Raw genomic sequence first — 109,843 nt, forward strand, 5'->3', positions numbered from 1 at the left:
ATTACCGCCCCACTGGGCCGTGCGGTGCGCATCGCCGAAAGCGTGGCGGCCGGCGACCTGACGCAGCAAATCGACGTCACTTCGCAGGACGAAACCGGCAAGCTGCTGGCGGCCTTGCGTGAAATGAACAATAGCCTGGTTGGCATCGTCGGCAACGTGCGCAGCGCCACCGATTCCATCTCCACCGCCTCGTCGGAAATCGCCACCGGCAATATGGACCTGTCGGCGCGCACCGAGCAGCAAGCCGGCTCGCTGGAGGAAACCGCCTCGTCGATGGAAGAACTGACTTCCACCGTGCGCCAGAACGCCGACAATGCAAGGCAGGCCAACCAGCTTGCGGGGAACGCCTCGGAAGTGGCCCGGCGCGGCGGCGCGGTGGTAGCACAGGTGGTCGACAAGATGAGCGCCATCAACGAGTCGGCCTACAAGATCGTGGAAATCATTTCGGTCATCGACGGCATCGCTTTCCAGACCAATATCCTGGCGCTGAATGCGGCCGTGGAAGCGGCGCGTGCCGGCGAACAGGGCCGCGGCTTTGCCGTCGTTGCGTCGGAAGTGCGCAACCTGGCGCAGCGCGCCGGCAATGCGGCCAAGGAGATCAAGCAGCTGATCGACAACTCGGTGGCCCAGGTCGAGGAAGGCAGCCGGCTGGTCGACCAGGCCGGCGCCACCATGGGCGAAGTGGTCAACAGCGTTCAGCAGGTGACCGACATCATCGGTGAAATCTCGGCTGCCAGCGGCGAACAGAGTTCGGGCCTGCAGCAGATCAATGCGGCCGTGGTGCAGATGGACAGCGCCACCCAGCAAAATGCCGCATTGGTGGAGCAAGCTGCCGCAGCAGCAGGCGCCTTGCAGGAGCAGGCTGCGTCATTGTCGCAGGCCGTCAGCGTGTTCCGCCTCGCCGCATCGGTGCAGGAAGCGATGCCGGCCCGCCGCAGTGCCGTGGTCACCCAGCTCAAGCCGCGTGCAGCCGCCCTCCCTGCTGCTCCGGCAAAGCTGAAGCGTGGCGCCGTCGCGGCCAATGGGACGGCCGACGGCTGGGAGGAATTCTAGGCCTCGCAGCCCAGCATGGCCTGTTCGATCTCGGCGCGCGTCAAATCAGGGGCAAACTGCGAAATGAATTCATAAGCGTAGGTACGCAGGTAAGCCCCTTTGCGCACCGCCAGCCGGGTGGTATTCGCTGCGAACAGGTGCGATGCCTCAATGGCGCGCAGGCCCTTGTCGCGGCCATGGTCAAACGCCATGGAGGCCACCAGGCCAACGCCCAGGCCAAGCGCCACATATTGCTTGATGACGTCTGAATCCATTGCGGTCAGCACGATGTCGGGACGCACGCCGGCCTTGTCGAAAGCGGCATCGATGTGGCCACGGCCGGTGAAGCCGACGTCGTAGGTGATCAGCGGGTATTCGGCCAGGTCTTCCAGGCGGATCGGCGAACGTGTCAGCAGCGGGTGGCCATCCGGCACCACCACCAGGTGGCTCCAGCGGTAGCACGGGAAGGACACCAGGTCGGGGAATTGCGACAGGCCTTCGGTGGCAATGCCGATATCGGCCTTGCCCGACAGGACCCATTCGGCGATATGGTCCGGCGCGCTTTGCTGCAAGGCGATGCGCACGTCCGGGAACGCATTGCGGAAATGCGACACCGCCTTCGGCAGCGCATAGCGGGCCTGAGTGTGCGTCGCTGCGATGGTCAGCGTGCCGCTTTTCTGGCCGGTGAATTCCAGGCTGGCCTGCTGCAGGTTTTCCGCTTCCACCAGCAGGCGGTCGACGATCTTCAGGATGCCTTTGCCAGGCTCGGTCAGGCCGGTCAGGCGCTTGCCGTTGCGTTCGAAGATGATGACGCCCAGTTCATCTTCCAGTTCGCGGATCTGGCGGCTCACGCCCGGCTGGGACGTGAACAGCGCATTGGCCACTTCGGTCAGGTTGTAGTTGCGGCGAGCCGCTTCACGCACGGAGCGTAACTGCTGGAAGTTCATGCATGTGCCCCTTCATCGACAAAGACGCGCAGGCGCTTGGGCCGCACCACCAGGGTTTCGCCGTCTTTCAGGTTAAGCTGGATATAGCGTTCATTGGAGATCGTGGCTTCGATGATCTGGGCATTGTCGGCGCGCTCCAGGTCGAGCTGGGCCAATGGGCCGATGGCGTGTGCGCGGCGCAGCTTGACCACGATGCCCTCCGCCCCCGGCACATAGCGTTCGACCTCCAGGTCGTGCGGGCGAATGTACGCCGTGCCCTTGCCGCTGCCGTGGCCTTCCACGTCGAATTCGACGCCGTCGCTGGCCAGCACGCCTTCATGCACGCGGCCGTGGAAGACGTTGACGTTGCCGAGGAAGCCGTACACGAACGGCGACGCAGGATGGTTGTACACCTCGTCCGGCGAACCCAGTTGCTCGACGTGGCCTTTGTTCATCAGCACCACGCGGTCGGCCACTTCCAGCGCTTCTTCCTGGTCGTGGGTCACGAAGATCGACGTCACGTGCAGTTCATCATGCAGGCGGCGCAGCCAGCGGCGCAGTTCCTTGCGCACCTTGGCATCCAGCGCGCCAAACGGTTCGTCGAGCAGCAGCACGCGCGGTTCAACGGCCAGCGCGCGGGCCAGGGCGATACGCTGGCGTTGGCCGCCGGAGAGCTGCGGCGGGTAACGGTCGGCCAGCCAATCCAGCTGCACCAGCTCCAGCAGCTCTTTCACCTTGCGGCGGATCTGCTCTTCCGATGGACGTTCCTTGCGCGGCTTGACGCGCAGGCCGAAGGCCACGTTTTCGAAGACAGTCATGTGCTTGAACAGCGCGTAGTGCTGGAACACGAAGCCAACCTGGCGCTCGCGCACGTGGCGGTCGGACGCGTCCGAGCCGTCAAGCAGCACCTGGCCCGAGTCCGGGTGTTCCAGGCCGGCGATGCAGCGCAGCAGCGTGGTCTTGCCGCAGCCCGATGGGCCGAGCAGCGCGGTCAGCTCGCCTTGCGGGAAGTCGAGCGATACATTGTCCAGGGCGACGAAGTCGCCGAAACGCTTGTTGATGTTCTTGACTGCGATCGTCATATCAATGCTCCTTGGCGTCGTCGCCGTAATTTTCGTGCAGGCGCCATTCGATAAAGGTTTTCACTGCCAGGGTGACCAGCGCCAGCAATGCCAGCAGCGAGGCCACGGCAAAGGCGGCGGCAAAGTTGTATTCGTTGTAGAGGATCTCGACCTGCAGCGGCATGGTGTTGGTTTCGCCGCGGATATGGCCCGACACCACCGACACCGCGCCGAATTCGCCCATGGCGCGGGCGTTACACAGGATCACGCCATACAGCAGGCCCCACTTGATGTTCGGCAGGGTCACGCGGAAGAAGGTCTGCCAGCCGTTTGCGCCCAGCACCACGGCCGCTTCTTCCTCCTCGCTGCCCTGGGCCTGCATCAGCGGAATCAGTTCGCGCGCCACGAATGGGAAGGTGATGAACACGGTCGCCAGCACGATGCCCGGCACGGCGAACAGGATCTTGATGTCGTGCTCCGCCAGCCATGGTCCGAACCAGCCCTGGGCACCGAACAGCAGCACGTAGATCAGGCCCGAAATCACCGGCGACACCGAGAACGGCAGGTCGATCAGCGTCAGCAACAGGCTCTTGCCGCGGAATTCGAACTTGGTGATGGCCCAGGAAGCTGCCACGCCGAACACCAGGTTGAACGGCACCGCAATTGCGGCCGTCAACAGCGTGAGCTTGATGGCGGCAATCGAGTCGTCTTCCAGGATTGCGCTGGCATACACGTCCCAGCCCTTTTTCAGCGCTTCGGTGAATACTGCCACCAGCGGCACGAACAGGAACAGGGTCAGGAACGTCAGCGCCACGGTGATCAGCGCGTAGCGCACCCAGCGCGGTTCCAGCACGTCATGGCGTTGCGGCAGTTCGCCGCGGCGGATTGGCGTTACCGATGCGCTCATTTGGCGTTCCTCCCGCGAGACCATGCCTGCAGCAGGTTAATCGTCAACAGCATGAGGAAAGAAGCCACCAGCATGACCACGGCGATGGCCGTGGCGCCGGCGTAGTCGTACTGTTCCAGCTTGGTGATGATGAACAGCGGTGTAATCTCTGACACCAGCGGCATATTGCCGGCGATGAAAATGACAGAGCCGAATTCCCCGGTGGCGCGGGCAAAGGCCAGTGCAAAGCCGGTCAGCAGCGAAGGCAGGATGGTCGGGAATACCACGCGGCGGAAGGTCTGGAAGGCCGAGGCGCCAAGGCTGGCGGCCGCTTCTTCCAGTTCGCGTTCAGCGTCTTCCAGCACCGGCTGCACGGTGCGCACCACGAAAGGCAGGCCGATAAAGGTCAGCGCAACCACCACCCCCAGCGGGGTGAAGGCGACCTTGATGCCCAGGACGCCTTCGATATATTGGCCGAACCAGCCGTTGGAGGAATACAAGGCGGTCAGGGTGATGCCGGCAACGGCTGTCGGCAGCGCGAAAGGCAGGTCGACCAGTGCATCGACAATGCGCTTGCCCGGGAATTGATAGCGCACCAGCACCCATGCCACGATGCCGCCAAAGAAGACGTTCAGCAAGGCGCCGATGAAGGATGCGCCGAAAGTCAGCTTGTATGAGGCGACCACGCGTTCCGAGGTGACGGCCGTCCAGAAGCCATCCCAGGTCATGGTGAAAGTCTTGAGGAAGATCGCCGATAGCGGGATCAGGACGATCAGGGCCAGGTACAGAATGGTGAAACCAAGCGACAAGTTGAAGCCGGGCATCACGCGGTATGGCGCTTTGCGGGCTTTGACCTCTCCTGCCGGCGTTCTTGTCGGCAACGCAACTGCTGACATGCTTGCTCCCTTATTACATTTTCGACTAACAGGAGCGCATGTTCGCATTCATGCGTTATAAACCAAACTACCCTTTTTTTATTTGCTTAGATGCCAAATCGGCAGTCATGCAACGAGTTTGGCGGCAACAGTTACCAGGACTGTCGCCAGCATGCCGCGCAAGATGCGTTCTGGCACGGACTTGGCGAACCAGGAGCCGATGGTAATACCAGGCACGGAGCCGACCAGCAAAGTCAGCAGCAAAGTCCAGTCGATGGAACCGAGCCACCAATGCCCTGCTGCGGCGATGGCAGTCAGCGGCACGGCGTAGGCGATGTCGGTGCCGGCCACTTCGGCCGGGGTGAGGCGGGGGTACATCAGTACCAGCAGGGTGGCGCCAACGGCACCTGCGCCGATGGAGGAAATCGTGACCAGGGTGCCCAGCACGGCGCCTGCAATGATAGTGGCGCTGCTCAGCGCCCTGCCCTGCAACTGTCGATCCGGGTGGGCCAGCATCCATGCCAGCATTTTCCCGCGGAACAGGATCGCCAGCACGGTCAGCATGACGGAACCGGCGATGCACAAGCGGATCAAATGGCCGATTTGCTTGTCGAGCGCGCCGAAATGCTTGAGGCCATAGGTGGCCACCAGGGCGGCTGGCAGGGCGCCATAGCATAGCAGGCGCACGATATCCCAGCGCACGGTGCCGCGCAGGCGATGGGTGGCCGTTCCCGCAGTCTTGGTAATGGAGGCAAAGGCCAGGTCAGTGCCAACCGCCACCGAGGGCGAAACCCCGAACATCAAGGTCAGGATCGGCGTCATGAGCGAACCGCCGCCAACGCCGGTCAATCCGACGAGCAGGCCTACGACAAAACCAGAAACGATGAACGACAGATCCATGCGAAATCCTTCCAAGATCCGCTAGGGTATGCGCAATCGCATGATATCTCAACAACGAAGTCCTTATTTGCTTATGACAAAAAAGGTAAAAGTCTGACTACCATACTTTAACGATTGGCGGATTGCCAGACCTGACCCCGACTTTCAAAAAAAAGCGCCCCGGGGGGCGCTTGCAACGGGAAGTACCAACTTGCTTAGAAAGCGGTATCGAACTTCAGGTACATCGACCGGCCATTCACGCCGAATGGGCAGGTTTCCCAGCAGTACTTGAAGCCCAGTTTCGGGAAGTCGCCGCCATTGGTCCATTCGGATGGGTAAGTGTCGAACAGGTTGTTGACGCCGAAGGCCAGGGTGGTCTTCTTGCTAAAGCTGTAACGAATGCTCGAGTCGACGATCCATTTCGCGTCCCAGGTTTGCAGCGGGCTGAAACCTTCGCCCTGCACTTCGCCGTAGTAGTTGGCGCGGGCATTCACATTCCATTGGCCGATGGTGTAGTCGGCTGCAACAACGTGGTGCTTGCGGGGCTGGCCACGTTCGATCAAAGTCACCTGCGCCTGGTTGAACAACTGATCGCCGGTCAGCAAGCTGGATGGCGAGTGGCGTTTGGTCACTTCGGTCTTGTTGAAGCCTAACTGGCCGGACAGCACGAGCGTCGACGAGGTGAACTTGGTGGTGTGGTCGGCAACAATGTCCAGGCCGCGAGTCTTGGTGTCGACTGCGTTGGTAAAGAACTGCGCCTGGCCGACGCCCAGCGGGTTCAGCACGTTGGCGATCGGGCCGCCGCCGGCTTCTGGCGAGATCTCGCTGGAAAACACGATGCGATCCTTGATCTTGATCTGGTACAAGTCAGCGGTCAGCGACATGTTCGACGCTGGACGCAGCACCATGCCCACCGAGGCATTGCGCGAGGTTTCTTCCTTCAGCGGCTTGATGCCCAGCGCTGTCGTCACAGCGCTGCCCTCGCGCGCGGTCAGGGTTTCGGTCAGTTGGCCAGCCTGGTTCAGGTTGGTCGATACCGAGCTGTAGAACTTCTGCTGCACGCCTGGCGCGCGGAAGCCGGACGATACGCTGCCGCGCAGGCCGAATTGCTTGGTCGGGTCCCAGCGCGCGCTGAACTTGCCGGTGACGGTGTTGCCGAAGTCGGAGTACTTCTCGTAGCGCACGGCGGCGCCCAGCAGCAGGTCCTTGACCGGATGGTATTCGGTGTCAAGGAACAGGGCGATGTTGTGGCGGCCCTCGTCCACTGCGGTGGCCGGGGTATAGCCAGGGAAGCCCTGGGTGCCGGAAGCCGCTACGCCGCCATTCTGGTTCAGGATGGTGATTGCAGGGTTGTTGGTGCGGCCGTATTGGTAGGACACCGGATCGCCTGCGACAATCTCGTAGTTGTCACGGCGGTATTCGAAGCCGGTCGCCACGAACACTTCTTCGCTGCCGAATTTGACCGGCCCCTTCACGTCGGCGTTGAAGGTGGTCTGGTTGAATTTCAGCTTGCCGGTGTCGGCTTCGAACGGGGACTCGGCGTAGATGCCGCCGCCCGGTTTCGGCTCGTACCAGTAGGAGACGTTGATGGTCTGCTTCTCGTGGAAATCGAGCTCGCTCATGCCGTGGTTGATGCTGATGTCGGCCTTCCAGTCGTTCGGCAGGTCGCGGCGATAGCCGAAGGCGAACGATGCATCCTTCACGGTGGTGCGAATGTTCGGCAGGAAGCCTTCCGGATAAACAGCAGGCACGTTGCGGCCATCGCCTTTGGAGCGGAAGAAGCCGGACGAATCGCCCTTGCGCTTGGATACGCCGCCGAAACTGTAAAACTCACTGGCCTTGTCGACCGGCAGCGCCGCGTTCCACCACAGGTAGGCATCCCTGGCGTCGCTGTCGCCGATGCGTTGGGTCACGCGCGGTGGATCGACGCGCAGCGAGTCTGGGCCGGCGCGGTTGGTTTCGTCGCGCTTGCGGCCTTCCAGGGACAGGTTGATGTAGCCGCCGTCTTCGCCCAGCGCCCAGCCGCGGTTCACGCTGCCGGAGACCATGTCGCCGTCGCCTTCCTTGGTGGTGCCGACCTGGCCGCTGAGGGCAGTCTCGTTCACGTTCGACTTCAGCACGATGTTGATCACGCCGGCAATCGCGTCCGAGCCGTACTGGGCGGCCGCGCCGTCGCGCAGCACTTCGATGTGGTGGATGGCCGACAGCGGAATCGCATTAATGTCGGTACCGGCCGAACCGCGACCGATGGTCTGCTGCACGTTGACCAGCGCCTGCTGGTGGCGGCGCTTGCCGTTCACCAGCACCAGCAATTGGTCAGGGCCGAGCGAGCGCAGGGTCGCAGGGCGAATGATGTCGGTACCGTCGCTGATGAAGGTGGTGGAGAAGTTGAACGACGGGTCCAGGGTCTGCAGCAGCTTGCCCAGTTCCAGCGGGCCGGCAGTCTGCAAATCCTTGGCGTTGATCAGGCCAACCGGCGCGGCGGTATCCAGCGCGGTCTTGGCGGTTGCGCGCGAGCCCAGCACGACCACGGTCTGCTGTTCTTCGGCGGCTGGTTGAGCGGCGGTTTGTGCGTAAGCTTGCGATGTTGTCAGTAAAACAGCACTGGCGATGAGGGTGCGTTTCATAGGAATTCCGATCTCTCTAACGATTTTTATTTGGTGCCGCGAAAAAATACTAACCTCGCACAATTGAACTCACAAAGAAATAATTCATTTATGACAAGTGAATCAGCTGCCAACGTTGCATGAATGGAACAGCTGCAAGGCTATTGGCTTGTATTCAACCAAGTGCTACATTGTTCCCAAGCGATCCAAGGGAGGAAGTGTGATGACTGATGCTCTGTTGCTGACCGACCGTTTGTGCGACCTGACCGAAATGGCCTTGCAGGCCTATACCAAGTTCGAAAAGGCCACTGTCTACTGCACCGCCAAGCACCTGATGGCCGACTTCGAAGATGCGGGCCTACCGCTGGCAGCCTTCGACAAACTGTCCGCCATCCAGGCCAGCATCCTGGCGGCTGTCGAATTCGCCCCGCCAGGCGGCAAGAACAATCCCCAGTGCATCGTCAGCGCGCGCAACGAGATCGCGGCGCTGCGCGAAATGCTGAAGGAAAAAAAGCGCCCCGAAGGGCGCCTTCCAGAGCATTTGCACTAGTCTTTCGCGAACTTACTTGTTTGGTTGCGGCGTAATGCGCAAATAAGGACGCGGGGCCTTGTAGCCTGCCGGGTACTTCTGCTTGATCACTTCCGGATCCTGCACGGTGAGCGGGATGATCACGTCGTCGCCATCTTTCCAGTTGCCCGGGGTGGCGACGGTGTACCCGTCCGTCAGTTGCAGGGCATCGATCACGCGCAGCACTTCATCGAAGTTGCGGCCAGTGCTGAGCGGATAGGTGATCTGCAGCCGTACCTTTTTGGCCGGGTCGATCACGAACAGCGAGCGCACGGTGGCAGTGGCCGACTGGTTGGGGTGGATCATGTCGTACAACTCGGCCACCTTGCGGTCGGCGTCAGCGATGATCGGGAAACCGACAACGGTTTGCTGCGTCTCCTCGATATCCTTGATCCATTCCTTGTGCTTGTCGGCCGGGTCGACCGAGAGCGCGATGGCCTTGACGTGGCGCTTGTCGAATTCCGGCTTCAGCCTGGCGGTCAGGCCCAGTTCAGTGGTGCAGACCGGCGTGAAGTCGGCGGGATGCGAGAACAGGACGACCCAGGAATCGCCTGCCCATTCATGAAACCTGATGCTGCCAATGCTGGAATCCTGTTCGAAGTCCGGTGCGGTATCGCCAAGGCGTAAACTCATTCTTCTTCTCCGTTGTTAAATTCGATGCGCGCTGCGCCAGGACCTGCAGCAGGCGCTGGCCGAAACGCCAGTCGCCGAGGCCCGATTCAGCGTTGATATGTCCCAGCGCTCCCGCGTTGACGAAGTCGCTGCCCCAGCGCTGCGCCCAGCTTTCGGCACTCTTCAGCGTCATCCATGGGTCGTTGGTGCTGGCCACCATGATCGATGGGCAAGGCAGTTCGCCATGCGGCAGCAAAGAGCTGACCTGGAATTTGTCGGGATCGGCAGGCCCCACCAGCAAGACGCCCGCCACGTGGGGGGAGGTTGAACGCGACAGGCTCAATGCGGTGGTGAGGCAGCCGAAACTGTGCGCAACGATCAGGGTCGGACGACGGTCCTGGTCCAGTACCTCATCCAGGCGGTCGGCCCAGCGTAGCAGGACCGGATCGCTCCAGCGCTCCTGCTCTACCCGTTCGAAGCGCGGATACAGGCGCTGCCAGCGGGACTGCCAGTGTTCGGGTCCGCTGCTGTGCAAGCCTGGCGCGACCAGGACGCGGAATTGGTTCAATTGTTGGATCGCCATGCGGCCCTCCGTTGCGCGATTATTGGCCCGCGACTTTCGCGCCAGGCTGGTAAATCTGGTCAAACACGCCGCCATCGGCGAAGTGCGTTTTCTGCGCGGCAGTCCAGTCGCCGGCGACGTCGGTGATCTTGAACAGCTTCACGTTCGGGAACTGGGCGGCGTACTTCTTCGCCTCTTTCTCGATGCCCGGGCGGTAGTAGTTCTTGGCGATGATGGCCTGGGCCTGGTCGGTGTACAGGAAGTTCAGGTAGGCCTCGGCCACTTTGCGCGTGCCGCGCTTGTCGACCACTTTATCGACCACGGCGACCGGCGGTTCGGCCAGGATCGACACCGAAGGCGCCACGATTTCCACCTTGTCCGGACCAAGTTCCTTGATCGCCAGCAGGGCTTCGTTTTCCCAGGCGATCAGCACGTCGCCGATGCCGCGCTCCACAAAGGTGGTGGTGGCGCCACGCGCGCCGGAATCGAGCACGGGTACGTTCTTGTACAGTTTTTTCAGGAATTCGCGGGCCGTGGCATCGCTGCCGCCAGGCTGGCGCAAGGCGTAGCCGTAAGCGGCCAGGTGGTTCCAGCGGGCGCCGCCGGAAGTCTTGGGATTCGGGGTGATCACTGCCACGCCAGGCTTGACCAGGTCGTTCCAGTCCTTGATGCCTTTGGGGTTGCCCTTGCGGACCAGGAAAACGATGGTGGAGCTGTAGGGGGTGGCGTTATGGGCCAGGCGCTTCTGCCAGTCCTTGTTCACCAGGCCCCTTTCGGCGATCGCGTCGATGTCGTAGGCCAGGCCAAGGGTGACCACATCGGCTTCCAGGCCGTCGATCACGGCGCGTGCCTGCTTGCCCGAGCCGCCGTGCGACTGCTTGATCTTCACGTTGTCGCCGGTCTTGGCTTTCCATTCCTTCGCGAAGGCGGTGTTGACGTCCTGGTACAGTTCGCGGGTTGGGTCGTAGGAGACGTTGAGCAAGCTCACGTCGGCTGCCTGCGCCACTGCGGCAGTGGCGAACAAGGCGGCGGCAATCAGTTTCCTGGACAGCATCTGGTTTCCCCTTTTGTGTTTGGAGATGCCAGATTAACTGCCCCTTATATAAATGCGAACGAATGTTTTCTTCGTTCGTTATACCGGAAAGTAATTAATAGAAGCGATTGACCAGCACCACCAGCCAGGTTGCGCCCGACAGCAGGCAAGCCAGCAGCACGGCGGCGCTGCCAAAGTCCTTGGCATTCTTGGACAAGGGGTGGCGTTCCAGCGAAACGCGGTCCACCACGGCTTCAATCGCAGAATTGATGAGCTCGACGATCAGCACGATGACCATGCTGCCAATCAACACCAGTTTTTGGAAGGCAGAAACAGGCAACAACAGGGCAGCAATGGTGCCGACCACGAAAACGAAGAGTTCCTGGCGGAAGGCGTGTTCAGAGCGGATGGCGGTCTGCAGGCCTTCGAGGGAGTAAAAAAAGGCCGAAAAAATGCGTTTCAGGCCGCTCTTGCTTTTAAATTCACTAGTAGGTTCCATGGACACGGATTATAGCGACAGAATTCCCATTTTTTTCACATCATGGTATAAATAAGTCTGCTTATACCGCACTGCACCAACCACATCATGAAAAGCGAAACCCTGCCCCCGCAGGAGCCGAAAACGACCATCCAGGTGATCGACCGCATGACGGCCCTGCTTGACGCCCTGGCGAAATACCCCGATCCGGTCAGCCTGAAGGAGCTTTCCAAGGTCTCCGGCCTGCACCCTTCCACCGCCCACCGTATCCTGAACGACCTGGTGGTGACCCGCTTTGTCGACCGTGTCGAGCCCGGCACCTACCGCCTCGGCATGCGCCTGCTGGAACTCGGAAATGTGGTGAAGAGCCGCCTGTCGGTGCGCGAAGCTGCGCTCGATTCGATGCGTGCCCTGCACAAGAAAACACAGCAGACCATCAACTTGTCTGTACGCCAGGGTGACGAGATCGTCTACATCGACCGTGCCTACTCCGAACGCTCGGGCATGCAGGTGGTACGCGCCATCGGCGCTCGCGGCCCGCTGCACCTGACGTCGACCGGCAAGCTGTTCCTGTCGGTGGACGAGCCAAAGGCGATCCGTGCCTATGCCACCCGCACCGGGCTGGCCGGCCACAACAAGAATTCGATTACCGACCTGGCCCGCCTCGAGCGCGAACTGAGCCTGGTGCGTGCACGCGGCTATGCACGTGACAATGAGGAACTGGAACTGGGCGTGCGCTGCATGGCGGCCGGCATCCGCGACGATTCCGGCAAACTGGTAGCAGGCTTGTCGATTTCTGCGCCGGCGGACCGGCTGCAGGATGATTGGCTGGAAGACCTGGTCAATACCGCCAACCAGATCTCCGCAACCCTGGGTTACATACCCGAGTAAGACTGGGCGCTGGTGCTGGCGCCGCTGACGTTTTCACCGAAGGTTGGCTTGAGCGCGGCCAACCACTTCTTCATGCGGGTGGCGTCGGCCACACGTGCTGCGGTGCCCTTGGCATCCAGCAGCACCATGATGACGGCGCGGCCTTCAATCATGGCCTGCATGATCATGCAACGGCCGGCTTCGTTGATGAAGCCGGTTTTCTGCAAGCCGATTTCCCAGCCCGAGTTCGGCGCTACCAAGCGGTTGGTGGTGCCAAAGGTTACCGGACGGCCGCTGTTTTCCACCACGGCTTTCGGGTCGGTCGAGAATTCGCGCAGGATCGGGTGCTCGTATGCAGCCTGCACCAGCTTGGCCAGGTCGCGTGCGCTGGCCACATTCATCTTGGACAGGCCGCTGGAATCGACATAATGGGTGTCGTTCATGCCCAGCGACTGCGCCTTTTCATTCATCGCCTGCACGAAAGCCGGCAAGCCGCCCGGATAGTTGCGCCCCAGGGCGGAGGCAGCGCGGTTTTCCGAACTCATCAGCGCGATGTGCAGCATATTGCGGCGGGTCAGGCGGTCGCCCACTTTCAGGCGGGACGAGCTGAATTTCTCGCGGTCGACGTCTTCGTCGGTCACGGTCAGCTCTTCATCCAGGTCCTGGTTGGCTTCCACCACCACCAGGCCGGTCATCATCTTGGTGATCGAGGCGATCGGCAAAGCCACGCCGGCGTTCTTTTCAAACAGGACTTCAGAGTTGGCCTGGTCCAGGACCAGGGCCACGTTCGATTTCAGGTCCAGCGGATCACGCGTCAGGTTCAGGCCCGCCAGGTCGCCCATGGTCGGACGGCTGACGTCGGGCACTTTGGTCACGCGCTGGTAAACGATCTTGTTACGGCCACGCACAATGACGCTGCGCTTGACCATTTGGGATTTCGTCGCCGGGGCAGCGTAACGGGTACCAGCTTTCTTGACGGCCGCTTGTGCAGATCCCATTGAAGCCGATGCGCAAAGCAAGGACACAAGCACGCTGATAGCAAGTTTGTTCATTCGTCATTCCCCGGTGTGAAACAGCAGAATCGCTAGTTGCAGTGTAGCAAAATCAGTTTACTGCGCAAGCAAAATCGGACTTTTCTTCACCAATGTTTTCAGCCCCACAATACACATTTCCCATAGTGATGCGGGGCTACAACGAAAGCTTGTTCACTCCATAAATTTAACAAATTTGGCAATCGGCTCGCGCTCGGTAACCAACGTGTTTTCAATTTTGCCACTATCTGCAAAACCAAGCGACATCCCGCATACAACAGTTTCGCTGGCCGGCAGGCCCAGCACCTCGCTGATGATGCGGTGGTACTGGGTGAAAGCCGCTTGCGGGCAGGTATCGAGTCCGCGGCCGCGCGCGGCCACCATGATATTTTGCAAAAACATTCCATAATCGAGCCAGGACCCTTGTTCCATGATGCGGTCGATGGTAAAGATCATGCCAACCGGCGCATCGAAGAACTCGAAATTGCGGCCATGCTGGGCAGCCATGCCGGTCTTGTTCTCCCGCGTCAGGCCAAGCAGCGCGTAAAGGTCCCAGCCTACCTTGCGGCGGCGGTCGATGTAGGGCGAGACCCATTCGCGCGGGTAGTACGCATATTCCTCGCTGTGCAGCTTGTTCTGCTCGGGGTCGGCATAGGCGGCCAGGATCCTGGCGGACAGGGCTTCCTTCATGGCGCCAGTCAACACATAGACTTGCCAGGGCTGGGTATTGGTGCCGGACGGTGCGCGTGCAGCCACTTCCAGGATGGCTTCGATATCTTCGCGCGGCACCGGGGTTGGCAGGAATGCGCGGATCGAACGGCGCGAGGTGATGGCCGCGTCGACGGCCTGCTGTGCTGGGGAGCTGATCATGATTCGCCTATCTGGGTTGCTTAACCACAAATATTACTCCAACCACTGCGAGCGCCATACCGGCAACGCCCATCCAGTTCAGGACTTCGCCGAACATGGCCCATGCCATGATGGCCGTGGTGGGCGGTGTCAAATAGAGCAGGCTTGTGACCTGGGTCGCGTCGCTGCGACGGATCAGGGCAAACAGTAGGAAGATTGCACCGATGGACAGGGCGAGCACGGACCAGGCCCAGGCGCCAAGGAATTGCGGCGTCCACTGAATCGAACCCATGTCTTCCAGCAGCCAGGCAAAAGGCAGGACCGCGGCAAACGAAGTGGCAAACTGGATCACGGTGCCAGTGCGCAGGTCGAACTTGGGACAAAAGTGCTTTTGATAGAGCGTACCGGCCGTAATCGACAACAAGGCAAAGACAGCTAATCCAATTGCCTGCCAACTGAGTCCAACCAGCGTGATCTTCGCGTAAACAACCAGGGCAACCCCACCCAGACCGAATGCCAGCCCAATCCATTGGCGCGGACGCACCCGCTCGCCAATCAACGGTGCCGCAAAAGCCGTCAGGATAGGTTGCATGCCCACGATGAGGGCTGACAGCCCGGCCGGCATGCCCAGTTTGATGGCGCACCAGACTCCACTCAGGTAGCCGGCCTGCAGCAACAGGCCGGCGGCCGCCACATGGCCAACCTTCCCTTTCGGCCACGGCGCGCGCAGCACCAACACGGCCGGCGCCAGGATCGCCAACACACCCAGGAAGCGCAGCAGCAGGAAGGTCAGAGGAGGCGCATAAGGCAGGCCATAGCGGGCCACAATAAACCCGGTACTCCAGAGGAAAACGAAGAATAAGGGGATAGGAGAAAAGAGGGAGCGCATCCGGCGATTCTAGCACCGAGGCCAAATGCCCTGCCGGGCAGCAATAATTATGACTTTTCTGGCCAGAAACCCTTTACCAACAGGAAGTTGGTTACTTTGTGCAATGCACAAAAACTGCTTGACTTTGATTCCCGAACCCGGATAATCGCCTTTGTTGCGTTGCACAATGCGTTGTTTTCCGTTGCAGAAACATCAAGTTCCAACGACTAATTCACTTATTTGGAGAGTCAAATGTTTGCGATTCCTGAGCAGTTTTCTAATGCCACCAAGGCAAACTTCGAAAGCCAATTCGCACTCTTTTCTTCGCTGACCAACAAAGCCTTCGAAGGCGTTGAGAAGTTCGTCGATCTGAACATCACCGCTGCCAAGGCATCGCTGGAAGAATCGTCGGTCGCTACCAAGCAGCTGCTGGCTGCCAAGGACCCGCAAGAGTTCTTCACGCTGACCGCTGCCCAGGCCCAGCCAGTTGCAGAGAAAGCCATCGCTTACGGCCGTCACCTGGCATCGATCGCAACCGGCACCGGCGCTGAATTCAGCAAGGCCGCCGAAAGCCAGATCGCCGAGACCAACCGCAAGGTGATCTCCCTGGTTGACGAAGTGAGCAAGAACGCCCCAGCCGGCAGCGAAAGCGCCGTGGCCCTGTTCAAGTCCGCCCTGAACAACGCCAACGCCGGCTACGAGCAGTTCACCAAGAGCGCCAAGGCTGCTGCTGAAACCTTCGAAGCCAACGTGAACGCTGCCGTGAACCAGTTCACCGCTGCTGCGGCCAACGGCGCCAAGAAGCAGTAATTGATCTACCCGCCGGCCCCAGCGGCCGGCGGCATCGCTGTACGCAGGTCTCCTCGGCATCCGTGGTTTCCTCTCAGCGGGTGTCCTTCCCGAGCCCCGGCAAAGTCCGGGGCTTTTTTTGTTTACGCCGCTGGATCAGTTGCCCAACCAAGCGCGGCCTCGTTTACATTTAATCTAAAACGAGATAATCTGTCTTAATGACAAAACGCACTCCCGAACAGCAGCATCTGCTGGACCAGATCAAGCATGTGGCCGATGGACTTGGCCGGACGCTGGCGCCATTCACTGAAGTGGTGCTGCACGACTTGCTCGATCCGGGTCATGCCGTGCTGGCCATCCATAACAACCTGTCCGGCCGCACGGTTGGCGAACCGGCGACGGAGCTGGGCCTGGCGCGGATTGCCGATCCGGCGTTCCCGCAAGTGCTGGCCAACTACCCCAACACCTTCCCCGACGGCCGCCCCGCAAAGAGCACTTCCGTCGGCATCAAGGACAGCGATGGCCAGTACATTGCAGCGCTTTGCATGAACGTGGACCTGAACCTGTTCCGCAGCCTGCAGGCGATGCTGGGCCAGTTCAGTAACGTCGACCCGGCCGCAGCAGTGATCGAGTCGCTCGCCCCGGCGGCGGGTGCAGATGCGATCCGCGCGCATATCGAACAATTCGCCGCACGCCTTTCCACCACGCCGCGCGCACTGAAGGCCGACGACCGCCGCGCCCTGCTGCGTGAACTGGGCGACGCAGGCCTATTGGAAATGCGGCGCTCGATGGAAACCATCGCAGCCCACTTGGGCGTCTCCCGCGCCACGGTCTACAACTATGCGAAATAACGATGCCCGCCTGTTGATACTGGACCGCGACGTCGTCGCCGCGCTGCTGCAACCGGACGACGTGTACGCTGCCGTGCGCGAAGCCTTTGCCTTGCACGCAGCGCGTGCCGCGCGCGTCTTCCCATTGGTGCGTGAAGAGCTGCCAGGGAGCGCGGTGTTCGGCATCAAGTCTGGCGATGCGCCATCGCAAGAGCTGCTGGGATTTAAAGCCGCTGGTTTCTGGCCTGCCAATCGCGAGGCTGGCGGCGACGCGCACCAGGCGACCATCATCCTGATCGACCCGCGCACCGGCCGCCCGCTATGCATCGCCGACGGTAACGCTGTGACGACCGCACGCACCGCTGCTGCAGGCGCGCTTGGGCTTCAGCTGTTGGCGCGAGCCGATAGCGAACAGTTGTGCGTGTTCGGCACTGGTGTGCAAGCGCGTGGACATGTGGAGTATGCGCTGCACGCCCTGCCCTCCCTCAAGCGCGTGCGATATGTGAGTTCCGATGGCCGGCAAGCCCCTGCATTCGAAGCGCTGTTCGCCGGGCGCTGCGAGGTCGCATTGGCTGGCGGCGCTCGCACTGCGGCTGCAGATGCAGCAGTTGCGGCATCGGACGTAATCATCACGACAACACCTGGCCACAGCATGCTGTTCAGTGCAGATGCAGTGCGCGCGGGAACACACATCAACGCTGTCGGCGCCGACACGCAAGGCAAGCGCGAGCTGCCCGCGGGGCTGCTGGAGCGCTCCCGCGTATGGGCCGACGACCTGCCGCAGGCGCGGCACATCGGCGAACTGCAATGGGCCAGCGAGCTGCCGGCAGCAGAACTTGGCGAACTGATCGCGGCACGTGCGGGCGCAGCGCCACGCGCGCCGGGCGACATCACGATTTTTGACATGACGGGCATCGCCCTGCAGGACCTCACCACGGTGCGCATGCTATATGAGCGCGCCCTCGCCAACGACATGGGCCAGAACATCCCCTGGCCCTGGTAAGGAAGGAGAACCATGAGCATCACATACGAAGACGTCGTCGCGGCAGCCGGCCGCATTGAAGGCCACGCTCACCGCACGCCAGTGCTGACCTCCCGCACCGCCAACGAAGAATTGGGCGCGGAGATTTTCTTCAAGGCCGAGAACATGCAGCGCATGGGCGCCTTCAAGTTCCGCGGCGGCTTCAACGCCCTCTCGCGCTTCAACGAGGCGCAGCGCAAGGCTGGCGTGGTAGCCTTCTCGTCCGGCAACCACGCGCAGGCGATTGCGTTGTCGGCGAAGCTGCTGGGCATTCCGGCCACGATCATCATGCCCGAAGACGCCCCGGCATCGAAGATCGCCGCCACGCGCGGCTACGGCGGCAACGTGGTGACGTATGACCGCTACAAGGAAGACCGCGAAGCCATCGGCCGCAAGCTGGCTGAAGAAAAGGGCATGACGCTGATTCCGCCTTACGACCATGCCGACGTGATTGCCGGCCAGGGCACTGCGGCCAAGGAACTGTTCGAGGAAGTGGGCGAGCTTGATTACTTCTTCGTCTGCCTGGGCGGCGGCGGCCTGCTCTCGGGTTCCGCGCTGGCGACGCGCGCACTGTCGCCGAAGTGCAAGCTGTACGGCGTGGAGCCGGAAGCCGGCAACGACGGGCAGCAATCGTTCCGCAGCGGCTCGATCGTGCATATCGATACGCCGAAGACGATCGCCGATGGCGCGCAAACGCAGCACCTCGGCTCGCTGACCTTCCCCATCATCCAGCGCGACGTGGACGACATCCTGACCGTCAGCGATGCGGAACTGGTGGACGCGATGCGCTTCTTCGCCTCGCGCATGAAGATCGTCGTCGAGCCGACCGGCTGCCTGGGCTTCGCGGCAGCACGAAAGATGAGGGAAGAACTGCGCGGCAAGCGCGTGGGTGTGCTGATCAGCGGCGGCAACGTCGACATCGAACGCTTCGCCGCCCTGCTCGCGTAAACTGAAGAGCCCGTGTCACACCGTGGGGTCAGCCCCCAAGGTGTGACACGGGCTCTTCAGTATTATTCGCCGAGGTAGGCGGCCTTGACGCGCGGGTCGTGCAGCATGTCTTCCGCGTTGCCGGTCATGGTGACCGAGCCGGATTCCATGACATAGCCGCGGTTGGCCGCTTGCAGCGCCAGCTTGGCGTTCTGTTCCACCAGCAGGATGGTGATGCCCTGCTTGTGCACGTCGCGGATCACTTCGAAGATCTTCTCGACCATGATCGGCGACAGGCCCATTGAAGGCTCGTCCAGCAGCAGCAGGTGCGGATGGCACATCAGCGCGCGCGCCATGGCCAGCATCTGCTGCTCGCCGCCGGACAGGGTGCCGGCCAGCTGCGAAGCACGTTCTTTCAGGCGCGGGAACACGCCGAACCATTTCTCGATATCAGCTGCAATCGCGGCCTTGTCGTTCATGGTGTAGGCGCCCATCATCAGGTTTTCGGTGATGGTCATGCGGGTGAACACGCCACGGCCTTCCGGCACCATCGCCAGCTTTTTCTCCACCAGGTGGAAGGACTGCGAGCCTTTCAGCGACTGGCCCATATAGGCCACGGTGCCCTCCACTTTGCACGGCGGCAGGGTGCCTGTGATCGCCTTCAGCGTGGTGGTCTTGCCGGCGCCATTGGCGCCGATCAGGGTGACCAGTTCGCCTTCGTTGACTTCCAGGTCGATTCCCTTGACTGCCTTGATGCCGCCGTAGGCGACCTTCAGGCCCGAAACTTTCAGTACATTGGCGCCCATCAGTGCGCTCCTCCCAGATAGGCTTCAATCACTGCTTTATTGCTTTGGATTTCGGCGGGCAAGCCTTCGGCAATCAGCTTGCCGTATTCCAGCACGCTGATGCGGTCGCACAGGCCCATCATCAGCTTCACGTCGTGCTCAATCAGGAGCACGGTCTTGCCTTCGTTCTTGATCTTGACCAGCAGTTCGCGCAGCGCCAGTTTCTCGGTCGCGTTCATGCCGGCCGCCGGTTCGTCCAGCGCCAGCAACTGCGGATCGGTCGCCAGTGCACGGGCGATCTCCAGGCGGCGCTGGTCGCCGTATGACAGGTACTTCGAGGTACGGCTGGCAAACTGGCCGATGCCGACGAAGTCCAGCAGCTCCTGGGCGCGTTTGCGGATTGCCGCCTCTTCTTCACGCGCAGCCTTGTGGCGGAAGATGGCGCCGAACACGCCCTGGTGCGAGCGCACGTGGCGCCCCACCATCACGTTTTCCAGCGCGGTCATTTCACCGAACAGGCGGATGTTCTGGAAGGTGCGGGCAATGCCTGCCTTGGCTACCGCGTGCGGAGCGGATGGCGAGTATGGCTTGCCGGCCAGCTCGAAGGTGCCGGTGTCCGGCTGGTACAGGCCGGTGATCACGTTGAAGAACGTGGTCTTGCCGGCGCCGTTGGGACCGATCAGGCCGTAGATCTGGCCCTTGTTGATCTTGATGCGCACGTCGGTCAGCGCCTGCAGGCCGCCGAAGCGCTTGTTGACGCCTTCGATATTCAGGATTACTTGTTCGTTCATCTCTACTAACCTCATGCTGCCATGACGCCGGTCGACTGGCCTTTGGAGTCCGAGTCCGCATCCGGACGCTCTTCATGCTTGGGCGAAGGCCACAGGCCCGCAGGACGGGTCAGCATGATCACCACCATGGCCAAGCCGTACAGCAACTGGCGCAGCACTTCGGATTCGATCAGCACTTTGCCGAACAGTTTCATTTGCAGCGGTTCCACCACATGGCGCAGGATTTCCGGCAGCGCCGCCAGCAGCGCACCGCCCAGCACCACGCCCGGAATATGTCCGATGCCGCCCAGCACCACCATCGCCAGCACCGCGATCGACTCGGTCAGCGAGAACGATTCCGGCGAAACGAAGCCCTGGAAGGAAGCGAACATCGCTCCAGCCACGCCGCCGAAGGTTGCGCCCATCGAAAACGCCAGCAGCTTCACGTTACGCGTATTGATGCCCATTGCCTTTGCCGCGATTTCGTCTTCGCGGATCGCCACCCAGGCACGGCCCAGGCGCGAGTGCTGCAGACGCGAAGTGACAAACACAGTCGCGATAGTCAGCACCAGGAACAGGAAGTAGTAGGCGTTCACCGAAGGCATCGAGAAGCTGCCGATGAACACCGTGGCGCGCGAGCCCTGCTCGCCGGCCAGGTTCACGCCGAACACGCGGATCGGGTCGATCAGGTTGATGCCCTGCGGGCCGTTGGTGATATTGACCGGATCATTCAGGTTGTTCATGAAGATACGGATGATTTCACCGAAGCCCAGCGTCACGATGGCCAGGTAGTCGCCGCGCAGCTTCAGGGTCGGCGCGCCGAGCAGCGCACCGAACAGGCCCGCCAGGGCAGCAGCCATCGGCACGATCACCCATACCGACAGGTGAATGCCGTTGGTGCGGATGTCTTCACCCAACACTGCCGCCAGCGCCTCGCCAACGGCGGGATTCATGTTGATCAACGATTCCAGCACGGTCGCGAACTGCGGCGATGCCAGGAGGCCGGTCATGTAAGCGCCCACCGCGTAGAACGCGATGTAGCCCAGGTCCAGCAGGCCGGCAAAGCCCACCACGATATTCAGGCCCACGGCCAGCATGATGTACAGCAGCGCCAGGTCGGCAATACGCACCCACGAATTACCGAAAGGGGCGGCCGCGAACGGGAAGATGATCAACGCGGCCAACAGCAGCGCCATACTGATGTAGGCCTGCTTTGGATTTTTTTGAATGTTAAAGTTCAGCATAGTCACGTCCCCATCAGGCGCGGTCGGCCACGCGTTCGCCCATGATGCCGGACGGACGCACCGTCAACACCAGGATCAGTACGATGAAGGCGAAGATATCCTGGTAGTGCGAACCCAGGAACCCGCCGGTGAGTTCACCGATATAGCCGGCGCCGAGAGCCTCGATAATGCCCAGCACGATGCCGCCGATCATGGCGCCGTAGATATTGCCGATACCGCCCAGCACCGCAGCGCAGAAAGCCTTCAGTCCAGGCATGAAGCCCATCGCAAACTGGATGGAGGCATAGTTGGCGCCCCACATCACGCCTGCCACGGCAGCCAGTGCCGCGCCGATCGCGAAGGTTGCGACGATGATCTTGTTCGAGTCCACGCCCATCAGGCCGGCCACGCGCGGATTCTCGGCTACGGCGCGCATTGCACGCCCCATCCGGGTGCGCTCCACCAGCATCACCAGGCCGAACATCGAAATGGCAGCCAGCACCAGCAGCAGCACCTGGGTCACCGTGATCACGGCGCCGCCCACCATGATTGGTTCGGTCGGCAGCAGTTGCGGGAATGGCAGCGGGTTGCGGCCCCAGATCATCATGGCGAAAGTCTGGAGCAGGTAGGACACGCCAATGGCGGTGATCAGCGGAGCGAGGCGCGGCGCGTTGCGCAAGCGGCGGTAGGCGATGCGCTCGATCAGGATATTCACGAGCATACATGCCGGAATCGCGCCGATAATGGCGATGCCCAGTTGGACATAGCCCGGCAGGCCAGGCGCATACACGCCCAACAAATTCAGGATGGAGAGGCCGATCATCGCGCCGATCATCAGCACGTCGCCGTGGGCGAAGTTAATCAGGTTCAGCACGCCGTACACCATCGTATAACCGAGGGCGACCAGCGCATACATACTGCCCAGCACCAGGCCGTTAAGAATTTGTTGGATAAAGGTATCCATCGAGTATGCCCTTTAGAACTATAAAAAACGGCACCCAAGGTTTCCCTCGTGGTGCCGCCGTTTGGAAGCGTTCGCCATGATAGCGAGGTTTCCGAAAAACTAATCGTGGAAAATCCGCAATATTCTAAATTAAATTTTATGCGCTGCGTCCTTCAAGCCCTTTTGGTAGCGGGAAAGTCACAGCTTCCTCGACGCCCTCCAGGGTACGCACGCTTTTCGCGCCCAGTTCCTTCAGGCGGTTGATGACCGCATCAACCAGCACTTCCGGCGCCGAAGCACCTGCGGTAACGCCGACGCGCAGCTTGCCTTCCAGCCAGGCCGGATCGATCTGGGCCGCGTTGTCCACCATATAGGCCGGGGTGCCCTTCTTCTCCGCTACTTCGCGCAGGCGGTTCGAATTGGAGCTGTTTGGCGAGCCCACGACAATCACCACTTCCACCTGCGGCGCCATGAATTTCACGGCTTCCTGGCGGTTGGTGGTGGCGTAGCAGATGTCGCCTTTTTTCGGCTCAATAATATTCGGGTATTTTGCCTTGAGGGCTTCGATGATTTGTGCCGTATCATCCACGGAAAGTGTCGTTTGCGACACATAGGCCACCTGGTCCGGATTCTTGACCTGCAGGCCGGCCACATCTTCCACGGTTTCGACCAGGTACATGCCCTCGTCGGTCTGGCCCATGGTGCCTTCGACTTCAGGATGGCCGTCGTGGCCGATCATGATGATCTCGCAGCCCTGCTTGCGCATCTTGGCCACTTCCACGTGCACCTTGGTCACCAGCGGACAGGTGGCATCGAAGATCGACAGGCCGCGCGATTCCGCTTCGGCACGCACGGCTTTCGACACGCCGTGCGCCGAGAACACCAGGGTATTGCCGGCCGGGACATCGTCCAGTTCTTCGATGAAGATGGCGCCCTTGGCGCGCAGGTCTTCCACCACATAGGCGTTGTGCACGATTTCGTGGCGCACGTAGATCGGCGCGCCAAACTGCTGCAGCGCGCGCTCGACGATCTCGATGGCGCGGTCAACGCCGGCGCAGAAGCCGCGCGGCTGGGCGAGGAGGATTTCTTTGTCCATGTTCTTTTACAGCACAGAGATAAGGTTCACTTCAAACTTCACCGGCTGGCCAGCCAGCGGGTGGTTGAAGTCGAAGATGGCAACGTCGTCGCGCAGTTCGCGCAGCACGCCGGCAAAGCGGCCGCCTTTGGGCGCGTTGAAGTCGACCAGGTCGCCAATCTTGTATTCATTGTCCGGATCGGAATTTTCTTCCAGCGTAGCACGGGACACGGCCTGCACCAGGTCCGGGTTGCGCGGGCCGAAGCCTTCGCCCGGCGCCAGTTCGAACACCTTGTGCGTGCCTTCAGGCAGGCCGATCAGCAGCGCTTCCAGGTTAGGCGCCAACTGGCCCTGGCCCAGCATCAACGTGGCAGGGTTGCCTTCGAAGGTGGAAACGATATTGGCGCCATCCAGGGAGGCAAGGCGGTAATGCAGGGTGAGGTAAGCCGAAGCAGTGACAACGTTAGACATGGAAACAACTCTGGTGACGGGCAAACCTCTATTGTAAGCCATCGGGCGGCGCACGGCGCTGCGGCCCGCCCCTAGACCTGCGCAAAACCTGACCCAGCGCAAATTGCCCCCTCCTCCCGAGCCAGATAATGGGCGACGGAGGTGACCATGGCAATTTCCGACTGGCCCGAACAACTGCGCCCGCGCGAGCGATTGTTAAAAGCCGGGCCGCAGGCCCTGTCCGACGCCGAGCTCCTGGCGATCTTCCTGCGGGTGGGCATTCCCGGCAAGGATGCGGTGGCGCTGGCGACCGACCTGCTGGGGCGCTTCGGCTCCCTGCGCGCCCTGATCCACGCCAGCCGCGCCGACTTCACCGCCATGCCGGGCCTGGGCGCCGCCAAGTACGCCCAACTGCAGGCTGTAGTAGAACTGGCACGCCGCGCGATCTCCGAGGAAATGAGTGCCGGCGAAGAGCTTTCCTCGCCGCATGCCGTGAAAGACTTCCTGCGCCTCTCGCTGGCCGGCCAGCCTTATGAATCCTTCCACGTCCTGTTCCTGGACGTCAAAAACCGCCTGATCGAAGCCTGCGAATTGTTTCGCGGCACGCTCACGCATACCAGCGTCTATCCACGCGAGGTGGTGCGGGAAGCGCTGGCCCGCAATGCCGCAGCCGTCATGCTGGCCCATAACCACCCGTCAGGGTCGCCCGCCCCGAGCGAGTCGGACGTGCTGCTGACACGGGCGCTGGTGCAGGCTTTGGCATTGGTGGATATACGGATTCTTGACCACTTTGTCGTTGCCGGGCACCAAGTGCATTCCTTCGCAGAACATGGTCAAATCTGATTGTTAAATTTTGCGTTTTAATGTGACACAATTGTTTTTCGCAAGTGCTTGAAAATCTTGAGAAATTTCCATATACTCTTGTTTTTCCAATTTCGGAAGTAATTCAAGGAGTGTGCCATGGCACGTGTTTGCCAAGTTACTGGGAAGAAGCCGATGGTCGGCAACAATGTTTCCCACGCAAACAACAAAACCAAGCGTCGTTTCCTGCCAAACCTGCAGAACCGTCGTATTTTTGTTGAATCTGAAAACCGCTGGGTCTCCCTGCGTCTGTCTAACGCCGGTCTGCGCGTAATCGACAAGGTTGGCATCGACGCCGTCCTGGCCGACATGCGTGCACGTGGCGAGAAAGTTTAATAGGGAGCTGAATCATGGCAAAAACTGGCCGCGACAAGATCAAGCTGGAATCGACCGCTGGTACTGGTCACTTCTACACCACGACCAAGAACAAGCGCACCATGCCTTCCAAAATGGAAATCATGAAGTTCGATCCTAAAGCACGCAAGCACGTGATGTACAAGGAAACCAAGATCAAGTAAACGATCTCGGTTCGAACAAAAAACCGCCCCTCGGGGCGGTTTTTTTATGGCTGCAGCAGCTCAGTTAAGCGCTGGCAATTGCGCATCGAGCAATTCGTTCTGCATCTTCAGCATGGCAGCTTCGGCCGCGCGCTTTCCGGACAGTCCGACATCTGCCTTGAATTCGCTGAATGTGGCCTGGCCATTGCCGGTCGCCTTCCTGGTATCGACCAGCTTGCCGTTCTTGTCCTTGATTTCGCATTGCAGGTTGACGGTATAGTCGGTCGGCGGCCAGGTGAAGGCGCTGGACGAATCGGAGCTGACCGTAATGGTCGGCGTGATCAGGTAGCTGATCCCTTTGGCTGCCATGGCCTCGCGATCATCGGCGCTTTTCACCTTGATGGCGCCATCGAACACATTGCTCAGCATCTTGTAGAAGCTGGTCTCCAGGTCGCGGTATGGATAAGAGGTGACCTTGTCGCCGCCGCCGCCCGGAGTCACGACCTCCTGCGCCAGCAAGTCGGCCGGGATAAAGTAGGCCACCTTGGCCTGGCTCTTCGGCTTGGCATCGGCTGGCAAGGCGATCTGATCGAGCTTGGGAGAAATCATTACCGGGTGCGCGCAACCGGTCAGGATCGAGGCCGCCGCCAGCAGGAATGCGAACTTAAGACTTTTCATGGTCCGCTCTCTTTACTTGATGGCTTTGACGAACTCAGGGTCCGCATACAGCGAAGCCAACAGCTTTTGCACGGTATTGTGGTAACCGGTGACTGCGGCTGGGATGGCCGTGGCGCCGATGAAGGACGACTCCCAGGAGTTATCGACCGTCTTCACGCTTTCATAGACGGAGACGCCACCCTTGCTGACAACAAAGCGGGCCGAAATACTTGCGGTACCGGTGCTGAAGCCGGAGGCATCCAGCGCATTCTTTTCGAGTTTGCCGGTCACCAGGGTGTCGGAGCCAACCACCAGCTTGTTGGCCAGGGACAGTTCCTGGCGCAGCGCTTCGGCTACGTAAGCGCCATAATTGCCGCCAACCGGCGAGGACATAGAACTGCCGCGGATCGACAGGGTGACCGGGGTATCCGTGCCGGCTGGCGCACTGAATTCACCGACCTTGGCCTTCACATCGCCCATATTGTTCAGGGTAGCGACGTTGTCCATGGAGGGAGTGTAATTGGGTGCCGTCATGGCGCAACCCGACAATGCAGCAACAGCAACAACCATCAAACCCAGCGAAGCGAAAGATTTCATATTTCCTCAGAGAAGTTGTGAAAATACTTATTATCTCTTTGGTAAATACTCTTTCGCAACATTATTTACTTGTCACAACCACCTTCTGTCTGAAGTTGGAGACGTTTTCCAGCGTGGATCGCTTTCACTTTCCCATCCAGCGTGATGTAGCGGACAGCCAGCTCACGGTCGCCTGTTTCCACCATCAGCCAGTCGGCATGCTGGGGATGCGGCCTGACCGCGTCGCCATAGACCCGCTGCAGCTTGGAAACCGGATCGCCGATCCGCACGCCACGATCGGCGCCAAAACCCCCTGATACGTCGACCCGAACGAGCACTTTCTTCACAAAAGTCACTTCCACTTTCGGGTAACGCTTGGAGCGCGCCACGCGGCATACCTTGTCTTCCGTGATCATCGAGTCCGCTTCCAGGCCGCCAAAGGTCTTGCCCAGGTTTTCATAACGTGCGCCGACCTTGTAGGGACCCAGGCCCTCCGGCTTGATTTGCCAGTTCGCTGCCGCATGCGCACTTCCGGCCAGCATTAACGCCAGCGGCAAAATTAAGCGTTTCAAAACTGCCTCCATAGAATTAATTTCCGAAAGGCAACAGCATACCTGCAAGGCAGGGATCACGCCAACACGAATTGCGCTTCCGTCCGGGGTCTTTGGTTTTCCTCAAAAAAACAAAACGGCCCCGCAGGGCCGTCTTGTCGCAAGGGTCGATCAGGCTTACGCGTAGCTGCGCAGGCGCATCGAGAATTCCTGCAGGGACTTGATGCCCGACGCCTCCGCACGCTCGCACCAGTCTTGCAGCTTCTGCACCAGCTCATCGCGGGTGAAGTGCGAACGCTCCCACAGCATGCCCAGTTCCACGCGCATATTGTGCATGGTTTCCAGCGCCTTCGAGTGCTGGAACAGTTCCACCAGTTGCTGCTTCTGCGGGGCTTCCAGCTTGCCTGGCTCGCGCTGCAGCAGCTTGCGCGAAGACTTCAGGAAGCGCGATTCCAGCTGCGATTTGTCCTTCAGCTGCGCCAGTTCTTCCTTCCAGGCGTGCTTGACGGACTTGGCGTACTTGGCCATCACGTCGTAGCGGTTGGCGATCACGGACTGCAGGGTTTCGAAGTCGGCCTTCACCTTGGCGGTGTCGAACTTGGGCTTCGGCGGCATCTTCTTCACTTTGGCCATGCCGATCATTTCCATGGCGCGGATATAGCCCCAGCCGATGTCGAACTCATACCATTTGGACGACAGCTTGGCCGAAGTCGCATAGGTGTGGTGGTTGTTGTGAAGTTCTTCGCCGCCGATGATGATGCCCCAAGGGATGATGTTGGTCGCTGCATCGGAGCAGTCGTAATTGCGGTAGCCCCACCAGTGGCCGATGCCGTTGATGATGCCGGCTGCAGTCACAGGAATCCACAGCATCTGCACGGCCCACACGGTAATGCCCTTGGCGCCGAACAGGATGAAGTCGATGATCAGCATCAGCGCCACGCCCTGCCAGCTGAAGCGCGAGTACAGGTTCTTCTCGATCCAGTCGTCAGGGGTGCCATGGCCATACTTCTCCATGGTTTCCTTGTTCCTGGATTCAGCGCGGTACAGCTCGGCGCCTTCCCAGAACACTTTCTTGATGCCCTTGGTGACCGGGCTGTGCGGATCTTCTTCGGTATCGCACTTGGCGTGGTGCTTGCGGTGGATGGCAGCCCATTCCTTGGTCACCTGGCCGGTAGTCAGCCACAGCCAGAAGCGGAAGAAGTGCGAAGGGATCGCGTGCAGTTCCAATGCGCGGTGCGCCTGGTGGCGATGCAGGTAGATCGTCACGCTGGCGATGGTGATGTGGGTCAGGATCAGCGTCACGCCAACCGTCGCCCAGGCACTGAGGCCAGTTACGCCATTGCTGATGAAATCGAGAACTGCGTTTAAATCCATTACAACTCCAAATGAAGGGACTCCGAATAGGCGTCATTGTACGCGCATTCGAGGGTGATTTGAGGAAGGATTTCCCTTGGGCACTGATTATTTTTTAGGCAGACTGCTGCGGCAGAGGGCCCAGCAGGCGAATCTCACGTTGCGGGAACGGTACAGAAATCCCGTTTTCTTTCAAGGACTTCCAGATTGCCCGATTGACATCGGAGGTCACGCCGCCACGCCCGTTTTCCGGATCAGCAATCCAGAAAGCCAGCGCCAGCTCCAGGCCATCCGCCCCGAATGCTTGCAGCATGCCGGACGGCGGCTTGTCCTTCATGACACGCTCGATGCTGAGGGCCGCGTCTTCCATCAGCTTGAGCACGAAGTCCACATCGCTGTCATAGCCAACCGTCACGCGCGTGATGATCACCACGGCCGGATTGGACAGGGAAGAATTCTGCACCGCCCCCGACACCAGCATTTCGTTCGGCACGATGGATTCAACGCCATCGGTCCCCTGCAGCACGGTGTAGCGGGTATTGATCTGGGTGACCTGGCCGGTGTACTTGTCCACCGTGATCACGTTGCCGATGGTCAGGCTGCGGTCCAGCAGGATGATGAAGCCCGACACATAGTTGCTGGCGATCTTCTGCAAACCAAGACCGAGGCCGACACCCAGCGCACCGCCAAACACCGACAGCACGGTCAGGTCGATGCCCACCAGCGACAGGCTGACCAGCACCGCCACCAGGATCAGCACCGCGCGGCCCATGCGCGCGAACACCACGCGCAGGTTGGAATGCATGGTGTGCAGGTTCATCAGCTTCTCTTCGAGCGCCGCGCCAGCCCACATGGCCAACAGCAGCAGCACCACGACCGATACCGCCGCCTGCAGTATGGTGGCGATCGACACCTTGTGCTTGCCGAGCGGGATCAGCGTATCGTCGAGGAAGTCGAAGATGTCCTGGTAAAAGCCGGTGATATACAACACGAAGGCCAGCCACACCAGCAGCTGGAAAGCCTTCTCGAAATTCTGCATCCCCTCGCCTACCACGCCGCCGCGCGAAAACACGCGGCGCAGCAGGTAAAAGCCGAAGCGGATCACCGCGAGCGAGCTGAAAATCGGCAGCGCCAGATTGACCAGATTGGTGTGGAAATGCATCCGGCCCAGCACTTTCTGCGAGGCCCACAGCAGCACCACGATGAGCAAGGGCCCGACGACGCGGCCGAAGCTCTCCAGGCCAAAGCGCGCCACACCGTTGTCCGCAGTACGCGCCTTCATGCCGCGCCACAGGAAGCGCGACAAGGTCCAGCCCAGCAAGACAGACAGCGCGATCGCGCCCACCTGCCACATCAGGCTCGGATCGCGCAGATCCCCCAGCAAATCATCCAGCAATTTCGCTAACGGCATCGTTCGGAATTCTCCTTATGGTCGCTGGGCTGTTACTCTTCGTCGGCCTTGGCAGGCTTGGCCATAGGCTTGCGTTCGAAGACGGCGGCGAAGAAGCCGTCGGTCTGGTGCTTGTGCGGCAGCAGCTTCAGGTAGTCGCCCATCTCGAGGTTGGCGATCTTTTGTTCCGCCAGTACTTTGGACATCGGGACCAGCTCGAAATCCGGATGGGTTTCGATGAACTGCTTGGCGACGGCGTCGTTCTCTTCCTCCAGCAGCGAGCAGGTGGCGTACACCAGGCGGCCACCACCTTTGACCAGGCGCGCGGCGCCGTCCAGGATCGAAACCTGCTTCTCGTGCATCTCGGCGATCGCACTTTCCGGCTGGCGCCACTTCACGTCGGGATTGCGGCGCAGCGTGCCCATGCCGGAGCATGGCGCGTCCACCAGCACGCGGTCGATCTTACCTGCAAGGCGCTTGACCTTCGCGTCCTTTTCGTGCGCGATGGCGACCGGGTGCACGTTGGACAGGCCGGAACGCGCCAGGCGCGGTTTGAGCTTGCTCAAACGCTTTTCGGAGACGTCGAAGGCATACAGGCGGCCGGTATTGCGCATCTGCGCGCCCAGGGCCAACGTCTTGCCGCCGGCGCCGGCGCAAAAGTCCACCACCATCTCGCCGCGCTTGGCGCCGAGGATCTGGGCCAGCAGCTGGCTGCCTTCGTCCTGCACTTCGATCGCGCCGGACTTGAAAAGCGGCAGGTTTTGCAGCGCAGGCTTTTTCTTCAGGCGCAGGCCCAGCGGGGCGAATGGCGTCGGCTCGGCCACGATGGGCGCAGTCGCCAATTCGGCTACCACGGCATCGCGGTCGGTCTTCATGGCGTTGACGCGCAGGTCCAGCGGCGCCGGGGTGTTCAGCGCGTCGGCCAGAGCCAGGGTTTCGTCTTCGCCGTATTGGGCGACCAGCTTGTCGAACAGCCACTTCGGCATGTTCGCGCGCATCGATTTGTGCAGCAGCGAGCGGTCGATTTCCAGCTGGCGCTTCAGCCATTCGGATTCTTCTTCGCTCAGGCCCGGCAGCGCATCGATGCCGACTGCATCGGCCATGCCCAGCAGCACCAGGCGGCGCATGGTGGCGCCGCCGGCACCGGCTTCGGCGCGGTCGGTGAAGAAGGCTTTGTTACGCAGCACGGCGTACACGGATTCGGCAATGGCGCCGCGCTCGCGGCCGCCCAGCTTCGGGTGCGATTTGAAGAAATGCGACAGGGTGGTGTCGGCCGGCGCGGTGAAGCGCATGATTTCACGCAGCACGTTTTCGGCGCTGGTGAGGACGTATGGTGGCAAACGCATGGTATTCTTTCTCTATTCAGTTGCGGTCAATATTGACCTTGCCATCTTCGACCCTCAATCGGCCTTCAACGAACCAGCGGATAGCACGCGGGTACATGATCCATTCCTGTTCCAGCACGCGCGCCGCCAGCATGTCGGCGGTGTCGCCCGGCAGGACAGGCACGGATACCTGGTCCACCAGCGGACCGTGGTCCAATTCGGCAGTCACGAAGTGCACGGTGGCGCCGTGCGTGGCCGCGCCGGATGCCAGCGCCTGCTCATGCGTGTGCAATCCTGGGAACAGCGGCAGCAGCGATGGGTGGATATTCAGCATGCGGTTTTCGTAGTGGCTGACGAAACCCGGCGTGAGGATGCGCATGAAGCCGGCCAGCACCACCAGGTCGGGGCTGAAGCCGTCGATGACTTCCTGCAGCGCAGCATCGAATGCTTCGCGGCTAGGGTAATCCTTGTTGCTGACTACTGCGGTCGGAATGCCGTGCGAGGCCGCGAATTCGAGGCCCTTGGCATCCGCCTTATTGCTGATGACGGCGGCAATGCGGGCGGGCCATTGTTCGGCCTTGGCTGCACGGACCACCGCTTCCATATTGCTTCCGCGTCCGGAAATGAGGATGACGATGTTTTTCATGGCCGCCATTGTACCTGCTCAGGCGAGCCAACGCGACATTATGCTGCTACGCAGCAAACTATGCAAGCGGGGAATTAAGGCTACTCGAACGAGTAGAAGACGCGGAACGGTACCTTCTTTTCGGCCCAGAAATCGGCCGCATCGCGGAAAACATCCAGCAAACACTCGCGTGCTTCACGGTCAAATTTTTGCGTGTTTGGCAACTGCTCCAGCACGATCAGGAAGCCCGGCTGGGGGCCGGCCTTGTCCATGGTTTCGGTCAGGGTCAGGCGCAGGGCGTCGAAATTCTTGGAGTGCGGTTTAGGGATGTGGAAAGACTCGGCAATAATGCCCAGAACTTGCTGTTTGGTCAGGCCGGCATTGCAATGCGCATACAAGAAGTGCTGCCCCAGGCGCGCTGCCTCGTCCTGCAGCTCTGCCACGCGGAAGGCGCGAATAGACTGGACTAGATTAGGCGGCACAGTTATCAACAAACTCATCTTTCCCTCAAATCGACCTATCAAGTACAAGCCGTAGGCGGGTCAATGCGCCGGGGCCGGAGCTTTCGTTTCTCCCTGTCAATCTGATTCCACGCCATAAGGGTAACGTGTTGTACTCTATGAATCAACCCGAAAGTGAGTCCTAACGCAAGTTTTGTTAAAAACTTACCATATTAACCCAAAAGCATGGGGTTACATTTTGTTGCCTTACTTCCCCCAAGGATACAAGCCTTGGCGTTAATATTTAGGCGTGCAATTCCAATTAAACCCAAGCGAACTGCCAAAAAGACAGAAACGAGGTAAACAAAATGAAAGCCAAAACTAAATTGTTTTTCGCAGCACTGAGCCTCGGCGCCGTTCCGCTGGCGCAGGCCCAAGCAATCGATTTTGAGGATTACGGCCGGGTGACCCGCGTCACGCCTGTGACCGAGCAGATCAACCGTCCGCGCCAGGAATGCCGCACCGAATACGTCCAGGTGCAGCAGCCGCAGGAACGCGGCGTCGGCGGCAGTATCCTTGGTGGTATCCTGGGCGCGGCAGTCGGTAGCCAGGTCGGCTCCGGCCACGGCAAGACCGCCGCCACCGCTGCCGGCGCGATTGCCGGCGCCGTGATCGGCGACCGCACCCAGAATTCGAACGCCCAGCCGGGCGCCGTGCAGGAGCAGGCCGTCAAGCAGTGCCGCATGGTTGATTCTTTCGAAACCCGCACCACCGGCTATAACGTGGAGTACGATTACCGCGGCCGTAACTACACCAGTTTCATGAGCCACGACCCGGGCCAGCGTATTCGCCTGCGCGTGAATGTTGAACCGATGAATAATTAAGTTCCGGGCCACCTCTCCTTCCCCGGACTGCCGGCCAGCGATGGCCGGCAGTTTTCATTTGGACGCTTGCTTGTAAGCAAGATAACGCGGGATAATGCCGCCATGCTGATCAAACGTAAATCCATCGAAAAAGAAGAGTCTTCGCGTCCCGCCACGCGAAAACCCAAGTTTGCCCCGGTCACGCTGTCCGAATTGGACGGTGTGCGCTACCTGCATTTCGGCACCGAGTGGGTGCAAGGCGCCATGCGCATCCGCAAGCCGGATTGGCCGGAACTGGAGTACGCTCAACAGATGATGGCCTGGATGCTTTGGAACGATGCGCCGACCCACGTCGCCCAACTGGGCCTGGGCACCGGCGCGCTGACCAAGTTCTGCTACAAGCATTTCCCTGAAGCGCAAGTCACCACGGTGGAACTGAATCCGTCGGTGATCAACATCTGCTATTCCATGTTCAAGCTGCCCGACAATGACGGCCGCCTCAACGTGGTCGAGATGGATGCGATGGATTACGTCACCAACCCGGACAACCACGGCACGCTGGACGCGCTGCAGGTCGACCTGTACGACGCCACTGCGCGCGGCCCGGTGCTCGACACGCCTGAGTTCTACCAGGCTTGCGCCGCCTGCCTGAATGACGATGGCATCATGACCATCAACCTGTTCGGCGACCATCCAAGCTACGCCAAGAACCTGAAGGCGATGAAGTTCGCCTTCCCGCAAGTGGTGTCGCTGCCGGAAGTCCATGACGGGAACGTGGTGGCAATCGCCTTCAAGACTCGCCGCAACATCGACGTGGCTGCGCTGGCCGACCGCGCCGCGCAAATCGTCGCCGAAACAAAATTGCCCGCAAAGTCCTGGCTCAAAGGACTCAAAGCCGCACTCGCATAAGGTCACACATGGCAAAAGCGCTCGATCTTCAAGTTATCTTCACCTGGCTGCTGGCTGATGGAATGGTCGAGAAAGCCGAAGTCAAAGGGCTGTACGCGCAGGCCCAAGGCATCCTGCGCAACACGCCGGGCGCCATGCATCCGCTCAGCGCCGTGGCGCACTGCAAGCTGGTATCGGCCAAGAGCGGCAAGCTGCTGACGCTGGACGTGCTGACCGAATGGCTGGCCCAGCGCGCCAAGCTGCCCTTCTACCGCATCGACCCGCTGAAGATCGACTTCACCAAGGTGGCGGACGTGATGTCGGCCAGCTATGCGGCGCGCTTCAACATCCTGCCGGTGGAAATCACGCCGGACACGCTGACCGTGGCCACCGCCGATCCGTTCGCGCTGGAGTGGGAAGGGGAAATCGCCAAGGTCGCGCGCCGCGTCATCAAGCGCGTGATCTCGAACCCGCTCGATATTTCCCAGTACACCTCGCAGTTCTTCTCGCTGGCCAAGTCGATCAAGCACGCCAACAAGAATACTGGCCAGGACATCGCCCTGCGCAACAACTTCGAGCAGCTGGTCGAGCTGGGCAAGATGAACAAGACGGTCGATGCCAACGACCAGCACGTGATCAATATCGTCGACTGGCTGTGGCAGTACGCCTTCGAACAGCGCGCGTCGGACATCCACCTCGAGCCCAAGCGCGAACTCGGCACCATCCGTTTCCGGATCGACGGCGTGCTGCACCAGGTCTACCAGGTGCCGGCGGTGGTGATGATCGCGATGACCGCCCGCATCAAGCTGCTGGGCCGCATGGACGTGATCGAGAAGCGCCGTCCGCAGGATGGCCGTATCAAGACCCGCACCGCCGGCGGCCAGGAAATCGAATTGCGTTTGTCGACCCTGCCGACCGCCTTCGGCGAAAAGCTGGTCATGCGTATCTTCGACCCGGAAGTGGTGGTGAAGACCTTGCCGGAGCTGGGTTTCCCGCCGGAAGACGCCAAGCGCTGGGACTCGCTGACCAACCGTCCGCACGGCATCATCCTCGTCACCGGCCCGACCGGCTCGGGCAAGACCACCACCCTGTACACCACGCTGAAAACGCTGGCGACGCCAGAGGTCAACGTCTGTACGGTGGAAGACCCGATCGAGATGGTCGAGGCCTCGTTCAACCAGATGCAGGTGCAGCCCGGCATCGACCTGACTTTCGCCGACGGCGTGCGCGCCCTGATGCGGCAAGACCCGGACATCATCATGGTCGGCGAGATCCGCGACCTGGAGACTGCGGAGATGGCGATCCAGGCCGCGCTGACCGGCCACCTGGTGCTGTCCACGCTGCACACCAATGATGCGCCATCGGCCGTGATGCGCTTGCTGGAGCTGGGCGTGCCTTACTACATGCTGGAAGCAACGCTGATCGGCATCATGGCGCAGCGCCTGGTGCGCACGCTGTGCGTGGACTGCAAGGAGGAAGGCGGCGAGCTGGCCGACGATCTCTGGCAGGGCCTGAGCGGCGGCTGGGATATCGGCAAGCCGGAAAAGGTATATCGCCCGGTCGGCTGCCCCGAGTGCCGCCAGACCGGCTTCCGCGGCCGCACCGGCATCTACGAGCTGCTCACCACCAGCGAATCGTTCAACACCATGCTTGAAGAAGAAACCGACATCACCGCCCTGCGCAAGCAGGCGGTCGCCGAAGGCATGGTCCCGTTGCGCATTGCCGGCGCTTTCAAGGTGCGCGAAGGCGTGACCACGGCGGAGGAAGTGCTCAAGGTTACCGCCATGGGGTGACGCAAAAAAAAAAGGGACTTTGCAAACGCCAAAATCCTCGTATATAATACGGCCTCTTTCGGGTCGTTAGCTCAGTTGGTAGAGCAGCGGACTTTTAATCCGTTGGTCGCAGGTTCGAGCCCCGCACGGCCTACCAGAATGAACAGGAAAGCCTCGTCTTCGGACGAGGCTTTTTTGTTTCTACTGCCAACTGTAGCAGTCGTTCGACTGATACAGCATGACTCCCATCCCCCCGCCTTGTGTCTTGTTCGCCCTGTGCCGCGATCCTAGACTGTGCCATTCCTTCGTTGCGGATTGCACACCATGATCGAACTCCTGCCCCTGGCGAGCTATTGCCTCGTCATGTCGGCCACGCCTGGGCCAAACAATGTCATGCTCGCCATCACGGGCGCCAATTTCGGCGGTCGCGGCGCATTGCCGGTCATCCTCGGCATCCAGGCCGGCGTTTTCGTGCAAACCATGCTGATGTGCGTGGGGCTGGGAAGCCTCTTCGTCACCTACCCATTGGCGCAACAGGTGCTGCGCGTCGCGGGTTCACTGTATCTCATCTACCTTGCCTGGAAACTCAGCGGAGCTTCGGCGGATGGCGTGCGCGCTTCCAAGGCCGTGTCCTTCACCCAGGCTACCGTCTTCCAGGCGCTTAATCCCAAAAGCTGGCTGAAAGCCATTACCGTGGCATCGGTGTTCATGCCCGCGCAGGGCAATGCCTTCGCCAATGCACTGCAGGCGTCGGTCATTGGCATGCTTGTAGGGGCTCCCTGCAATTTCATGTGGGCCCTGTTTGGCATGTCGATCCGGCGCTTGCTCGACGACCCGCGCAAGCAACGCGCATTCAACCTGGCCATGGGTGCGGCCTTGCTGGTCCTGGCCCTGATGTTTTTACGCTAGACTCTCGTCATGTTCGCCATCGACCGCAGCTCTCCCATCCCATTGTCCAAGCAGATTGAGACACAGTTACGGCACATGGTCGAGAGCCGCGCGCTGCCTGGCGGCTCCAAGCTGATGTCGATACGCCAGCTCGCCAGCCAGCTGGCAGTGAGCACGAACACCGTCGTTGTAGCCTATGACCGGCTGGTCGCGGCAGGCGTCATCGATTCGCAAGGCACGGCCGGCTTCTATGTCTGCACCAGGAATGACGAGGGCAAATCGATTCCTGACGAAGCCGCACTGGAAGCGGGCGAGGAGCAAGAGCCGGTCTGGCTGGCGCAGCAGGCAAACGATCAACGCGAAGGTGTATTGCTGGCCAGCAGCGGCGCACTGCCGCCAACCTGGCTGCAAGACGCAGTTCCGGCGGCCGCGATACAAAGGGCATTGGCCCGAAGCAGTGCCGGCATGGCCTCGCGCTGCCCGCCCCAGGGGCTGCCCGAATTGCGCGAACACATAGCGCTGCTGCTACGCGGCATAGGTGTGGACGTTGATGCCGGCCATGTACTCACCACCTTTGGCGGCACCCACGCGATCGACCTGATTTGCCGCAGCTTTCTACAGCCCGGCGACACCGTACTGGTCGAAGATCCCGGCTTCTTCCTGATGTTTGGCAGGCTGCGCCAAGAAGGGATACGCCTGGTCCCGATCAAGCGCCGTCCCGATGGCCTCGACCTGGACGAGCTGGAAGCGGCGTGCCGCGAACATCGACCGCGCATCCTGTTCGTGCAGACCGCCTTGCATAACCCCACCGGCTGGAGCAGCAGCGCCGCCAACCTGCATAAGGTATTGATGCTGGCGCAACAGCATGGCTTCCTGATTGCCGAAGACGACGTGCATGGCTATTTCCAGCAATCTCCAGGCACTCGGCTGGCTGCCCTGTCCGGGCTCGATGGGGTGATCTACTATTCGAGCTTCTGCAAGGCGCTGAGCCCTGCCTTGCGCATGGGCTACCTTGCTGCAACGCCCGCCCTGCTCAAGGTACTGATGCGCACCAAGATTCACTCCATCCTGACGACGCCTGCCTTGAACGAATATGTGCTGCTGGAAGTGCTTAGGGCGGGTAACCTGCGCAAGCACCTGGAGCGCTTGCAGCGCAAAATCATGGCGGCACGTAACGCCAGCTCGCGCCAGCTCAGCGCAGCCGGCGTGCAGTTCGAGCAGCCGGGCGACGCCGGCATTTTCCTGTGGGGCACCATGCCAGAAGGCCTGGACGTGGACCTGCTGGCGCAGGACGCATACCGCAACAAGATCCTGCTCATGCGCGGCGCCGCCTTCTCGCCCAGTGACACACCGGACCGGCACATTCGCTTCAACGTGGCCTTCAGCCAGCATCCGCGCCTTAGCCAGTACCTGCAAGAGCGGCTGGAGGCGGTCGCCGGTGCACGTTCAAGCCTCGACCGGATGCACGCGAAGAAGCCGGCCTAGCGGAAGCGCTTCGGCTGGCGGCGGCGGTTGGCGGCGTTCTGGTCCTGCAGGATGCCGTCAACCCTTTCGGAGGCGGAACGCGAGAGCTCCAGCGCCTGCGCCACGTCGGGGAAGAATTCAGGCAGGCGGTAGCCCAGCCAGGCGTAGGCCGAATAGAGGCGGCAGGCATCTTCCGCCTCCTGCAGGTTCATCCACTGCAGCGGGTTCTGCTCCGGATGCAGGTGGGTCACGCGCTGGCGCGACAACGATACGCACCAGTGTTCCCAAGCTTTCTGCAGCGTGACCACGTTGGAGGAAATCGGTACCAGCGACAGGGTGAACTTGTCCGCCACCGACAGAGGCAAGGTATCCAGCCATTCGGCGCGTTCGAACTGCTCCTCGGTGATGCGCGGGAAGAAGAAACCATCCGGCACGTCGATATTGTGAACGAAGCGCTTGAGCAAGCGCGCCAGCGAATCCTCGCCGGTGACGGCAGCGATACGGTGCAGGTGCTCCAGCGTCGGCGCCACGGCGAAACCTGTGGCTTTCAGCGGCGGCAATTTTTCCTTCAACAGCGAGCGCATCACGCCGTGCGTCTCGTCGTCGTAGCCCGCCACGTGGCCTTCCTCGTGCACGCCGTAGCGCCCTGCCCTGCCCGCGATCTGGCGCGCCAGGGCCGCAGGAATTTCCTCTTCCTCGTAGCCGTTGTACTTGACGGTGGTAGTCATCACCACGCGCTGGATCGGCAGGTTCAGGCCCATGGCAATCGCGTCCGTGCCCACTACCACGTCGGCATGGCCATCCCGGAAGCGCTGCGCCTGCGCGCGCCGCACTTCAGGCGACAGGTTGCCGTACACCGTGGCGACTGACAGGCCGGCTTCGGTCACCATGTCGCGCCACATCAGCACTTCGCGGCGCGAGAAGGCGATCACGGCGTCGCCCTTGCGCAAGCCTTTGAGCTTGCGCACGGCGGACGGTTCCATCGACAGCGGCGCCTTGCGCTTCAGGATGTGGACTTCGATCGGGCATTCCAGCCGCTCGGCCAGCGCTTCCACTGCGCGCCGCGCTTCGGCCGCGCCCACCAGGTAGACCGTGCGCGCCGGTGCGCCGCAGACGGCGGCGGTCCAGGCGGCACCGCGGTCGCGGTCGGACAGCATCTGGATCTCATCAATCACGGCCACCTCGACTTGCGTGCGCGTGTCCAGCATTTCCACCGTGCTGGCAACATGGGTTGCGCCTTCTTCGATACGGCGCTCTTCGCCGGTCACCAGGCTGACCTTCAGGTCCGGGTCGGAAGCTTGCAGGCGCTCGTAGTTCTCCAGCGCCAGCAGGCGCAGTGGCGCCAGATAAACGCCGCTGCGCGCTTTCGCCAACGCTTCCATCGCCTTGTGGGTCTTGCCGGAATTGGTCGGCCCCAGCAGCGCAATGAATTTGCGCGGCAGGCGGCGTGCGACTTCGAAGGTATCAGGGTATTCGGCCAGGTTGATGCTCTGGCGCGTGCGTTCAGCGTGGCGTTCTTCGCGATGGCGCTCGACCGCATGTTCCAGGCGCTGGCGGATGCGATCGAAGACGATGCCGGCCGGCTCGGAGGTCTGCATGTCTTCCAGCGCATGCAGGAAGTCCATCGGCCGCATGCCGTAGTCGTCGCATTCTTCGCGCAGCTCGGCGGCGAAAGCGACGACGTCGGCATGCAGGGCAGCCTGCGCAGCCTCGCTGCCGCGCTCCAGCAGCAGGGCCGCGCGCCCATCGCGCTCGAGCTTGCGCCATTTGGATGGCTTGGCCAGCACGCCTTGCTGCGGCACCAGGTCGTAGGGAATGTGCAGGCCGTCCAGCTCCACACTGCCGGTGAAGCGCAGGAATACGCGGCCTTCCTGCTTTGCCAGTTCGATGCCGCGGGCTGCAAGGCCCAGCTCAGTCACCAACTGTTCGTCGTCGTCAAAATCTGTCATGGCGAGACGATTATAGCGAATGGGGCCGCGCTGCTAGTTCCAGATACGGTAGACCCAGTAGGTTTCGTCTTCCAGCCCGCGCCGCAGGATCTCGGACGGGCTAAGCCCGCTGATCGCGCGCGCTTCGCGGCTCATGTGCGACTGGTCGGAATAACCTCCCAGCTGCGCCATGTCGCCGAGCGAAACCTTGCCTTTCAGCGCGGCGTCGCGCGCGGCGATGAAAGTCTGTTCGGCGCGATAGGAGCGGCGCAGGCGGCGCAGCGGCTGCCCTGCCCATTCGCGGATGCGCCGTTCGGCCATGCGCACGCTGCGGCCGATGCCTGCGGCGGCCGCACGGCCTTCCATGCGGCGCACCCAATCGCCTACCGCGCCATCGAAAGTGCTGTCGTCGCGCACGGCGCGCCAGCGCGGCTCAAGGAATTCCTCCAGCAAGGCCACACGCGTTTCGTCGTCGGGCGCGGCAAGCATTTGCGCCGCCAGCTGCTGCCATTCGGCGTCGAGCATCACATCGAGCGGCTGGAACTGGTCGACGATGGTGCTCATGTCGATCCCCGTCAGGCGGTGCAGCGCTTCGGGGAAAAAAAGCACGGTCATGAAATGCGTGGGGCCCGGGTTGGCGGACACCGTGGGACCGGTCCACGCACCCGACAGCAGCACGCCGCCCTCCTGACACTTCTCCGCCATCGGCGGCTCCACCATCTGGGACTCGCCCACCAGTTGCAGGAACAGCACCGGAAAACCTGTCGCCGGATAACGGTTGAGGCGCTGCTCGTCGGGCAACTCGCAGCCGACCGTATTGCGCACGACGATCGCACGCAGGCAGGAGGCGAGCGAACGGCGCGGCACGATGAATTTACTAATTGGCAACATGCACAGCATTGTAGCGCGATGTCGCAAATGTTCAAGACCGGACCGCACGGTCGACGCATACTGGCAGCATGAATACGACAACCGCCCCCACTCGCGGCGCGCTGCGCCAACTCTCCGACCTGCCCGGCCCAAGGGGCCTGCCCTTCCTCGGCAATATCTTGCAACTGCGGCCGCGCAAGGTGCATGCCGATGTCGAAGCCCTGGCGAACCAATATGGCTCGCTGTTCCGGATGAGCATTGGCCGCTCCCAGGCGCTGGTCGTTGCCGATGCGGCGCTGGTCAATGGCATACTGCGCGACCGGCCGGACGGCTTCCGGCGCCCCGACGTCACGGCCCAGGTGTCGGATGAAATGGGCGGCGAGCGCGGTGTCTTCCTGGCCGAAGGCGCGGCCTGGCGCAACCAGCGCAAGATGGTGATGCAGGCATTCGCCCCGCATGCGATCAAAGCCTATTTCCCCTTGCTGGCGCGCGTCGGTACGCGCCTGCAGGGACGCTGGGCGCTGGCGGCGCAGGAAGGCCGCCCCATCGCACTGAATGCAGACCTGAAGCGCTACACGGTGGACGTGATCGCCGGGCTGGCGTTCGGCGAAGAGGTCAACACCATCGAGCATGGCGACGACGTGGTGCAGCAGCAGCTGGAGCTGATCATGGAAGGTACCGCGCGCCGATCCCTGCTGCCGGTCCCGTACTGGCGCTACGTGAAGCTGCCCTACGACCGCAAGCTGAAGGCGGCAGTCCTTGCCATGCGCGAAGCGACCAATGGCTTCATCGCCAAGGCACGCCAGCGCATGCAGGACGATCCTTCCCGCGCCGAGAAGCCGCAGAACATGCTGGAAGCGATGCTGGCCGCAGCGGACCAGGAAGGCAGCGGCATCGACCACGCCGCAGTAGTCGGCAATGTCAGCACCATGTTGCTGGCGGGCGAAGACACAACATCCAGCGCTCTGTCCTGGCTAATCTGGCTCCTGTCTCGCCACCCGGCGGCGCTACAACGCGCGCAGGAAGAAGTGCGGCGCGTTGCACCCGATCCGGCAGGCTTCAGCATCGAGCAGATGGACCAGCTGGAATACATCGACGCCTGCGCGCACGAGGCCATGCGCCTCAAGCCGCCGGCGCCCTTCATTCCATTGCAGGCCAACCGCGACTTCGTGGTGGGCGATGTGCAGGTGCCGAAGGACAGCGTGGTGTGGTGCGTGCTGCGGCACGACAGCGTGGCGGAAGCGAAGCTGTGCAATGCAGCCGCTTTCGATCCGCAGCGCTGGCTGGATGGCAGCAATGCGCGCCAACTTGCAATGCCCTTCGGTTCAGGCCCTCGCCTCTGTCCGGGACGCTACCTGTCGCTGTTGGAAATCAAGGTGGCCATGGCTTGCCTGCTGGGGCGCTTCGAGCTGCTTTCCGTCGAAGGAGACAGCGAGGAATACCACGGCTTTGTCATGTCGCCAGGCGCTTTGACGATGCGGCTTTCACCAATAGCTGGATAGTCAGCGCGAAAACAAAGGCGCAGAAGAAGGATGCCGCCACCGGCTGCGCGCGCAGCAGCAGCGAGATCGCCACGCAAAATGCGGCGAAGGCAAAGTAGCCCAGCATGGTGCCGCGCAGCAGTTGCACCGCGCTGTTGCGGCCTGCCTGTACGTGGGTGAAGCCCGTCAGCACCGTGCCCATGACCGGGAACATGGCCAGGAAGCCGCTCAGGCGTGGCCCCAGCCCTGCGGCCGCCGCGCTGACCGACATCACCAGCACTGCACCCGCCAGCATCCGCCACGGCAAGTCGCCGCCACGCCGCGCCGGCACCGCACTCGCGGCAGCGGATGGCGTAGCCGGCGTCGAGGGGAACAAGCGAGGCGCGACAAGCAGCGCGACCACAACAGCCGCAGCTGCAAACGGCAACGCCAGGTGCAGCGACTGCAGTCCCGCCACCGCCAGCGCCCATGTACTCAACGCAACCGGCATGGCGCCGGCAACGCCCATCCGGCCGGAGGCCCACGCGTACGCCAGGCTGAAGGCAATCATTGCCAGCACGGCCATCAGGGTCCCTTCCGCCGCTGTCGCGGCAAACCCGGCGCCTTGCTCCAGCGAGATCGCCAGCAGTATCGGCCCCGCGACGATCGGAAAAGCCGAAAGCCAGCCGGCAACGCCGGGTCCCCAGCGCCGGCCGGCCAGCGTGACTGCATAGATCAATGAGGGGACGAGGAAGAGTTTCAGGGCGAGGATGGAATTCATGGGGCGCGAGTCTAGCACGCTCGCCCTTTGTAACGACTAAGTAACAGCACGTTGACACAGGAGCCTCGATTCCGCACTATCCTCGCTCCCTTGTTCCAACGAAGCCATTGCAATGACTGCAACTAACATCCTCCCCAAACTCACCTCCCTGCTGCTCCTCGCTGCATGCGCCGGCCTGTCCCAGGCGGCAGCAGTCGAACCAGCCAAACACGCCATCACCCACGAGGACGTGTGGCTGATGAAGCGCGTCGGCGCCCCGCAGCCCAGCCCGGACGGCAAATGGGCCGTGTTCTCGGTCACCGATCCGGCCTACGACAGCAAGGAGCAATGGTCCGACATCTGGATCAAGTCCCTGGTGGACGATAGCGCACCGCGCCGCCTGACCTTCAGCAAAGGCGGCGAATCCGCCCACGCCTGGTCGCCGGACAGCCGCTTCCTGCTGTTCGTCGCCAAGCGCGAAGGCGACGAAGCGCCGCAGATCTACCGCCTCGACGTCGCCAGCGGCGGCGAAGCGCAGCGCATGACTACCCTGACGCTGGGCGCGCGCATGCCGAAGTGGAGCCCGGACGGCAAGCAGATCCTGTTCGTCAGCGAGATCTTCCCAGGAACGACCGATGAAGAAGCAGTCAAGAAGGTGGCCAAGGAGCGCAAGGACCGCAAATATAGCGCCCGCGCCTACGAGTCCTTCCCGCCGCGCTTCTTCGACAAATGGCTGGACGACAAGAAGGTGCGCCTGTTCGTGATGGATGCGCAGGCCGACGCCAAGCCGCGCGATATCCTAGCCGGCAGCAAGCTGGCCGACCTGCCGGGGTTCGGCGGCAGCCAGGGCGACGACGGACAGTCCCTGAACGCGGTCTGGACGCCCGACGGCAAAGGCGTGGTGTTCGCCGTTTCCACCAACCGTGACGAAGCCGCACGCGCCTCCACCTTCACCCAGATCTACAGCGTTCCGCTGGGCGGCGGCGAGCCGACCCAGTTGACGAAGGATGGCCGCAGCTACCACGACCTGCGCTTCTCCCCGGATGGCAAGACCCTGCTCGCGCTGACCGAGGAAGAAGCGCCGAACAAGGTGTACGACCTGACCCGCGTAGCCAGCTTCGCCTGGCCCTTCACCAGCGCACAGCCGAAGATCCTGACCCAGGACCTGGACCGCTCGATTTCGCGCATCGCTCTGCCGGGTGACGGCAAGCGCATTTACTACTCCTTCGAGCATGCCGGCCTGGAAAAGGTTAATTCGATGACCTACGCCGGCAGCGACAAGCGCGAAGAACCATCGCTGCCGAACGGCTCGATCAACTCGCTCAACGCGGGCGGCAAGGCACTGGTAGGCGTATGGGAATCGGCCGTCAACCCGCCGGAAATCTACTCGTTCAACGGCGCCCCGAAGCGACTGACCTCCTTCAATGTGGAGAAAGCCGCGACGATCGACTGGCAGGCGCCCGAGCATTTCTGGTACAAGACACCGGACGGCCGCCAGATCCACAACATGATCGTCAAGCCGGCCGGCTTTGACCCGAACAAGAAATACCCGCTGTTTGCGGTGATCCACGGCGGCGCCGCAAACATGTGGCGCGACCAGTTCGTGCTGCGCTGGAACTACCACTTGCTGGCCAAGCCGGGCTATGTAGTGCTGCTGACCGACTACAAGGGCTCCACCGGCTACGGCGAAGAATTCGCGCGCTCGATCCAGCATGACCCGCTGAAAGGCCCGGGCGACGAAATCAACTGGGCAGTTGACGAAGCGATCAAGAAATATCCATTCATCGACAGCACCAGGCTGGCGGCAGGCGGCGCAAGCTACGGCGGCCACCTGGCCAACTGGCTGCAGGCCACCACCACCCGCTACAAGGCCATCGTGTCGCACGCTGGCGAGATGGACCTGGTGATGCAGTGGGGTACCAGCGACAGCATCTATGGCCGTGAAGTCAACGGCGGCGGCCCGGTATGGAGCGACCTGCCCGTATGGCGCGAGCAAAGCCCGATCATGCAAGGTACGAACCACGAGAAAGGCACCGGCTTCAAGACGCCGATCCTGATCACCGTCGGCGAACTGGATTACCGTGTACCGGTCAACAACGCGCTGATGAACTTCGCGGCGCAACAACGCTTGAATACCCCTAGCAAACTGGTAGTATTCCCGGACGAAAACCACTGGATCCTGAAAGGCGAAAACAGCCGCTACTTCTACAACGAAGTTCACGGCTGGCTCGCCAAATACCTTTAATAAGAGGAGAAGTAAAAAATGACGGTTGCAAACTGGTGTATCGCCGCGGCCTGCCTGCTGCCCATGGTCGTCGCGATGACATCCAAAGTCGCCTCGGTCACGAGCAATGACCGCTACGACAATACCGATCCGCGCGACTGGGCCGGCCGCCAGGCTGGCTGGATGAAGCGCGCCATCGCTGCACAGCACAACGGCTTTGAGGCACTGCCGCTGTTCATTGCAGCCGTCATCCTCGCGCAGCAGGCCCACGCCAACCAGGACCGCATCGATATCCTGGCGATGTCCTTTGTCCTGATCCGCGTGACCTACAGCATCATCTACATCAGCAACCTCGCTACCATGCGCACGGTGGTGTGGTTCGCCGGCATCCTCGTCAGCCTGGCGATCCTGGCCCACTCCTGACCGTCATGCGGCGCTGGCTGCGACCGGCGCCGCTGCTGCGGCCGGCCGCAACCTGATCGCCAGCACCATCAGGCCAGCCACCAGGCAGGCAGCGCCTGCAGTGAACAGCGCGGGATTGTAGGTAAGCAGCAGCGTACGCACCTGCCCTGCCCCGAACGCAGCGACTGCAGCACCCAACTGGTGGGCTGCGAAAATCCAGCCGAACACCATGCCCGCTTTCTCCTTGCCGAATGTCGTTGCGACCAGGCGCACGGTTGGCGGCACGGTGGCGATCCAGTCCAGGCCATAGAACATGGCGAATATCGACAGCCCGTAAAGCGTGAACTCCGAATACGGAAGCCACAGAAGCGACAGGCCGCGCAGGCTGTAATACCAGAACAGCAGCTTGCGGTTGTCGTAGCGGTCCGACAGCCAGCCGGACAGGATCGTGCCAATCAGGTCGAAGGCGCCCATCATCGCCAGTACCGAAGCAGCAGGCACCGGACCCAGGCCGGCATCGCCGCACAGGGAAATGAAGTGGGTCTGGATCAGGCCATTGGTACTCAGACCGCAGATGAAGAAGCTGCCGGCCAGCAGCCAGAACACCCGGCTGCCCGACGCTTCTCGCAGGATGCGGAACGGCGTCGCGAAACCAATCGTCATTGACGCCGTAACTGTCGCTGCAGGCTGCGTTGCACCAAACGGCGCCAGGCCAACATCGGCAGGACGATTACGCATCAGGAAGAACACGGCAATCGCAACGACGCCGCACGCCACCAGCACCGGCACGACAGCCATGCGCCAGCCGAAATGCTCCACCAGCCATGCCCCTACCGGCAGGAAGATCAACTGCCCGGTTGCCGAACTGGCCGTCAGCAAGCCGACCACCAGGCCGCGCCGGGTCTCGAACCAGCGATTGGAGACTACGGCGCTCAGGACCAGCGCTGTCATGCCCGAGCCCACGCCCAGCATCACGCCCCACAACAGCACCAGGTGCCAGAACTGCGTCATCCCCAGCGCCAGCAAGGAGCCCGCCGTGATCAGGGCAAGCGCCGTCACCACCACTTTACGCAAGCCGAAGCGCTCCATCAGGATCGCCGAGAAGGGCCCCATCAGGCCAAACAGGGCGAAGCGCACGGCCAGGGCCGACGATATCTGGTCGACACCCCAGCCGAACTCCTTGCTCAGGGGCTGCAGCAGCGCGCCCGGCAAGCCGAGTGCGGCCGATGAGGTCAGCCCGGTCAGGAAGGTCAAGGCAACGATGACCCACGCATAGTGGATGCCGCGGCGCTGCAACCACTGGGAGAAAGTTTGAGCAATCATGCGCCGCATCTTAGATGATGATCATCATGAATGCAAGAAAAAGAAAAGCCGGCGCTGGGCCGGCCCCTCTTTGGCGCAAGGCGCCCGTTTATTTCTTGATCTGCAGGGAAGACTTCACTTCCTGCACGCCCTCGACTTTGCGGGCCAGTTCGACAGCTTTGTCAGCTTCAGCCTTCGATGGCACGAAGCCGCTCAGCATGACGATCCCCTTCTGGGTTTCGACGTGCACGTCCATGGCTTTCACCAGCGGGTCGGCGGCATATTCTGCCTTCACCTTGGTGGTGATCATGGTATCGGACATCGCGGTGCGGGTGCCGGCGGTTGCGTCACGTGCAGCCGCGCGTGTATCGGCAGTTGCCTCGCGCGTAGTATTGGCCAGGTTGGTTCCAGCTTCGCGGGTCTCCTGGGCAATGGTCTCAGTGGTGCTTGGCGTGCCAGCATTGGCCAGCGCGGTCTTATGGGCGGACTTGGCGTCCGACTTGCAGGCCGACTTGGCCGAACCGCTCATGTCGTCGCAACGCTCCTTGGCCAGGTCATACTCTGCATCGGCCAGTTTTTTCTGGGCCTTTTCTACGTCCCTGGGCGTGTTCTGGTGCTGCCTGGTCGCGTCCAGGATAGCGCGCGCTTCGGCTACTTTGGCTTCGTCCTTGCAGATGTCTTCAGCATTACCCTTCAGGCTCTTGCAATTGTCCTTAGCAACCTTGTAGTCGGATTCAGCCTTGTCCTTCGCAGCCTTGTAGGCGTCGTTATCGGCAGCCTGCGCGACGGCGAATGAAGTACTGAACAGGGCAGCCAGCGAAATACACAGGATTTTCTTCATGGTTAGTCCCCTTTAGGATGGTTTGCATGGGAATTACACGCCTCCCGGGGACTAAATTCTGTGCGCGACCGAACACAGTTGCGTTATTGCTCGTCTTTAAGTAAGCCTTTGCCCCACAGCACGCGCGCCTGCTCGAAGGGGTTATGTTCGCTAGAGAACACAGCGCCATCGGCCGCAAGCTGCAGCCAGGCGCGCGTGTTGTGCGAGCCGTGCTCGACAGGCTGGCGCACCTGCATCAGCCAGGCATGCACCTGCTTGTATTGCGCGGCATTCGCGCGTTGCGTCCATGCCAACGCCACCAGGTCGGAGAAGGCTTCCTCGCGGCGGGTATCGCGCATTTCCTTCGACAGTGCCTGCAGTTCAGGGTTGTCGAGCTGTTCATGCGGACCCTCGACAAAGCCGGCCGGCAAAGCATGCCAGCTGCCGTGCGCCTGGCGCCAGCAATGGCCGACTTCGTGCGCCGTCATGGCTTCGATCAGGATTTTCTGTTGCTCGGCAGGTACGCCGGACAGCACTTCTTCCGCTTGGGGATTGCCGCGCATGGAGAACACCAGCTTGCAGCGGCCATCGGCAAAACCCATGGCCAGCGGCACGTCGTTCGGACCGGCTTGCGGCTGGACCACGATATCAATCGGAAGTTTGAGTTCCTGCTTGGCATACGCCAGCACGGGAGAACCGGCTTGCAGCCAGCGGGTTTCAGTTTCAGTCAGCTGTGCAGCGCCAGCAGAAGCAGCGAAGAAGGACAGCAGGATTGGCAGGCTCAGCTTCATAACAGAACTCCGGTAACTGGCTACAACTATACATGCCTTACGGCAAGCTGTTACCGGAGTTTCTGTGCTGTTACAAAATATTGGCTGAGCTCGTCGACAAGTTTATTTGGCGAGCAAGGAGTTGGCAGTCGGGAAAGACGGACGAATGTCGTTCGGGACCTTCTTCATTTTATCCAAAGCCTTCTGCACGTCCGGGCGGATGACGACGTACTTTGCCATCATCTCCTTGGCGCGTGCGTAATCGCCGGTGGCTTCGATGGTAAGGAACTCGCGGTCAAGATCGATCACCGCCTGTTTGATCTTCTTGAAGTCGACCGAGAAGTTGCCGTCGCCGTGCGACACGAAGCCGCCCTTGTCCAGCAGGTAGTTGACCTGGATCGCCATGCCGCGCGCGTGCGAGTCGGTCAGGCCGAAGTGCAGCGTGCGGAAAGCCGATGCCAGGAAGGTGGTGTGCAGCTTGCGCTCCGCCGCCTCGCCCTGGCCCAGCGTGTCGTTCAACTGCCCCTTCTCCATCATGTACATCAACGCAAACAGGCCGGTGATGTCGGCTTTCGCTTCCTCGATGGTGGAATAGGCTTCCTTCAAGTCCTGGCGCGGGGTCGATTCGGTGGCGCCGGCCTTGGTGATGTGCGGGCCCAGGCCGTGGGTGATTTCGTGCGCCAGGATGTGCGTGAAGAAGGAGTTGAAGTCCAGGTCCTTCTGGTCCGCTGGACGCAACACCAGCTTGGCGATCGGCGTCAGCGTGGCCTTGAATTTTTCTTCCTGCACGTTCTTCAGCATCACGCGCTTGGAACCGCGCTGGCTGATGATGCGCTCGTCGTTCGGCAGGTTGTAGGCGGCAGTCTGCACGCCCATATTGCCGTCGCCCGCTCCGTAGACCTGGTTCACCACCACCATCGGCGCAACAGCGCCCACCTTCGGATTGCGGTACATCGGATCGACAGGCAGGTTGTCTTCCAGCTCCTGCATATGCTTGGCGAAGAAGTCCAGCTTGCGCGTTTCCTTTTCGTCGCGGATGTTCACATAGGCTTCGAAGGCGGCCTTGTAACCAAACAGTTCGTCGTTGTATGTCTCGTATGGGCCGATGGTGACGTCGACCGGCGAATCCAGGTCCATCCAGGCGAAGTCGGAAGGCAGGTAATCGTTGGACAGGAAGGCATCCGCACGCAGGTCGAGGAATTTCTTCAGGGAGGCGTTGCTGGTGGCGGCAGCAGCTTCCTTCAGCAGCTTAGACAGCTTTTCCAGCTCCGGCTTGTATTCTTCGGAATACTTCACGATCTTGAACTTGCCGTCATCGCCTTTGCGGATGGTGGTGAAGAACCACTGCGCGTCCTGCTTCTGCGCGGCAGGCAGGCCGTTGATCCAGGCTTCCACTTCTTCCTTGCTCACGCCTTCCGGATAGAAGTTGGCGGCGGCAGGCTTATGATCCGGTACCTTGATGCCCGCTACTTCCGCCGGCAGGAAGGATTTGTGGTCGTCGAGGATGGACCACGGGCCCTTGTTCAGCCAGAAGTACTCGGCGCGCGCCTTGCCCAGCCGGGACTTGTCCTTTTGCAGTGCAGCGTACAAGGCCTCGTTGCCGGACCAGCGCTGGCGCAGTTGCAGGGTATCGACGATCTTCGCCGCCTCGATCAGCTTCCTGATCGCCTGGCGGTCGCCTGCCGTCAGGTGCGAAGTGTCGGCTTTCAGTTGTACCGGCGCGTAGCGCCTGGTCATCTTCTGCAACTCGGCGACGTCGGCGGGAGCAGCGGCAGCGGTGGCGCTGGCAATCGCCAGCACCAGCGGGGACAGGAGGTTTTTCATGTGGCCTTTTCTCTACAGTTAAAAGGAAGGCCACATTGTATGCCTGCGTCTACCAGGCGCGGTAGGTTTTTCCGGTTTCCGCGCCTTCCACGCAACGGCTGTAGGCGCGTGCTACACGGCTCGAAGGAACGGGCTCGAAGCCATGAAACAGCGACTCGAACTTTTCCACCGATTCCTCCAGCAGCGAAGGATTGACCACGTTGATGCGCAGGCCGCGCTGCAGCTCCACCGCCGCGCCGCGGGCAAAGCCCTCGATGCCGTTGTTGACGGTCACCGTATTGGCGCAGCCGCGCAGGGGATTGTGCGCATCGACGCCGCTGGTCAGGGTGATCGAACCGCCATCGCTCAGCGCATGCTGCGCGACCAGCGCCACGTTCACCTGCCCCATCAGCTTTGAATCGAGACCGATGCGGAACTGCCCGTGCGTCATCGCTTCCAGCGGGCCGACGTGAAGCGCACCCGCAGCGACCACCACATCGTCCACCCTGCCGGTTGCCGCGAACAGGGCCTGCACCGAAGCGATGTCTTCGATTGCCACGCGATGATCGCCGCTATTCCGGCCAGCGGTGATCACGCGATGGCGCTTGCCCAGCTCCCGCACCACGGCGCCGCCGATGGTGCCGGTGCCGCCAATAACCAGGACCGTACGCATTACCACACGCGGTAAGTCTTGCCGTTGTCCGCGCCTTCCACGCTGCGGCTGTAAGCCAGGGCCACGCGCTTCACTGGCACGGTTTCAACGCCGTAGAAATAAGGGCCATAAGTCTCGACTGACTCGTTGACCAGGGTCGGGCTGACGGAGTTGATGCGCAGCCCGCGCGGCAGCTCAATGGCGGCGCCAAGCACGAAGCCATCCACGGCAGCGTTGACGGTGGTGGCATTGACGCCGTAGCGGACCGGATTGTCCGACAGGCTGCCGCTGGTCAAGGTGATCGAACCGCCGTCATTCAGGTACTTCTGCGCCGCCAGCGCCACATTCACCTGGCCCAGCAGCTTGGAGTTCAGGCCGATCTGGAACTGCTCCGCGGTCATCTCCTGCAACGCGCCGAAATGGGCGTCACCGGCAGCCACCACCACGCCATCCACCTTGCCGACTTTTTCGAACAGCGCCTGCACCGAAGCCGGGTCCTCGATCCTGACCTGGTACTGGCCGCTGTTGCGGCCCACACTGATCACTTCATGGCGCAAGCCCAGTTGTTCCACGATCCCTTTGCCGATGGTGCCCGAGGCGCCGATAACGATGATCTTTTTCATGTTGAATCTCCTGTTGGGTTTCGAAGTGAAGCCAGTATGCGCTCCGTCACCACAGGAATAAATGAGCTATCATTTAGTTAATTACAAACTCATGGTTCGCAATGGACAAGCTCCGCAGCATGGAAGTATTTGTCGCCGCCGTCGACACAGGCAGCTTCACCGCCGCAGCCGAGCGCTTCGGCATTTCCGCCGTCATGGTGGGCAAGCACGTGCGGGAACTGGAACAGAAGCTCGGCACCGCCCTGCTCACGCGCACCACGCGGCGCCAGTCGCTGACCGAGATCGGCCGCCAATATGCCGAGCAATGCCGAACCATCCTGGCGCAGATCAGCGCGGCGGAAAGCCTGGCCGAAACCATGCGTTTGGCCCCGCGCGGTGTGCTGAAGGTGTCGGCAGCAGTCTCGTTCGGAATGGAATGGCTCAGCCCCATGATCCCCGAGTTCCTGGAAATGTACCCGGAAGTCAGCCTGGACCTGAACCTGAACGACCGCATGATCGACATGGTGGAAGAAGGCTTCGACGTGGCCGTGCGCATCGGCAAGCTGGAAGATTCATCGCTGGTCGCGCGGCCGCTGCGGCCATATGGCCTGGCGATTTGCGGCTCCCCCGACTACCTCGCACGACGCGGCGTGCCCCAGGTACCGGCCGACCTCGCGCAACACGAATGCCTGGAATTCAGCGGCTGGGTGCCGCAGGCACGCTGGCGGCTGAAGGGAGAAAAGGATGCGCGCAACGTACCGCTCAGCCGCCTGCGTGCCAACAACAGCTACGCCCTGAAACAAGCCGCGCTGAAAGGCTTCGGCCTGATCATGCAGGCTGAAACAGCGCTGGCACAAGACATCGCCGCCGGCCGCCTGGTACGCGTGCTGGACGACTACCTGCCCACCCCACGCCCCATGCACCTGCTCTACCCACGCAACCGCCAGCCCACACCCAAGCTGACCAGCTTCATCGACTTCGTGCTCACCCGCCTCGGGCCTACCAATTAAAAAGTCGGGGTCAGGTCTGGCAATCCGCCATTAAACGCACGAATGTGCGTTTAATGGCGGATTGCCAGACCTGACCCCGACTTTTATTTAAGGAGCTTGCCAGCCGCCGCCGAGGGCGCGGGCGAAGCTGACCGTGGCGAGCATGCGCTGGGTGTTGATCTGCACGGCGGCGCGGTCGGCGGCCAGGGCGCTGCGCTGGGCGTCGGTGACGTCGAGGTAGGTGCTGATGCCGCGTTCGTAACGGGCACGGGCAACGTCGTAGGCGCGGGTGGCGGCTTCGCGGGACGTGGCCTGGACCTTGCCCTGCTGCGTGCGCTGCTGCACATCGGACAGGGCGTCTTCCACTTCACGCAAGGCAGTCAGCAGCTTGCCTTCGTGGTTGGCTACCGCTTCTTCATAGCGGGCCTTGGCAACCGTCAGGTTGGACTGGTTGCGGCCGCCGTCGAAGATCGGCAGCGACAGCGCCAGCGGACCGAGGCTGAAGACGCGCGAACCGCCTTTGCTGATATCGCTCAAGCTCTCCGAGGCGTAGCCGAAGTTGCCGGTCAGGCTGACCGAGGGGTAGAACGCGCCTTCCGCGACGCCCACGTTGGCATTGGTCGCGCGCAGGGTGGCGACGCTGGCGGCCAGGTCGGGACGGTTGGCCAGCAGGTTGGCGGGCAGCCCGGCCGGGATGACCGGTGGCGCCGGCAGTTCGGTCGCAGTTGCCTGTTCCAGCTGCATCGTCGATGGCGAGGCGCCGACCAGTACCGCCAGCGCGTGTTCCAGCGTGTTGCGCTGGCGCTGGACTTCTTCCAGGTCGGCTTCGGCATTGGCGCGTTCGATGCGGGCACGCGAGGTGTCCAGTTCGTTCGACAGGCCGGCATTGAACCGGGCGTTCACCAGGTCTTCACTCTCCTTGCGGGTGGCCAGCGCGCCGCGCAGGATGGCCATTTCGGCATCCAGTCCGCGCAACTGCCAGTAGGTGGTGGCGATCTGCGAGGACAGCAGCAACAACACGCCGTCGCGGTCATGGCTGGCCGCCAGCGCTTGCGCGTCGGCCGATTCCACGGCGCGGCGCACGCGGCCGAACAGGTCCAGCTCATACGAGAAGCCGGCTGCCACGGAGTAGTTGTTGCCGTGGATCGAGCGGTGGCCCAGGGCGATACCTTGCGAGGTATTGGCCGAGCTGCGCGAATTCGATACGCCGGTACTGAGCGTCACGGATGGCAGCTGGCTGGCTTTCACCAGTCCCAGTTGCGCTTCGGCCTGGAACAGGCGCTGCGCCGCCGCCTTGGCGGTCGGGCTGTCGCGCAGGGCCTGGTGCTCAAGCCGGTTCAGCGTGTCGTCGCTGAACACGGTCCACCACTGCGATGGCAGTTGGGCTTCGCTCGCTGCGCCATGCGGCGCGTGGCGGAAGGCCTGTTCCTTCGTGCCTGCAGGCGCCTTGAAGTCGCTGCCCACGGTACCGCAGCCGGCCAATACCGCCGCCGCGCCAACTGCCATTGCAATCATTTTGATGTTCATAGTTCTTACTCTCATTTAGTGCGCACCAGCGCCGCCGCCCGAAGGTGATTTCACCTTGTCGGACAGCCACAGGATCAGGATGCAGGACAGCAGGATGCCGCCCACGATCAGGAAGCCGTCGTTGTACGCCATCACGAAGGACTCGCGCCGCACGATGCCATCGACCGCCTTCAGCGCCTTGTCCGATGCGGTAACCGGGTCGAAGCCTTTGCCGATAAACGACTGCGTCAACTGGTCCAGGCGCAGCTGGGTGGCGGCCGAGAAGCTGTTCACTGCCTCGCCCAGGCGAGCCGAGTGGAAGTGTTCGCGCTGCGTCAGCTGGGTTGCCAGCAGGGCGATGCCGATCGAGCCGCCCAGGTTGCGGATCATGTTGAACAGGCTAGATGCCGATGCGGTGTCTTTCGGCGCAATGCCGTTCATCGCGAAGTTCGACAGCGTCAGCATCACGAAGGGCTGGCCCAGCGCGCGCACCACCTGCGACAGCAGCAGCTGGTCGTAGCCGGTGGTCGCGTCCATATAGGCATTCATGATGCAGGAGACGCCGAACAGCCCGAGCCCGATCGAGCACAGGATGCGATTGTCGACTTTCATCGACAGCTTGGCCGCGAAAGGCATGATGAACAGCTGCGGCAAGCCGGCCCACATGATCACTTCACCGATCTGCATCGGCGAATAGCCGGCGATCTGGCCCAGGTACAGCGGCAGCAGGAACGAGGAGCCGTACAGGCCCATGCCCATCACCGCAGCCAGCGCCGATGCCACCAGGAAGTTCCGCTGCGTGAACAGGCCCAGGTTGACGAAGGGATGCGGCCGCATGGCGCTGGTCAGCACCCAGCCCAGCAAGCCCACGATAGCCAGGCCGGCAAAGGCGATGATGAAGCCGGACTCGAACCAGTCCTTGCTGTTGCCCTCTTCCAGGAAGATGGTCAGGCAACCCAGGCCCATCGCCATGAAGGCGATGCCCAGCCAGTCGGCATTGAACAATTCACCAAGCTTGCGCTGCTCGTGGTCGAGGCCATAGGCCACGCCGGCGATCAGCAGGATGCCGGGCACCCAGTTGATGTAGAAGATCGAAGGCCAGCCATACAGCTCGCTCAGATAGCCGCCCAGGGTCGGGCCCATGGAAGGCGCCAGCGTTGCGGTCAGGCCGAAGATCGCCATGCCCACTGCGCGTTTCGATGGCGGCAGCTTGGCCATCACCAGCGTCATCGCCATAGGGATCAGCGCGCCGCCGGTAAAGCCCTGCATCATGCGGAACATGATCATGCTTTGCAGGTTCCAGGCCGCGCCGCACAGGGTCGAGAACACCAGGAACAGTGCCGTGGTGCCCATCATGTAGCCGCGCATGCCGAAGGTGCGCGTGAGCAGCGCCGTCAGCGGGATCACGATGATCTCGGCCACCAGGTAGGCGGTCGAAATCCAGGAGCCCTCTTCCTGCGTCGCGTTCAGCGCGCCGAGGATGTCGCGCAGCGAGGAGTTGGTGATCTGGATGTCCAGCACCGCCATGAAGGCACCCAGCATGCCCGCGGCGACTGCGATCCAGGTGCGGCCGGATACCCGGCCTTCAGGCACCATCATTGGGGCACTCATTTTGCGTTCGACTTGATGCTGACTTCAGCGATGGCCGACATGCCCGGCACCAGGCGGCCTTCATAGGCTTTCAGGTCTTCCGGCTTGAAGGTGATCTTCACCGGCACGCGCTGCACGATCTTGGTGAAATTGCCGGTGGCGTTATCGGCCGGCAGCAGCGCGAACTGCGCGCCGGAGGCTGGCGAGAACGAGTCAACGCGGCCAACCAGTTCCTTGCCGGGCAGTGCGTCGATGGTCAGGCTGACTTCCTGGCCCACGCGCATGTCGGCGAGCTGGGTCTCCTTGAAGTTGGCGGTGACCCACACATTGTCCTGCACCAGGGCCACCAGTTGCTGGCCTGGCTGCACGCGCTGGCCTACTTCCAGGGCGCGCTTGCCGACGCGGCCATCGGCCGGTGCGACGATACGGTTGTAGGCCAGTTGCTGCTGCGCGTCTTTCAGCTGCACTTGCAGCACTTTGACTTGCGCCTTCAGCACTTCGCGGGCGGAGGTGGCGGAGCCGATTTGCGCTTTCGCGGCAACGGCGCTGTCCTTGCGCGCCGCCACGTCGGCGGTGGCGCTGGCGCGGGCGGCGTTGGCCGCATCCAGTTCGGCTTTCGATACCGCTTTCATCTGGCTGGTATACAGCTGGCCATAACGCTCGGCGTCCTGCGATGCACGCAACTGGTTGGCTTGCGCCTGCGCCACTTGCGCAGCAGCGGCGCTGGCTTGCGCATTCACTTGCGCGATCTGGGCGTCCGCCTGCAGCACTTGTTGCTGGACGCTGGCGATCTGGGCCTGGATCTGTTCTACCTTCACCTGCTGGTCGAAGGGATCGAGTTCGGCGATTACGTCGCCCGCCTTCACGAGCTGGTTGTCGTCCACCAGCACCTTGGTCACCACGCCGGAAATGCGCGAGGACACCGGGTGCACGTGGCCTGCCACGTAGGCGTTTTCCGTTTCCACATAGTGATGGCTGCGGTACCACATGCGGCCGCCAGCGGCCAGGGCTGCCAGGGCGATCAGGCCGGCGATCACGAGTACGCGACGGTTAGGTGGATTAGCGGTAGGCGCGGCTTCGGGCACGGCGCTGAGCACTTTTTGTTCGGCTGGGTTGTGCTGGGACATGGTGGGAAACTCCCTGAAAATGAAATGAGTCGTGTGCATTATTGGACAATCAATGACCAAAGTCAAGAAATGAAACGATTGCATTTCATTTTTATTTGGCATAAAGTGAGGTCTCTGCTAGCCTTCGGGCATTACGTACGGTTTTCAATCATGTCTATTGAACAAGTTATCGAGCCAGTCAAAGCCGGGCGCCCCAAGGCCGCCGAGGCCGAAGCGCGCCTGAACGACCTGCTGGATACGGCCGCCCGGCTCATCCTGGAAAAGGGCTATGCCAAGGTCAGCCTTGAAGCCATTGCCAAAGAAGCACGGGTTGCCGTGCGCACCATTTATGTGAAGTTCGGCGGCAAGGCCGGCCTGCTCAAGGCGATCTTGCTGCGTCATCGTGCCGGCGCCTTCGATCCCGTCGGCATGGAAACCCTGCACCGCCCTGTGCGCGAATCCTTGCTGGAGTTCGGCCTGCGCTTCCACCGCCTGGTCAGCACGCCGGCGGCTACCGCGCTCTATCAAATCGTGGTGGCGGAAGCCCACGCCAATCCCGACCTGGCCGAAGCGTTCTGGGACGCCGGCCCGCGCCAGACGCGCGAGCTGGTGGCGCGTTACTTCGCCCGTGCGGACGTCCGAGCCCAACTCGACACCAAGGCGCCGCCGGAGCGGCTGGCGATCCACCTGATGAACTGCCTGATGGGCGACCAGTTGCGCCGCTTCCTGTTCGATTCTCGCTGCGGCGTGGCCACCACGCCGGAGGAGATCGAGCAAGGCGTCGACCTGTTCCTGAACGGGGTGTTGAAGCGTTAAGCAGCCCTTAAGCGTGCGCGGCAGCGTATGTGCGCTAGCGCACGGTGGCCCATCGGCTGGCTGCCGGATACTGAGCTTCTCGAGAACCAAAATTAAAGTGGGAGGTTGTATGAGCAAGGTCGATCGGCTCGAATGGAGCAGGAAAATCGCCACGATCAACGAGCGCATCAAAGGTTTCCAGGAAAACCCGAACAAAGAGCACCTGGACGCCGCGATCAATGAACTCAAGGCCTATGCGGAAGCTGCCAATAGCGGCGGTATCGAAATCCCAGAGCGCTTCATTGCGAGCTGACAACAAACCGGGCAAAAGCCCGGTTTTTTATTGCAGCAACGCGCTTCCTGTGTCACGATGCCCACCCCTAGTATCAACTTATTGGTAGTAAATCATGAGCGAACAAGCAACCCAACAGCAGCAGAACGACGACCAGAAATTCTTCGAAAACATCGACGCCTACATTGCACTGGCCAACGCCCACGAAAACAGCAACAAGGGCGCCCCGCAACTGGTAGGCGCCAGCCTGCTGTTCGCCGCCGCCCGCTACAACACCTACCTGGTAGCTCGCGCCCAGCCTGACCTGGAAGCCTTCAAACTGAAGAAAGAAGAAGCCAAGGCCTACTTCATGGACCAGTTCAACAAGATGTTTGACGATAACTGGGAAGACTACGGCAAGCATTTCGAGCAGTACCGCAACCAGAAGTAAGCAACTCCCGGGCCCGCGTGGCCCCAGGAAAATTGCGCATGATGGCCCTGTCCGGGCACGCGAGCCGAGACTAAGATCGTGCTTTCGACGCCCGGATCATCACCATGAAAACTGCCTTCATTGCGCTCCTGGTCTTCTTCATCCACATCGGCTCCCCCGCAGCGGCTCCTCCAGCGAGCGATGGCCAACAGGACTTCAATTGGGAATTGGGGACCTGGCAAACAACACTGCGGCGACTCAGCAAACCCCTTACCGGCAGCCAGGAATGGCTTGAATATGCCGGCACGACGACCGTCACGCCGCTGATGGGCAAACGGGCGAATATCGTTGAATTTGATGTGCAGGGCCCTGCCGGCAGGATTGCCGGAGTTTCACTTCGCCTGTACCAGCCAGCGAGCGGGCAATGGAGCCTGCATTTCGCGAATCTCGCCAACGGTGCGATGACGGAGCCAATGCAGGGCAGCTTCAGGCAGGGACGCGGCGCTTTCTTCGGCCAGGACATGCTGGATGGCCGCAAGATCCTGGTCCGCTTCCTGATTGTCCCGCTTGGCGCGGACCAGTGGCGCTTCGAGCAGGCCTACTCCGCCGACAATGGAAAGACCTGGGAGGACAACTGGATCGCGGTCGATACGCGCCAGGCTGTCCTCCCATCGCGCTAACGGCTTAGCGCTTGCGTGGCGGCGGCAGGTCGGTGCAGACGCCTTCGTAGGCTTCTGCGGCCATGCCGATCGATTCACCCAGGGTCGGGTGCGGGTGGATGGTCTTGCCGATGTCGATGCCGTCGGCGCCCATCTCGATCGCCAGGGCGATTTCACCGATCATGTCGCCGGCGTGGGTGCCGACGATGGTGCCGCCGATGATGCGGTGCGTCTCTGCATCGAACAGCAGCTTGGTGAAGCCTTCGTCACGGCCGTTGGCAACGGCGCGGCCGCTGGCAGCCCATGGGAAGTGGCCCTTCTCGACCTTGATGCCCTTGGCTTTCGCTTCGTCTTCGGTGATGCCGGCCCATGCCACTTCCGGATCGGTGTAGGCCACCGATGGAATGATCTTCGCGTCGAAGTGAGCCTTCTCGCCGTGGGCTGCTTCGGCGGCGACGTGGGCTTCGTGCACGGCTTTGTGCGCGAGCATTGGCTGGCCGACGATATCGCCGATGGCGAAGATGTGCGGCACATTGGTGCGCATCTGGCTGTCGACGTTGATGAAGCCGCGGTCGGTGACGATCACGCCGGCCTTGTCGGCGGCGAGCTTCTTGCCGTTCGGGCTGCGGCCGACTGCCACCAGGACCATGTCGTACAGCTGCGGTTCCGGTGCGGTGGCGCCGGCTTCTGCGGCTTCGAAGGTGACCTTGATCCCTTCCGGCAGCGCTTCCACTCCGACGGTCTTGGTCTTGGTCATGATGCGGTCGAAGCGCTTCTCGTTGTACTTCTGCCAGACCTTCACGGCTTCGCGGTCGGCGCCTTGCATCAGGCCGTCCATCATTTCGACCACGTCGATGCGCGCGCCGAAGGTGCTGTACACGGTGGCCATTTCCAGGCCGATGATGCCGCCGCCGATGACCAGCATCTTCTTCGGCATGAAGCGCAGCTCGAGCGCTCCGGTGCTGTCGACGATGCGGTTGTCTTCAGGGACGAACGGCAGTTTCACCACGCTGGAACCTGCGGCGATGATGGCTTGCTTGAACTGCACGACCTTCTTGCTGCCGTCGGCCGCGGTGACTTCGATGTGGTTCGGGCTGAGGAACTGGCCCACGCCCTGCACCACGTTCACCTTGCGCATCTTGGCCATGCCGGCCAGGCCGGTGGTCATCTTCTTGATGACCCCTTCCTTGTAGCTGCGCACCTGGTCGATGTCGATGGTCGGCTTGGCGAAGGTGACGCCATTCTTGGCCATGTGGCTGGTTTCGTCGACCACGGCTGCCAGGTGCAGCAGGGCTTTCGACGGGATGCAGCCCACGTTCAGGCAGACGCCACCCAGGGTCGCGTATTTCTCGACCAGCACGGTGTTCATGCCCAGGTCCGCGGAGCGGAAGGCGGCGGAGTAGCCGCCAGGACCGCCACCCAGGACCATCATGTCGCAGGTGATGTCGACCTGGCCGGCGTAGCCGCCAGCCTGCGGCGCAGCCACAGGCGCGGCCGGGGCTGGCGCGGCGGCTGGCGCCGGGCCTGCAGCGGCCGCAGGAGCAGGTGCGGCTGCAGGGGCTGCAGAGCCGACGGCTTCCTCGACCACCATCAGTGCCGAGCCTTCGCTCACCTTGTCGCCAACCTTGATCTTGAGTTCCTTGATCACGCCAGCGTGGGTCGATGGAATCTCCATCGATGCCTTGTCGGATTCGACGGTGGCCAGCGATTGGTCGACCTTGACGGTATCGCCAACCTTGACCAGCAGCTCGATCACTTCAACGTCCTTGAAGTCGCCGATGTTCGGTACTTTAACTTCGATCATCGCGGCCTCCTTACAGCAGGATCTTGCGCATATCGGCCAGCACTTCGGCCAGGTATGCAGCGAAGCGGGCACCGGATGCGCCGTCGACCACTCGGTGGTCGTAGGACAGCGACAGTGGCAGCATCAGGCGCGGCACGAACTGCTTGCCGTCCCAGACTGGCTTCATGGAGGACTTGGACAAGCCGAGGATCGCCACTTCCGGTGCGTTCACGATCGGGGTGAATGCGGTACCGCCAATGCCGCCCAGCGACGAAATGGTGAAGCAGGCGCCCTGCATGTCGGTCGGTTTCAGCTTGCCTTCGCGCGCTGCCAGCGACAGTTCGCCCATTTCCTTGGCGATCTGGGTCACTGACTTCTGGTCGGCGTTCTTCACGACCGGCACCACCAGGCCTTGCGGCGTGTCGGCTGCGAAGCCGATGTTGTAGTACTTCTTCAGGATCAGGTTCTCGCCCTTCTCGTCCAGTGACGAATTGAAGGTCGGGAATTTCTTCAGCGCGGTCACGGAGGCCTTGATCACGAACGCCAGCATGGTGAGCTTGACGGCGTCCTTGTTCTTGGCGTTGGCGTTGTTGCTGTCGACGCGGAACTGTTCCAGGTCGGTGATGTCGGCGTCTTCGAACTGCGTCACGTGCGGGATCATCACCCAGTTGCGATGCAGGTTCGGGCCGGAGATCTTCTTGATGCGCGGCAGCGGGGACAGTTCTGTTTCGCCGAACTTGCTGAAGTCCAGCGATGGCCATGGCAGCAGGTTCAGGCCTGCACCGCCGCCAGCGGCTGCCGGTGCGGCATTCGGTGCTGCGACTGCGCCGGAGACGATGCCCTTGACGTAATTTTGCACGTCCAGCTGGGTCACGCGGCCTTTCGGGCCGGTGCCGCCAACGCGGGTCACGTCCACGCCCAGTTCGCGGGCAAACTTGCGAACGGATGGAGAGGCATGGGCCAGCTTGCCGTTGACGGCAGGCGCGGACGGCGCTGCAGCGGCAGCAGGAGTCGCGGCTGCAGCCGGAGCTGCGGCGGCCGGAGCGGCAGCGGGAGCCGCGGCTGGCGCAGGCGCTGCCGCTGGGGCGGCGGCACCGCCGGCAGCGTCAACGATCAGCACCAGGGAGCCTTCAGCAACCTTGTCGCCTACCTTGACCTTGATCTCTTTCACCACGCCAGCGTGCGACGATGGAATTTCCATGGAGGCTTTGTCGGATTCGACGGTCACCAGGGACTGGTCCTTGGCGATGGTGTCGCCGACCTTGACCATCACTTCGATGACTTCCACTTCCTTGAAGTCGCCGATGTCGGGCACTTTCACTTCGACCGGGCTGGCCGAAGCAGCTGGCGCAGGCGCGGCGGCAGCGGCAGGCGCTGGGGCCGCAGCAGCAGGCGCGGCTGCCGGAGCTGCGGCTGCTGCCGGTGCGGCGGCAGGAACTCCGGCGGCGCCGGATGCTTCAACGATCAGCAACAGCGAACCTTCCGCCACCTTGTCGCCGACCTTCACCTTGATTTCCTTGACGACACCGGCTTGCGACGAAGGAATCTCCATCGATGCCTTGTCCGATTCAACAGTCACCAGCGACTGGTCAACCTTGATCGTGTCGCCCACCTTGACCATCAGTTCGATGACTTCAACTTCCTTGAAGTCGCCGATATCCGGGACTTTCACTTCAACCATGCTCATAGTGTTTGCTCCGTCTTCTTATTTATTGGGTCACCGGATTTGGCTTGTTCGGGTTGATGCCGTACTTCTTGATGGCGTCTTCCACCACCGACATCGCGATCTTGCCTTCGTCCGCCAGGGCACGCAGGGATGCGACGGTGATGTAGTAACGGTTCACCTCGAAGAACTCGCGCAGCTTGGCGCGGCTGTCCGAACGGCCAAAGCCATCGGTGCCCAGCACCTTGTAGGTGCGGCCTTCCGGCATGTAAGGACGGATCTGCTCAGCGAATGCACGCATGTAGTCGGTGGTTGCAACGATCGGGCCGGTGCTGTCCTTCAGCAGGCCGGTCACGTAAGGGACGCGCTGTTCCTTGGTCGGGTTGACCATGTTCCAGCGTTCGCAGTCCTGGCCATCGCGGGCCACCAGGGTCAGCGAAGGAGCGGACCACACGTCGGCAGCGATGTTCCAGTCGTTCTTCAGCAGTTCAGCGGCGAAGATGGATTCGCGCAGGATGGTGCCCGAGCCGACCAGCTGCACGCGCTGCTTGGCGGACTTATCGCCCTCTTGCAGCAGGTACATGCCCTTCAGGATGCCCTCTTCCTGGCCTGGCTTCAGGCCTGGGTGGGCATAGTTCTCGTTCATGATGGTGATGTAGTAGAACACGTCTTCCTGTTCGCCCACCATGCGGCGCAGGCCGTCCTGGATGATGACTGCCAATTCATGGCCGAAGGTCGGGTCGTACGGCACGCAGTTCGGGATGGTCGCCGCAACGATATGGCTGTGGCCATCTTCGTGCTGCAGGCCTTCGCCGTTTAGCGTGGTGCGGCCGGCGGTACCCGCCATCAGGAAGCCGCGTGCGCGCATGTCGCCCGCCGCCCAAGCCAGGTCGCCAACGCGCTGCAGGCCGAACATCGAGTAGTAGGTGAAGAACGGGATCATCACGCGGTTGTTGCTCGAGTACGAGGTCGCCGCAGCGATCCACGAGCTCATGCCGCCCGCTTCGTTGATACCCTCTTGCAGGATCTGGCCGGCCTTGTCTTCGCGGTAGTACATCACCTGGTCCTTGTCGACCGGCTCGTACAACTGGCCCTGCTGGTTGAAGATGCCGATCTGGCGGAACAGGCCTTCCATACCGAAGGTACGGGACTCGTCAACCAGGATAGGCACTACGCGCTGGCCCAGCGACTGGTCGCGCAGCAGAGCGGTGATGATACGCACGTAAGCCTGGGTGGTGGAGATCTCGCGGCCTTCCGGAGTCGGGTCGGTCACGGCCTTGAAGGCGTCCAGCCCCGGCACCACCAGCTTCTCGTCGGCCTTGGTACGGCGCGATGGCAGGTAGCCGCCCAGTGCCTTGCGGCGCTCGTGCAGGTACTTCATTTCAGGCGCGTCGTCGGACGGCTTGAAGAACGGGATGTCTTTCAGCTTGTCGTCCGGGATCGGGATGTTGAAGCGGTCGCGCATTTCGCGGATTGCCTCGTCGTCCAGCTTCTTGGTCTGGTGCGCGGTGTTGCGCGCTTCGCCGGATTTGCCCATGCCGAAGCCCTTGACGGTCTTCACCAGCAGCACGGTTGGCTTGCCGACGGACTCGTTGGCCATCTTGAAGGCAGCGTAGATCTTGTGCGGGTCGTGGCCGCCGCGGGTCAGGCGCCAGATGTCGTCGTCCGACATGTTGGCCACCATTTCCAGCAGCTTCGGATGCTTGCCGAAGAAGTGCTTGCGCACGTAGGCGCCGTCCTTGGCCTTGTAGTTCTGGTATTCGCCGTCGACGGTTTCCATCATCACCTTCTGCAGGATGCCGTCCTTGTCCTGCGCCAGCAGGTTGTCCCAGCCCGGGCCCCAGATCACTTTGATGACGTTCCAGCCGGCGCCGCGGAAGTCCGCTTCCAGCTCCTGGATGATCTTGCCGTTGCCGCGCACCGGACCGTCCAGGCGCTGCAGGTTGCAGTTGACCACGATGTTCAGGTTGTCCAGCTGTTCGCGGGCAGCCATGCCGATCGCGCCCATCGATTCCGGTTCGTCCATCTCGCCGTCGCCGCAGAAGGCCCAGACCTTGCGGCCTTCGGTATTGGCGATGCCGCGCGCGTGCAGGTACTTCAGGAAGCGCGCCTGGTAGATCGCCATCAGCGGGCCCAGGCCCATCGACACGGTCGGGAATTGCCAGAATTCCGGCATCAGTTTCGGGTGCGGGTAGGAGGACAGGCCTTTGCCGTCCACTTCCTTGCGGAAGTTCAGCAGTTGTTCTTCGCTCAGGCGGCCTTCCAGGAAGGCGCGCGCGTAGACGCCGGGCGACGAGTGGCCCTGGATGTACAGCAGGTCGCCGCCGTGCTCGGCGCTCTCGGCTTTCCAGAAGTGGTTGAAGCCGATGCCCAGCATGTTCGCCAGCGAGGCGAACGAGGACAGGTGGCCGCCCAGGTCGCCGTCGGCGCGGTTGGCCTTGACGACCATTGCCATCGCGTTCCAGCGCATCCACGAGCGCAGGCGCTCTTCGTATTCCAGGTTGCCTGGGCAGTGGGCTTCCTTATGGGCGGGGATGGTGTTGACGTAGGCGGTATTGGCGGAGAACGGAATGTCGGCGCCGCGGCGGCGGGCCAGGTCGACCAGTCGCTCCATCAGGTAATGGGCACGTTCAGGGCCTTCGTTTTCCAGGACGGCTTCCAACGCCTCCAGCCATTCTTTGGTTTCCTGTGCATCAGGATCGTTGGCCGTTTGTGCCGTGACCTGGTCAAGTTGAGCTGACATGTAACTAGTCTCCTATCAATTGAAGGCGCCCCACCCTGTGTGCTCCGGACGGTGCAGGTGATTATTTATTAAGACTTTGGCTAAGTGTGAAGGATTCTATCAGCGAATTCGGCATTTTTCAAATTGCGGAAGTTGATTTTGCAATGTGAAATGAAGCACCAGCCGTGCGGGCGGCTTCAATCATCGCGATTCGGTCAGGCGGGCGGCGCACGATGCACCCGCGCCCCATCACTTGCGGCAGAGCCCCAGGCGCGGATCAAAGGGATCGAGCCACAGCTCCCTGCGGGAAAGCATGGCGGGATCGATGTCCTTGTTCGGCAGGTCGACGCGGCGCCGTTTGCACAGTTGGGCGCGCTGCAGGTAGCTGCGGTGATGTTCGAGCACGAGGCGCTCCAGTGTGCCGTCCTTCAGCAGCGATTCCATGCCGGCGCGGATGCGTTTATATAGCCGGGGGGTCTTGGGCGAGACGAAGAACATCGAGGGAATATTGTCGTGCAGGACGATGCTGTCTTCGATTGCCAGTTGCGGGAAGGCTTGCTTGCGCAGGTCGTACTCCTGGAAGATCTCGTTCACGCCGCGCGGAAGGTAGTCGAAGCGGCCGGCGACCAGCATGTCGAACAAGCCGATGTAGTTACTGCCGGTGACATAGCGGAAGCCGTTATCCTGCAGCGACGCGCGTGTGACCCACACCGATCCGACACCGGCAGTCATTTCCTTGAGCCCGCCCGGCAGCACCAGTTTGCGAATGCGTTCCTGGTTCTTGCTGTCGATCAGGGCAATACGCCAGCTTTGCAAGCCCATATCTGTGGGCACTGGCACTGCGCGCAGGGTCTTGAGCCATTTCGCATCGGCTGGGTAGGCGGTCACGTTAATCAGCTTTCCGTCCTTGAGCGCTTCAAGCAGGCGCGGACGCTCCATGTGGGCGTCCGCATATTCGATGGTGTACGGCCCGAATTCGGGCACCGTGCGCTCCATCACCTGTTGCAGCAAGACCTTTGAATATTCGCGCCGAAGGTCGGCGGACGAGGCAGCACGGTCGAAGATCACGGCATCCACCGCTCGGGCGTCGAACGCCGCGCATGCCAGTAACAGCGCGGCCAGGCGAGCGATTGTCTCCTTTATCTTCATTCGCCTATGATATCGTGATATGACCAACAATTACATTCATCCAACGCCGGGACTTCCCGGCCGCCTGCTCGCCCGCCTCGCAAATTCCCGACGCATCGCCAGCGCCCGCCGCGCGGTGTTTTCGCGCCTGCCGTTCCTGACCCTTGAAAGCGATGTGCGCGACGTCGTTTACCTGACCTGGATGATGGATGCCGCGACTGCGCAGGCCATGGTGCCGGCAGGCGTGCGCTTGTGGCAGCGCAATGGCCTCACGCCGTTCAGCGTCCTTACCTATCGCCATGGCCATTTCGGTCCGGCGCTGGCGGGAGCAACACGCCGCCTGATGCCATCGCCCCTGCAAAGCAACTGGCGCTTCTATCTGGAGGAACCGGGCAAGGTGTATTTCGTGCGGAATATCATGGATAGCACGCTTCATGCTCTCGGCACGCGCATATTCAGCGATATTCTGCCGACGCATTTGCCTGCACGGTTTGTCCATGCGCGCGATGGCGATGAATACTCCACCAGCATCGAGCCCGGAGCCGGCAGCGCGCCGCTGCTGAAGGCCCGGACCCGAGTAAGAGCGCAGCGCGCCCTGCCGCCGGGCCTGGCCGGCGCTTTCGCAAACTGGGACGAGGCAGTCGGCTTCCTCGCATGCCAGCACATGGCAATGATCGAGGTTCCGGGCACTGGCCGCATGGCGGAATCGGAAATCAGCCTGCCAATTCCGCTCGATGAAGTGCTGCCGCTGGAGGCGGAATCGGTGAACTGCCCGATGGCTGGCGCCGACGCGGGCAGCCCATTCTGCTTCGCCGTGCCGCGCGTGAAGTTCAGGGTTCTTTCGGAGTCTCTAGCAGCGTCTTGAGCGCACCGCGCGGGTTGGCCATGAAGTCGTGCATCACTTCGTAGTGTTCGGTGTCCTCATAAGCACGCTGGCGTATTCCATCCGGCGTGCAGACGAAGATGCTGGCTTCCGGATAGGCCATCAGGATCGGCGAATGGGTCGCGATCACGAATTGTGAGCCGCCCTGCACCAGTTGGTGGATGCGCTTCAATGCCCGCAACTGGCGTTGCGGCGACAGCGCGGCTTCCGGTTCGTCCAGGATGTACAGGCCTTTGCCGCCGAAACGCTTCTCCAGCAGCGCCAGGAACGATTCCCCATGCGACTGCTCATGCAGGGAAACACCGCCATAGGAATCGATGACTGGCGGCGCAGGAGCCGGGATCCGGTCCATATTCTCAATTTCGGTCGCGACATTGAAGAAACTCTCCGCACGGAGGAAATAGCCATCCCGTGGCTTGCGCACGCCACGTGCAACGCGCAGGTACTCATGCAGGCACGAATGTGAGACACGGGTGCCGAAGTTGAAATTCTTGCTGCCGCCTTCGGCGTTGAAGCCCAGCGCCACGGCCAGGCCTTCCAGCAAAGTCGACTTGCCTGAGCCGTTTTCGCCGACGATGAACGTCACCGCCGGGTCGAATTCGAGGCGGCCGAGGTGGCGGACCGCAGGCAGGCAGAAGGGGTAAGCCGAGAAATCGGGCGTCTTGTCCGGGCGCAGCTGGGCATCAATCAGGAACTGGTAAGAGATCATTTATTGACAAGCTTACAATCATGTGCAGTGCAGGACAAGGCCGCCACCATTTATAATGGCGACTTTCCATTCCACCAATCCAAGCAATCATGTCTGCACAACTGATCGACGGAGTAGCACTCTCCCAAAAACTGCGCGCTGAAATCGCTTCCCGCGCCGCCGCACTGACCGCCAAGGGCAAACAGCCCGGCCTGGCCGTGATCCTGGTCGGCGACGACCAGGCCAGCCATGTCTACGTGCGCAACAAGGTCAAGGCATGCGAAGACGCCGGCATCCGCTCCGTGAAAGAGCAATACGCTGCAGACATGACCGAGCAAGCCCTGCTCGAACGCATCGCCACCCTGAATGCCGACCCAAGCATCCATGGCATCCTGGTGCAGATGCCGCTGCCCAAGCATATCGACCCGCACAAGGTGATCGAGGCCATCGCTACGACCAAGGACGTGGACGGCTATTCCGTGCTGAGCGCCGGAGAACTGATGACCGGCCTGGAAGGCTTCCTGCCATGCACGCCTTACGGCTGCATGAAGCTGATCGAATCGACCGGCGTTACGCTGAAGGGCAAGCATGCTGTCGTGATTGGCCGCTCCAACACCGTTGGCAAGCCAATGGGCCTGCTGCTCTTGCAAGCTAACGCCACCGTCACCATCTGCCATAGCGGAACGGCGGACCTGGGCTATCACACCCGCCAGGCCGATATCGTGGTGGCTGCAACTGGCCGCCGCAACACCCTGTCTGCTGATATGGTGAAGCCGGGCGCCATCGTGATCGATGTCGGCATCAACCGCGATGAGAACGGCAAACTGTGCGGCGACGTGGACTTTGCGGGCATCAAGGAAGTGGCTTCGCATATCACGCCGGTGCCGGGTGGCGTGGGGCCGATGACCATTACCATGCTGCTGATGAATACTATTGAGTCGGCGGAGCGCGTTTAAACCGGTAAACAGGTGCCAGACCCACGGGGTCTGACACCTTCGGCACGCGGCCGCCGCGTTACCAGTGCCTGACCCTGCGGGTCTGGCACTGCTTTTACGGTTATTGAGGAGTTAAGAATGACTGACAATCCCCTGCTGGACTTTAGCGGCTTGCCGCGTTTCGATGCGATCAAGCCCGAACACGTCACTCCCGCAATCGAGCACCTGCTTGAAAAGAACCGCGCTGCCGTGGCGCAACTGGAAGCGCCCAGCGACCAGGTAACCTGGGATAATTTCGTCACCCCGCTGGAGAATTCCACCGAGCTGCTGGGCCGCGCCTGGGGCATCGTCAGTCACCTGAACAACGTGGTGGATACGCCCGAGCTGCGCGCCACCTACAACGAAAACCTGCCGAAAGTGACCGAGTTCTGGACCGCCCTGGCCCAGAACGAGGCGCTGTTCGCCAAATACAAGGCCTTGCGCGCCAGCGCGGAATTCGCCACCCTGTCACCGGCACGCCAGCGCATCGTCGACAACGCGATCCGCGACTTCCGCATGGGCGGCGCCGAACTGCCGGCCGACAAGAAGGAACGCTTCGCTGCGATCCAGGAAGAACACGCCGCCACCAGCACCCGCTTCAGCGAGAACGTGCTGGACGCCACCAATGACTGGAAACTGCTGGTGGAGGACGAAGCCGAACTGCGCGGCCTGCCCGACGATTCCAAGGCTGCCGCCAAGGCGCTGGCCGAAAAGGACGGCAAACAAGGCTGGCTGTTCACCCTGCACTTCCCTTCCTATTACCCGATCCTGCAGTTCTGCGACAACCGCGCGCTGCGCGAAAAGGTCTACCGTGCCAACGCCACCAAGGCTTCCGAGCTGGGCGACGCGTTCAGCAAGCGCGAAGACTGGGACAACACCGCCAATATCGCCACGCTGCTGAAACTGCGTGCCGAAGAGGCCGGTCTGCTCGGCTACAAGAACTTCGCCGAAGTCTCGCTGGTGCCGAAAATGGCCAAGTCGCCGGAACAGGTCATCGAATTTCTGGAAGACCTGGCCAAACGCGCTCGCCCCTTCGCCGAGAAAGACCTGGCCGAACTGCAGGCCTACGCCAGCAAGGAGCTGGGCATCGACAACCTGCAGTCGTGGGACCTGCCCTACGCTTCCGAAAAGCTGCAGCAGCACCTGTACTCCTTCTCGGCGCAGGAAGTGAAGCAGTACTTCCCCGAACACAAAGTGGTCGACGGCCTGTTCAAGCTGGTGCAAACCCTGTTCGGCGTCAGCATCCGCCCGGACAGCGCGCCGGTCTGGCACAAGGACGTGCGCTTCTACAGCATCGAACGCGATGGCGTGCTGGTAGGCCAGTTCTACCTGGACCTGTACGCCCGCGAAGGCAAGAGCGGCGGCGCCTGGATGGACGACGCGCGCGGCCGCCGCATCAAGAACGGCGAGCTGCAAACTCCGGTCGCCTACCTGACCTGCAATTTCACCGAACCGCTGGTGGTGGACGGCGTGCCGCAGCCGTCGCTGTTCACCCACGATGAAGTGATCACGCTGTTCCACGAATTCGGCCATGGCCTGCACCACATGCTGACCCAGGTTGAAGAGCTGGCGGTGTCCGGCATTTCCGGCGTCGAATGGGATGCTGTCGAGCTGCCGTCGCAGTTCATGGAAAACTTCTGCTGGGAATGGGATGTGCTGAGCCATATGAGCGCCCACGTGAAGAGCGGCCTGCCGCTGCCGCGCGCCCTGTACGACCGCATGCTGGCGGCCAAGAACTTCCAGTCCGGCCTGCAGACCCTGCGCCAGGTGGAATTCGCCCTGCTCGACATGCTGCTGCACTACGATTTCCAGCCATCCGGCGCCAAATCGGTGCAGGACGTGATCGACGAAGTGCGCCGCAAGTTTGCCGTTATCATCCCGCCAAGTTTCAACCGATTCCAACATTCCTTCGGCCATATCTTTGCCGGAGGCTATGCGGCGGGATACTATAGCTATAAGTGGGCGGAAGTATTGTCTGCCGACGCCTACGCAGCCTTCGAGGAAGCGGCGGCGCTGGACGGCGGCAAACTGTCCACAGAAACTGGTAAACGCTTCCAGCAGGAGATCCTGGCCGTCGGCGGTTCGCGCCCGGCGCTGGAGTCGTTTACCGCATTCCGCGGCCGTGAGCCGAGCATCGACGCCCTGCTGCGCCACAGCGGCATGGCGGCTTAATGGAGATAGAAAGTCAATGAAACGCGCTGCCCTGCTTTTGCTGCTGCTGACTGCCAGCGCGGCGCACGCCCAGATGTACAAGTGGAAGGACGAGAAAGGCGTCACCCACTTTACGGAGACGCCGCCGCCAGCCACCGCCAAGAAGGCGGAAGTAAAGAACTACAACACCGCCGGCGCCGGCGGCGCCGAGTTGCCCGCCGAACTGGCGGAGGCCGTGCGTGCCCGTCCGGTAGTGCTGTACACCACCCCCAACTGCGGCGCCGGCTGCAATATGGCCCGCACCCTGCTGGCCAACCGCGGCATTCCGTACCGCGAAAAGACGGTCTCCACCAACGACGACTTCGATGCCATGAAAAAGGCCGGCAGCGAAGGCCAGGTGCCGTTCCTGCTGGTCGGGCGCACGCGCCAGATCGGCTTCGAGCAAGGTGCCTGGGATAGCGCGCTGACCCAGGCCGGCTACCCGACCGAGAAGATGCTGCCGCCGGGTTATTCGAACCCGCCGCCTGCGCCCGCCGCGCCGCCGCGCGCTCCGAGCGCCGAGGAAGTCGCCGCCAGCAAGGCGGAGGCCGACCGCGCAGCAGCCGCCGCGGAGAAGGCTCGCCGCGAACGCGAAACGCCTCAAAACGCGCCGCCGAACTTCCGCTTCTGAGACGCATCAAGAACCAATGACGCAGATCGATTTCCACAGCGGCGTGCCGGACAAGGTTGCCTATGCCTGCCGCCTGCTGCGCAAAGCCTACGCCAGCACGCCGCGCATCGTCGTGATGACCGAAGACGCAGCGCAACTGGCGCAGCTGGACAAGGCCCTGTGGACCTTCTCCGCCATCGACTTCCTGCCGCACGCCCACGCCAACGATCCGCTGGCGCCCGATTCCGCCATTGTGCTGGCCGACAGCGACACGACAGAACTGCCGGAAGCCGGCCTGCTGGTCAACCTGGCGCGCCGCGCTCCGGCGCAGTTCGAGGCGTTTCCGCGTTTGATCGAAGTCATCTCCTCCGACGAGGAAGATGCAGCGGCGGGCCGCCTGCGCTATGCTGCCTACAAACGCCAGGATTTCCCGCTCAAACACCTCACTGTAGGCAAGTAGTTAATGAACCAGCCTTTTGACGCCAGCATCCCGGTCCTGACCGAAATCATGAACGACGAGCCGCCGCCGGCGTCCGCCGTTGCTGCGGCGCCGGCCGACGATTCGCAACCCGAGTTGGACGATGCCGTGGACTGGGAAGCGCTGCAGCGCCGCGTCTCCGAGCAGGTGCTGCAGCAGTTGTCGAACCGCGTCGATTTCGTGCTGGAGCAACGCATCAAGGACAGCATGGCCGAAGTCCTGGAACATGCCTTGCATGCCCTGACGGCGGAAATCCGCGACGGCCTGCACGACACCATCGGCAAGATCGTCACCCGCGCCGTGCAGCAGGAAATCACGCACCTGCAGGCTAGTTCCACCCGCCAGAAATAATTCCCTCTTTGCCATTCGGGGATTTTGTTGTATTTTCTCTGGCAAATCCGACTTTTTGACTGGAGCCCCCGATGCAGTTCAAGAACAAGTTCATCCCTGTCGCCCTTGCCCTGGCATTTGCCGGCAGCGCCTACGCACAGGACACTATCAAGATTGGCCACGTCGCCCCGGTATCGGGCCCTAACTCGCACCTGGGCAAGGACATGGAAAACGGCGCCCGCATGGCCGTTGAAGACTTGACCGCCAAGGGCGTCAAGATCGGCGGCAAGCCAGTCAAGTTCGTGGTGCAGTTCGAAGACGATGCGGGCGACCCGAAACAGGGCACCACCGCCGCGCAAAAGCTGGTGGACGCCAAGGTCCAGGGCGTGATCGGCCACCTGAACTCCGGCACCACCATCCCGGCCTCCAAGATCTACTACGACGCCGGCATCCCGCAGATTTCGCCGGCCGCCACCTCGCCGGTGTACACCAAGCAGAAGTTCAACACCGCATTCCGCGTAGTTGCCAACGACAACAAGCTGGGCGGCACCCTCGGCGCCTATGCGGTGAAGAACCTGGGCGCCAAGAAGATCGCCGTGATCGACGACCGCACCGCTTACGGCCAGGGCGTGGCCGACGAATTCGTCAAAGGCGCCAAGAAAGCCCTGCCGGGTGTGCAAGTGGTCGGCAAGGAATTCACCAACGCCAATGCCACCGACTTCAACGCCATCCTGACCAACATCAAGTCCAAGAATCCGGACCTGGTGTTCTTCGGCGGCATGGACTCGGTCGGCGGCCCGCTGCTGCGCCAGATGAAGGCGCTGGGCATCAATGCCAAATTCATGGGCGGCGACGGCGTCTGTACCGATGCGCTGTACCGCCTGTCCGCCGGCGCTGCCGCCGATGGCGTAGTCACCTGCGCCGAAGCCGGCGGCGTGACTGCCGACATGCAGAAGAACATGGACGACTTCCGTGCCCGCTACAAGAAGAAGTACGGCCAGGAAGTGCAACTGTACGCGCCGTATGTCTACGACGCCATCATGACCATGGCCGACGCCATGGAAAAAGCCAATTCGTCCGAGCCGGCCAAATACCTGCCGGCGCTGGCCAAGATCAAGCACCAGGGCGTGACCGGCCTGATCGAGTTCGACCCGTTCGGCGACATCAAGGATGGTGCGTTGACCCTGTTCACTTACAAGGGCGGCATCAAGACCAAGATGGAAGTGGTCAAGTAACCAACGCAGTACGCGAGAATTATCGGGGGGGAGCCCGTGGGCCGCCAGCCAGCATGGCGGCCCGTTTTCGTTTCAGGAGAAAGTGCAATGCAAACCAAAACCATCATCGCAGCCATCGCCTTGGCCTTTGCTGGCGCCGCGAGCGCCCAGGAAGTGGTCAAGATCGGCTACGTCGGGCCGCTGTCCGGCCAGTCCGCCCACCTGGGCAAGGACAACCAGAGCGGCGTGCGCATGGCGGTGGAAGACTTGAACGCCAAGGGATTCAAGGTCAACGGCAAGGCGGTCAAGTTCGAGATGGTGTCGGAAGACGATGCCGGCGACCCCAAACAGGGGACTTCGGCAGCGCAGAAGCTGGTCGACGCCAAAGTACAGGGCGTGATCGGGCACCAGAATTCAGGCACCACCATTCCGGCATCCAAGATCTACTACGACGCCGGCATCCCGCAGATTTCGGCTTCGTCCACCAGCCCGGTGTACACCAACCAGGGCTTCAACACCACCTTCCGCGTGGTGGCGAACGACTTCAAGCTGGGCAGCTCGCTGGGCAAGTACGCCACGCAGAAACTGGGCGCCAAGCGCATCGCCGTGATCGACGATCGCACCGCCTACGGCCAGGGCGTGGCAGCCGAATTCCTGAAGGAAGCCAAGAAAGGCGCCGGCGTGCAGATCGTGGACAAGCAGTTCACCACCGACAAGTCGACCGATTTCAACGCCATCCTGACCTCGATCCGGTCCAGGAACCCGGACCTGGTGTTCTTCGGCGGCATGGACTCGGTGGGCGGCCCGCTGCTGCGCCAGATGAAGGCGCTCGGCATCAAGGCCAAGCTGATGGGCGGCGACGGCATCTGCACCGAAGCGCTGCCGAAACTGTCGGGCGGCGCCGACGACGTGGTGGTGTGCGCGGAAGCCGGCGGCGTGACGCCGGAGCAGGAGAAAAAACTGGACGAATTTGCCGGCCGCTTCAAGAAACGCTACGGCTACGACGTGCAGATCTACGCCCCGTACGCCTACGATGCAACGATGGCAATTGCCCACGCCATGGCCGATGCCAAGTCGACCGACCCGGCCAAGTACCTGCCCTTCCTGAAGAAGGTCAGGCATGACGGCATCAGCGGCACCATCGCCTTCGACGCCAAGGGGGATATCAAGGATGGCGCGCTGACGCTGTTCGGCTACAAGGCCGACAAGAAAACGCGCATCGAAGTAATCAAATAAAAAAAGGGGACGTACCCCTTCTTCTTTGAAAAATGGGGTACGTCCCCATTTTTTTACGTCATTTCTGGGACAGGACCCATTTCACCAGGGTCTTGGCTTCCGCCTCGCTTACCTGCGGGTTGGCTGGCATCGGGACTGCGCCCCAGACGCCGGAACCGCCCTTCATGACTTTCGCAACCAGCTTGGCTTCAGCATCTTTCTGGCCGGCGTACTTGGCTGCGACATCCTTGTAAGCCGGGCCAACCAGCTTGGTGGCCACTGCGTGGCAAGCCATGCAGTTCTTGGCCTTGGCCAGGTCAGCGTTTGCAAAAGCAGCCTGCGACGAGAAAGCCGCGGTAACCAGGAAACCAACCAACAGTGAACGTTTCATTTTCATCTCCAGGAAAAAAACTGACACAATTCTACTCCACAACGCGCACTGCGTATTATGGGTTGACCGTTAGCCGGATATTGCTATGATGGAATACTAAGGAGTTTTCCATGCCCATTATCTTATTGATTATCGCCCTCGTGGCACTGAAGTACTTTGAAGTCTGGAAGTTCGCCGACCTGTCGTGGTGGTGGATCGGCGGCATCATGGCCATTGCCTTTGTCTTTTTCGAAGTGATCGAGCCGATGCTGGGCCTCGACAAGCGCAAGGCCCACAACGTCGACGAGCAGCGCCGCAAGGATCGCGTCAAGAAGGCGTTCGACGACCTGAAGAAGCGTAAGTAAGGGTTTCGCCATCCGCGGGCACGACGACGCGGCCGGCCAGGCCTGCACGCAGCGCCTGTTCCTGTAGCGCTGCCCGCTGAACCGGGCAGTGGCTCAAGGCTTCAAGATGGTTCGCCACCACGAGGCCCTTCGTGACGCGGGCGAACTGCAGCACCTCTTCGATTCCCATGATGATTTCGTGGCCCAGGTCGAACCTGGCGCCGCCTGCCGGTACGACGCTGACGTCGGGCTGGTGCAGCGCCAGGAAATCCAGCACTTCCTGCGTCAGGATGGTGTCGCCCGACAGGTACAGGCTCGGCTCACCGGGCATCTCGATGAAGTAGCCCACGCCGTGTTCCATCATCAGGCTGACCAGGCCTTTGCCGTGGCGGCAGTTCACGGTCCTGATACGCCCTTCAAGGAAGGGCTGGGGTTCGTGATGGCCCGGCGCCAGCGGCTGCACGTTCAGGCCGCGCTGGAGCAGGTGTCCCTCATCATGCGGCGTGCAGATGACGGGGATCTGCTTGCCGCGTAGCCAGGCTTTGGCGGCGCGGTCCAGGTGGTCGAAGTGGCCTTTCTGGCAGTGCGTGATCAGGCAGTGCGTGACCGTTTCCAGCATGCCTTCCGTCAGCGGCGGCAGCTCGACGACCGGATTGCGCAGCCTTTCCCCCAGCAGCTTGAGCGGCGGCAGCGCGCCCTTTGGCGCCAGCATGGGGTCCACGAGTATTTTGTATGGGCCAAACTCGATAATGGCCGTCGCGTTGCGAAGTTGAGTGATCTTCATGCCGAAATTGTGCGCCCGGGCGGCTCGCCCTACAATGGCAGGATCCGACACAATCCATCCATTTCCCGCCATGCGCATCGGCCTCCTGCTCTACCCGAATTGCCTGCCTGCCGGCTTGTTTGCCGCGATGGACTTGCTGCACGCCGCCAACCTGCGGGCCGGCAAGCCGCTGTTTGAACCGGTCTTTGTCGCCGCCCGCGCCGGCAAGGTCGAATGCGCACACGCCCAGCACCTGCACGCCGCGATAGCGCTGGAAGAAGCGGCAGTCGATGCTTTGCTGGTGCCAGGCTTCTGGGGCCAGTCCCTGGGCCAGGCCGCGCGCACCCTGGACGCCAGCGCAGGCCTCGTCGCCGCGCTTGCCGCGCTGCCGCGTCGCGTGCAGCTCTGGGCCTACTGCACCGGCGTATGCCTCGCCGCCGCAACGGGCCGGCTGGACAGGCAAACGGCAACCCTCACCTGGTGGCTCGCCGATTACGCCACAACAAGCTTCCCCAAGGTGCGCTGGCAATTCGAGCGCACGCTGGCAGTTAACGAGCGTACCGCCACCGCATCGGGCGTCAACGGCCATCTGCCCATCATTCAGTCACTGATTGAGGCCAAGCTAGGCAAGGAAGCCTATCGTGAACTGGCAAGGTTGATGGTGTTGCCGCGGCCGGAGGAAAGGACCCACCACACCTTTCACATGCTCGACCTGATCGAGCAACAGGACGCCATGCTGCGCACGCTGCACCTGGCCGTCGAGCGACTGCCGGCCAGCGAAGCCACCGTGGCGCGTGTAGCGGCCGAGATGCATACGACGGAAAGAACGCTCGCCCGCAAAGTGCTGGCAGCGAGCGACATGCCGGCTGCTGCCTACATCCGCCGCATCAAGTTGCGGCAAGTAAGCGAGCGCCTGATTTACACCAAGGCATCCGCCAGCACGATCAGCATCGAGCTAGGCTTCAGCAGCGACTCAGGCATGCGGCGCATGTTCAAAGACCTCACCGCCCTCACCCCGACCCAGTACCGAACTAGCTTCAGCAGACTTTTTATTTGCGAGCGAGCTGGCTGAGATCGCGCACGGCGCCGCGGTCGGCGGAGGTGGTCAGCGCGGCGTAGGCTTGCAGGGCTTGCGAGACGTAGCGCTCGCGATCCACCGGTTTCCAGGCGTCGGCGCCGCGGGCTTCCATTGCGGCGCGGCGCTGTGCCAGCGTCTCCGGCGTCACGCGCAGGTTGATGGTGCGCGCCGGGATGTCGATGTCGATCATGTCGCCCTCTTCCACCAGGCCGATCGCGCCGCCTTCGGCCGCTTCCGGCGAGGCATGGCCGATCACCAGACCGGACGAGCCGCCGGAGAAGCGGCCGTCGGTGAACAGCGCGCATGCCTTGCCCAGGCCTTTCGACTTGATGTACGAGGTCGGGTACAGCATTTCCTGCATGCCCGGGCCGCCTTTGGGGCCTTCGTAGCGGATGATGACCACGTCGCCTTCATGCACGGTGTCGCCCAGGATGCCTTCCACCGCAGCGTCCTGGCTTTCGAACACGCGTGCCTTGCCGCTGAATTTCAGGATCGATTCATCCACGCCGGCGGTCTTCACGATGCAGCCCTTTTCGGCGATGTTTCCGTACAGGACCGCCAGGCCGCCGTCCTTCGAGTAAGCGTGCTCCAGGTCGCGGATGCAGCCGCTGCTGCGGTCCAGGTCCGAGGAGGCATAGCGTTCGGATTGCGAGAACGCCACCTGGGTCGGGACCCCGCCCGGTGCGGCGCGGAACAGCTGGTGCACGGCAGCGTCGTCGCTGCGCTTGATGTCATATTTTTCGATGGCGTCGCCCATGGTCGGGCTGTGCACGGTGTGCTGAGTGGTGTCCAGCAGGCCGGCGCGCGCAAGTTCGCCGAGGATGGAGATGATGCCGCCGGCGCGATGCACGTCTTCGATGTGGAACTTGTCGGTCATCGGCGCAACCTTGCACAGGCATGGCACCTTGCGCGAGATGCGGTCGATGTCGGCCATGGTGAACGGCACGCCCGCTTCGTGCGCGGCTGCCAGCAGGTGCAGCACGGTGTTGGTGGAACCGCCCATGGAGACGTCCAGCGCCATCGCGTTCTCGAACGCCTCCTTGGTGGCGATGGAGCGCGGCAGCACGCTGTAGTCATCCTGTTCGTAGTGGCGCTTGGTGATTTCCACGATCAGGCGGCCGGCGCGCAGGAACAGTTCCCTGCGGTCGCTGTGGGTAGCGACGATGGTGCCGTTGCCGGGCAGGGACAGGCCCAGCGCCTCGGTCAGGCAGTTCATCGAGTTGGCGGTGAACATGCCGGAGCAGGAACCGCAGGTCGGGCAGGCCGAGCGCTCGATTTCCGCTACGTCGGCATCGGACACGCTGCGGTCGCCGGCCTTGATCATGGCGTCGACCAGGTCCAGCTTGATGATCTTTTCGCCGCCGTTGACGGCCTTGATCACCTTGCCCGCCTCCATCGGGCCGCCGGAGACGAAGACTGCAGGGATGTTCAGGCGCATGGCGGCCATCAGCATGCCCGGGGTGATCTTGTCGCAGTTCGAGATGCACACCATGGCGTCGGCGCAGTGGGCGTTGACCATGTATTCGACGGAGTCGGCGATCAGGTCGCGCGAGGGCAGCGAGTACAGCATGCCGCCGTGGCCCATGGCGATGCCGTCGTCAACGGCGATGGTGTTGAATTCCTTGGCTACGCCTCCCGCTGCTTCGATCTCGCGTGCAACCAGCTGGCCCAGGTCTTTCAGGTGCACGTGGCCCGGTACGAATTGGGTGAAGGAATTGACCACGGCGATGATCGGTTTGTTGAAATCGCCATCTTTCATGCCGGTGGCACGCCACAGGGCGCGCGCGCCTGCCATATTGCGGCCTTGGGTGGTGGTGTAGGAACGGTATTGCGGCATGGTGGGGTCTCCTCAGTAAGAGTCTAAGATTGCCTTGCCCCTGTCAAGTTGTCAAATATATGATAATCGCTGCTGTGATATGCTTTGCGAATGAATATCGAACTTCGCCAGCTGCGCTATTTCGCCACGGTCGCCGAGGAGCTGCATTTCGGCCGCGCCGCGCGCCGGCTCCACATGACGCAACCGCCGCTGTCGCAGACCATCATGGCGCTGGAGGAGATGCTGGGCGCACCGCTGTTCGAGCGCAACCGGCGCGGCGTGGCGCTGACCGCGGCCGGCGAAGCCCTGCTGCCTGAGGCGCGCCGCATGCTCGAACAGTCTGCCGCCCTGCCGGCGCTGGTGCAGCGCGCGGCCAGCGGCGCCAGCGGGCGCCTGTCGCTGGCTTTCGTGTCGTCCGCCGACTACAGCGTGCTGCCGCCGACATTGCAGGCCTACCGTGCTGAATTCCCGCTGGTGGAGATCACGCTGAAGGAGGCCACCTCCGACCTGCAACTGGACGATCTGCTGGAAGGCCGCGTCGATGCAGGCCTGCTGATCCCGCCCCTGCCCGACCGTGCGCGCCAGGAACTCGACTACCTGCCCGTCCTGAGCGAACCGCTGGTGCTGGCCGCACCTGCGGGACTGCCTGCACTGGCGCGGGCGCGTACCGCCGACTTGCGCAGGCTGGCAGGCCTGCCCCTGATCATTTTCCCGCGCCATATCTCGCCCGGCCTGTACGATGCCATCCTGTCCGTGTTCCGCGAGGCAGGCATTACCGCCGAGGCGGGGCAGGAAGCGATCCAGATGCAGACCATCGTCAGCCTGGTATCGGCTGGCATGGGTATCGCACTTGTGCCACAATCCGTGTCGAATTTGCGCCGGCCAGGCGTGGAATACCTGCCCCTGGTCCAGAGCACGCCGCTGGTGGAAACCGGCCTGGCCTGGCGGCGCGACAATGCCTCGCCCGTGCTGCGCGGCTTTTTGGAATTGATGAGAAAGAGAATCTGAATGCCCTTAATGCATCCAATGCCCGATCCGGTCGCCGTCCACCTGGGTCCTGTGGCGATCCACTGGTATGGCCTGATGTACGTGCTGGCCTTTGCCATGTTTATCGCCTTGGGCCGCGTGCGCATCAAGCAGCCGCACATTGCCGCGCAAGGCTGGACCAAGGAAGACCTGGACGACATGCTGTTCTACGGAATGCTGGGCGTCATTGTTGGCGGCCGCCTGGGCGAAGTGTTCTTCTACCAGCCGGAAATGCTGCTGACGCCGCTGCGCATCTTCAAAGTGTGGGAAGGCGGCATGAGCTTCCACGGCGGCTTCCTCGGCGTATTGATCGGCATGGCGCTGTGGGGGCGCAAACGCAAGCGCAACCTGCTGGACGTGTATGATTTCATCGCGCCGCTGGTGCCGCTCGGTTATGCCGCCGGCCGCATGGGCAATTTCATCAACGCCGAACTGCCGGGGCGCATTGTCAGCGATCCGAACCTGCCATGGGCGATGATCTACCCGAACGCAGGCCCGATGCCGCGCCACCCCTCGGCGATCTACCAGATGCTGGTCGACGGCATCCTGGTGTTTTGCATCCTGTGGCCGTTCGCGCGCAAGGCCCGCCCTCGCCTGGCGGTCGGTGCGCTGTACGTGCTGCTGTATGGCTGCGCGCGTTTCTTCACCGAGTGGTTCCGCACGCCGGACTGGGAAATCACCGTGGCCGGCCTGCCGATCACTTCCGGCCAGATGCTGTCGCTGCCGATGATCATCGGCGCCATCATCATGCTGGTATGGGCCTACCGCTCAAACCAGCCCGATCGCGCCGGCCAGCGCGCCTAAGGCAATCAGCCACAAGGGATTCAGCTTGGTCGCATAGGCCGCCGCCGCGGCGGCCAGCGCCAGCACGATGCCGCGCCATCCGGCGCCGGCCACGCTCAGGAAAGTCCAGGCGGCGCCGGCCAGCATGCCGGCCGCCAGCGGCGCCAGCGCATCGCGCAGCGCGCCGGCCCAGCGCCCCTCCCCGCCGCCGTGGCGGTTGATCACCGTCCCCAGCGCCAGCACCAGGCAAGACGATGGCACGATTGCCGCCAGGGTAACCACGACGGCGCCCAGCCAGCCCTTGATCATCCAGCCGATCAGCGTGACGAACAGCAGGTTCGGGCCGGGCGCTGCTTGCGCCAGGGCGTACATGGCGGCGAACTGTTCATCGGTCAGCCAATGGTTCTGCACGGAGACGTAATGGTGCACGTCCGGCGCGACCAGCACCACGCCGCCGCCGATTGCCGTCAGCGACAGCACGGCAAGGTGCCATGCCAGCCCGCCCAGTTTGACGTCATCGCTCATGGTTTCCTCCAGACGAAGGCAAACAGCAGGAAGCCGATCGGCACCAGCGTGGCAACCACCGTGATGAGTCCGACCTTGGCTACCCCCAGGCCGATGAAAGCCGCCACCAGCAGCGCGACCTGTACCGCACGGCGGGCCGGCAGCGCAGAGCCGCGCAACATGCCGACCGCCAGCTTGAGCGCAGTCGCGAGGATCAGCCCGGACGCCGCTGCCGCCATGCCGCGCATGGCGTTGATGAACAGCGGATGGTGCGCCAGCTCCTGGTAGGCCGCGCCTAGCGCGATCACGATGAAGAATGGGCCAAGCAGGAGACCGGCCAGCGCGGAAAAGCCGCCTGCCACGCCGGCGTAGCGCTGGCCGACCATGACGGACAGGTTGCAGATCGTGGGCCCGGGCAGCAGCTGCGCGATGCTGAGGAGCTGGCCAAATTCAGCGGCGGTCAGCCACTGCGTGCGTTCAACCAGGTGGCGGTAGGCAAAGGGCAGCACGCCGCCAAAGCCCTGCATCGCCATGTGTGAGAAGACCTTGAACAGCGCCCAGCATCCGATCCGTGCATCCTGCATCGCAACCTCCAATCAGCCGGCACGTCCGGCTGCCGCCGGGGCGCCGCCACGCATGCGCTACGCGAACGCGTGATAGGACATATATCCCGCCAGTGCAAACAGCACCACGGCAAACACCCGCTTGAGCGCCGCCACATCCATCTTGTGCGCCATGCGCGCGCCGAGCGGCGCCATGGTCACGCTGGCAGCCACGATCACGGCCAGCGCCGGCAAATAGACAAAGCCCAGCGAATACTGCGGCAGGCCCGGCTCGGACCAGCCAAAGTAAATATTCGACAAGGTGCCCGACAGCGCGATCGGGAAGCCCAGCGCCGCGCTGGTCGCCACCGCCTGGTGAATACGCACGTTACACCAGGCCATGAACGGCACCGAGATAAAACCTCCGCCCGCACCGACCAGCCCCGCTAGCGTGCCGATCACTCCACCGGCAGCGAACATGCCCGCTGTGCCAGGCAAATCGCGCCCGGCGGAAGGCTTCCGGTTGCGCAGCATCTGCAGCGCTGAAAACGCGACGAATAGCGCAAACAGCAGCGACAACGCCGAAGTATTCATTTGCTTGCCGATCCAGGGCCCGATCCACGAACCGAGCACGATGCCCGGCGCCAGCAACGCCACGATGCGCCACTGCACGGCGCCATGCCGGTGGTGCGCGCGCACCGATGACAAGGAAGTAAACATGATCGTCGCCAGCGAAGTCGCAATCGCCATATGCACCACCAGCCCGGGCGCAAAGCCCTTGGCCGTGAAGATCATGGTGATGAAGGGCACCAGCACCATGCCGCCGCCAATCCCCAGCAAGCCCGCCGCGTATCCGCCGCCCGCCCCCATCAGGAGCAGGACGCCGACCAGACTCCAATCCATCAATCGCCCTTCAGCAGCGCCATCACATGCTTCCACTGGGCCGGCGTGACCGGCGTGATCGACAGGCGGCTGCCCTTTTGCAGCACCACCATGTCTTCGAGCTGCGGCAGCGTACGCATTTCCGCCAGGGACAGCAGGCGCGTCTTGCGCACGCCCTTCACGTCGACGGAAATCCAGCGCGGCTGCTCCTGCGTCGCCTTCGCATCGTAATAATGGCTCTTGGGATCGAACTGGGTCGCGTCGGGATAAGGCCCGCTGGCCACTTCCGCGATGCCGGCAATACCGGGCTCGGGACAGGAGGAATGGTAGAACAGGACACCGTCGCCAACTTTCATCGCATCGCGCATGAAATTGCGGGCCTGGTAATTGCGCACGCCGAACCACGGCACCGTCTTGCCCTTGGCAGACATCACATCATCGATGCTCACTTCGTCGGGCTCAGACTTCATCAACCAGTATTGCATGGCTCTCCTCTGGGCGTAAAAAAACGGTTGCGCACCCTTGGGTGCTGGCAACCGCTTTTATGGAATGAGGCCCCGCCTGTGCCGTTATGCCGGCATCCCGAACCTTACGGTTCAAGGTGGTTGCAGTTAGTTCAACTTCGGGTTCATCAGACTAGTGACGCTCACGCCCGTCGAACAAATTTCCGCAACCGATGCGTGTAAATGGTTCAAGGAATATATGGCAAATCTCGAACACCGCAGGGTGACACGAAGTTTACTCCTCAAACGTTTTGCGGGAAAGGCCTTTAAGACAATTTTTGGGAATTAGAAGAGATTCTCTTGCGGGGTCAGCGCGTTGTCGAGCACCTTGTGCATGGCGCCCAGCTTCTCCTGCACTTCCAGCATCGACGGGCCGCCGTTGGCAGTTTTCGATGCCAGGAATTCCGCCGCCATGCCCAGCGCCGCCATCACGGCGATGCGGTCATTGCCCTTGACTTTGCCGGCGTCGCGGATGGCACTCATCTTTTTGTCGAGCAGGTTGGCCGCTTCGCGCAGCGCGCGTTCTTCATCGGCCTTGCATGCCAGCTTGTAGGGCTGGCCCATGATGGTCACGTCGACATGGATCATTGCGCATCCTCAGGAGTGTCTGCTTCGGCAGCGGGGATTTTGTCCAGCAGCGCCATCACGCGGGCATGCGCTTCGCCCAGGCGGCGTTGGTATTCAAGATTATCGGCTACCAGGGCTGCATTTGCCTGGCGCAACTGAGCGTTCTCACGGCGCAAGGTGTGCGCGAGTTCCGCCAGGCGGTCGATTTTATCGGAAAGTTCTTGGAAGTCTGCGATCATCCCGAAACTATATGGCCGTACGGTTGCACGGTCAACTTGGTGTTAAACATTCTTACGATTGTAGCTCATTTGAAAGGATGGCCCGCAATCTTGCGCGCCGCCGCTGCGATGTCGATGCACACGTCCTTGAATGCGCCGCCGATGTCGGCCAGGTCATTGCCTAGCTCCCTGAACCAGATGCCAAGGCTCATGATCCGTCTCCCGTGATTGAACCCCGCCATTACACCAAACGAAAATGACAGCTGGCCCACGCTTTGATTACAAAGCTGTAATCGAGCGCCGTTCGCATTGACGGCGCTTTGGCATTTCCTGACAATGCTGGGCATGAAAGCCCTACTGGTAGAAGACGAACAGCGGATCGCGAGCTTTGTATGCAGCGGATTGCGCGAACAAGGCATCCTGGTGGACCATTGCGAAGATGGGAACCAGGGCTATGACTACGCGCTGTCACGCCAGTACGACATCATCCTGCTCGACATCATGGTGCCGGGCCGCGACGGCCTGGCGATCCTGAAAGCCCTGCGCCGCGACGGCCGCGATACGCCGGTGATCCTGCTCACCGCGCGCAATGAACTGGACGACCGGCTGGAAGGCCTGAACCTGGGCGCCGACGATTACCTGGCCAAGCCGTTCTATGTGGAAGAACTGATTGCCCGCATCCACGCCCTGCTGCGCCGCGTGAGTGGCGAGCGGCAGAACGTGCTGACCGCCGGCCCGCTCAAGCTGGACCGCCTGTCGCGCGTGGCGGAACTCGATGGCCGCGAAGTAGAACTGACCAGCCGCGAATTCAACCTGATGGAATACCTGATGCGCGCCCCGGGCCGGGTGTATACCCGCACCCAGATCCTCGAGCATGTTTGGGGCTACGATTTCGACCCGCAAACCAATATGGTCGACGTCTGCATCCAGCGCCTGCGCAAGAAGCTGGCCTTGCCCGAACACGTAGCCATCGAAGCAGTGCGCGGCGTCGGCTACCGCCTGCGCAAGCCCGACGGCGAAGCATGACGCCGTCGCACCGCCCCTTCATCCGTTCGTACCGGCTGCGGGTGGCGCTGACGACCGGCGGCCTGGTCACGGCGGTGGTGGCCGTGCTGTTTGTCGCCGCCGCCCTGACCTTGCTAAACCGGCGCGCAGCCATCATCGACCGCGTCATGCTGGCCCAACTGGCCGGGCCGGGCTTCGGCGCTTCGCCGGTCCCGCTCTGGAATGCCATCGACGCCCACCTGAACGCCAGCTTCAGCGGCTTTGCGCCGGAAGGAGACGACGAGAAATTCGCCATCCTGCGCGCGGCGGACGATGCGCGCGGCGTGATTTACCAAAGCCCCAACTGGCCCGCTTCGCTGCTGGTGCCGGAAGCGAACGACAGGCAGCTGCGCACTTACTACGGCGGCGGCAGCCAATGGCGCATCGGCCAGGTCCGGCGCGGCAGCGTGCTGGTGCAGATGGGCGTCAACACCACCCTGTCGGAAGCGCAGCTGGCCGTGTCGATCAAGCGCTTCGGCGCATTCGTGGTCGTGCTGTGCCTGATCGTATGCGGCGTGGCCTGGTACCTGGCCGGGCGCGCCATGCGTCCGATCGAGCACCTGAGCAGCGTGATGGAGCGCATTCGCGCCAGCGATTTGCGCCAGCGCGTGGCGGCCGACGAGGAGGTGCAGGAGTTCGAGCGCCTGGTCACGGTGTTCAACGACATGCTGGACCGGCTCGAGCGCAGCTTCCTGCAGTCGGCCCGCTTCTCCGGCGACGCCGCGCACGAACTGCGCACGCCGGTCTCGATCCTGCAGGGCGAGCTGGAACGGGCCTTCGAACGCGCCGCCGCCTATCCGGAACTGGAACAGTCGCTGGCCGACATGCTGGACGAAGTGCGCCGTCTCGACAACGTGGTGCGCAAGCTGCTGATGCTGTCGCGCGCGGACGCCGGCCAGCTCCAGATACCGATGCAGGCGCTCGACCTGGTGCCGGTCCTGCGCGAACTGGCCGACGACCTGGACCTGATGGCGCCCGAGCGCCCGCTGCGGCTTGACATGCCGCCGCGCATGCAGGCGCAAGGCGATGCGGACCTGCTGCGCCAGGTACTGCAAAACCTGGTCAGCAATGCCGTCAAATACGGCGTGCCGCAAGGCTGGATCGCCATCACCGGCCGCCGCACCGCCAGCGGCTGGCAGATCGACGTGGCCAACGCCTCCGCCGGCATCGCCTTCGAGCAGCGCGACCGCCTGTTCGACCGCTTCTACCGCGCCGGCCATGCCTACAACCGCCGCGTGGCCGGCGTGGGACTGGGCCTGGCCCTGGCGCGCGAGATCGCCCGCGCCCACGGCGGCGAACTGCGCCTGTCCGACTGCACCTCCAGCGAGGTGACGTTCAGCCTGTCCCTGCCTGCAAGCGCAAGCGACAACTGACTAGCATTTCAGGCATATCAAGCTCCCAAGAAATATAGCCGTCCGGAAATGCCAAACACCCTTCGTTCATAGAGGGGACGTGCCGGCACGCCCTTCCCGCGCACGCTTGCATGAGCTCCCGTTGCGACAGCAAGCTGAACTTGTCATTATTTATTTACGAAAAGACCACAAATTCTGACAAGTTTTGCTGGGAGGGACTATGCAGTACAAGCAGGTCGAACGGGTCGACGCTGCGCTGGACGCAACACGCACCGACGACCCCTTTCGCGATGACCGCTTGCTGGCGGAAATGCAGGACATCGTCACCGGGGAGAACACCTTCGGCATCAGATTAGTCGACACGCCCGAAGGGCGTAGCAAGGCTAGCATGCTGATCCACAAGATGTACGCCTGGCGTGGCCTGGAGGGCACCCATGCACTGACCGATGACCCGAACCGCGTCACGCTCATGGCGCACAACCGCGACGAAGCAGTCGGCACGCTGACCCTGGGGCTGGACAGCCCATCCGGCATCCTGGCCGACCAGCTGTTCCGCGCCGAGATCGACGCCTTCCGGGCGCGCGGCAAACGTGTCTGCGAATTCATCAAGCTGGCCTTCGACATGGGGCCAAAATCGAAGAGCTACCTGGCAGCGCTGATCCACCTGGCCGTCATGTATGCCTACGACATCCACCGCTACGACGTGCTGTTCATCGAAGTCACGCCGCGCCATCGCCAGTTCTACCAGCGCATGCTCGGCTTTCGCCAGCTTGGCGAAGAGGTCGTCAATCCGCGCGTCAACGTGCGCGGGGTGCTGATGCACATCGAACTGTCGTACATGAAGGAGCAGATCCGCCTCCATGGCGGACAGCCCGATTCCGAGGAACGTTCCTTCTATCCCCTGTTCTTCTCGCAGCATGAAGAAGCGGGAATCATCAACCGCCTGCGGGAACAGGAATAATCGCCATGGCCGAATCCAACACCGAACGCCGCTTCGATTACGAGCAAGCCTTCTCGCGCAATATCGGCTGGGTCACCGAAGCGGAGCAGCAGGCACTGCGCAACAAATGCGTGGCGATCGCCGGCGTCGGCGGCGTGGGCGGCGTGCATTTGCTGGCCTTGGCGCGCATGGGCGTGGGCGCCTTCCACCTGGCCGACTTCGACACCTTCGACATCCCCAACTTCAACCGCCAGGCCGGCGCCTTCATGTCGACGCTGGGCCAGCCCAAGGTGGAGGTGATGGCGCGCATGGCGCGCGACATCAACCCCGAAGTCAAGATCCGCACCTTTCCGCAGGGCGTCAACCAGGGCAACCTGCGCGATTTCCTGCAGGGGGCGGACGTGTATGTCGACGGGCTCGACTTCTTCGCCTTCGAGGCGCGCAAGCAGACCTATGCCATGTGCGAGGCGCTGGGCGTGCCGGCCACTTGCGCGGCGCCGTTGGGCATGAGCGTGGCGGGCCTGAACTTCGTGCCGGGCGGGACGACCTTCGAAGAGTACTTCGGCTGGGGCGACCTGCCGGAGCTGGACATGGCAATCCGCTTCCTGGTCGGCCTGGCGCCGGCCGCCCTGCACCGCAGCTACCTGGTGCCGGGCGGTATCAACCTGGCGGAGCGGCGCGGCGCCTCGACCTCGATGGCTTGCCAGCTTTGCTCGGGCGTGGCCGCCACCCAGGCCATCAAGATGATGCTCAAGCGCGGCAAGATCCTGGCCGCACCGCATGGCTTCCAGTACGACGCCTATCGCGACAAATTCGTCTACACCTGGCGACCGGGCGGCAATAGCCATCCCCTGAACTGGCTAGCAATTCAGTTAGCCAAGCGCAAATTCTCGGCAATGCTTGCCGCGCAGTCGAAATAAATGCAGTTTAATTTTAAATTAATACTCACGCCGAGCGCGGCATAAAAAGTCACACAAAATATCAAAACATGCGAATGCTCACCAAATATATCATCCAAGTCATTGAATTTGCTACTTAATCTTGAGAAGCTACATGTCGGAATATTTTACAGAGCAGGCCGCGCAGCGCAAACAACATGGTTTGAAAGTTAATACTAAGTTTTTGTTTTTCGGCCGCATTTTAAATGTGGCATATGTATTGCTTTGATAAAGATCATGACCTGAACAAATTTAATGCTCAGTCATCCCAAAACTGGTGCTTTATCCTCTCAACGGAGAAATGTAATGAAGATTCTCACACCTAGCGTTCGCGGCCTGGCCGCCAGCATGCTGCTAGCGTTTGGCGCTCTGGCAACTGGCAGCGCTGCCGCTGCACCCTCCTTCCAGGTGGACCCAACGGGACTGGCACCTGCCGGCAACATCTTCACCGCCGACGCCATCAACGGCGTGTCGTCCGCGCGCGTGGCCTATACCGGCGTGGGCAACAATTACGTGTCCAACGGCTACATCGTGTTCAGCGGCTTCTCGCTGAATTCGAACAACGTGTCGACTGCGGATACCCGCGTCAACTTCGACTATGGCTTGTATGCCACTTTCCACCAGGACTTCTCTTGCAGCGGCATTCTTGGCCCGGGCGTTTCCTGCACCCCGACCGCGCTGTCGCTGCAGCTGTGGGCCGACGTCGGCAACGACAACACCTATAACCAGGCCGTGGTCGGAACCGATCCGTCCATTAACTTTGCCGGCGCCCAGACCCAGCTGGCCTGGTCCGACTTTGCCTACAATGGCGTCGGCGGCATCGACAACCTCGGCGGCGTGTTCCAGAACGTCACCATGAGCTGGTTCCTGACTGCGGAAGGCAAAGCCTACTTCTTCGACCCGGATCCGTTCTACACTGCCTCGTTCGCAGCATTCAACAACACCACGCAAGGCGTCGATTGCGATACCGTGGATTGCACCAACGCCCTCGACATTGCCATCACGCAGGAAGGCGGTATCCTCGATTTTGTCGCCCCCGTCCCTGAACCGGGCGTGCTGGGGCTGCTCGGCATCGGCCTGCTCGGCATGGCCGGCGTGTATCGCCGCAAACAGCATTGATCTGCATGCCTGACCAAGATGGGACCGGCGACGGTCCCATTTTTCTTTTATAACTGCCCCGCTTTACCCCCTCCCCGCCACTCGCGCGCCATGCCGTTGCATCTCTGGCATGATTGATATCAATTCAACGTTTGACCAAGCGCAAAGAAATTCCCTTGAAAAGGGAAAGTGTCGTCCCTATAATTGTTGGCACTCGTTAGCCGAGAGTGCTAACAACTGTCAATAAACCGAGTAAAAGGAGTTTTGTATGAACCTTCGCCCTTTGCATGACCGCGTCATCGTCAAACGCCTGGACCAGGAAACCAAGACCGCGTCCGGCCTGATCATCCCTGATGCAGCCGCTGAAAAGCCGGACCAGGGTGAAGTGCTGGCAGTTGGCAACGGCAAAGTTGCTGACAACGGCACCGTGCGTGCTCTGGAAGTGAAAGTGGGCGACCGCGTTCTGTTCGGCAAATACGCCGGCCAAGCCGTCAAGGTAGACGGCCAGGAACTGCTGGTAATGCGCGAAGAAGACATCATGGCCGTGGTACAGAAGTAATCACAGCCCCCTAGATACAGAATTCAGGAGAAACAAACATGGCAGCTAAAGAAGTCATTTTCGGCGATTCCGCACGTTCCAAGATGGTCGAAGGCGTGAACATCCTCGCCAACGCAGTGAAAGTCACCCTGGGCCCGAAAGGCCGCAACGTGGTGCTGGAGCGCTCCTTCGGCGCCCCAACCGTCACCAAGGACGGCGTTTCGGTCGCCAAAGAGATCGAACTGAAAGACAAGCTGATGAACATGGGCGCGCAGATGGTCAAGGAAGTCGCTTCCAAGACCTCCGACAACGCCGGTGACGGTACCACCACCGCAACCGTGCTGGCCCAGGCCATCGTCCGCGAAGGCATGAAATACGTTGCCGCCGGCATGAACCCGATGGACCTGAAGCGCGGCATCGACAAGGCAGTTGCTGCCACCGTCGAACAGCTGAAGTCCATCTCCAAGCCATGCACCACCTCCAAGGAAATCGCCCAGGTTGGCGCGATCTCCGCCAACTCCGACGCATCGATCGGCGAGCGCATCTCCGAAGCGATGGAAAAAGTGGGCAAGGAAGGCGTCATCACCGTTGAAGACGGCAAGTCCCTGCACGACGAGCTGGACATCGTGGAAGGCATGCAGTTCGACCGCGGCTACCTGTCCCCATACTTCATCAACAACCAGGAAAAGCAAGTTGCCGTCCTGGAGAACCCATTCGTCCTGCTGTGCGACAAGAAGATCTCCAACATCCGCGACCTGCTGCCAGTACTGGAGCAAGTAGCAAAAGCCGGCCGTCCACTGCTGATCATCGCTGAAGACATCGAAGGCGAAGCACTGGCGACCCTGGTGGTCAACAACATCCGCGGCATCCTGAAGACCTGCGCAGTGAAAGCTCCTGGCTTCGGCGACCGTCGCAAGGCCATGCTGGAAGACATCGCCATCCTGACCGGCGGCCAGGTAGTGGCTGAAGAAGTCGGCCTGACCCTGGAAAAAGCCACCCTGGCAGAACTGGGCCAAGCCAAGCGTATCGAAGTGGGCAAGGAAAACACCATCGTCATCGACGGCGCAGGCGAAGCTTCGGCCATCGAAGGCCGCGTGGCACAGATCCGCACCCAGATCGAAGGCGCGACCTCCGACTACGACCGCGAAAAACTGCAAGAGCGCGTGGCCAAGCTGGCCGGCGGCGTTGCCGTGATCAAGGTTGGCGCAGCCACCGAAGTCGAGATGAAAGAGAAGAAGGCCCGCGTTGAAGACGCACTGCACGCAACCCGCGCAGCTGTGGAAGAAGGCATTGTGCCAGGCGGCGGCGTAGCCCTGCTGCGTGCCCGCGCTTCGCTGAACGTGAAAGGCGACAACGCCGACCAGGACGCCGGCATCAAGATCGTGCTGCGCGCCATGGAAGAGCCACTGCGCATGATCGTCACCAACGCCGGCGAAGAAGCTTCGGTGGTTGTGAACGCCGTCCAAGCCGGCACCGGCAACTACGGCTACAACGCTGCCAACGGCACCTACGGCGACATGGTTGAAATGGGCGTGCTGGACCCAGCCAAGGTAACCCGTTCCGCTCTGCAGAACGCAGCCTCCATCGCTGGCCTGATGCTGACCACCGACTGCATGGTTGCTGAAGTCGTAGAAGACAAGCCAGCCGGCGGCATGGGTGGCATGGGCGGTATGGGCGGCATGGGTGGCATGGACGGCATGATGTAATCGCCGACAGCCTCACAGCTGACTAAAAAGCCTGCAAGGTTTGCGCCTTGCAGGCTTTTTCTTCATTGAGATACATCATTTCCCCTATGCGCAAAAAGAAGCCGGCAAATAACCGTGCTACAATCACAATAACTTTTACGCAACCTTCATTTAATTTCGACAATATGAAGAAACTTCTGACCGCCCTCCTGTTTGCCGTCGCAGGCACCGCCTATGCGGGCCCGATGGAATTGATCACCAATGGCAGCTTTGAAAAGAACGGCGTCGCCGCTGGTTCCTGGACCATCAAGTCCGCGCTGGACGGATGGAGCGTCGGCTCAAAAGGCGTTGAAGTGCGCAATAACGTGGCCGGTACGGCCCAGGACGGCGGCAACTTCCTGGAACTGGATTCCTCGGTCAATAGCTGGATCAGCCAGACCATCGACACCGTCGCCGGCGGCAGGTACAACCTGTCTTTCTACTACGCCCCGCGCGAACACACATCGGCCGCCACCAACGGCATCGACGTGCTGTGGAACGGCAATCTGCTGAAGCACGTCGAGCAGGACAACTTCACCTCGAAGACCAATTGGTTCAAGATTGAGTTGTCGATGTTTGCCGTCGGCAGCCTGTCGAACCTGAGCTTCCAGGCTTCCGGCATCAGCGACAGCATCGGCGGTTCGCTCGATAACGTCTCGCTGAAAGCCGTACCGGAGCCTGCAACCATCGCCTCGATGCTGCTCGGCCTGGGCATGATGGGCCTTGCCCTGCGCCGCCGCAAGCAGTAAGCGTCCACTCTGCGTATCCCGAAAGCCTGCCTGGTTCACGCCTCGCAGGCTTTTTAATTCTGTTAGTATTGGCGCACTTTCACCGCATGGTCGTGCCAAGCAATGTCTTCCTCCCGTAAATCCGCCATCGCCGGCGCCGTTGCCGGCCTGCTCCTTGCAGGTATCGGTGCCTGGTATGCAAGCAATCACAACATCCATGCAACTGCTGCGCCGATGGCCGCTGCGGCGCCTGTGGCCATGCCAGCAGCGAAAGCAAACCTGAGCCGCGACCAGGCGGTTGAAAAACTGATGGCGCTGCCGGAGCTGAAACGGCTGGCGGACGCCATCGAAAAGCGCAGCGGCGGCGAGCGCCATGGTGCGCTGCTTGAAACCGATCCGGCGCCGCGCGACGTGAACGGCAGCCCTTATTACCAGCTCATTTTCGTGGAGAACGGCGACGACATGGCGCAAGCTGTGGCCAGCTTTCTGGTCTCGCACGTGAACGGCGATATCCTGGTTGAAGACGATATCAGCGGCGAGCTGATGTCGCTCGATCAATGGCGCAAAGGCTTGAAGGACTAGACCATGTACACCCTCTATTACGGCAAAGGTGCAGCCAGCCTGGCGATCCACGCGGCGCTGAAAGAGATCGGCGTGCCTTACGAACTGGTGGCAATCGACCTTGAAGCGGGCCAGCAGCGCAGTCCTGAATACCTGCGCATCAACCCGCAAGGCAAAGTGCCTACCCTCCTCATCGACGGCAAGCCCTTCGCCGAATCGGCGGCCCTGATGCTGATGCTGGCCGAACGCCACCCGCAATCGAACCTGGCGCCGCCTGCCGGCTCGCTGGCACGGGCCGAATGGTACGAGTTGATGGTGACGCTGGCGAACAGCCTGGGCAACAATTTCCGCCTGTGGTTCTACCCGTCCGACCTTGGAAGCACGAATGACGACAGCGCGCTGCGCAGCGCAATCCGGCAGCGGATTGAAGCGACGTGGGCCACGCTCGATGCCCGCCTGGCCGATAATGGCCCCTACCTGCTGGGCGAAACGTTTTCCGGCGCGGACCTGATGCTGACCATGTACATGCGCTGGTCGCGCAACATGCCGCGTCCTGCAACTGCCTGGCCGGCATTGCAACAATATGCCGACATGATGCGCGCGCGCCCAAGCTGGCGCCACATTACGGAAGTTGAAGCATTAACTGGATGGTAAAGATGTTCAAGAAGTTGTTTGCGGCGTTCAGCGCCAAGTCAAAAGTCCGCGCTGACGCGCCGTACGGCACGGAAGAGTTAAACACCGTGCACAAGATGCTGTTCGCCGACGATGCCGGCCAGCTCTTTGGCGAAGCTCCCGACGCGCGCGTGGTGCAAGCCATCGCACAGGACGCAAGCGAAGAATCGCGCGTGCGGCTGCTGGCTGCGCACTGGCTGCGCGCCAACGGCCATGCCCCGGCCGCGCCGGAAGTGCTGGGCGTGGTGATTGAAGTGCCGCTGGACGGCAGCATGGACACCCTTGCCGCCTACGCCGACGGGCGCGTGCGCTACATCAACCAGACCGGGCGCACCGCCGTTTTCGAAGGGGCGCCGGCCGACGTGGCGGCGCAGGCGAAAGTGCTGGTCGCAAGCGCCATCCCGGCCTTCATCAAGGCTTCGCCGCAAAGACCGGTGTATGTGCCGGGCCCGGGCCAGTTGCGCTTCACCTTCCTGTCGCAGGACGGCAATCGCGTCACCGACGGCTTCTTCAGCGACGTCGTGCGCGATGAACTGGCCAAGCCCGTGCTCGAGCAAGGCCAGCGGCTGCTGGACCTGGTGGTCAAGCAGGGGAACGCGCAGTAAGCGGGACGTGCGCGCTCTGCACCCGCCCGATCCACCATACCGAGAACACGATAAGCACTGAGGCAATGACGCCGATGGTGCCGTATCCCAGCAAGCGCCCTGCCGCATCGGTATGCACCAATAGGCCGCCGGCAAAGGCGCCAATCCCCGTTCCCATCTGCTGGACCGCCGCGTTCGCGCTGAGGAAAGCGCCGCGCCGCTGCGGCTCGGGGATGGTGGTCAGCAGCGCCTGCAACGGCACGAAGCGGCCCGACATGGCGACCATGAAGAATGGGAAGAACAGCATGATCGCCAGCAGCGGGATGTGCGGCATATGCGTCATGAACAGCGTCGGCGCAATCGAGAACAGCGCCACCCAGCGGAATACGCGTTGCTTGCCGGCCCGGTCGGACCAGCCGCCAATCAGGCGTGAGCTGAACAGGGTCGCAATGCCGCCGCACAGGTAGACGTAGCTGATCTGCGCCGGTTCGATGCCCAGGTTCCCGACCAGCATGGGCGAAATGAAGGGAATCACCATCATGCCGCTGACTGTCACCACAAAGCACAGCAGGAAACCGCGCAAGTGGGCGCCCACCGTGAACAGGCCAAACAGCTCGGGCAGCACGCGCGCCAGCGGCACCGGCGCGTTGGCCAGGTGCGCAGTCATCGCAGGCAGGGTGCGCGCAGCGACCAGCCACACGACCATCGACAGTACTACCAGCAGATAGAACGGCGACTGCCAGCCGAAGTGCGCGCCAAGCATGACGCCGATCGGCACGCCCGCGATCGCGGCCATGCTGAAGGAAGTCATCACGACGCCGGTGGCGGCGCCGCGGCGTTCCTGCGGAATCAGGTCGGCGATGATGGACATGCTGATCGCCCCCAGCACGCCGCCGGTCATGCCGGCAAAAGCTCGCGACAGCACCAGAACATGGAAGTTCGGCGCCAGGGCGCAGGCCAGGTTCGACAGGTTGAACAGCATGAACACGGTCAGTTGCAGCTTCTTGCGGTCAAAGCGGTCGGCATAGGTTGCCGCCAGCAGGCCGGAAAGCCCGGCGCACCAGGCGTAGGCCGATACAGCGCCGGAAACCTGGGCGGCGCTGATGGTGAATGCCTTCATCAATTGCGGAGCAAGCGGCATCATGACCATGAAGTCCATGATGACGGTGAATTGTATGAACGCCAGCAGCCACAGGACTGTGCGTTCGCGTTGCGGAGTGAGTGTCTGGGTCATCAGCTGAGTTGGTTAATGTCGTTGATGGCGCGCTTGAGGATAGCGCGAATTGCGTCGACGTGCTCGCGGCTGGCACGCGGGCCGCGGCCGCGAGTGATGACGGCGTCTTTCAGGGCATGCATCAGGGTGCGCAAATCCCCCCCGTCTTCCCCCCTCGCGTTTTCCACCAGGCGCGCCATGTAGGCGTCCACCATATTGCGGTTCTCGTCGAGGAACTGCTGCCCTTCCGGCAAGACCGAATACAGCTTCTTGTTGCCATCCTTGACGATGTCCACATGGCCCATGTCGGCCATCATCGACAGCAGCGGGTAGATCGCGCCCGGGCTGGGCGAGTAGCTGCCGCCGGTCAGCGTTTCCAGTTCCTTGATGATTTCGTAGCCGTGGCGCGGCTTGTCGGCGATCAGTTGCAGCACGACGTAGCGCATGGCGCCAGCGTCAAACATCTTCGGCCCGCGGCCGCCGCCGCGCTGGTGATGGTGGTGTTCATGGTGCAGCCGGTGGTGGCCGCGGAAAAAATGGAACATGGCTTTCTCCCGGAAAGTTAAGATATATCTCATTAAGACATATCTTAACTCATTTTTTGCAAAATGCAAGAAGCTTGAATGTTAAATCCCGCATGGAAGCCAACCGGCGTGCGCCCCACAATGGCCTCACTTAGGGGAGATAGGATGGAAAACCATAAACAACACGGCGTATTGCCAGGGCGCCTGGTCATGCTCGGCTTCGGCAGCATCGGCCAGGCCGTGGTGCCCTTGCTGTTTCGGCATTTCGGGCTGGAGCCGTCCCAGCTCACCGTCGTGTCGCGCGGCCCGGACAAGAGCGGCGTCGCCGAGGAATATGGCATCGACTACCAGGCTACGCCGCTGCAGGAGGGGAGTCTCGAGAGCATCCTCGATCCCCTGCTGCGCAAGGGCGACTTCCTGCTAAATCTTTCAGTCGACGTGTCGAGCCTGGACCTGATCCGCTATTGCTGGCGGCGTGGCGTCCTTTATCTCGACACATGCACGGAACCGTGGAAGGGGTTTTACGATGACGAAGACCTATCGTTGTCGCAGCGTTCGAACTACGCGCTGCGCGAGGCAGTGCTGGCCTTCCGCCTCGACAAGCGCCACGGCGCGACAGCCGTGGTGACGCAAGGCGCCAATCCGGGCCTGGCCTCCGTGCTCGTCAAACAGGCGCTGATGAATATGGCGCGCGACCAGCGCCTCGAAGTGGCGCGTCCCGACTGCTACGAAGACTGGGCCAGGCTGGCGCACCAGCTGGATATCAAAGTAATCCACATCGCCGAACGCGACACGCAAGTCTCCAGCCGCCGCAAGGCGCGCGACGAATTCGTCAACACCTGGTCGGTGGACGGCTTCGTCAGCGAGGGCTTGCAGCCGGCGGAGCTGGGCTGGGGCAGCCATGAGAAGCATTGGCCGGCCGACGCCGCCCGCCACGGCTACGGCAGCGACGCCGCCATTTATCTGAAGCGCCCCGGCATTGCCACCCGCGTGCGAAGCTGGACGCCGCTCGAGGGGCCTTATCACGGCTTCCTCGTCACGCACGCCGAGTCGATTTCGATCGCCGACCACCTGACGCTGCGAGAAAACAATGAAGTGGTATACCGCCCTACCGTGCACTATGCCTACCATCCCTGCGACGACGCAGTGCTGTCGCTGCACGAAGTGGCCGGCAAGAACTGGCAGCAGCAAAGCGAACAGCGCATCATCGGCAAGGAAATCGAAAGCGGGATGGACGAACTGGGCGTGCTCCTGATGGGTAATTCGAAAGGCGCCTACTGGTTCGGTTCGCGCCTGGACATCGAACAGGCGCGCGAACTGGCGCCGCACAACTCGGCGACTTCGCTGCAGGTGGTGGCGGGCATCCTGGGCGGCATGGCATGGGCCCTGCGCAATCCCGATTGCGGCGTGGTGGAGCCGGACGACATTGACGACCAGCTGGTCATGGAAATCGCCGCGCCCTACCTGGGCGAGCTGGTTGGCGTATATAGCGACTGGACGCCTCTCAAGGAGCGCAGCGGCCTGTTCGACGAGCCGCACGACCTAGAGGATCCCTGGCAGTTCCTGAACTTCCGCGTCACCTGATATGGGCACGCTGCTGCGCAAAGAACTGGGCGTCATCGAGAACTCATACTATGAGGCGAGCGTGCAGCGCGCCGCTGCCCTGCCCCCGTTGACAGGCAGCACCAGCGCGGACGTCTGCGTGATTGGCGGCGGCCTGGCCGGGCTGTCCGCCGCACTGGAGCTGGCGGAACGCGGCTATTCCGTGGTCTTGCTGGAAGCGCAGCGCCTGGGCTGGGGCGCGTCGGGCCGCAATGGCGGGCAGGTATTGCCCGGCTTCGGCAACGACGGCGAGTCCGCCATCGAGCGCCAGTTGCCGCGCGAGGACGCGCGCCGCGCATGGGATGCCTCGGTGGCAGGCGTGCAGCTGCTGCGCAAACGCATCGACAAGTACGGCATCGATTGCGACTACAAGCCCGGCGCACTCAGCCTGGCGGTCAAGCCGGGCAAGATGCGCGCGCTGGAAGCCTGGGGGCGGCATGTGGAAAAAGCCTACGCTTATCCGCTGCACTGGATTTCGCCGCACGAGATCGGCCGATGGATCGACAGCCCGCGCTTCCATGCCGGCGTGGCCGACATGGGCGGCGGGCATGTGCATCCGCTCAAGTACACGCTGGGTCTTGGTCGCGCGGCGATGGCAGCCGGCGTGCGCGTCTTCGAGGATTCCCCGGTATTCCTGCTGGAGCGCGGCAATACGCCGCTTGTGCACACCGCCCAGGGACAGGTGGCCGCGCGCTTTGTTGTGCTGGGCGCGAACGTCTATCTCGCCGAGTATGGCAACCTGGTGCCGCAGGTGAGTGCGCGCATCATGCCGGTGGGGACGTATATTGTCGCCACTGAAGCACTCAGCAAGGAACATGCAGACAGCCTGCTGCCGCGCCGCAGTGCCGTGTCGGACACCAATTTCGTACTGGATTACTTCCGCTTCAGCGCCGACCACCGGCTGCTGTTCGGCGCCGGCGACAGCTACAGCGCCAAAACGCCGGCCAACCTGGTCGAACGCATCCGGCGCCGCATGGTCGCCGTGTTTCCGCAACTGGCGGACGTGGGCATCGATTACGCGTGGGGCGGCTTCATCGACATCAGCATGAACCGCGCCCCGGACCTGGGGCGGATCGGCCACAACATCTATTACATGCAAGGCTTCTCAGGCCACGGCCTGGCCTTCACCGGCATGGCCGGCCTGCTGGTGGCGGAAGCGATTGCAGGACAGGCCGAGCGCTTCGACATCTTCGCGCGCATCAAGCACGCCCCCTTCCCCGGCGGCACGCTGCTGCGCACGCCGGCGCTGGTCTTGGGCATGCTCTACTTCCAGATGCGAGATCTATTTTGAAAGTCGGGGTCAGGTCTGGCAATCCGCCAAAATGGCGGATTGCCAGACCTGACCCCGACTTTCAATTATCAAGGTGGGAGATTTGCAGGCGGCGGCTTTCCTGCACCACGCCGTTGGCTTTGTGCTCCAGCACCAGTTCGGCGTTTTGCTCGTCCAGCGAAATGCCGACTGACAGGATGTCGATCAGCAGCAGCTGCAGGATGCGCGAAATCATCGACAGGAAGGCGCTGCTGTCTTCCGTGTGGTCGACCGCCAGGCAAACCGTAGCCTTCTTGGCCAGCGGCGATTGGCTGCTGGTAATGGCGATGACGTCGGCCCCGGCGTTGCGGGCTGATTCCACCGCTTCAACCAGCTCCGGCAGCTTGCCGGAATTGGAAATCGCGATCACCACGTCCCCCGGCTTCAACAGTTCGGACGCAAGCTTGAACAGGTGGGAGTCGCCGTAGGCGGCGGTCGGAATGCGGAAGCGGAAGAACTTGTGCTGGCCATCCAGGGCTACCACGCGCGAGTTGCCCATGGCGTAGAACTCGACCTTCTTGGCCTTGGACAGCAGCTCGATCGCGCGGTCCAGCGAGTGCACGTCCATCTGGTCGCGGAACTTCAGGATCGCGGAGACGGTATTGTCGATCACCTTGGCGCTCAGGTCGTGCGTGCTGTCGGATACGCGCACCTGGCTGTGACGCACCGGAATGGCGCCGGTCAGGCTGGACGCAAACTTCAGCTTGAAGTCGGCCAGGCCCTGGAAGCCCAGCGAGCGGCAGAAGCGGATCACGGTCGGCTGCGATACTTCCGCCAGCCGTGCAATGTCGGCGATCGGTTCGTTCAGCACCAGGCGCGGCTGCTCGATCACCAGTTGCGCAACGCGCTGTTCGGCCGGGGTCAGTTCCGACTTCAGCGACTGCACGCGTTCCATCAGGGTGTTGGCGCCGGTGCGGCCGCGCAGGTGTTCGGACAAGATCGTGGCGACGCCGTAGAACGCCGGGTTCGGCGTGGTGATGACATACGTCGGAATGTCGGCCAGGTAGGACGAGAAACGGCCCTTGGCTTCGAAGCGGCTGCGGAACGGCGACTCCTTGAACCATTCGCCCATGCGAGGCACGATGCCGCCGCCGATGAAGATGCCGCCAAAGGAACCGAGCGTCACCGCCAGGTTGGCCGCGGCGCCGCCCAGCATGGCGCAGAAGCATTCCAGCACTTCGAGGCAGAGCGCATTCCTGTCTTTCAGCGCGCCGGCGATGATCTGCTGCGAGGTCAGGTCGCGCACGCTCAGGCCGTTGCGGCGCGCCAGCGCACGGTAGATGATTTCCATGCCGGGGCCGGAAATCAGGCGTTCGTTCGACACGTGCGGCCAGGTCTGCCAGGCGTATTGCAGGATCGCGTATTCACGTTCGTCGGCCGGCGCAAAGTTGGTATGGCCGCCTTCAGAACCAAGGGTCACGAAACCGTCGGTGGTCGGGATCACGCCAGAGCAGCCCAGGCCAGTACCGGGGCCGAGCACGCCGATCACCGAGTTCTGCGCCGGCGAGCCGCCGCCAACCTGCATCAGGTCTTCCGCCTTGAAACCGGGGATCGCCATCGCCAGCGCCGTGAAGTCGTTCACCACCAACAGGGTATGCAGGCCCAGTTCACGCCGCACTTCGTCGGTGGAGAACTGCCAATCGCGGTTGGTCATGCGGATGTAATCGCCATGCACCGGGTTGGCCAGCGCCAGCGCGCCGTGATTGAGGTTGACGTCGCCGTGATCCGCCAGGTAGTTGCGCAATAGCGGGACGATGCCGGTGAAGTCGTCGCACTGCAGCACCCGCACTGCCTGGAACTCGCCAGGTGCGGTTTGCAGCGCCAGGCGCGCATGGGTGGCGCCGATGTCAGCCAGCAGGCGGGGGCCGTCCGCAAAAGCGGATCGGTTAGCTTTTGGGTCTGCCTCTATCTGTTTCATTGTCTTTTAAGTATTAGATAACGCCTTAAAGGCGGGAGGATACCCGAAAAACAAGGCCCCGTGCGTAGACGGGGCCTCTTATATTTATACTACGTAGCCAAACCAGGCGCCGTAGCCTGGCAACTGGACCTCTTCGCCGGCCACTTCGCCCGGAAGGCCCGGCTGCTCCAGCTTTTGCGCCCCCTTGGCTGCCGGCAGCGCGAAATTGACCGGCGCCGCGCCGAGGTTAAACAGCGCCAGCACGCTGCGCTGCCCTTCCAGGTCGCGCCGCAGTGCCAGCACCGGCTCCGGCGCGTCGTAGAACACGATGTCGCCGCGCGTCAGCTGCGGCATGGTCTTGCGCCAGGCGATCATTCGGCGCGCGAAGTTCAGCGGCGAATCCGGGTCTTCTTCCTGCACCGAGGCGGCGATGGCCCTGTGCTCCTCCGCCACCGGCAGCCACGGTGTGCCTGAAGTGAAACCGCCGTGCGCGCCAGTGGTCCAGGCAATCGGGGTGCGGCAACCGTCGCGCCCCTTGAACTCGGGCCAGAAAGTCTTGCCGTAAGGGTCCTGGATCAACTCATAAGGTACATCGGCTTCGCTGAACGCCAGCTCATCGCCCTGGTACAGGCAAGGCGTGCCTTTCAGCGACAGCTGCATGGCCAGCACCAGCTTGGCGAAAGCTGCCTGGTTGCTCATGCCGTTCCAGCGCGTCACCACGCGCACGGCGTCGTGATTGCCGACCGACCAGGATGGCTGGCCGTCCTTGACGCGCGCCTTGAAGTCTTCCACCTGCTTGCGGATGTGGCCTGCGCTGCTGTCGGCGGTCAGCAGGTTGAAGCTGTAAGCCATGTGCAGCTTGTTGCCGCCGGCGGTGTATTCGGCCATCACGGCCAGCGAATCGTCGGCGCCCACTTCGCCGATCGCCACCGCGCCGTATTCGTCCAGCAGCAGGCGCAGCTTTTCCAGGAAGGCCACGTTTTCCGGCTGGCTCTTGTCGTGGATGTGCGCCTGCATGCCGTAGGGGTTGGCGTCGCTCACGGTGGAAGTGTCGCGCACCAGGGCCGGCGGGTTGCTGCGCAACTGGCGGTCGTGGAAGTGGAAGTTGCAGGCATCCATGCGCACGCCGTCGACGCCGCGCTTCAGCCAGAAGCGCAGCGCGTCGAGGTGGGCCTGTCGCACTTCCGGATTATGGAAGTTCAGGTCCGGCTGGCTGACCAGGAAATTGTGCATGTAATACTGCTTGCGGCGCGAGTCCCACTGCCACGACGAGCCGCCGAACACGGACAGCCAGTTGTTGGGCGGGTTACCGTCCGGCAGCGGATCGGCCCAGACATACCAGTCGGACTTGGGATTGTCGCGCGAGGAACGGCTCTCCTTGAACCATGGATGGTCTTCGGAAGTGTGCGACATGACCTGGTCGATCATGATCTTCAGGCCCAGGCTGTGGGCCTTGGCGATCATGCGGTCGAAGTCGGCCAGGGTGCCGAACATCGGGTCCACATCGCAGTAGTCGGCCACGTCGTAGCCGAAATCGCGCATCGGGGATTTGAAGAACGGCGAGATCCAGATGATGTCCACGCCCAGCTTGGCGATGTAGTCGAGGCGATCGGTAATGCCATTCAGGTCGCCGATGCCGTCACCGTTGGTGTCCAGGTAACTGCGCGGATAAACCTGATAAATGATTGCTTCTTTCCACCAAGGTGTGCTCATATTCCTCATCCAGAGTCAAAAACAGTTATGTAGATAATATACATGATGACTGCGGGAAGTTCAAATACTATGAATCCTTAAAAATCAATGACTTACAATTTTTCTCGTAGTTAAACTACATGTAAGTGAAACCTGTAGTTGCCAACACAGATGCGTTCGCATAGCATCGCGCCCATTATTTGAAATCGGGAGACCTCATGTCGACGCAAGAACTGGAACAGGGTAACGGGCCAATGCCTCGGCAAATCCCGTACATCATCACCAACGAGGCTTGCGAGCGTTTCAGTTTTTACGGCATGCGCAACATCCTGGTGCCGTTCCTGATCAGCACCCTGCTGCTGTTCATCCCTTCCGAGCATCGCGCCGGAGAAGCGAAGCATGTGTTCCACACCTTCGTGATCGGCGTCTACTTCTTCCCGCTGCTGGGCGGCTGGCTGTCGGACCGCTTCTTCGGCAAATACAATACGGTATTCTGGTTCTCGCTGATCTACTGCGCAGGGCACGCCTGCCTGGCGCTTTTCGAGAGCAACCTGAATGGCTTCTACTTTGGCCTGTTCCTGATTGCCTTCGGCTCGGGCGGCATCAAGCCGCTGGTAGTCTCCTTCGTCGGCGACCAGTTCGACCAGACCAACAAGAAGAAAGCCAAGGTGGTATTTGACGCCTTTTACTGGAGCATCAACTTCGGCTCCTTCTTTGCGTCCCTGCTGATGCCGATCTTCCTGAAGGACTTCGGCCCGGCCGTCGCGTTCGGCATCCCCGGCATCCTGATGTTCGTCGCCACCCTGGTGTTCTGGGCTGGCCGCAGGAAGTATGTCCACGTGCCGCCGTCGGAGCCAAGCAGCGAATCGTTTTCACGTGTCACCCGCACCGCGCTGATGTCGGCTGCACCGGGCCAGTCCCGTCCCGGCTTGACCGTCGCGGTCATTGGCGTCATTGCCGCGCTGGTGTCGCTGGCGATGACCCCATCCTGGGGCTTCGTGATCGCGGCCTGCACAGCGCTGGTGCTGCTGATCTCTTTCGGCGGCATCGGGACCTCGATGCAGCTCGAGCGCGCACGCGGCAAGCATAGCGATGAAGCGGTGGACGGCGTGCGCGCCGTGCTGCGCATTTTCATCGTGTTCGCCCTGGTGACCCCGTTCCACTCCCTGTTCGACCAGAAAGCGTCAACCTGGATCGTTCAGGCGAACGATATGGTGCACCCGACCTATGAACTGCTGGGCTGGTCCTTCAGCTTTGTGCCGGCGCAGATGCAGGCGCTAAATCCGCTGCTGGTCATGCTGCTGATTCCATTTAATAACATCGCGCTGTTCCCGCTGCTGCGCAAGCTGGGCATCGAACCGACGCCGCTGCGCCGGATGGGCGCCGGCATATTCTTCGCCGCACTGGCCTGGGTGGTGATCGGCACGCTGCAGGTGTTGATGGATGGCGGTTCGCCGGTGTCAATGGCCTGGCAGATCCTGCCTTATGCATTACTGACCTTTGGCGAAGTACTGGTGTCCGCAACCGGCCTGGAGTTCGCGTATTCGCAGGCGCCCTCCTCGATGAAGGGTGTGATCATGGCACTGTGGTACCTGGCGATCACCGTGGGCAACCTGTGGGTGCTGATTGTGAACGCGGGCGTGAAGAACGACGCAGTGTCCGCCTACATCAAGACCACCGGCTTCTCGGTGATGGCCTTCCAGATGTACTTCTTCGCCGTCTTCGCGGCACTGGTGGCCGGCTGCTTCGCCCTTTACGCGATGCGCTACAAGATGGTGGATTTCTACCGCAAGGATACGGAACCGCAGGTCTGCTACGGCTCTGCGCCCGAACCGCAAAAGGCATGAGCAAAGGGGCGCAGCGCAGCGCCGTACTAGCCAGCAGTCTCTTTGCCTTGTATGCTGTCTGCTACAAATTGAAGGATGGTGGACTTTTACCGGCTGATACGGATGAGCATCCTGCGCGCCCTGGTTCTATGCCTGGCCATGACGGCCTCCCTCGCCCACGCACAGGTGGTCGAACTGCGCGTAGCCTTCGAGGATAAGGATACTTACGACCATACCGGCGCCGGCACGGCAATTCCTGATAATCCGGGAGTCGCAGTAGAAATGGTGGCAATGCTGCCTTCCCGCGTGCCTCGCCTGAAGATTCAATTTTCGCGCAAACCATGGGCACGCTGCCTGGCGGAACTTGAGGCCGGCGCCGTGGATGCCGTGTTCTCCAGCAGCTTCAAGCCAGAGCGAACGAAGATGGGCGTCTACCCGATGCGCGATGGCAAGGACGACAGGCGCTTTCGGATCGACACCAAGACGTACAGCCTGTACCGCCTGATCGATTCACCGCTCCATTGGGATGGCAAGCGCTTCTCGTTTCCACCAAGGCTGGTCGCCATGCGCGGCTACGCCATCGTTGACGACCTGCGCAAGATGGATATCCAGGTGAACGAAATCAGCAGCTCCGAGGACGCCTTCCGCATGCTGCTGGCCGGCCGTGCCGACGGCTTGGCGCAGTTGAGCGACGTGGGCGACTACGTGCTGCGCAAGAATCCCGAGTTCGCGCGCATTGTCAAAGTCTCCCCGCCGCTGGCCAGCAAGGATTACTACTTGCAGTTCAGCCACCAGTTCCAGCAAAAATATCCTGAGCTGGTCACCGAGGCCTGGAAGGCACTGGCCGATATCCGCCAGGGTGAACATGAACGGCTGACGGCGAAGTACCTGAAGCAGTACGCCGACTAAGCATTGGCGAAAATCCGCACAAGGCGCGGATGGAATTCCGGAATTCCGCCACGCCACAGCGGGCCCGCGCCAGCCGCCAAGGGCTGCGCACCAATAAAATCAAGCACTTGCCGAATTCCAATTTTCTGGCACGGAAGCTGCTATTAGCTGGTCAAAACACCCCTTATCCAGGAGACCAGCATGACCAAGCTTAAACTCGCATCCCTCTTCGTGGCCGCAGCATTCGCTTCCGCCGCCAACGCCCAGGAAGTTGTTCGCCTCGGCAACCTGAAATTCGCCCACTACGGCGCCGTCTCGTACATCAAGGAAATCGCACCGAAGTGCGGCATCAAGGTCGAAGAACACGTCTTCGCCAAGGGTCCTGACGTGATGCAGGCGATCCTGGCCGGCGAGCTCGATGTCGGCGCCACCGCATCGGAGGCCGCCATCCAGGGCCGCGCCAATGGCGCCCCGATCTATGTCGTCGCCGGTTTCGCCAAAGGTGGCGCGCGCCTGGTCGCGCGCCCCGACAGCGGCATCAAGGCGATCAAGGATTTGAAGGGCAAGAAAGTCGGCGTGACCCGTGGCGGCATCCACGAAGTGCTGCTGGCTGCCGAACTGGCGCAAGCCGGCCTGACCTTCTCCGACCAGCCGGGCAAGGACGTGCAACTGGTGTTCCTGGCCTTCGCGGACCTGAACCAGGCCCTGCTCGGCAAGAACCTGGACGCGATCATGCAATCCGAACCGCAATCCTCGCAAGCCATCAACAAGGGCTTTGGCGTGGAAGTCATGAAGCCATATGACACCCCGATCGGCGAACCAGTCCGCACCATGGTCATGAGCGAGAAGTTCTACTCGACCCGCCGCGCTACCGCCGCCAAGTTCATGAACTGCTTCGTACAGGCCACCAAGACCTTCATCGACGACAAGCCGACCGCAGAAAAATACGTGCGCAACGTGATCTTCAAAGGCCAGATCACTTCCGACGACTTCCAGGACGCGATTGCCAACTCGCCGTACACCTACGACATCTCGCCGCAACACATCCAGGTCACCACCGATGTGATGAACAAGACCGGCGTGGGCAAGATGCGCAAGGCGCCTGTCGCTTCCGAGTGGGTCAAGACCGACCTGCTGGACGAAGCCAAGAAAAGCCTGAACATCAAGTAAGGCGAGGCACATCATGGCAAAACTGAATTTGCGCCAGATCGCAGCGGGCTCCGTGGTGCCCGTGCTGGTGATCGCATTGTGGCAGGCCAGCGCCTCGCTGGAATGGATCAACCCGCAGGTGCTGCCCTCGCCTTGGGCCGTGGTCACCAAGTGGGTCGAGTACCTGCTGCCGCTGCAGCCTTACGACCCGGCTGCCAGCTCCTGGTTCGCCTGGGCGCTGTCCGGCGAGCTGATTGGCGACACCATCAGCAGCATGTACCGCGTGCTGGTCGGCTTCGCTGTCGGCGCCGGCCTGGCCCTGCCTTTCGGCCTGGTGATGGGCTCGAGCAAACGGATGTACGACTGGCTCAATCCCCTGCTGCAGGTGCTGCGTCCGATTCCGCCCATCGCCTACATCCCGCTGGCGATCCTGTGGTTCGGGCTGGGTAACGCGCCGGCGGTGTTCCTGATTGCGCTGGGCGCCTTCTTCCCGGTGCTGATGAACACCATCGCCGGCGTGCGCCACGTGGACGGCATTTACATCCGCGCCGCCCGCAACCTGGGCGTCAGCCAGAGCACCATGTTCGTGCGCGTGATGCTGCCGGCAGCCGTGCCTTACATCCTGTCCGGCGTGCGCATCGGCATCGGTACCGCCTTCATCGTGGTGATTGTTTCCGAGATGATCGCCGTGAACAACGGCCTGGGCTTCCGTATCCTCGAAGCACGCGAGTACTTCTGGTCGGACAAGATCATCGCAGGCATGATCAGCATCGGCCTGCTTGGCCTGGCGATCGACATTGGCATGAACAAGCTGAATAACCATCTGCTGCGCTGGCACCGCGGCCTGGAGAACTGAGATGAGCGCAACCCATATCGACGTCAAGGGCGTCAACAAGGTATTCAAGACCGACAACCGCGAAGTGGTGGCGCTGCGCGACATCAACCTGCAGATCCCGCAAGGCCAGTTCGTCTGCCTGCTGGGGCCATCGGGCTGCGGCAAGTCGACCCTGCTGAACGCCATCGCCGGCTTCTCGCTGCCGTCGAGCGGCGAGATCACCGCCGACGGCCAGTTGATCACCGGCCCGGGCCCGGAACGCGGCATGGTGTTCCAGGAATACGCCCTTTTTCCATGGATGACGGTGGAAAAGAACATCGCCTTCGGCCTCGAAGTCAAAGGCATGGCGCAGGCGCAAATCAAGCAGCGCGTGGACCAGCTGCTGCAGATGCTGTCGCTGTCCGACTTCCGCAACCGCTATCCGAAAGACCTGTCGGGCGGCATGCGCCAACGCGTGGCGATTGCGCGCGTGCTGGCACTGGACTCCCCGATCATGCTGATGGACGAGCCTTTCGGCGCACTGGATGCACTGACCCGCCGCAACCTGCAGGACGAGCTGCTGCGCATCTGGTCGGAGCTGAAAAAGACCATCATCTTCGTTACCCACAGTATCGAAGAAGCGATCTACCTGGCCGACCGGATCGTGGTCATGACCTATCGCCCTGGCACCGTCAAGCGCGACATGATCGTGGAGCTGCCGCGCCTGCGCGATCCCGCATCGGCCGACTTCAATGCCTTGAAGCGTGAACTGGGCGCGCTGGTGATGGAAGAACAGCAGCGCCACCACAGCGACGAACTGCGCATGGCTGCGGTGGACTAGAATTGCGCTTATGCGCAAACCTTTCCTCTTGCTGTTAACCCCGGCGGCCGCGATTATCGTGGCCGCCTACCTGCTCGGCGCCTATCGTGCCGGCAACGAACAGTTGGCGCAGGGCCAGCGCCAGCTGCAGCTCATGGCGCCGGAACTGCAGTCGGTGCTGGAACGCTTTGAAACCCTTCCCTTCGTCCTGGCGCAGCAACCCGACCTCACCAACGCCCTCGCCAACCCGAAAGATCCTGAAGCGATCGCCCGGCTGAACGAAACGCTGCAAACCATCCAGCAGCAAGCCAAGGTCGGTGCGCTGTACCTGATGGACCGCAACGGCCTCACGCTGGGCGCCAGCAACTGGGACCAGCCGCGCGGCTTCGCCGGCAAGAATTTTTCCTACCGTCCGTATTTCCAGGCCGCGCTGCGCGGCGATGCGGGCCGCTTCTACGGCATCGGCACCAGCACCAGCGAAGCGGGCTACTTCATCGCGCAGCCGGTGCGCCGCCACGGCGAGATCGACGGCGTAATCGCCGTCAAGATCAGCCTCGCCGAACTGGAACGCAACTGGAACAGCAGCGAAGATCCGATCCTGCTGGCCGATCGCCATGGCGTGATCTTCCTCAGCAACCGTCCGAATTGGCGCTACCACAGCCTGGAGCCGCTGCCGGCCAGCGCGCTGGCTGAACTGGCCCGCACGCAGCAATACATCGGCCGCGATGTCACGCCGCTGGCCCGCAATCCCGGCCCGCGCGTCACGCAGGAGGTGGGACGGCTTGGCTGGCAGCTGATGATCTTCCCGAGCCAGTTGCGCGTGGTCCGCAGCGGCATCAACTGGGCGCTGGCAACTGCCCTGCTGCTGGCCTGCGGCGGCGTATCGTATTGGGCCATGCACCAGCGCCGCCGGCGGCGCGAGGAGCGCCTGGCCTTCGACCGCGAACTGGAGTCGCGCATCGCCCAGCGCACGCAGCAGCTGAGCGAAACCAACCGCATCCTGCGCACGACGCAAAACGAACTGGTGCAGGCCGGCAAACTGGCCATGCTGGGTCAGATGGCGGCTGGCATGACGCATGAACTGAACCAGCCCCTGGCAGCGATCCGTGCCTTTGCCGACAACGCCCGCACCTTCCTGGAGCGCGGCCAGCCGGAACAGGCGGCCAGCAACCTTGGCCACATCGGCGATGCCAGTGCGCGCATGGGCGCCATCATCAGCCAGCTGAAAGGTTTCGCGCGCAAGGACGAAACCGTCGGCCCGGTGGATTTTGGGCGCGCCGTGCGCAGTTCGGCCTTCCTGCTGGAGAGCGAGAGCAAGCGCCGCAACGTGGCGATGGAGATCGATACCGGCGCCGCACCGTTGATGGTGGCGGGCGATACGGTGCGCATCGAACAAGTGCTGATCAACCTGCTGCGCAATGCCCTCGATGCTGTCGAGAGCACCGCGCAGCCGCGCGTCTCTGTCGTGCTGTCGCGTGAAGGCGGCGACGGCGTGGCACGCATCAGCGACAACGGTCCAGGCATCCCGCAGGAAGTGGCAGCGCACCTGTTCGAGCCCTTCTTCACGACCAAGCCTGCCGGGAAAGGGCTGGGCCTGGGGCTGGCGATTTCCTCGTCG

General features: G+C 62.0%; 112 protein-coding genes, 1 tRNA gene and 1 other RNA gene (2 of these 114 only partly in view). 55 read left to right on the top strand and 59 right to left on the bottom strand.

Annotated elements, in window-relative coordinates; translation table 11 throughout:
- A protein-coding gene (locus tag ACN9MW_RS25185; RefSeq protein ID WP_426163925.1) for a methyl-accepting chemotaxis protein crosses the window boundary here: on the top strand, nt 1-1,053 show its 3' portion. 636 nt of this gene lie to the left of the window's left edge; the window shows 1,053 of its 1,689 coding nt (coding positions 637-1,689); its start codon lies beyond the left edge, outside the window; its stop codon occupies nt 1,051-1,053.
- Here the strand turns inward: ACN9MW_RS25185 and ACN9MW_RS25190 are convergent.
- From ACN9MW_RS25190 to ACN9MW_RS25215, 6 genes are all read right to left on the bottom strand, one after another.
- Nucleotides 1,050-1,979, bottom strand: a complete 930-nt coding sequence (locus tag ACN9MW_RS25190; RefSeq protein WP_426163928.1) for a CysB family HTH-type transcriptional regulator — start codon at nt 1,977-1,979, stop codon at nt 1,050-1,052. The two genes, ACN9MW_RS25185 and ACN9MW_RS25190, sit on opposite strands and share 4 nt — an antisense overlap.
- The gene (locus ACN9MW_RS25195; RefSeq protein WP_426163930.1) at nt 1,976-3,040 is read right to left on the bottom strand and encodes a sulfate/molybdate ABC transporter ATP-binding protein; all 1,065 of its coding nucleotides are present in this window, start codon (nt 3,038-3,040) and stop codon (nt 1,976-1,978) included. Before ACN9MW_RS25195 ends, ACN9MW_RS25190 begins: the two co-directional genes overlap by 4 nt.
- A gap of 1 nt (nt 3,041) precedes the next feature.
- A complete protein-coding gene (cysW, locus tag ACN9MW_RS25200) occupies nt 3,042-3,926 on the bottom strand; it encodes a sulfate ABC transporter permease subunit CysW (RefSeq protein WP_426163933.1) in 885 nt (294 codons plus the stop codon).
- A complete protein-coding gene (cysT, locus tag ACN9MW_RS25205) occupies nt 3,923-4,801 on the bottom strand; it encodes a sulfate ABC transporter permease subunit CysT (protein WP_426163936.1) in 879 nt (292 codons plus the stop codon). The genes cysW and cysT overlap by 4 nt, the downstream gene beginning before the upstream one ends.
- A gap of 105 nt (nt 4,802-4,906) precedes the next feature.
- Nucleotides 4,907-5,680, bottom strand: coding sequence for a sulfite exporter TauE/SafE family protein (locus ACN9MW_RS25210; RefSeq protein ID WP_426163938.1), 774 nt, complete (start codon nt 5,678-5,680; stop codon nt 4,907-4,909).
- Nucleotides 5,681-5,874: 194 nt separating this feature from the next.
- The gene (locus tag ACN9MW_RS25215) at nt 5,875-8,286 is read right to left on the bottom strand and encodes a TonB-dependent receptor plug domain-containing protein (protein ID WP_426163940.1); all 2,412 of its coding nucleotides are present in this window, start codon (nt 8,284-8,286) and stop codon (nt 5,875-5,877) included.
- A gap of 202 nt (nt 8,287-8,488) precedes the next feature.
- Here ACN9MW_RS25215 and ACN9MW_RS25220 point away from each other — a divergent pair, with 202 nt between their 5' ends.
- Nucleotides 8,489-8,815, top strand: coding sequence for a hypothetical protein (locus tag ACN9MW_RS25220; RefSeq protein ID WP_426163942.1), 327 nt, complete (start codon nt 8,489-8,491; stop codon nt 8,813-8,815).
- Between the two features lie 12 nt (nt 8,816-8,827).
- Here ACN9MW_RS25220 and ACN9MW_RS25225 read toward each other — a convergent pair whose 3' ends face one another.
- The 4 genes from ACN9MW_RS25225 to ACN9MW_RS25240 form a co-directional block, all read right to left on the bottom strand.
- Nucleotides 8,828-9,466 (bottom strand): peroxiredoxin, encoded by a 639-nt coding sequence (locus ACN9MW_RS25225; RefSeq protein WP_426163944.1) that lies wholly within the window; start codon nt 9,464-9,466, stop codon nt 8,828-8,830.
- Nucleotides 9,393-10,028: an RBBP9/YdeN family alpha/beta hydrolase gene (locus ACN9MW_RS25230; protein WP_426163946.1), complete on the bottom strand. Its 636-nt coding sequence runs from the start codon at nt 10,026-10,028 to the stop codon at nt 9,393-9,395. Before ACN9MW_RS25230 ends, ACN9MW_RS25225 begins: the two co-directional genes overlap by 74 nt.
- A 19-nt stretch (nt 10,029-10,047) precedes the next feature.
- A complete protein-coding gene (locus tag ACN9MW_RS25235; RefSeq protein ID WP_426163949.1) occupies nt 10,048-11,061 on the bottom strand; it encodes a sulfate ABC transporter substrate-binding protein in 1,014 nt (337 codons plus the stop codon).
- Nucleotides 11,062-11,155: 94 nt separating this feature from the next.
- On the bottom strand, nt 11,156-11,539 hold the full coding sequence (locus tag ACN9MW_RS25240; RefSeq protein WP_426163951.1) for a diacylglycerol kinase: 384 nt from the start codon (nt 11,537-11,539) through the stop codon (nt 11,156-11,158).
- Nucleotides 11,540-11,626: 87 nt separating this feature from the next.
- Between ACN9MW_RS25240 and ACN9MW_RS25245 the strand changes: the two genes are divergently transcribed.
- Nucleotides 11,627-12,409 (top strand): IclR family transcriptional regulator, encoded by a 783-nt coding sequence (locus tag ACN9MW_RS25245; RefSeq protein ID WP_090441755.1) that lies wholly within the window; start codon nt 11,627-11,629, stop codon nt 12,407-12,409.
- Here the strand turns inward: ACN9MW_RS25245 and ACN9MW_RS25250 are convergent.
- From ACN9MW_RS25250 to ACN9MW_RS25260, 3 genes are all read right to left on the bottom strand, one after another.
- Nucleotides 12,394-13,440 carry a serine hydrolase gene (locus tag ACN9MW_RS25250; RefSeq protein WP_426163953.1) on the bottom strand — a complete coding sequence of 349 codons (1,047 nt, stop codon included), beginning with the start codon at nt 13,438-13,440 and terminating at the stop codon, nt 12,394-12,396. The genes ACN9MW_RS25245 and ACN9MW_RS25250 overlap by 16 nt on opposite strands.
- Nucleotides 13,441-13,593: 153 nt before the next feature.
- Nucleotides 13,594-14,289, bottom strand: a complete 696-nt coding sequence (locus ACN9MW_RS25255; RefSeq protein WP_426163955.1) for a nitroreductase — start codon at nt 14,287-14,289, stop codon at nt 13,594-13,596.
- 7 nt (nt 14,290-14,296) lie between these two features.
- The gene (locus tag ACN9MW_RS25260) at nt 14,297-15,157 is read right to left on the bottom strand and encodes a DMT family transporter (RefSeq protein ID WP_426163957.1); all 861 of its coding nucleotides are present in this window, start codon (nt 15,155-15,157) and stop codon (nt 14,297-14,299) included.
- Nucleotides 15,158-15,388: 231 nt separating this feature from the next.
- Between ACN9MW_RS25260 and phaP the strand changes: the two genes are divergently transcribed.
- The 4 genes from phaP to ACN9MW_RS25280 all read left to right on the top strand — a co-directional run bounded on the left by phaP (nt 15,389) and on the right by ACN9MW_RS25280 (nt 18,724).
- Nucleotides 15,389-15,946, top strand: coding sequence for a TIGR01841 family phasin (phaP, locus tag ACN9MW_RS25265; protein ID WP_426163959.1), 558 nt, complete (start codon nt 15,389-15,391; stop codon nt 15,944-15,946).
- Between the two features lie 197 nt (nt 15,947-16,143).
- A complete protein-coding gene (locus ACN9MW_RS25270; protein ID WP_426163961.1) occupies nt 16,144-16,776 on the top strand; it encodes a helix-turn-helix transcriptional regulator in 633 nt (210 codons plus the stop codon).
- Nucleotides 16,766-17,758 (top strand): ornithine cyclodeaminase family protein, encoded by a 993-nt coding sequence (locus ACN9MW_RS25275; RefSeq protein ID WP_426163963.1) that lies wholly within the window; start codon nt 16,766-16,768, stop codon nt 17,756-17,758. Before ACN9MW_RS25270 ends, ACN9MW_RS25275 begins: the two co-directional genes overlap by 11 nt.
- A gap of 12 nt (nt 17,759-17,770) precedes the next feature.
- On the top strand, nt 17,771-18,724 hold the full coding sequence (locus tag ACN9MW_RS25280) for a threo-3-hydroxy-L-aspartate ammonia-lyase (RefSeq protein WP_426163965.1): 954 nt from the start codon (nt 17,771-17,773) through the stop codon (nt 18,722-18,724).
- 62 nt (nt 18,725-18,786) lie between these two features.
- On the opposite strand, the gene ACN9MW_RS25285 is transcribed toward ACN9MW_RS25280, so the two are convergent.
- The 6 genes from ACN9MW_RS25285 to ACN9MW_RS25310 form a co-directional block, all read right to left on the bottom strand.
- Entirely contained in the window at nt 18,787-19,509 is a 723-nt protein-coding gene (locus ACN9MW_RS25285; protein WP_426163967.1) for an ABC transporter ATP-binding protein, read from the bottom strand.
- Entirely contained in the window at nt 19,509-20,279 is a 771-nt protein-coding gene (locus ACN9MW_RS25290; RefSeq protein ID WP_426163969.1) for an ABC transporter ATP-binding protein, read from the bottom strand. The genes ACN9MW_RS25285 and ACN9MW_RS25290 overlap by 1 nt, the downstream gene beginning before the upstream one ends.
- Nucleotides 20,280-20,290: 11 nt before the next feature.
- A complete protein-coding gene (locus tag ACN9MW_RS25295; RefSeq protein ID WP_426163971.1) occupies nt 20,291-21,502 on the bottom strand; it encodes an ABC transporter permease subunit in 1,212 nt (403 codons plus the stop codon).
- Between the two features lie 13 nt (nt 21,503-21,515).
- On the bottom strand, nt 21,516-22,445 hold the full coding sequence (locus tag ACN9MW_RS25300) for a branched-chain amino acid ABC transporter permease (protein ID WP_426163973.1): 930 nt from the start codon (nt 22,443-22,445) through the stop codon (nt 21,516-21,518).
- Nucleotides 22,446-22,581: 136 nt separating this feature from the next.
- Entirely contained in the window at nt 22,582-23,520 is a 939-nt protein-coding gene (gene ispH, locus ACN9MW_RS25305; protein ID WP_426163976.1) for a 4-hydroxy-3-methylbut-2-enyl diphosphate reductase, read from the bottom strand.
- A 6-nt stretch (nt 23,521-23,526) separates the two neighbouring features.
- Nucleotides 23,527-23,970 carry an FKBP-type peptidyl-prolyl cis-trans isomerase gene (locus tag ACN9MW_RS25310; protein WP_426163978.1) on the bottom strand — a complete coding sequence of 148 codons (444 nt, stop codon included), beginning with the start codon at nt 23,968-23,970 and terminating at the stop codon, nt 23,527-23,529.
- 147 nt (nt 23,971-24,117) lie between these two features.
- Between ACN9MW_RS25310 and radC the strand changes: the two genes are divergently transcribed.
- From radC to rpmG, 3 genes are all read left to right on the top strand, one after another.
- A complete protein-coding gene (radC, locus tag ACN9MW_RS25315; protein ID WP_426163980.1) occupies nt 24,118-24,792 on the top strand; it encodes a RadC family protein in 675 nt (224 codons plus the stop codon).
- Between the two features lie 117 nt (nt 24,793-24,909).
- Nucleotides 24,910-25,146, top strand: coding sequence for a 50S ribosomal protein L28 (gene rpmB, locus ACN9MW_RS25320; protein ID WP_008451488.1), 237 nt, complete (start codon nt 24,910-24,912; stop codon nt 25,144-25,146).
- Between the two features lie 11 nt (nt 25,147-25,157).
- On the top strand, nt 25,158-25,328 hold the full coding sequence (gene rpmG / locus ACN9MW_RS25325; RefSeq protein ID WP_028101815.1) for a 50S ribosomal protein L33: 171 nt from the start codon (nt 25,158-25,160) through the stop codon (nt 25,326-25,328).
- A gap of 60 nt (nt 25,329-25,388) precedes the next feature.
- Here rpmG and ACN9MW_RS25330 read toward each other — a convergent pair whose 3' ends face one another.
- The 8 genes from ACN9MW_RS25330 to ACN9MW_RS25365 form a co-directional block, all read right to left on the bottom strand.
- Entirely contained in the window at nt 25,389-25,985 is a 597-nt protein-coding gene (locus ACN9MW_RS25330) for a hypothetical protein (RefSeq protein ID WP_426163985.1), read from the bottom strand.
- Between the two features lie 12 nt (nt 25,986-25,997).
- Complete coding sequence (locus tag ACN9MW_RS25335; protein ID WP_426163987.1) at nt 25,998-26,561, bottom strand: hypothetical protein; 564 nt, start codon at nt 26,559-26,561, stop codon at nt 25,998-26,000.
- A 65-nt stretch (nt 26,562-26,626) separates the two neighbouring features.
- Complete coding sequence (locus tag ACN9MW_RS25340; RefSeq protein ID WP_426163989.1) at nt 26,627-27,112, bottom strand: hypothetical protein; 486 nt, start codon at nt 27,110-27,112, stop codon at nt 26,627-26,629.
- 156 nt (nt 27,113-27,268) lie between these two features.
- Complete coding sequence (locus ACN9MW_RS25345) at nt 27,269-28,465, bottom strand: DesA family fatty acid desaturase (protein ID WP_426163992.1); 1,197 nt, start codon at nt 28,463-28,465, stop codon at nt 27,269-27,271.
- A gap of 94 nt (nt 28,466-28,559) precedes the next feature.
- Nucleotides 28,560-29,855 (bottom strand): mechanosensitive ion channel family protein, encoded by a 1,296-nt coding sequence (locus ACN9MW_RS25350; RefSeq protein ID WP_426163994.1) that lies wholly within the window; start codon nt 29,853-29,855, stop codon nt 28,560-28,562.
- 32 nt (nt 29,856-29,887) lie between these two features.
- Entirely contained in the window at nt 29,888-31,180 is a 1,293-nt protein-coding gene (locus ACN9MW_RS25355) for an RsmB/NOP family class I SAM-dependent RNA methyltransferase (RefSeq protein ID WP_426163996.1), read from the bottom strand.
- A gap of 16 nt (nt 31,181-31,196) precedes the next feature.
- Nucleotides 31,197-31,805, bottom strand: coding sequence for a phosphoribosylglycinamide formyltransferase (gene purN / locus ACN9MW_RS25360; protein WP_426172299.1), 609 nt, complete (start codon nt 31,803-31,805; stop codon nt 31,197-31,199).
- An 80-nt stretch (nt 31,806-31,885) separates the two neighbouring features.
- Nucleotides 31,886-32,284 carry a barstar family protein gene (locus ACN9MW_RS25365; protein WP_426163998.1) on the bottom strand — a complete coding sequence of 133 codons (399 nt, stop codon included), beginning with the start codon at nt 32,282-32,284 and terminating at the stop codon, nt 31,886-31,888.
- A 308-nt stretch (nt 32,285-32,592) separates the two neighbouring features.
- Between ACN9MW_RS25365 and ACN9MW_RS25370 the strand changes: the two genes are divergently transcribed.
- The 6 genes from ACN9MW_RS25370 to ACN9MW_RS25395 all read left to right on the top strand — a co-directional run bounded on the left by ACN9MW_RS25370 (nt 32,593) and on the right by ACN9MW_RS25395 (nt 38,120).
- Nucleotides 32,593-33,108, top strand: coding sequence for a glycine zipper 2TM domain-containing protein (locus ACN9MW_RS25370; protein ID WP_426164000.1), 516 nt, complete (start codon nt 32,593-32,595; stop codon nt 33,106-33,108).
- 102 nt (nt 33,109-33,210) lie between these two features.
- A complete protein-coding gene (locus tag ACN9MW_RS25375) occupies nt 33,211-33,996 on the top strand; it encodes a spermidine synthase (RefSeq protein ID WP_426164002.1) in 786 nt (261 codons plus the stop codon).
- An 8-nt stretch (nt 33,997-34,004) separates the two neighbouring features.
- A complete protein-coding gene (locus tag ACN9MW_RS25380) occupies nt 34,005-35,768 on the top strand; it encodes a GspE/PulE family protein (RefSeq protein ID WP_426164004.1) in 1,764 nt (587 codons plus the stop codon).
- Nucleotides 35,769-35,828: 60 nt separating this feature from the next.
- A tRNA-Lys gene (locus ACN9MW_RS25385) sits at nt 35,829-35,904 on the top strand.
- A gap of 167 nt (nt 35,905-36,071) precedes the next feature.
- Nucleotides 36,072-36,656 carry a LysE family translocator gene (locus ACN9MW_RS25390; RefSeq protein WP_426164006.1) on the top strand — a complete coding sequence of 195 codons (585 nt, stop codon included), beginning with the start codon at nt 36,072-36,074 and terminating at the stop codon, nt 36,654-36,656.
- A 75-nt stretch (nt 36,657-36,731) separates the two neighbouring features.
- Entirely contained in the window at nt 36,732-38,120 is a 1,389-nt protein-coding gene (locus ACN9MW_RS25395) for a PLP-dependent aminotransferase family protein (RefSeq protein WP_426164009.1), read from the top strand.
- Here the strand turns inward: ACN9MW_RS25395 and ACN9MW_RS25400 are convergent.
- Both ACN9MW_RS25400 and ACN9MW_RS25405 read right to left on the bottom strand, forming a co-directional pair.
- On the bottom strand, nt 38,117-40,048 hold the full coding sequence (locus tag ACN9MW_RS25400) for a helicase-related protein (RefSeq protein WP_426164011.1): 1,932 nt from the start codon (nt 40,046-40,048) through the stop codon (nt 38,117-38,119). The genes ACN9MW_RS25395 and ACN9MW_RS25400 overlap by 4 nt on opposite strands.
- A gap of 33 nt (nt 40,049-40,081) precedes the next feature.
- Nucleotides 40,082-40,918: a helix-turn-helix domain-containing protein gene (locus ACN9MW_RS25405; protein ID WP_426164014.1), complete on the bottom strand. Its 837-nt coding sequence runs from the start codon at nt 40,916-40,918 to the stop codon at nt 40,082-40,084.
- A 68-nt stretch (nt 40,919-40,986) separates the two neighbouring features.
- Between ACN9MW_RS25405 and ACN9MW_RS25410 the strand changes: the two genes are divergently transcribed.
- Complete coding sequence (locus ACN9MW_RS25410) at nt 40,987-42,399, top strand: cytochrome P450 (protein ID WP_426164016.1); 1,413 nt, start codon at nt 40,987-40,989, stop codon at nt 42,397-42,399.
- Here ACN9MW_RS25410 and ACN9MW_RS25415 read toward each other — a convergent pair.
- On the bottom strand, nt 42,350-43,138 hold the full coding sequence (locus ACN9MW_RS25415) for a hypothetical protein (RefSeq protein ID WP_426164018.1): 789 nt from the start codon (nt 43,136-43,138) through the stop codon (nt 42,350-42,352). The two genes, ACN9MW_RS25410 and ACN9MW_RS25415, sit on opposite strands and share 50 nt — an antisense overlap.
- 112 nt (nt 43,139-43,250) lie before the next feature.
- Here ACN9MW_RS25415 and ACN9MW_RS25420 point away from each other — a divergent pair, with 112 nt between their 5' ends.
- Together ACN9MW_RS25420 and ACN9MW_RS25425 are read left to right on the top strand one after the other, a co-directional pair.
- Nucleotides 43,251-45,362, top strand: a complete 2,112-nt coding sequence (locus ACN9MW_RS25420; protein WP_426164020.1) for a prolyl oligopeptidase family serine peptidase — start codon at nt 43,251-43,253, stop codon at nt 45,360-45,362.
- An 18-nt stretch (nt 45,363-45,380) separates the two neighbouring features.
- The gene (locus ACN9MW_RS25425; protein ID WP_426164022.1) at nt 45,381-45,764 is read left to right on the top strand and encodes an MAPEG family protein; all 384 of its coding nucleotides are present in this window, start codon (nt 45,381-45,383) and stop codon (nt 45,762-45,764) included.
- 3 nt (nt 45,765-45,767) lie between these two features.
- On the opposite strand, the gene ACN9MW_RS25430 is transcribed toward ACN9MW_RS25425, so the two are convergent.
- The 6 genes from ACN9MW_RS25430 to ACN9MW_RS25455 form a co-directional block, all read right to left on the bottom strand.
- On the bottom strand, nt 45,768-47,066 hold the full coding sequence (locus ACN9MW_RS25430) for an MFS transporter (RefSeq protein WP_426164024.1): 1,299 nt from the start codon (nt 47,064-47,066) through the stop codon (nt 45,768-45,770).
- Nucleotides 47,067-47,154: 88 nt separating this feature from the next.
- A complete protein-coding gene (locus tag ACN9MW_RS25435) occupies nt 47,155-47,886 on the bottom strand; it encodes a BON domain-containing protein (protein WP_426164026.1) in 732 nt (243 codons plus the stop codon).
- 83 nt (nt 47,887-47,969) lie between these two features.
- Nucleotides 47,970-48,656, bottom strand: a complete 687-nt coding sequence (locus ACN9MW_RS25440; protein ID WP_426164028.1) for a hypothetical protein — start codon at nt 48,654-48,656, stop codon at nt 47,970-47,972.
- A gap of 102 nt (nt 48,657-48,758) precedes the next feature.
- Nucleotides 48,759-50,459: a dipeptidyl-peptidase 3 family protein gene (locus ACN9MW_RS25445; RefSeq protein WP_426164030.1), complete on the bottom strand. Its 1,701-nt coding sequence runs from the start codon at nt 50,457-50,459 to the stop codon at nt 48,759-48,761.
- Between the two features lie 49 nt (nt 50,460-50,508).
- Nucleotides 50,509-51,111 (bottom strand): short chain dehydrogenase, encoded by a 603-nt coding sequence (locus ACN9MW_RS25450; RefSeq protein ID WP_426164032.1) that lies wholly within the window; start codon nt 51,109-51,111, stop codon nt 50,509-50,511.
- The gene (locus ACN9MW_RS25455; RefSeq protein WP_426164034.1) at nt 51,111-51,713 is read right to left on the bottom strand and encodes a short chain dehydrogenase; all 603 of its coding nucleotides are present in this window, start codon (nt 51,711-51,713) and stop codon (nt 51,111-51,113) included. Before ACN9MW_RS25455 ends, ACN9MW_RS25450 begins: the two co-directional genes overlap by 1 nt.
- A gap of 101 nt (nt 51,714-51,814) precedes the next feature.
- Between ACN9MW_RS25455 and ACN9MW_RS25460 the strand changes: the two genes are divergently transcribed.
- Nucleotides 51,815-52,702, top strand: a complete 888-nt coding sequence (locus ACN9MW_RS25460) for a LysR family transcriptional regulator (protein ID WP_426164036.1) — start codon at nt 51,815-51,817, stop codon at nt 52,700-52,702.
- A gap of 87 nt (nt 52,703-52,789) precedes the next feature.
- On the opposite strand, the gene ACN9MW_RS25465 is transcribed toward ACN9MW_RS25460, so the two are convergent.
- The 3 genes from ACN9MW_RS25465 to ACN9MW_RS25475 are packed head-to-tail and all read right to left on the bottom strand — an operon-like array spanning nt 52,790 to nt 56,904.
- Nucleotides 52,790-54,208 carry an efflux transporter outer membrane subunit gene (locus ACN9MW_RS25465; protein ID WP_426164038.1) on the bottom strand — a complete coding sequence of 473 codons (1,419 nt, stop codon included), beginning with the start codon at nt 54,206-54,208 and terminating at the stop codon, nt 52,790-52,792.
- A gap of 15 nt (nt 54,209-54,223) precedes the next feature.
- Nucleotides 54,224-55,798 carry a DHA2 family efflux MFS transporter permease subunit gene (locus tag ACN9MW_RS25470; RefSeq protein WP_426164040.1) on the bottom strand — a complete coding sequence of 525 codons (1,575 nt, stop codon included), beginning with the start codon at nt 55,796-55,798 and terminating at the stop codon, nt 54,224-54,226.
- A complete protein-coding gene (locus ACN9MW_RS25475) occupies nt 55,795-56,904 on the bottom strand; it encodes an HlyD family efflux transporter periplasmic adaptor subunit (RefSeq protein ID WP_426164042.1) in 1,110 nt (369 codons plus the stop codon). The genes ACN9MW_RS25470 and ACN9MW_RS25475 overlap by 4 nt, the downstream gene beginning before the upstream one ends.
- Nucleotides 56,905-57,054: 150 nt before the next feature.
- Here ACN9MW_RS25475 and ACN9MW_RS25480 point away from each other — a divergent pair, with 150 nt between their 5' ends.
- The 4 genes from ACN9MW_RS25480 (at nt 57,055) to ACN9MW_RS25495 (ending at nt 59,059) form a co-directional block, all read left to right on the top strand.
- Nucleotides 57,055-57,699 (top strand): TetR/AcrR family transcriptional regulator, encoded by a 645-nt coding sequence (locus tag ACN9MW_RS25480; RefSeq protein WP_426164045.1) that lies wholly within the window; start codon nt 57,055-57,057, stop codon nt 57,697-57,699.
- A gap of 109 nt (nt 57,700-57,808) precedes the next feature.
- Nucleotides 57,809-57,991, top strand: coding sequence for a hypothetical protein (locus ACN9MW_RS25485; RefSeq protein WP_130310722.1), 183 nt, complete (start codon nt 57,809-57,811; stop codon nt 57,989-57,991).
- A 94-nt stretch (nt 57,992-58,085) separates the two neighbouring features.
- Nucleotides 58,086-58,400: a DUF3144 domain-containing protein gene (locus ACN9MW_RS25490; protein ID WP_426164048.1), complete on the top strand. Its 315-nt coding sequence runs from the start codon at nt 58,086-58,088 to the stop codon at nt 58,398-58,400.
- Between the two features lie 104 nt (nt 58,401-58,504).
- Nucleotides 58,505-59,059 (top strand): hypothetical protein, encoded by a 555-nt coding sequence (locus ACN9MW_RS25495; RefSeq protein WP_426164050.1) that lies wholly within the window; start codon nt 58,505-58,507, stop codon nt 59,057-59,059.
- Between the two features lie 4 nt (nt 59,060-59,063).
- Here ACN9MW_RS25495 and lpdA read toward each other — a convergent pair whose 3' ends face one another.
- The 4 genes from lpdA to ACN9MW_RS25515 form a co-directional block, all read right to left on the bottom strand.
- A complete protein-coding gene (gene lpdA / locus ACN9MW_RS25500; RefSeq protein WP_426164053.1) occupies nt 59,064-60,842 on the bottom strand; it encodes a dihydrolipoyl dehydrogenase in 1,779 nt (592 codons plus the stop codon).
- A gap of 10 nt (nt 60,843-60,852) precedes the next feature.
- Nucleotides 60,853-62,508 carry a dihydrolipoyllysine-residue acetyltransferase gene (gene aceF / locus ACN9MW_RS25505; RefSeq protein ID WP_426164056.1) on the bottom strand — a complete coding sequence of 552 codons (1,656 nt, stop codon included), beginning with the start codon at nt 62,506-62,508 and terminating at the stop codon, nt 60,853-60,855.
- 22 nt (nt 62,509-62,530) lie between these two features.
- Nucleotides 62,531-65,227: a pyruvate dehydrogenase (acetyl-transferring), homodimeric type gene (aceE, locus tag ACN9MW_RS25510; RefSeq protein WP_426164058.1), complete on the bottom strand. Its 2,697-nt coding sequence runs from the start codon at nt 65,225-65,227 to the stop codon at nt 62,531-62,533.
- Nucleotides 65,228-65,455: 228 nt separating this feature from the next.
- On the bottom strand, nt 65,456-66,355 hold the full coding sequence (locus tag ACN9MW_RS25515; protein ID WP_426164060.1) for a hypothetical protein: 900 nt from the start codon (nt 66,353-66,355) through the stop codon (nt 65,456-65,458).
- Between the two features lie 19 nt (nt 66,356-66,374).
- Between ACN9MW_RS25515 and ACN9MW_RS25520 the strand changes: the two genes are divergently transcribed.
- A complete protein-coding gene (locus tag ACN9MW_RS25520) occupies nt 66,375-67,199 on the top strand; it encodes a DUF2071 domain-containing protein (RefSeq protein WP_426164062.1) in 825 nt (274 codons plus the stop codon).
- Here ACN9MW_RS25520 and ACN9MW_RS25525 read toward each other — a convergent pair.
- The gene (locus ACN9MW_RS25525) at nt 67,165-67,926 is read right to left on the bottom strand and encodes an AAA family ATPase (protein ID WP_426164065.1); all 762 of its coding nucleotides are present in this window, start codon (nt 67,924-67,926) and stop codon (nt 67,165-67,167) included. The two genes, ACN9MW_RS25520 and ACN9MW_RS25525, sit on opposite strands and share 35 nt — an antisense overlap.
- Nucleotides 67,927-68,015: 89 nt before the next feature.
- Between ACN9MW_RS25525 and folD the strand changes: the two genes are divergently transcribed.
- The 7 genes from folD to ACN9MW_RS25560 all read left to right on the top strand — a co-directional run bounded on the left by folD (nt 68,016) and on the right by ACN9MW_RS25560 (nt 74,937).
- Nucleotides 68,016-68,861, top strand: a complete 846-nt coding sequence (folD, locus tag ACN9MW_RS25530) for a bifunctional methylenetetrahydrofolate dehydrogenase/methenyltetrahydrofolate cyclohydrolase FolD (protein ID WP_426164067.1) — start codon at nt 68,016-68,018, stop codon at nt 68,859-68,861.
- A gap of 117 nt (nt 68,862-68,978) precedes the next feature.
- The gene (locus tag ACN9MW_RS25535; protein ID WP_426164069.1) at nt 68,979-71,051 is read left to right on the top strand and encodes a M3 family metallopeptidase; all 2,073 of its coding nucleotides are present in this window, start codon (nt 68,979-68,981) and stop codon (nt 71,049-71,051) included.
- Between the two features lie 16 nt (nt 71,052-71,067).
- A complete protein-coding gene (locus ACN9MW_RS25540) occupies nt 71,068-71,700 on the top strand; it encodes a DUF4124 domain-containing protein (protein ID WP_426164071.1) in 633 nt (210 codons plus the stop codon).
- Between the two features lie 16 nt (nt 71,701-71,716).
- Complete coding sequence (locus tag ACN9MW_RS25545; protein WP_426164074.1) at nt 71,717-72,139, top strand: DNA polymerase III subunit chi; 423 nt, start codon at nt 71,717-71,719, stop codon at nt 72,137-72,139.
- 3 nt (nt 72,140-72,142) lie between these two features.
- Complete coding sequence (locus ACN9MW_RS25550; RefSeq protein WP_426164076.1) at nt 72,143-72,508, top strand: hypothetical protein; 366 nt, start codon at nt 72,143-72,145, stop codon at nt 72,506-72,508.
- A 71-nt stretch (nt 72,509-72,579) separates the two neighbouring features.
- Nucleotides 72,580-73,722, top strand: coding sequence for a branched-chain amino acid ABC transporter substrate-binding protein (locus ACN9MW_RS25555; protein WP_426164078.1), 1,143 nt, complete (start codon nt 72,580-72,582; stop codon nt 73,720-73,722).
- 87 nt (nt 73,723-73,809) lie between these two features.
- The gene (locus tag ACN9MW_RS25560) at nt 73,810-74,937 is read left to right on the top strand and encodes a branched-chain amino acid ABC transporter substrate-binding protein (protein ID WP_426164081.1); all 1,128 of its coding nucleotides are present in this window, start codon (nt 73,810-73,812) and stop codon (nt 74,935-74,937) included.
- A 58-nt stretch (nt 74,938-74,995) separates the two neighbouring features.
- Here ACN9MW_RS25560 and ACN9MW_RS25565 read toward each other — a convergent pair whose 3' ends face one another.
- A complete protein-coding gene (locus ACN9MW_RS25565) occupies nt 74,996-75,307 on the bottom strand; it encodes a c-type cytochrome (protein ID WP_426164083.1) in 312 nt (103 codons plus the stop codon).
- A 110-nt stretch (nt 75,308-75,417) separates the two neighbouring features.
- Here ACN9MW_RS25565 and ACN9MW_RS25570 point away from each other — a divergent pair, with 110 nt between their 5' ends.
- The gene (locus tag ACN9MW_RS25570; RefSeq protein WP_426164085.1) at nt 75,418-75,651 is read left to right on the top strand and encodes a TIGR04438 family Trp-rich protein; all 234 of its coding nucleotides are present in this window, start codon (nt 75,418-75,420) and stop codon (nt 75,649-75,651) included.
- Here ACN9MW_RS25570 and ACN9MW_RS25575 read toward each other — a convergent pair.
- A complete protein-coding gene (locus tag ACN9MW_RS25575) occupies nt 75,614-76,414 on the bottom strand; it encodes an MBL fold metallo-hydrolase (RefSeq protein WP_426164087.1) in 801 nt (266 codons plus the stop codon). The two genes, ACN9MW_RS25570 and ACN9MW_RS25575, sit on opposite strands and share 38 nt — an antisense overlap.
- Nucleotides 76,415-76,484: 70 nt before the next feature.
- Here ACN9MW_RS25575 and ACN9MW_RS25580 point away from each other — a divergent pair, with 70 nt between their 5' ends.
- Complete coding sequence (locus ACN9MW_RS25580) at nt 76,485-77,465, top strand: GlxA family transcriptional regulator (protein WP_426164090.1); 981 nt, start codon at nt 76,485-76,487, stop codon at nt 77,463-77,465.
- Here ACN9MW_RS25580 and ilvD read toward each other — a convergent pair.
- Nucleotides 77,443-79,308 (bottom strand): dihydroxy-acid dehydratase, encoded by a 1,866-nt coding sequence (ilvD, locus tag ACN9MW_RS25585; protein ID WP_426164092.1) that lies wholly within the window; start codon nt 79,306-79,308, stop codon nt 77,443-77,445. The two genes, ACN9MW_RS25580 and ilvD, sit on opposite strands and share 23 nt — an antisense overlap.
- 90 nt (nt 79,309-79,398) lie before the next feature.
- Between ilvD and ACN9MW_RS25590 the strand changes: the two genes are divergently transcribed.
- Together ACN9MW_RS25590 and lgt are read left to right on the top strand one after the other, a co-directional pair.
- Nucleotides 79,399-80,295, top strand: a complete 897-nt coding sequence (locus tag ACN9MW_RS25590) for a LysR family transcriptional regulator (RefSeq protein ID WP_426164095.1) — start codon at nt 79,399-79,401, stop codon at nt 80,293-80,295.
- Nucleotides 80,296-81,117, top strand: coding sequence for a prolipoprotein diacylglyceryl transferase (gene lgt / locus ACN9MW_RS25595; RefSeq protein WP_426164097.1), 822 nt, complete (start codon nt 80,296-80,298; stop codon nt 81,115-81,117).
- On the opposite strand, the gene ACN9MW_RS25600 is transcribed toward lgt, so the two are convergent.
- The 8 genes from ACN9MW_RS25600 to ACN9MW_RS25635 all read right to left on the bottom strand — a co-directional run bounded on the left by ACN9MW_RS25600 (nt 81,082) and on the right by ACN9MW_RS25635 (nt 84,524).
- Nucleotides 81,082-81,621 (bottom strand): chromate transporter, encoded by a 540-nt coding sequence (locus tag ACN9MW_RS25600; protein ID WP_426164100.1) that lies wholly within the window; start codon nt 81,619-81,621, stop codon nt 81,082-81,084. The genes lgt and ACN9MW_RS25600 overlap by 36 nt on opposite strands.
- The gene (locus ACN9MW_RS25605; protein ID WP_426164102.1) at nt 81,618-82,184 is read right to left on the bottom strand and encodes a chromate transporter; all 567 of its coding nucleotides are present in this window, start codon (nt 82,182-82,184) and stop codon (nt 81,618-81,620) included. Before ACN9MW_RS25605 ends, ACN9MW_RS25600 begins: the two co-directional genes overlap by 4 nt.
- A 57-nt stretch (nt 82,185-82,241) precedes the next feature.
- Entirely contained in the window at nt 82,242-83,045 is an 804-nt protein-coding gene (locus ACN9MW_RS25610) for a sulfite exporter TauE/SafE family protein (RefSeq protein WP_426164104.1), read from the bottom strand.
- Nucleotides 83,045-83,509: an EVE domain-containing protein gene (locus ACN9MW_RS25615; protein ID WP_426164106.1), complete on the bottom strand. Its 465-nt coding sequence runs from the start codon at nt 83,507-83,509 to the stop codon at nt 83,045-83,047. The genes ACN9MW_RS25610 and ACN9MW_RS25615 overlap by 1 nt, the downstream gene beginning before the upstream one ends.
- A 65-nt stretch (nt 83,510-83,574) precedes the next feature.
- A non-coding RNA gene (gene ssrS / locus ACN9MW_RS25620) (6S RNA) lies at nt 83,575-83,755 on the bottom strand.
- 57 nt (nt 83,756-83,812) lie between these two features.
- On the bottom strand, nt 83,813-84,115 hold the full coding sequence (locus ACN9MW_RS25625; protein ID WP_057260583.1) for a cell division protein ZapA: 303 nt from the start codon (nt 84,113-84,115) through the stop codon (nt 83,813-83,815).
- Complete coding sequence (locus tag ACN9MW_RS25630; protein ID WP_426164108.1) at nt 84,112-84,333, bottom strand: hypothetical protein; 222 nt, start codon at nt 84,331-84,333, stop codon at nt 84,112-84,114. The genes ACN9MW_RS25625 and ACN9MW_RS25630 overlap by 4 nt, the downstream gene beginning before the upstream one ends.
- A 65-nt stretch (nt 84,334-84,398) precedes the next feature.
- Nucleotides 84,399-84,524 carry a hypothetical protein gene (locus ACN9MW_RS25635; RefSeq protein WP_426164111.1) on the bottom strand — a complete coding sequence of 42 codons (126 nt, stop codon included), beginning with the start codon at nt 84,522-84,524 and terminating at the stop codon, nt 84,399-84,401.
- Nucleotides 84,525-84,657: 133 nt separating this feature from the next.
- On the opposite strand from ACN9MW_RS25635, the gene ACN9MW_RS25640 reads away from it, so the two are divergent.
- The 11 genes from ACN9MW_RS25640 (at nt 84,658) to ACN9MW_RS25690 (ending at nt 94,512) form a co-directional block, all read left to right on the top strand.
- Nucleotides 84,658-85,338, top strand: coding sequence for a response regulator transcription factor (locus ACN9MW_RS25640; RefSeq protein WP_426164113.1), 681 nt, complete (start codon nt 84,658-84,660; stop codon nt 85,336-85,338).
- Nucleotides 85,335-86,729, top strand: a complete 1,395-nt coding sequence (locus ACN9MW_RS25645) for a sensor histidine kinase (RefSeq protein WP_426164115.1) — start codon at nt 85,335-85,337, stop codon at nt 86,727-86,729. Before ACN9MW_RS25640 ends, ACN9MW_RS25645 begins: the two co-directional genes overlap by 4 nt.
- 199 nt (nt 86,730-86,928) lie before the next feature.
- The gene (locus tag ACN9MW_RS25650; RefSeq protein WP_426164118.1) at nt 86,929-87,669 is read left to right on the top strand and encodes an N-acyl amino acid synthase FeeM domain-containing protein; all 741 of its coding nucleotides are present in this window, start codon (nt 86,929-86,931) and stop codon (nt 87,667-87,669) included.
- A 5-nt stretch (nt 87,670-87,674) separates the two neighbouring features.
- Nucleotides 87,675-88,568: a ThiF family adenylyltransferase gene (locus tag ACN9MW_RS25655; RefSeq protein WP_426164120.1), complete on the top strand. Its 894-nt coding sequence runs from the start codon at nt 87,675-87,677 to the stop codon at nt 88,566-88,568.
- Nucleotides 88,569-88,892: 324 nt separating this feature from the next.
- The gene (gene pepA / locus ACN9MW_RS25660) at nt 88,893-89,705 is read left to right on the top strand and encodes a flocculation-associated PEP-CTERM protein PepA (protein WP_426164122.1); all 813 of its coding nucleotides are present in this window, start codon (nt 88,893-88,895) and stop codon (nt 89,703-89,705) included.
- A gap of 247 nt (nt 89,706-89,952) precedes the next feature.
- Complete coding sequence (gene groES / locus ACN9MW_RS25665; RefSeq protein WP_028101749.1) at nt 89,953-90,243, top strand: co-chaperone GroES; 291 nt, start codon at nt 89,953-89,955, stop codon at nt 90,241-90,243.
- Between the two features lie 38 nt (nt 90,244-90,281).
- Nucleotides 90,282-91,928 carry a chaperonin GroEL gene (gene groL / locus ACN9MW_RS25670; RefSeq protein WP_426164125.1) on the top strand — a complete coding sequence of 549 codons (1,647 nt, stop codon included), beginning with the start codon at nt 90,282-90,284 and terminating at the stop codon, nt 91,926-91,928.
- A gap of 164 nt (nt 91,929-92,092) precedes the next feature.
- Nucleotides 92,093-92,695 carry a PEP-CTERM sorting domain-containing protein gene (locus tag ACN9MW_RS25675; RefSeq protein ID WP_426164128.1) on the top strand — a complete coding sequence of 201 codons (603 nt, stop codon included), beginning with the start codon at nt 92,093-92,095 and terminating at the stop codon, nt 92,693-92,695.
- Between the two features lie 102 nt (nt 92,696-92,797).
- The gene (locus ACN9MW_RS25680) at nt 92,798-93,256 is read left to right on the top strand and encodes a hypothetical protein (RefSeq protein ID WP_426164131.1); all 459 of its coding nucleotides are present in this window, start codon (nt 92,798-92,800) and stop codon (nt 93,254-93,256) included.
- A gap of 3 nt (nt 93,257-93,259) precedes the next feature.
- Nucleotides 93,260-93,889 (top strand): glutathione S-transferase family protein, encoded by a 630-nt coding sequence (locus tag ACN9MW_RS25685; protein WP_426164134.1) that lies wholly within the window; start codon nt 93,260-93,262, stop codon nt 93,887-93,889.
- Between the two features lie 2 nt (nt 93,890-93,891).
- Nucleotides 93,892-94,512, top strand: coding sequence for a hypothetical protein (locus tag ACN9MW_RS25690; protein ID WP_426164137.1), 621 nt, complete (start codon nt 93,892-93,894; stop codon nt 94,510-94,512).
- Here ACN9MW_RS25690 and ACN9MW_RS25695 read toward each other — a convergent pair.
- Together ACN9MW_RS25695 and ACN9MW_RS25700 are read right to left on the bottom strand one after the other, a co-directional pair.
- On the bottom strand, nt 94,490-95,725 hold the full coding sequence (locus ACN9MW_RS25695; RefSeq protein ID WP_426164140.1) for an MFS transporter: 1,236 nt from the start codon (nt 95,723-95,725) through the stop codon (nt 94,490-94,492). The two genes, ACN9MW_RS25690 and ACN9MW_RS25695, sit on opposite strands and share 23 nt — an antisense overlap.
- Nucleotides 95,725-96,249, bottom strand: a complete 525-nt coding sequence (locus ACN9MW_RS25700; RefSeq protein WP_426164143.1) for a PadR family transcriptional regulator — start codon at nt 96,247-96,249, stop codon at nt 95,725-95,727. The genes ACN9MW_RS25695 and ACN9MW_RS25700 overlap by 1 nt, the downstream gene beginning before the upstream one ends.
- A gap of 144 nt (nt 96,250-96,393) precedes the next feature.
- Here ACN9MW_RS25700 and ACN9MW_RS25705 point away from each other — a divergent pair, with 144 nt between their 5' ends.
- Together ACN9MW_RS25705 and ACN9MW_RS25710 are read left to right on the top strand one after the other, a co-directional pair.
- Nucleotides 96,394-97,812, top strand: coding sequence for a homospermidine synthase (locus ACN9MW_RS25705; RefSeq protein ID WP_426164146.1), 1,419 nt, complete (start codon nt 96,394-96,396; stop codon nt 97,810-97,812).
- Nucleotide 97,813: 1 nt separating this feature from the next.
- On the top strand, nt 97,814-99,121 hold the full coding sequence (locus ACN9MW_RS25710) for an NAD(P)/FAD-dependent oxidoreductase (protein ID WP_426164148.1): 1,308 nt from the start codon (nt 97,814-97,816) through the stop codon (nt 99,119-99,121).
- 61 nt (nt 99,122-99,182) lie between these two features.
- On the opposite strand, the gene ACN9MW_RS25715 is transcribed toward ACN9MW_RS25710, so the two are convergent.
- Both ACN9MW_RS25715 and ACN9MW_RS25720 read right to left on the bottom strand, forming a co-directional pair.
- Nucleotides 99,183-101,057 carry a glucokinase gene (locus tag ACN9MW_RS25715; RefSeq protein ID WP_426164150.1) on the bottom strand — a complete coding sequence of 625 codons (1,875 nt, stop codon included), beginning with the start codon at nt 101,055-101,057 and terminating at the stop codon, nt 99,183-99,185.
- A gap of 84 nt (nt 101,058-101,141) precedes the next feature.
- Entirely contained in the window at nt 101,142-102,749 is a 1,608-nt protein-coding gene (locus ACN9MW_RS25720; RefSeq protein ID WP_426164152.1) for an alpha-amylase family glycosyl hydrolase, read from the bottom strand.
- A 197-nt stretch (nt 102,750-102,946) separates the two neighbouring features.
- On the opposite strand from ACN9MW_RS25720, the gene ACN9MW_RS25725 reads away from it, so the two are divergent.
- From ACN9MW_RS25725 to ACN9MW_RS25750, 6 genes are all read left to right on the top strand, one after another.
- A complete protein-coding gene (locus tag ACN9MW_RS25725; RefSeq protein ID WP_426164154.1) occupies nt 102,947-104,575 on the top strand; it encodes an oligopeptide:H+ symporter in 1,629 nt (542 codons plus the stop codon).
- Between the two features lie 102 nt (nt 104,576-104,677).
- The gene (locus ACN9MW_RS25730; protein ID WP_426164157.1) at nt 104,678-105,463 is read left to right on the top strand and encodes a substrate-binding periplasmic protein; all 786 of its coding nucleotides are present in this window, start codon (nt 104,678-104,680) and stop codon (nt 105,461-105,463) included.
- A gap of 180 nt (nt 105,464-105,643) precedes the next feature.
- Complete coding sequence (locus ACN9MW_RS25735; RefSeq protein WP_426164159.1) at nt 105,644-106,612, top strand: ABC transporter substrate-binding protein; 969 nt, start codon at nt 105,644-105,646, stop codon at nt 106,610-106,612.
- 13 nt (nt 106,613-106,625) lie between these two features.
- On the top strand, nt 106,626-107,447 hold the full coding sequence (locus ACN9MW_RS25740; RefSeq protein WP_426164161.1) for an ABC transporter permease: 822 nt from the start codon (nt 106,626-106,628) through the stop codon (nt 107,445-107,447).
- A 1-nt stretch (nt 107,448) separates the two neighbouring features.
- A complete protein-coding gene (locus ACN9MW_RS25745; RefSeq protein ID WP_426164163.1) occupies nt 107,449-108,246 on the top strand; it encodes an ABC transporter ATP-binding protein in 798 nt (265 codons plus the stop codon).
- Between the two features lie 10 nt (nt 108,247-108,256).
- Nucleotides 108,257-109,843 carry the 5' portion of a sensor histidine kinase gene (locus ACN9MW_RS25750; RefSeq protein ID WP_426164165.1) on the top strand. It continues 105 nt past the right edge of the window, so 1,587 of the gene's 1,692 nt are visible here — the first part of the coding sequence; the start codon lies at nt 108,257-108,259; its stop codon lies off the right edge, out of view.

The sequence above is a fragment of the Pseudoduganella sp. R-34 genome, assembly GCF_049904655.1.
Lineage (GTDB): Bacteria > Pseudomonadota > Gammaproteobacteria > Burkholderiales > Burkholderiaceae_D > Rugamonas.

Excerpts from the sequence above, each read along its gene's own strand:
- ACN9MW_RS25290 (WP_426163969.1), bottom strand. The coding sequence starts at position 20,279 with ATGAACGAACAAGTAATCCTGAATATCGAAGGCGTCAACAAGCGCTTC.
- cysT (WP_426163936.1), bottom strand. The coding sequence starts at position 4,801 with ATGTCAGCAGTTGCGTTGCCGACAAGAACGCCGGCAGGAGAGGTCAAA.
- ACN9MW_RS25720 (WP_426164152.1), bottom strand. The coding sequence starts at position 102,749 with ATGAGCACACCTTGGTGGAAAGAAGCAATCATTTATCAGGTTTATCCG.
- ACN9MW_RS25400 (WP_426164011.1), bottom strand. The coding sequence starts at position 40,048 with ATGACAGATTTTGACGACGACGAACAGTTGGTGACTGAGCTGGGCCTT.
- ACN9MW_RS25285 (WP_426163967.1), bottom strand. The coding sequence starts at position 19,509 with ATGGGCGCCAATGTACTGAAAGTTTCGGGCCTGAAGGTCGCCTACGGC.
- ACN9MW_RS25740 (WP_426164161.1), top strand. The coding sequence starts at position 106,626 with ATGGCAAAACTGAATTTGCGCCAGATCGCAGCGGGCTCCGTGGTGCCC.
- ACN9MW_RS25600 (WP_426164100.1), bottom strand. The coding sequence starts at position 81,621 with ATGAGCGATGACGTCAAACTGGGCGGGCTGGCATGGCACCTTGCCGTG.
- ACN9MW_RS25675 (WP_426164128.1), top strand. The coding sequence starts at position 92,093 with ATGAAGAAACTTCTGACCGCCCTCCTGTTTGCCGTCGCAGGCACCGCC.
- rpmB (WP_008451488.1), top strand. The coding sequence starts at position 24,910 with ATGGCACGTGTTTGCCAAGTTACTGGGAAGAAGCCGATGGTCGGCAAC.
- ispH (WP_426163976.1), bottom strand. The coding sequence starts at position 23,520 with ATGGACAAAGAAATCCTCCTCGCCCAGCCGCGCGGCTTCTGCGCCGGC.
- ACN9MW_RS25485 (WP_130310722.1), top strand. The coding sequence starts at position 57,809 with ATGAGCAAGGTCGATCGGCTCGAATGGAGCAGGAAAATCGCCACGATC.
- ACN9MW_RS25450 (WP_426164032.1), bottom strand. The coding sequence starts at position 51,111 with ATGCGTACGGTCCTGGTTATTGGCGGCACCGGCACCATCGGCGGCGCC.
- ACN9MW_RS25575 (WP_426164087.1), bottom strand. The coding sequence starts at position 76,414 with ATGAAGATCACTCAACTTCGCAACGCGACGGCCATTATCGAGTTTGGC.
- ACN9MW_RS25555 (WP_426164078.1), top strand. The coding sequence starts at position 72,580 with ATGCAGTTCAAGAACAAGTTCATCCCTGTCGCCCTTGCCCTGGCATTT.
- ACN9MW_RS25680 (WP_426164131.1), top strand. The coding sequence starts at position 92,798 with ATGTCTTCCTCCCGTAAATCCGCCATCGCCGGCGCCGTTGCCGGCCTG.
- ACN9MW_RS25455 (WP_426164034.1), bottom strand. The coding sequence starts at position 51,713 with ATGAAAAAGATCATCGTTATCGGCGCCTCGGGCACCATCGGCAAAGGG.
- ACN9MW_RS25540 (WP_426164071.1), top strand. The coding sequence starts at position 71,068 with ATGAAACGCGCTGCCCTGCTTTTGCTGCTGCTGACTGCCAGCGCGGCG.
- pepA (WP_426164122.1), top strand. The coding sequence starts at position 88,893 with ATGAAGATTCTCACACCTAGCGTTCGCGGCCTGGCCGCCAGCATGCTG.
- ACN9MW_RS25225 (WP_426163944.1), bottom strand. The coding sequence starts at position 9,466 with ATGAGTTTACGCCTTGGCGATACCGCACCGGACTTCGAACAGGATTCC.
- ACN9MW_RS25255 (WP_426163955.1), bottom strand. The coding sequence starts at position 14,289 with ATGATCAGCTCCCCAGCACAGCAGGCCGTCGACGCGGCCATCACCTCG.
- ACN9MW_RS25645 (WP_426164115.1), top strand. The coding sequence starts at position 85,335 with ATGACGCCGTCGCACCGCCCCTTCATCCGTTCGTACCGGCTGCGGGTG.
- ACN9MW_RS25635 (WP_426164111.1), bottom strand. The coding sequence starts at position 84,524 with ATGAGCCTTGGCATCTGGTTCAGGGAGCTAGGCAATGACCTGGCCGAC.
- ACN9MW_RS25240 (WP_426163951.1), bottom strand. The coding sequence starts at position 11,539 with ATGGAACCTACTAGTGAATTTAAAAGCAAGAGCGGCCTGAAACGCATT.
- ACN9MW_RS25715 (WP_426164150.1), bottom strand. The coding sequence starts at position 101,057 with ATGAAACAGATAGAGGCAGACCCAAAAGCTAACCGATCCGCTTTTGCG.
- aceF (WP_426164056.1), bottom strand. The coding sequence starts at position 62,508 with ATGAGCATGGTTGAAGTGAAAGTCCCGGATATCGGCGACTTCAAGGAA.
- ACN9MW_RS25230 (WP_426163946.1), bottom strand. The coding sequence starts at position 10,028 with ATGGCGATCCAACAATTGAACCAATTCCGCGTCCTGGTCGCGCCAGGC.
- ACN9MW_RS25335 (WP_426163987.1), bottom strand. The coding sequence starts at position 26,561 with ATGAAATCTTTCGCTTCGCTGGGTTTGATGGTTGTTGCTGTTGCTGCA.
- ACN9MW_RS25380 (WP_426164004.1), top strand. The coding sequence starts at position 34,005 with ATGGCAAAAGCGCTCGATCTTCAAGTTATCTTCACCTGGCTGCTGGCT.
- lgt (WP_426164097.1), top strand. The coding sequence starts at position 80,296 with ATGCCCTTAATGCATCCAATGCCCGATCCGGTCGCCGTCCACCTGGGT.
- ACN9MW_RS25220 (WP_426163942.1), top strand. The coding sequence starts at position 8,489 with ATGACTGATGCTCTGTTGCTGACCGACCGTTTGTGCGACCTGACCGAA.
- ACN9MW_RS25615 (WP_426164106.1), bottom strand. The coding sequence starts at position 83,509 with ATGCAATACTGGTTGATGAAGTCTGAGCCCGACGAAGTGAGCATCGAT.
- groES (WP_028101749.1), top strand. The coding sequence starts at position 89,953 with ATGAACCTTCGCCCTTTGCATGACCGCGTCATCGTCAAACGCCTGGAC.
- ACN9MW_RS25535 (WP_426164069.1), top strand. The coding sequence starts at position 68,979 with ATGACTGACAATCCCCTGCTGGACTTTAGCGGCTTGCCGCGTTTCGAT.
- ACN9MW_RS25395 (WP_426164009.1), top strand. The coding sequence starts at position 36,732 with ATGGTCGAGAGCCGCGCGCTGCCTGGCGGCTCCAAGCTGATGTCGATA.
- ACN9MW_RS25440 (WP_426164028.1), bottom strand. The coding sequence starts at position 48,656 with ATGAAGCTGAGCCTGCCAATCCTGCTGTCCTTCTTCGCTGCTTCTGCT.
- ACN9MW_RS25300 (WP_426163973.1), bottom strand. The coding sequence starts at position 22,445 with ATGGATACCTTTATCCAACAAATTCTTAACGGCCTGGTGCTGGGCAGT.
- ACN9MW_RS25310 (WP_426163978.1), bottom strand. The coding sequence starts at position 23,970 with ATGTCTAACGTTGTCACTGCTTCGGCTTACCTCACCCTGCATTACCGC.
- ACN9MW_RS25195 (WP_426163930.1), bottom strand. The coding sequence starts at position 3,040 with ATGACGATCGCAGTCAAGAACATCAACAAGCGTTTCGGCGACTTCGTC.
- ACN9MW_RS25235 (WP_426163949.1), bottom strand. The coding sequence starts at position 11,061 with ATGCTGTCCAGGAAACTGATTGCCGCCGCCTTGTTCGCCACTGCCGCA.
- ACN9MW_RS25580 (WP_426164090.1), top strand. The coding sequence starts at position 76,485 with ATGCGCATCGGCCTCCTGCTCTACCCGAATTGCCTGCCTGCCGGCTTG.
- ACN9MW_RS25545 (WP_426164074.1), top strand. The coding sequence starts at position 71,717 with ATGACGCAGATCGATTTCCACAGCGGCGTGCCGGACAAGGTTGCCTAT.
- ACN9MW_RS25655 (WP_426164120.1), top strand. The coding sequence starts at position 87,675 with ATGGCCGAATCCAACACCGAACGCCGCTTCGATTACGAGCAAGCCTTC.
- cysW (WP_426163933.1), bottom strand. The coding sequence starts at position 3,926 with ATGAGCGCATCGGTAACGCCAATCCGCCGCGGCGAACTGCCGCAACGC.
- purN (WP_426172299.1), bottom strand. The coding sequence starts at position 31,805 with ATGAAAAACATCGTCATCCTCATTTCCGGACGCGGAAGCAATATGGAA.
- phaP (WP_426163959.1), top strand. The coding sequence starts at position 15,389 with ATGTTTGCGATTCCTGAGCAGTTTTCTAATGCCACCAAGGCAAACTTC.
- ACN9MW_RS25735 (WP_426164159.1), top strand. The coding sequence starts at position 105,644 with ATGACCAAGCTTAAACTCGCATCCCTCTTCGTGGCCGCAGCATTCGCT.
- aceE (WP_426164058.1), bottom strand. The coding sequence starts at position 65,227 with ATGTCAGCTCAACTTGACCAGGTCACGGCACAAACGGCCAACGATCCT.
- ilvD (WP_426164092.1), bottom strand. The coding sequence starts at position 79,308 with ATGCCGCAATACCGTTCCTACACCACCACCCAAGGCCGCAATATGGCA.
- ACN9MW_RS25425 (WP_426164022.1), top strand. The coding sequence starts at position 45,381 with ATGACGGTTGCAAACTGGTGTATCGCCGCGGCCTGCCTGCTGCCCATG.
- ACN9MW_RS25570 (WP_426164085.1), top strand. The coding sequence starts at position 75,418 with ATGCCCATTATCTTATTGATTATCGCCCTCGTGGCACTGAAGTACTTT.
- ACN9MW_RS25215 (WP_426163940.1), bottom strand. The coding sequence starts at position 8,286 with ATGAAACGCACCCTCATCGCCAGTGCTGTTTTACTGACAACATCGCAA.
- ACN9MW_RS25405 (WP_426164014.1), bottom strand. The coding sequence starts at position 40,918 with ATGTTGCCAATTAGTAAATTCATCGTGCCGCGCCGTTCGCTCGCCTCC.
- ACN9MW_RS25460 (WP_426164036.1), top strand. The coding sequence starts at position 51,815 with ATGGACAAGCTCCGCAGCATGGAAGTATTTGTCGCCGCCGTCGACACA.
- ACN9MW_RS25370 (WP_426164000.1), top strand. The coding sequence starts at position 32,593 with ATGAAAGCCAAAACTAAATTGTTTTTCGCAGCACTGAGCCTCGGCGCC.
- ACN9MW_RS25465 (WP_426164038.1), bottom strand. The coding sequence starts at position 54,208 with ATGAACATCAAAATGATTGCAATGGCAGTTGGCGCGGCGGCGGTATTG.
- ACN9MW_RS25550 (WP_426164076.1), top strand. The coding sequence starts at position 72,143 with ATGAACCAGCCTTTTGACGCCAGCATCCCGGTCCTGACCGAAATCATG.
- ACN9MW_RS25690 (WP_426164137.1), top strand. The coding sequence starts at position 93,892 with ATGTTCAAGAAGTTGTTTGCGGCGTTCAGCGCCAAGTCAAAAGTCCGC.
- ACN9MW_RS25345 (WP_426163992.1), bottom strand. The coding sequence starts at position 28,465 with ATGGATTTAAACGCAGTTCTCGATTTCATCAGCAATGGCGTAACTGGC.
- ACN9MW_RS25250 (WP_426163953.1), bottom strand. The coding sequence starts at position 13,440 with ATGAACAAACTTGCTATCAGCGTGCTTGTGTCCTTGCTTTGCGCATCG.
- ACN9MW_RS25520 (WP_426164062.1), top strand. The coding sequence starts at position 66,375 with ATGACCAACAATTACATTCATCCAACGCCGGGACTTCCCGGCCGCCTG.
- ACN9MW_RS25375 (WP_426164002.1), top strand. The coding sequence starts at position 33,211 with ATGCTGATCAAACGTAAATCCATCGAAAAAGAAGAGTCTTCGCGTCCC.
- ACN9MW_RS25475 (WP_426164042.1), bottom strand. The coding sequence starts at position 56,904 with ATGTCCCAGCACAACCCAGCCGAACAAAAAGTGCTCAGCGCCGTGCCC.
- radC (WP_426163980.1), top strand. The coding sequence starts at position 24,118 with ATGGCAATTTCCGACTGGCCCGAACAACTGCGCCCGCGCGAGCGATTG.
- ACN9MW_RS25390 (WP_426164006.1), top strand. The coding sequence starts at position 36,072 with ATGATCGAACTCCTGCCCCTGGCGAGCTATTGCCTCGTCATGTCGGCC.
- ACN9MW_RS25605 (WP_426164102.1), bottom strand. The coding sequence starts at position 82,184 with ATGCAGGATGCACGGATCGGATGCTGGGCGCTGTTCAAGGTCTTCTCA.
- ACN9MW_RS25685 (WP_426164134.1), top strand. The coding sequence starts at position 93,260 with ATGTACACCCTCTATTACGGCAAAGGTGCAGCCAGCCTGGCGATCCAC.
- ACN9MW_RS25270 (WP_426163961.1), top strand. The coding sequence starts at position 16,144 with ATGACAAAACGCACTCCCGAACAGCAGCATCTGCTGGACCAGATCAAG.
- ACN9MW_RS25490 (WP_426164048.1), top strand. The coding sequence starts at position 58,086 with ATGAGCGAACAAGCAACCCAACAGCAGCAGAACGACGACCAGAAATTC.
- ACN9MW_RS25430 (WP_426164024.1), bottom strand. The coding sequence starts at position 47,066 with ATGATTGCTCAAACTTTCTCCCAGTGGTTGCAGCGCCGCGGCATCCAC.
- ACN9MW_RS25495 (WP_426164050.1), top strand. The coding sequence starts at position 58,505 with ATGAAAACTGCCTTCATTGCGCTCCTGGTCTTCTTCATCCACATCGGC.
- ACN9MW_RS25330 (WP_426163985.1), bottom strand. The coding sequence starts at position 25,985 with ATGAAAAGTCTTAAGTTCGCATTCCTGCTGGCGGCGGCCTCGATCCTG.
- ACN9MW_RS25190 (WP_426163928.1), bottom strand. The coding sequence starts at position 1,979 with ATGAACTTCCAGCAGTTACGCTCCGTGCGTGAAGCGGCTCGCCGCAAC.
- ACN9MW_RS25640 (WP_426164113.1), top strand. The coding sequence starts at position 84,658 with ATGAAAGCCCTACTGGTAGAAGACGAACAGCGGATCGCGAGCTTTGTA.
- ACN9MW_RS25515 (WP_426164060.1), bottom strand. The coding sequence starts at position 66,355 with ATGAAGATAAAGGAGACAATCGCTCGCCTGGCCGCGCTGTTACTGGCA.
- ACN9MW_RS25435 (WP_426164026.1), bottom strand. The coding sequence starts at position 47,886 with ATGAAGAAAATCCTGTGTATTTCGCTGGCTGCCCTGTTCAGTACTTCA.
- ACN9MW_RS25610 (WP_426164104.1), bottom strand. The coding sequence starts at position 83,045 with ATGGATTGGAGTCTGGTCGGCGTCCTGCTCCTGATGGGGGCGGGCGGC.
- ACN9MW_RS25275 (WP_426163963.1), top strand. The coding sequence starts at position 16,766 with ATGCGAAATAACGATGCCCGCCTGTTGATACTGGACCGCGACGTCGTC.
- ACN9MW_RS25420 (WP_426164020.1), top strand. The coding sequence starts at position 43,251 with ATGACTGCAACTAACATCCTCCCCAAACTCACCTCCCTGCTGCTCCTC.
- ACN9MW_RS25565 (WP_426164083.1), bottom strand. The coding sequence starts at position 75,307 with ATGAAACGTTCACTGTTGGTTGGTTTCCTGGTTACCGCGGCTTTCTCG.
- ACN9MW_RS25625 (WP_057260583.1), bottom strand. The coding sequence starts at position 84,115 with ATGATCCATGTCGACGTGACCATCATGGGCCAGCCCTACAAGCTGGCA.
- ACN9MW_RS25365 (WP_426163998.1), bottom strand. The coding sequence starts at position 32,284 with ATGAGTTTGTTGATAACTGTGCCGCCTAATCTAGTCCAGTCTATTCGC.
- lpdA (WP_426164053.1), bottom strand. The coding sequence starts at position 60,842 with ATGATCGAAGTTAAAGTACCGAACATCGGCGACTTCAAGGACGTTGAA.
- ACN9MW_RS25730 (WP_426164157.1), top strand. The coding sequence starts at position 104,678 with ATGAGCATCCTGCGCGCCCTGGTTCTATGCCTGGCCATGACGGCCTCC.
- ACN9MW_RS25410 (WP_426164016.1), top strand. The coding sequence starts at position 40,987 with ATGAATACGACAACCGCCCCCACTCGCGGCGCGCTGCGCCAACTCTCC.
- ACN9MW_RS25560 (WP_426164081.1), top strand. The coding sequence starts at position 73,810 with ATGCAAACCAAAACCATCATCGCAGCCATCGCCTTGGCCTTTGCTGGC.
- ACN9MW_RS25590 (WP_426164095.1), top strand. The coding sequence starts at position 79,399 with ATGAATATCGAACTTCGCCAGCTGCGCTATTTCGCCACGGTCGCCGAG.
- ACN9MW_RS25445 (WP_426164030.1), bottom strand. The coding sequence starts at position 50,459 with ATGAAAAACCTCCTGTCCCCGCTGGTGCTGGCGATTGCCAGCGCCACC.
- ACN9MW_RS25480 (WP_426164045.1), top strand. The coding sequence starts at position 57,055 with ATGTCTATTGAACAAGTTATCGAGCCAGTCAAAGCCGGGCGCCCCAAG.
- ACN9MW_RS25705 (WP_426164146.1), top strand. The coding sequence starts at position 96,394 with ATGGAAAACCATAAACAACACGGCGTATTGCCAGGGCGCCTGGTCATG.
- ACN9MW_RS25470 (WP_426164040.1), bottom strand. The coding sequence starts at position 55,798 with ATGAGTGCCCCAATGATGGTGCCTGAAGGCCGGGTATCCGGCCGCACC.
- ACN9MW_RS25295 (WP_426163971.1), bottom strand. The coding sequence starts at position 21,502 with ATGCTGAACTTTAACATTCAAAAAAATCCAAAGCAGGCCTACATCAGT.
- ACN9MW_RS25525 (WP_426164065.1), bottom strand. The coding sequence starts at position 67,926 with ATGATCTCTTACCAGTTCCTGATTGATGCCCAGCTGCGCCCGGACAAG.
- groL (WP_426164125.1), top strand. The coding sequence starts at position 90,282 with ATGGCAGCTAAAGAAGTCATTTTCGGCGATTCCGCACGTTCCAAGATG.
- ACN9MW_RS25745 (WP_426164163.1), top strand. The coding sequence starts at position 107,449 with ATGAGCGCAACCCATATCGACGTCAAGGGCGTCAACAAGGTATTCAAG.
- ACN9MW_RS25280 (WP_426163965.1), top strand. The coding sequence starts at position 17,771 with ATGAGCATCACATACGAAGACGTCGTCGCGGCAGCCGGCCGCATTGAA.
- ACN9MW_RS25245 (WP_090441755.1), top strand. The coding sequence starts at position 11,627 with ATGAAAAGCGAAACCCTGCCCCCGCAGGAGCCGAAAACGACCATCCAG.
- ACN9MW_RS25260 (WP_426163957.1), bottom strand. The coding sequence starts at position 15,157 with ATGCGCTCCCTCTTTTCTCCTATCCCCTTATTCTTCGTTTTCCTCTGG.
- ACN9MW_RS25630 (WP_426164108.1), bottom strand. The coding sequence starts at position 84,333 with ATGATCGCAGACTTCCAAGAACTTTCCGATAAAATCGACCGCCTGGCG.
- ACN9MW_RS25710 (WP_426164148.1), top strand. The coding sequence starts at position 97,814 with ATGGGCACGCTGCTGCGCAAAGAACTGGGCGTCATCGAGAACTCATAC.
- ACN9MW_RS25350 (WP_426163994.1), bottom strand. The coding sequence starts at position 29,855 with ATGCCGTTAGCGAAATTGCTGGATGATTTGCTGGGGGATCTGCGCGAT.
- ACN9MW_RS25700 (WP_426164143.1), bottom strand. The coding sequence starts at position 96,249 with ATGTTCCATTTTTTCCGCGGCCACCACCGGCTGCACCATGAACACCAC.
- ACN9MW_RS25695 (WP_426164140.1), bottom strand. The coding sequence starts at position 95,725 with ATGACCCAGACACTCACTCCGCAACGCGAACGCACAGTCCTGTGGCTG.
- ACN9MW_RS25210 (WP_426163938.1), bottom strand. The coding sequence starts at position 5,680 with ATGGATCTGTCGTTCATCGTTTCTGGTTTTGTCGTAGGCCTGCTCGTC.
- ACN9MW_RS25650 (WP_426164118.1), top strand. The coding sequence starts at position 86,929 with ATGCAGTACAAGCAGGTCGAACGGGTCGACGCTGCGCTGGACGCAACA.
- folD (WP_426164067.1), top strand. The coding sequence starts at position 68,016 with ATGTCTGCACAACTGATCGACGGAGTAGCACTCTCCCAAAAACTGCGC.
- ACN9MW_RS25355 (WP_426163996.1), bottom strand. The coding sequence starts at position 31,180 with ATGCGTTTGCCACCATACGTCCTCACCAGCGCCGAAAACGTGCTGCGT.
- ACN9MW_RS25725 (WP_426164154.1), top strand. The coding sequence starts at position 102,947 with ATGTCGACGCAAGAACTGGAACAGGGTAACGGGCCAATGCCTCGGCAA.
- ACN9MW_RS25415 (WP_426164018.1), bottom strand. The coding sequence starts at position 43,138 with ATGAATTCCATCCTCGCCCTGAAACTCTTCCTCGTCCCCTCATTGATC.